Origin of the sequence: Bradyrhizobium sp. cf659, from assembly GCF_900113725.1 — a bacterium.
Classification (GTDB): Bacteria; Pseudomonadota; Alphaproteobacteria; order Rhizobiales; family Xanthobacteraceae; genus Bradyrhizobium.
This window is the reverse complement of the sequence record NZ_FOQJ01000002.1, coordinates 449,298-563,539: the sequence shown is the minus strand read 5'-3', so window position 1 is coordinate 563,539 and position 114,242 is coordinate 449,298. Positions and strand designations below refer to the sequence as shown.

Sequence of the window (114,242 nt, the reverse complement as noted above, 5' to 3'; positions counted from 1 at the left end):
CTGGGGCCAGGGACTTGCGAGCGAGACCGCGGCGGCGCTGACGCATATCGGGCTGTCGCAACTCGCGCTGCCCTCGCTCATCGGCCTGGTGTTCGTCGGGAACGCTGCCTCCCGCCGCGTGCTGGAGAAATCGAACTATCTCCTCGAGCGCAGCACGCTCCATCACGGCGAAGACGTCGTGATTTACCGCACCCGTCGGTGATGGCCGCAAGGGCAATGGCGCCGGCCAAGATGCCGCTGTCGCTTCGCGCAATTGCAGGCGGCGACATCGTGGCGCTTGCGTAACGGCGTCCAGCGTTCTGTTTCCCGACATTCCGAACGTATCGCCGGCCGCAGATTTGTTTCGGTCATTCCCGCGCGCGCCTGACGTCACACCCCCGACCGTTCAAGCAGGCGGCGCTGGGGAGCGAATCCGAGTCTGGAGCCGTCAGAGTGCATCAACGAATTTGCGTGAGCAGCATCAACAGGCAATCGCCGCGAGCTCGGCGCCGGTGGCGCTCGACTGTCCCGGTGCTCGCAGCCCTTCTGGGCTGGAGGGCGGTCGCGGCTTTCGCCGGCGAGGCGCATCGTCTTCAACCGGAAACCGCAGCGCCGCAGTCGAACTATCAATTCCTTTCACTCGGCGTCGGCAAATCGATCGTGGTCGACCTGCCGCGGGATGCCAGGGATATCCTGGTCGCCGATCCCAAGATCGCCAATGCCGTGGTCCGCTCCGCGCAGCGGGCCTATATCATTGGCGCGGCCGTCGGCCAGACCAGCATCGTCTTCTTCGATTCCGCCGGCCAGCAGATGGTTGCCTATGACGTCGCCGTCAAACGGGATCTCAACGGTGCACGCGCCACGTTGCGGCAGATGTTTCCGCGTTCAAATATCCGGATCGAGGGCATCGGCGATGGCGTGATGCTCACGGGTACGGTCGCGACCCCGGTCGAAGCGCAACAGGCCAATGACGTGGCGGCTCGCCTCGTGGGATCCACAGACAAGGTCGTCAACTCCCTCGTCGTGCAGGCCCGTGACCAGGTCATGCTGAAGGTGACGGTTGCGGAAGTATCGCGCTCGATCGTCAAGCAGCTCGGGATCGATCTCAGTACCAGCCTCAGCTCGGGCACCACTGCCGTGAGCCTGACCAACTCGAATCCGTTCACCGCCTATGGCCAAAACCTGGTGTCAGGAAACAATGTGACGCTGTCGGCCGGCGGAACGACGGCGACGCTGCGGGCGATGGAAACCGCGGGCGTCATGCGCACCCTGGCCGAACCAACGCTGACATCGGTTTCAGGAGAGTCGGCCACCTTTGTCTCCGGCGGCGAGTTTCCCGTTCCGGCGGGCTATTCCTGCGACCCAACCACCCATGTCTGCACGACACAGATCAGCTTCAAGAAATTCGGGCTGGCTCTCAATTTCAGCCCCGTCGTTCTCTCCGAAGGACGCATCAGCCTGCACCTGATGACCGAAGTCTCGGAGCTGTCCAACGAACATTCGATTACCCTGTCTCAAGCCGTCAGCGACACGACGACCAACTCGCTGACTGTACCCTCCATCAAGACACGGCGAGCGGAAAGCACGCTCGAGATTCCCTCCGGAGGATCCATGGTGATCGCGGGCCTCATCCAGGACCAGACCAAGCGGGCCGTGAACGGATTACCCGGCCTGATGCAATTGCCGGTTCTCGGCGCTCTGTTCCGGAGCCAGGACTTCGTGAACAATCAGAGCGAGCTGGTCGTCCTTGTGACGCCCTATATCGTTCGCGCGACAAACCCGAAAGACTTGTCCAGGCCGGACGACGGTTTCGCCAATGTGAGTGATCCGGAGGCCAATCTCCTCGGCACCATCAATCGTCTCTATGGCACCACCGCAAGCCGCCCGAAACCGCAACGGCAGACCGACGGTGTCGGATTCATCATCGATTGAGGCTGGCCGCCGCCGTTACCGCGCATTCAGGATTCCCCGGTTCACAGCCGTTGCTCGCAACGGCAGCGACCTCATGGCTCCAGCGTGTAGGAGCGTCCGGGTTCGAGCACGTAGATGGTCAGGAAACGGAGCGGACGTTCCGGATCGCAATTGCGAAACAGGGTGTGTGGAAGATCCGCCCGATCCTGCAACGTCTCGCCCGCCCGGTATTGTCGCGGTTCGTCGCTGCCATAGGCGGACTCGGCGACACCTTCGACGATGTAGACCGCGCCCGCAACGGGATGCCGGTGAAGCGGCGCGGCGCCACCCGGCGGATTAGGTGACCTCGACGACCATGAGTTCCTGGTGATTGCCCGGCAATGGAAGACGTTCGAGAACCTTGCGCGTGACACCGGCAAACCCGGCTTGTTGAGCGCTTGCCTGACCGTCGGTACGTTCACACATTGGGCACCTGTCTCGTCGAGCGTTGAGTCGTAGACTTGGCTACTTCTAACCCTCGCTCGGCCACGCCGCCATGGCTGCGCGTCATCGGCCGACAACCGAGCGTGAACAGGCAGTGCGTCCTTCCCGCCATCACTCCCCGCGATGGCGCAGCGCGTCGACGATGACCTTGAAGGCCGGCGAGTTCTGGCGCCGGCTTGGATAGTAGATGTGGTATCCGTCGAACACCGGCGACCAGTTGTCGAGGACCAGCGCGAGGTCCCCTGACACGATGTGCCGCTGCACGACATTCTCCGGCACATAGGCGATGCCGTATCCTTTCAGCGCGGCATCGACCTGGGCGTAGGAGGTGTTGAACGTCAATTGCCCGTCGACCCGGACCCGAAGCTCCTGGCCGTCCTTCGCGAACTCCCATGCGTAGAGCCCGCCTGCCCTTTCCAGCCGCAGGTTGATGCAATTGTGCCGCACGAGGTCGTGGGGGTGCTCCGGCGTGCCGCGTTCGGCGAAGTAGCCGGGTGAGCCCACGGCCACCAGCCGCCAATCCGGCCCGATCCGCACGGCGACCATGTCCTTTTCGACGCTTTCTCCGAGACGGACGCCGGCGTCGAATCCCTCCTCGACGATGTTGCGAAATCCGTTGTCGAGACTGATCTCGAGCTTGATGTCCGGATAGTCCTTCAGGATCGGCTGCAGCTTGGGCCACACCACGCTCTGGAGCGCATGCTCCGAAACCGTCATCCGGATCCGCCCCGAGGGCTTGTCGCGGAACGCCATCAGATCGGCAATCTCGGCCTCGATCTCGGCAATGCGCGGAGCCATCGACAGCCTCAACCGCTCGCCGGCTTCGGTGAGACCGACGCTGCGGGTCGTACGCATCAGGAGCCGGATACCTATCCGGTCTTCGAGCCGCTTGATGGTGTGGCTCAGGGTCGACTGCGCGATGCCGAGCTTGGCGGCCGCCTTCGTGAAACTGCGCTCTTTGGCGACGATGAGGAACCACAAGAGATCGTTGAAGTCGTACCTGGGCATCGCCGTCCGCCGCTGAAAGCCTCCATTTATGCGCCTGATCGATCAATGCAAGCGGACTATTCCATCTAATCAGGTTGGGAGCGGGCCGCTATCTCCTGCTGGCCGCAGCCTTCGGGCTGTCCGGCCCCGAGCTCTTCTGACATCCAAACCCGGAGCGTCCTGCAATGCTGGCAACACTCATGTACGGTCCCGGCGATGTCCGGTGCGAACAGGTCGACGACCCCAAAATCCTCAAACCCACCGATGCCATCATCAAGCTGTCGGCCACCTGCATCTGCGGCTCGGATCTCTGGCCCTACCGGGGTCTGCAACCTATCGACGGCCGCGCCCATATGGGCCACGAATATTGCGGCGTCGTCATGGAGGTCGGGCGCGAGGTGACGACGGTGCGGCCCGGACAGTTCGTCGTCGGCTCGTTTTGCATCTCGGACAACACCTGCCCGCATTGCCGGTTTGGATTCCATTCCTCATGCGTCCAGCGCGAGTTCATGTCCGGCGCGCAGGCGCCGTACGCGCGCGTGCCGCTCGCCGACGGCACGCTGGTTGCAACCGCGGAGCATCCGTCGCCCGATCTCATCCCCGATCTGCTCGCGACCTCCGACGTGCTGGGCACGGGATGGTATGCCGCCGACGCCGCGAACGTCCGTGAGGGATCGACCGTCGTCGTGGTCGGCGACGGCGCCGTCGGGCTGATGGGCGTGCTGTCGGCCAAAGCGATGGGGGCGGAGCGGATCATCGCCATGAGCCGCCATGAGGCCCGCCAACGGCTCGCCATCGAGTTCGGGGCGACCGACATCGTGGCGGAGCGCGGCGAGGCGGGCATTGCCCGCATCAAGGAGCTGACGCGCGGCGTCGGCGCCGATTCCGTTCTGGAGTGTGTCGGCATGCAGGAGTCGATGACGCAGGCCATCGAGTGCACGCGGCCCGGCGGCTCGATCGGTTATGTCGGCGTGCCCCACGGCGTGACCTTCGACGGCCAGGCGATGTTCTTCGCGCAGCGACGCATGCTCGGCGGACCGGCCCCTGTCCGGCGCTTCCTGCCGGATCTGATCGACCGCGTTCTCGCCGGCAAGATCAAGCCCGGAAAGGTCTTCGATCTCACGCTGCCGCTGTCCGACGTGGCCGAGGGCTACCGCGCCATGGACGAGCGGCGCGCGATCAAGACGATGATCACCGTCTGAGGGCGAATGCATGATCTCGCGACGCCGCGTGATCGCGGGAGCAGGCTCCTTCGCCGTCGTCTCCACGTCCCGATCGGCAACAATGAGCGAGCCCGGCGTGTCGAAGCAAGGGAGTCAGCCGATGCAGATCAAGCGTCGTGCAGATCAGCCGTCGCGTCGCATCAGCGCAAAATTGCTTCGCAATCTTGTCGCGAGCTCCTCGCAATGACGGTGGAAGCCGTCGTGTAGCGCGGATGGAATCTTACCTGAAATATCCCAGCACGAGATCGATATCCGAGCTGCCGGCGACCGTGCCGTTCAGCTCGGCGTCGATGACGCGGCGGCAGGCGTCGATCGCGGCGTGATCGCCGAGATCGTTGGCGGCTTCCAGCACGAGCCAGGCGGCGTCGACCGAGGCCTTGTCCGGAGCTCCGCCGCCGACATCGGGGGCGAAGGCGTTGTTGAGGTTCTTCTTGCGAACGGCGGTGCCGAATTGAGGCAACATTGCAAATACTCCCCTGCCAATTCCCGGATGATGCTCAGTGGACCTGCTTAGTGAACCTGGAGCTCGGGCTGACGGCCCGCATCGGCACCCGCGCCGGTCTTGCGCGACTGGTAGAACTTCAGAATGCTGCGCGAGGTCTCGCTCTTGAGCCGGCTGAACTCGCGCTCATTGTCCTGGAGCTCGCGCGCGGTGATCAGATGATCCTTGGCGCCGAGGAACAGCAGCGACATCGTCGTGTCCCAGGAGAAGTTGAGCGCCTTGCACAGCACCAGGATCATCTCGCGGTTGCGGTCCATCAGCGCGCGCTCGATCACGTCGACCGGCAGCGCCGACAGCAGCGACAGGCCGATCTGCACCTCGTCGAAGCGGTGCTGGCGCGCATAGTTGGAGATCGAATCCTGGTTGAGGTTGCCCTGGCGGTACTGCGTCGTCACCACGCGCTTGGCGACGAAATAGCTGCGCGAGGACGGGCCGAACTTGGATTGCAGATCGCCGGTGACCTCGGTCACCGAGCTCTGGATCTGCGCCATCATCTCGGGGCGCTCGCTCTCGAGCCGGCGGCGGACGTCTTCCGACGCTTTCGAGATCAGCTGCTGGAAGATGTGGCGCGGCACGTCCTTGCGCAGGCCAAGCTGCTCGGCAAGAATCGAGTCGCCCTCGGCGCGGCGGACCATGTGCAGCAGGCCCGAGCCGGAGAAGCGTGCGCCCTCGTTCTTGGCGACCGACGTCACGACCTCCTGGTCGCCGCGCTTGACCAGCACGTCGGTCACGGCCTCGCCGATCGACTTGCGCTGGGCAATCGCGAGCAGATGCGACTGGCTCTTGGTCAGGGCGCTCTCGACCAGCATCTTCTCGTCGATGCGGGTGGAGTCGCGCAGCACGGGACCGGCGACCGCGATCTCGTCGTCGAGAGCGAGCTTTTCGATGACGTTGAGCGGGGCGTGATCGCAGGCCGACATCAATTCGGAGAGCTGCGTCCGCGCGGCAACCTCGATCTCGTCGGCGAGCCGGCCGATGACCTCGCCGAACATGCTGATCTCGTCGTCGCTGTAGCGGCCGGTGATCAGGATGTCGGTCGCATGCCACAACGCGCGTGCCCGGCTTTCGTCGGTGCCGCGCGCGATCGCGTCGTCCAGATCCTGTAGAAGCGATTTCGCCCCGTTCATGTCGATCACCCCAGTTCTTGGTCGAGCCGTCCCGCCTGTGTTGGCGCGACGCCGAATTCCTCTGGCAACCGACACTAGGGAACAAACGCGAGAATCCGGTAAAGTCGGCAGATCAGTTTTGCCGACGAAAATTCATTCAAATGCGGGGGAATGTGTTTACCGGCGGGCAAGGTGCTTCACCTCTCCCGCGGGGGAGAGGTGGACACCGAGCTCTACAGCGAGCGCTGTCGTTCACGGGTTCGACGGCATCAGCACCAGCGGCGGCTTCGGCTTGGGCTTTGCGGGCGCAGGACCCGGCGCCGGCCTCACTTCGATCGGCGGCGGCAAGGGCGCGACCTGCTGGCTTGCGAGCGGCGGGCTTGGCGCTGCGGGAGCGGCCTGCGGCGCCTTCGGCATCGGCGCGGCCTTTGGCTCGAGCTTGGGCTTCGGCGCGCGGCGCGGATCGCGGCCGGGCATCGGCACGTCCTGCAGCGACGGCTCCGGCGCAGGATCGGGCGAGACCAGCGTCGGCAGCGCCGCGGTCGCCGGCGGTGGCTCGCCGCGCTCGATGGCATCGAGCCGGCGCGTCTCGCGATCGATCGTGCGCACCGCGAGCCACGAGGACAGCGGCCCAAGATCGACGGTGCGATTGAGCTTGTCGGGGGGACCCGCCGCGAACAACTGGATTTCCGGCGGGGCACCGGAGAGCCCGGTCATGATCGGCGTCAGGCTGGCGCGGATGTCGGCCTGGTCGGCGGGAATGTCGTAGCCGCCGGAGACGATGGCGCGGGCGTTCTTCGCCTCCAGCGGCGTGGCGCCGACGCGCAGCCGTCCGTCGCGGATCGTGAACGGGATCTGCGCCGAGGCGACCGCAATGGGACCCGCCGCCAGCGCGGGCTCGACCAGCTGCCGCAGCCTGTTGTCGTCGGCGACCTGGCCGCCGTCGCTGGCGCGGATGGCGATCTCGAAGGCACGCGGGTTGAGGCCACTGATTTCCGCAGACTCCAGCGTCACCGTGCCGTTGCCGGCGAGCGCGCCGGTCAACGCCGCGACGCTGCGGCCCTGGCTGGTCAGCGCCATCTGCACGGAGGCGCGTCCCTTGGGCAAAGCAAGATCGCGGTAGCGCAGCGTGGTCGCATCGACATTGCTGAGCTCGATACGGGCGCTCAGCGCGACGCCACCCGCGCCATTGCGCGCGTCAAAGCTCGCCGACATCTCGCCGCCGCCGACGCCGCCCTTCAGCGCATCGAGCGCGAGCGACTGGCCGTCGCTCCGGATCGTCCCGCCGAAGGGACGCAGCTCGACGCCGCCCGGCAACGTGCCGCGCAACGCCTGGAAAGCGATGCGGCCGCGCCAGCCACCGAGGAGCCCCGCGCTCAGCGGCTCGCCGGCGTCGCGGCCCGCAGCGCCAATGGCCACCGCAAGCGTGGGCACAAGATCGAGCGAGTCGAGGCCGACTTCGCCGTCGACGCTCTTCTCCTGATCGAGCGTCACCGCCAGACGGCCGCGCAGATGCGAGCCGGCCGCGCTGCTGTCGAGATCGTCGAAGGTCAGGCGATTGCCCGATAGAGAGACGCGGGAGGACAGGCTGACGGTCCGCGCCGACTTGTCGGCCGCGCCGGTCCCGAACAGCGGCGCGAGGTTGACGTTGCGCACGCGCAGATTCACGGACGCCTTCGGCTCCGGCGCGGACAATTCGACGCTGCCCTGCGCATCTGCGTCCAGCCCGCCGCCGCTGAGCTTTGCGTTCAATTGCAGCGGACGGCGCCAGGCGCCGCTTAACCGGCCTTCGAACTGCGAGGTGCCCTCGCCTGCGGCCACCACGCGATCGAGGCCGAGCAGGGCCAGCAGCGCGCCGGCCTGCGGGGCCGACAGTTTCGAGTCGAGCGTGAAGTCGCTGTTGCGCAGGCGGTCGATGTCGATGCCGTTGACGGCCGCCACCGGCGTCTGTGCGGCCAGCGTCGCGGTGGCCTTGAGCTGCGGCGCGTCGAGATCGAATACGGCGCGGGCGTCGCTGCGATCGGCATGCTCAGCGTTCTTGTCGAGGCTGAGGTCGAGCTTCAGGCGGGTCGCACCGGGCAGCGGCGCGATGGCATCGAAGCGCGCGCGCACCGACGGCGCAAACGGCTCGATCAGCGCGGTGAGCTCGCGCAGCGAATTGGCCGAGGATTTCAGCTCGAGCTTGCCGGTGGCTTTGGTGCGGTCGAAGCTGCCGCTCGCCTCGGTGGTCACGCCGCTGGTCTGGCCGAACCGCAACTGCTCCAGCGACAACGACGCCGGATTGTAGCCGAGCTTCGCCGCGAACGGCCGCAGCTCCTGGCCGGAGGAGATCGCACGGCCGACATCGAGCGAGAGCTTTGCCTCCTCCGGCCATTCGCCTTGCGGCCCGCCGAGCGCGCGGACAAAGCTCGCGGCGGCGTCGAGATCGAGACGGTCGGCCTTGAGCTCGGCATCGATCCGCGAGCCCTTGCTCGCGCCGGTCTGGACGAAAGCAATTCGTCCCTCGACGGCGCCGCCTTCGATGTCGGCCTTCAGCCTGTCGATGGCGAGATGATTGGCGGCAATCGTCACGTCGCCGGCAAGGCGCAGCGGCCGGGTGCTGCGGCGGTTGATTTCGCTGCGGCCCTGGAGCCAGGCCACCAGCGTATCGGGATCGGAGGATTCGACGCTGAGGCGGCCGCTGAAACTGTCGGCGCCGGGCGCCGCGCCGTTGAGCGAGAGCTGCGTCATGCCGGGCGCGCGCAGCTCGAGCCGCTGGAAAGTCCAGGACCGGCCGTCGGTCTTGAGCTCGGCCGCGATGTTCTGGAGCGGGCGGCCGCCGAGCATGATCTGGTCGGAGTTGAACTCGATCTGCGCCGGGATCGGCGCCTGCGGGATTGCGGCAAGGCCGGCGCGCAGCGCCGGCAGGATGCGCAGCGGCTCGGCGTCGTCCTTTCCGGCCAGCTTGTCGGCATCGATCTGGCGCGCCGACAGCACCGCGCGCAGCAGCGGCGAGGCACCGAACTTGAGGTCGCCGACGCCGGCGGCTTTCAACGCGTTGTCCTCGGCGCCAAAGCTCGCGTCGATCTGGTCGAATTTGGCGCCGGCCGGATCGGCCTTGAGTTTTGCGGCGAGCTTCCAGGGCGTCGGCCCGGCCTCGCCTGCCTTCTTCGCCGCCGGCACCGCGATCGTCAGCGCGCCGTCGAATTTCGGCAGGCGATTGTCGAAGGCGAGCACGCCTTCGAGATCGGCGAGGATGGCGCGCTGGCCGGGATCGATGTTGAGGTGGAGACGGGTGGCGCTGCCGTCGGCGCTCGGGCCGGAGGAGATGCGGAACGGGTAGCGCACCCCGGCGGCGGTGAAACTGCCGTCGCCCCGCACCGAGCCGGCCAGCGAGCGGACGTCGCCGGAGAAGGCGATGTCGCTCAGCTCCAGCGTCGAGCGGCTGGCGGCATCGTGCAGGGCGATGCGGCCGGTGAGATTGAGGCGCTCGATCGCCAGCGAAGCCAGATTGAAGGTGCCGCTCGCGGTGGAGGGCAAATCGACCCGCCCCCTGGCATCGAGGCCGAGATCGACCGCCATGCCATTGACGGTCAGCTCGGTGGCGCGCCATTCGCCGCGCATCAGCGAGGAGAGGCTGAACTCGACGTCGAGCTTGTCGGCGCGCAGGCGGCCGAGATCGTTGTTGCCGCCGAAGGTAACCGAACGCAGCCGCAGGGTCGGCGCCGGCAGCAGCCGCGCGTCGAGCTCGCCCGCCACCCGCACCGGCACGCCGATGATCCGGCCTGCCTCCGCCTCGAACTGGGGCCTGAACTGGTTCCAGTCAATGAAGTAGGGCCCGATCAGCGCGGCCAGAAGCGCAATGATGAAGGCAATCGCCAATCCGAGCAGCGTCGTCTGCACGGGTCTCCCCTCGGCCAAATCGGCACCCGGGCCAAACCTTGCCCCATGGAAGGCTTCAGGCGCGCCGGAACAGCCCCTTATATAGAGGGAAGTGTGGCGAAGTCACAGCGACTGTTGCGCGCGGAGGTTAACGCGTGCCGCCGCCTCACCAGCTCGCCGGCAAGCTCTTCAGGCCGCGCAGCACGAAGGTCGGCCGCCATTCCGGGTTCTCGACGTCGTCGATGCGCAGATCCGGCAGCCGGCGCAGGAGCGTGGCTATGGCGATCTCGGCCTCGATCCGCGCCAATTGGGCCCCCAGGCAGAAATGGATGCCGCCGCCGAACGACAGCGGCTTGACGTTGGGACGGGTGACGTCGAGCCGGTCGGCGCGATCGGGGTAGACCGCCGGATCGCGGTTGGCCGAGCCGAGCAGGCACAGCACGGTCTCGCCCTTGGGGATTTTCTTGCCGCCGAGATCGTCGATGTCCTCGAGCGTGACGCGCCCGGTCATCTGCACCGAGGAATCGTAGCGCAGGAACTCCTCGATCGCACCCACGATCAGCTCCGGCCGCGCCTTGAGCAGCGCAAGCTGATCGGGGTTGCGATGAAGCGCGAGCAGGCCGTTGCCGATCAGATTGACGGTGGTCTCGTGGCCGGCGCCGAACAACAGGATGATGTTGGCGGTCAGCTCCTCGTTGGTCAGCTTGTTGCCGTCTTCCTCGGCCTGCACCAGCTGGGTGGTGAGATCGTCGGCGGGATTGCGGCGGCGCAGCTCGAACAGCTGCTGGAAATACATCTGCGCCATCATGTTGCCGGCGTTGCCCTTCGCGATCTCCTCCGGCGTGAGCGGCACGGGGTCGAGCAGCCGCCCGCCGTCGCGCGAGCTCTTGTAGAAGACCTCGCGATGATCCTCGGGGATGCCGAGCATGTCGCAGATGATGGTGACAGGCAGGCGGAAGGCGAAATCCTCAATCAGGTCCATGCGGCCGCGGTCGATCACGGCATCGATGGCCTGGTCGACGATCTGCTGGATCCGCGGCCGCATGTCCTCGACCCGGCGGGCGGTGAAGGCCTTCACGACGAGGCCGCGCAGGCGGGTGTGGTCGGGCGGATCGGCCTGCAGCATCCAGTGGCTCATGCTGCGGAACACCGGCTCGTCCATGATCTTTTCGCTGTAACGGCGCTTGGAGCGCTCGACGAAATCCTTGCCGAAGCGCTTGTCGCGCATCACGAGGCTGACATCGGCGTGGCGACTTGCGACGAACTGGCCGAACGGCGTCACGTGGATCGGATCGATCGCGCGCAGCCGGTCGTAATGCGGATAGGGATTGCGGATGAAGTCCGGCGACAGCGGATTGAACAGCGGATCGCCGCCGGCGGGTTGCGCTTGCTCGTTCATGGTGACCTCAATCGGTTGCCGCATGACACGAATACGCCGACGCTTCCCTGCTCGCGCGGCGTAACCATCCCCTGAAATCATCAACTCGATACATTGTTGTATCGAGTTGCATTCTGCCCTAACCTGGTCCGATGTCAAGGGTGAGAACCAGGCCGACCAGGGACGATACGCGCGACAAGCTGTTCGAGGCGGCCGCGCGGGTGTTCGAGGCAGACGGCATCGGCGGCGCCAGCATCGAGGCGATCGCGGCCGCCGCCGGCTTCACCCGCGGCGCGTTCTATTCGAACTTCAACAGCAAGGACGAATTGATCATCGCCATGCTCGAGGACCATGTCGAGCAGTCGATCCGGCGCAACATGGACATCCTCGCACAGCACGACAATCTCGACGATTTCATCGCGGCGCTGCGGACGATGGACCGCAGCCGGCAGGACCCGCTCGGCCGCTCCCCCCTCCTCCACATGGAGATGATCCTCTACGTCGCGCGCGCCGAGAAGCGGCGTCCCGAACTCGCCAAGCGCCTGCGCGCGCGGCGCAAGCTGATCGCCGACATCGTCGAGGCGACATTGAAGGGCAACGGCAAGAACAACACGCTCAACCCGCCCTGGATGGCCTCCGTCGTGCTGGCGCTGGAAGACGGCTTCCGCCTGCACCGGCTGATCGATCCCGAGACGACGCCGGCAGACAGTTTTCTGCGCGCGATCACGGATCTGCGGCGGAGGACGGGGTTGGCGGCGGAGTGAGGTGGCTGGAGGCGTGTCTTCTTATGTCCGCTTCCGGAGATAAGGCCGACTTAAGCAGGTAACTCCGGCAAGTCGCATTTTGACCCATTTGAGACATGGCATGCGTCGGCAGGACCCTCGACCGTGGCCATCGATAACCGCCCGATTCGATTGAAGCACTATCTGCACCGAAGGGACTGCCGGCGAGTGCCCTTCGGCGGTCCTGCGTCAGCCGAGGTCTCGAGCGTCGTCAGGTTGTCGAAGGCCGGAAGGTCGTGGCCTCCGCTCGCGCCACCATCTTTTCGATTACCTTCCGCTGCGACAGGTGCGCAGCAGGCTCTTTGCCGCCGGCTTGCTCTTGGTGAAGGACCAGATCCCCCAGAAGAACGGAATGAAGGGTGCGAAGCGGCGCTTCGGACCCGCCGGCGACCTGGCGTGATTGCCCCAAAGGAGACTCGTCAATTGGTCGCGAACCCACAAAGAGAGCTATGGGCGATTGTGTAGTCGCCTCAGATAAAGCGTCTTACGTAATAGGTTCGATACTCTTGGTAGCGGGCCAGTTCACGAAGTGAGACCATGGCCGGCGCGTCAAAGCTAGCACTTGATTTCCTGCTGCGAGGGGCGACAATGACGCTGCGCCAGCTCCGGTACCGAACTTCATATAAGACGGGGAAAACCCCGCTTGGCCACGGCAATACCGTCGCTGCGCGGGAGGGACCGCTATGACGGTGGGGTCCATGCGCTGGCTGCAGCGCCGACACGATCCAGGCCGCCGGTCGTATCGCCGTTGGGAACGATGTAATCGCGCCGCTGCGCTGCGAAGAATTCACTCTGTTTCGCGGCGAACTCGCCACCACGGCGCTGCAAGTGGAACACCAACAAATGATCATCGAGCCGACGTATTGCGCAGGCGACAACGTGCGCATGCGTTGAACCACGGAGGCGCGACAGGCTGAAAGGGGCCCCAAGCCGGCGCAAGACCGGCCGAAGGGCATCAGCTCAGACACACCGAGGGAGGGATGCATGACGACATTAACCCGACGTAACGTCCTCAAGGGCGGTGCCGCGCTTGCGGGTGGCATGGCCGGCATCCTGGCGACCGGCAGGGCGCCCGCCAATGCGCAAGCCGCCACGGTGCACTGGCTGCGCTGGACCGACTTCGTTCCGGCGTCAGATCAGCTTCTGCGCAACGAAATCGCCAAGGAGGGCGAGAAAGCGCTCGGCATAAAGCTCAATATCGAGACCATCAACGCCAACGATATCCAGGCCCGCATCACCTCGGCGATCCAGTCGGGGTCAGGCCCCGACGTCGTCTGCGTCCTCAACAATTGGGGGCAACTTTACGGCGAGAGCGTCATGGACGTCAGCGACCTCGCTGAGGCACTCGGCAACAGCCAGGGCGGCTTCTACGAAACATCCCGCGCGGTCGCCAATGACGGCAAGAAATGGATCGCAGTGCCGTGGTGCATCGTCGGCCTGCAGATCGCATACCGAAAGTCCTGGTTTGCCGAGATTGGCTACACGGATGGAAAATTTCCCCAGACGTGGGAAGAGTATCGCGAGGCCGGCAAGAAGCTGAAGGCAAAGGGACGGCCGATCGGCCAAACGCTCGGTCACACCTTCGGCGATGCGCCCGCCTTCACTTACCCCTACCTGTGGTCCTGGGGCGGCAAAGAGGTCGAAGCGGACGGCAAGACGGTTGTGCTGAACAGCCCGGCAACGGTCGAGTCGGTGAAGTTCATGGTGGCCTTCTGGAAGGACGCCCACGATGAAGGCGGGCTCGCCTGGGACGATTCCAACAACAACCGCGCTTTTCTGTCCGGGACGTGCAGCGCCACGCTCAATGGCGCCTCGATCTACATCGAGGCCCTGCGCAAGCCGGATACCTACAAGACGGAGGCAGGCGGGCAACTGAAGGACGACATCCTGCACGCCGCGCTGCCCAAGGGGCCCGGCGGGCAATTTAGCTATCACGTCCCGTTCTCGAACCTCCTGATGGGTTATTCGAGGAACCAGGATGCGGCGAAGAAATTCCTTGGCTGGATTCACTCCAAGGACGTCTACAACAAGTGGTTCGTCTCCCAGAAGGGCTTCTCGGTCGGCCCGACCACGGATTGGGAAAAGCACAAGCTGTGGGGCGACGACCCGATCATGCTGCCCTACAAGCAAGCGGCGCGCACAGGGCGCTTCGCTGGCTACCAGGGGCCCTCTACGCGCAAGGCAGCCGAGGTCGTAACCAAGTACATCATCATTGATATGTACGCAAAGGCCGTCCAAGGCATGCCCGCCGAGGATGCCGTGAAGTGGGCAGAGGCTGAGCTCAAGAAGGTCTACGTCTGAGGTTAAGCCGTCCCCCTCCCCATTTTTCGTGGGGAGCAAGGGAATCTTCCGGCCGACGAGGATCGAACATGGCGATAAGCGCGGTTTCCACCACCACGCTCCGCGAGGCGCCCCCTCCCAGGCGACAACGTTTGCTCGAAGACGAGCGCTGGCTGGCGTTCGTGCTGCTGGTGCCGACCATCGTGCTGCTCGGCATGTTCATTGCCTATCCCTTCATTCGAGGGATACTGCTGTCGGTCACCAACTCGCGCGTCGGTATGCCCGGCGACTTCGTTGGCCTCGCCAACTTCTACAAGATCTTCAATGACGGGATCTTTCGCACCGCCGTTTACAACACCTTCCTCTATACGGGCGTGACCACCGTCTTCAAGCTGGCGCTCGGGCTGTGGCTGGCCATGCTGCTCAACCGTAATTTCCGCGGCAAGGCTTTTACCCGTGCTTTCATCCTGCTGCCTTTCATTATCCCGACCGTGCTCTCGACTTTCGCCTGGAAGTGGATGTTCGACCCGACGTTCAGCGTTCTCAATTGGCTCCTCTACCATTTCGGCTTGATCACCGGTCGGATCAATTGGCTGGGCGATCCGGACCTCGCCATGATCTCGATTATCATCGTCAACATCTGGCGTGGGGTGCCGTTCTTCGCCATCAGCCTGCTCGCCGGCCTGCAGACCATCAGTCCCGAACTCAACGAGGCCGCCGCCATCGACGGCGCCAAGCCGTGGCAGCGGTTCTGGCACATCACCTGGCCGCTGCTGCTGCCCGTGACCATGGTCGTGGTGCTGTTCTCAGTGATTCAGACGTTCGCCGACTTCCAGATCGTCTATGTGATGACGGGCGGCGGACCGGCCAACGCAACGCATTTGTTCGCCACCTACGCCTATCAGATCGGTATCGGCACCGGCCTCTTGAGTGAGGGCGCCGCCATCTCGCTCGCAATGTTTCCGGTCCTGTTTCTGGTCGTCATCATCCAACTTCTCTACATTCGCCGGGTGGAGGTCCGCTGAGCCATGATCGAAGGCGCAAGGTGGCGAAAGTGGGTGTTCTTCTACGTCCCCATGGCGCTGTTCCTGCTTTTCCTGCTGTTCCCGTTCTACTGGATGGTGATCACTTCGGTGCGGCCGGACGGCGAGCTTTACCGGCCCTGGAATTCGGTCAACTACAATCCGTTCTGGACCTGGAAACCGACCTGGGACCATGTCAGGTACCTGTTCGAGGAGACGCTATTCGCATCGTGGCTGTGGAACACGACGTTCATCGCGCTCGCCTCAACCGCTATCTCGCTCGTGTGCGGCGTGTTCGCCGGCTATGCTCTGTCGCGGCTGAACTTTCCATTTGCCGGCAGTCTGGGCACCGGCATCTTCATTACCTATCTGGTACCCCAAACGCTGCTGTTCATTCCGCTGGCCGAGATCATCCGCAACTATCGGCTGGGGGACACGCCCTGGTCGCTGATCCTGACCTATCCAACCTTTCTTATTCCGTTCTGCACCTGGCTGATGATGGGCTACTTCAAGGCCGTGCCCAGGGAGCTCGAGGAATGCGCGCGCATTGACGGCGCCTCGCGCTGGCAGGCTATGCTCTACATCGTCATCCCGGTGGCGATCCCGGGCATCCTCTCGGCCGGCATCTTCGCTTTCACGCTGTCGTGGAACGAGTTCATCTATGCGCTTGTCTTCCTGTCCTCGCCTGAGCAGAAGACCGTGCCGGTCGGCGTCACATCAGAGCTGATCCGTGGCGATGTTTTCTACTGGGGACCGCTGATGGCTGGGGCCCTGCTTGGATCGATACCGGTTGCGATCGCCTATTCGTTTTTCGTCGAGCACTACGTCGCGGGATTGACCGGGTCGGTGAAGGGCTGACAGCACCAGCGATCAAGGGGATTCGAAGGCGCGAATGCAGACTGCGCATAGGCCGTTGCGAGGCAGGTGGAAGCGAATGGGCCAGGTCGTCCTCAAGGGGATCAACAAGTTCTTTGACAACGTGCACGCTGTCAAAGACGTCAATCTGCAAATCCGCGACAAGGAGTTCGTGGTGTTCGTCGGGCCCTCCGGCTGTGGCAAGACGACGACGCTCAGGATGATCGCCGGGCTGGAAGCAATCAGTTCCGGCGACATTTCCATCGACGGCAACGTGGTCAATGGATTGGCGCCCATGGACCGCGACATCGCCATGGTGTTCCAGAACTACGCGCTGTACCCGCATATGAGCGTGTACGACAACATGGCGTTCGGCCTGAAGATGCGCAAATTCGAAAAGCCCGAGATTGACAAGCGCGTGCACGAGGCGGCCGACATCCTCGGCATCGGCGAATTGCTAAAGCGCAGGCCACGCCAGCTCTCAGGCGGCCAGCGCCAGCGCGTGGCGTTAGGCCGTGCCATCGTGCGCCACCCCCGCGTGTTCCTGTTCGACGAGCCGCTGTCGAACCTCGATGCCAAGCTGCGGGTGCAGATGCGCGTTGAGCTGAAGAAGCTGCATCTGCGTCTCGGCACCACCGCCATTTACGTTACTCACGATCAGGTCGAAGCCATGACGCTGGGTGACCGGGTCGTCGTCATGAAAGACGGCGTGGTGCAGCAGGTGGGGGAGCCGCTCGAGCTGTATAATCAGCCTGCCAACAAGTTCGTCGCCGGCTTCATCGGCTCCCCGGCCATGAATTTCGCCGCCGTTACGGTGACCGAAGCGAACGGATCGCTGATCGCCGAGAACTCCGGCCTGCGCATCAAGCTACCGGACGAGATCGCGCAGCGGCTGCGCGGCCATATCGGACGCGAGGTCATGCTCGGCGTGCGGCCTGAGGACCTCACCGTGGCGGGTAGCGCCGATCTCGACCACCCGTGCTTCGATGCTGTGATTGAGGTGGTCGAGCAACTCGGCTCGGAAATCCTGCTCGATATGAAGGTCGGCGAGAGTATCATGGTGGTGAGCGTCGAGCCGACCGCGAGGGTGAGTGTGGGCGACAAGCTGCGTGTTGCCATGCGGCCTTCCAGGCTTCACGTTTTCGACGCGCAGACCGAGGTGGCCATCTAACGCCGGCAGTTGGCCAATTTTCCACTGGTGAGGGGAATTCGCTCAGAACCGGCGACCTCCCTGTCACCAGCTTCGATGACGCCCGGAGAGCGCGAAGGCACTTGGCCTAACTATTCCCGAGTCCTTCTTGCTGCGTGCTGACGAGGTGATTGATGATGCCATTTGCTGCGGTACCGGAGTCCGTTATTGGCCCATAGCTCCCTCGTTAAGGCGAGTTGCCCTTATCCGCTCTCAGGGACAGAGCGGACATGGCACGCCCTTCGGGCAGATCGCTATTTCGAAGTACACGCCCTACCCCGACCGCCTCACCGCGCCCCCACTCGTCGGCGCAAGATCAGGCCCCCCAGCACCGCCCTCGCCTGCTCGGCGCAGTGCCCGATCAGCCAGCGCTCGAATGCGACCGGGGAGCGCGGGCGCATGGAGGAAGCCTTGCACGGTGTCGCAGCCGAGCTCGGCCAGCGTCCTGCGCTGCGCCTCGGCCTCGACGGCTTCGGCGACGACGGTCATGCCGAGGCGCTGCCCCACGCGCACCACGGCGGTGGCGTTCGCGAGCACGCCGGGCTATACGCGGACTGGTGACGTCCTTTGCTTGCTGGCGACGCGGTCGCGCATGTCACGTGGAAACGTCGGAGGGGACCAAATTGGACCGAATGAGTCTTCACGATCCCCTTTTCGCCACCTATGCCGTTGCCGCCACCCTGATGATCCTGAAGGCCGTGGCGATGTCATGGCTGACCGTGATCCGTATGGTGCAAGCCAAGGGGGGCTATCGTTCGCCGGAGGATATCAAGAAGACCCCGATGAATCCTGCGCCAGATCCAGCGCAGCTTCTTCCCAACGAACGTGTCGAGCGGATCCGCCGGATCCAGATGAACGATCTCGAGAACTTGCCGTACTTCCTGGTCGCGGGCCTGCTCTATATCCTCACACAGCCGTCGCTGCGGCTCGCGCAGTGGCTGCTCTACGGCTACGTTGTCTCACGGCTGCTGCATTTTCTGGCCTATCTCACCGGGCAAATCCACGAAATTCGCGCGACGCTGTGGACGGTCGGTTCGCTCATCCTCATCTTCATGACCGGTCGCACGCTTCTCGTTGCACTCGGCGCTTGACGCTCAATCGGCCACGCCGGCAACCTGCTGGGCCGAAAGGTAGCGTTCGAGAGCATCGTCTTGCTTGAAAAAACGCATGGCGCGCAGATCGCGGATCGTTGTTTTCTGTGTTGCATCGCGACGCCGCGTGATCTCGCGGGCTTCTTCCAGTCGGCCGGCGGCGACCAGATTGGCCGCCAACATACGATGGCCGGTGCCATTGCCCGGATTGTGCTGAACCGACTTGCGTGCCCAGGCGATGCCGTCCTCATGGCGCCCGAGCGCAAAGCAGGACGCCGTCAATCCTGTCATCCACAAATGCAGCATGCTGTCGTAGGGACTGAGGACGAGAGAACGCTGAAGGCATGCGACGGCGTTCTCGTAGTCGCCTGCCATGCTGTCGATCATTCCGAGCGTACCCCACGCGAAGGCCGAACTGGGATTGAGCCTCACGGCCTCGATGGCATGAATACGCCCCTGATCGTTGTCGCCGGCCGGCCCAAAGAGCGTGAAGCCATAGACCGCATGGGCAAAAGCGTCCGTGCCGTCCTGCTCGACGGCGCGGCGCGCCAGACCGAGCGCCTCGATCGTGGCGTCCGGCGGCGTGCGTGCGCCAAGCGGCGAAGCCATGACGAGTCCCCAGGCGAGCGCCGCGAGCGTCGGCGTGCGCGTCTCGTCAAGGCTGAGAGACTGTCGAAGCAGGTCGATCGCCTTGGTGATATCCTCACGGGTGCCGCCCCAGAGGTGGTGAAGGGCACGCAGGTAGAGATCGTACGCAGAAAGATTGGTTGCCGGCTTGCGACGTGCCCGCTCGATTTCGGCGCTCCGAACGGCGGGATCGACGACCGCAGCGACGCTGCTGCTGACGTCATCCTGCAGGTCAAAGATATCGGTCAGTGGGCGGTCATAGCGATCGGACCAGACCTGAGCCTCACTGCCGCTATGGGTCAGCTCGGCCGACACGCGAATGCGGTTGCCTGCCTTGCGTATTTGGCCGCTCAAGACGTATTGGACACCGAGTTGTTGCGCAATTTGCTGGCTGGTCATTCCCTTGTCCCGGAGGGCAGAGCTCGATCCGTGTGCAATCACCACAAGGGCGCGAAAGCGCGACAACGCCGTGATGATGTCCGCGGTGACGCCGTCGGCGAAATAGTTCTGCTCGGGGTCACCGCTCATGTTCCGGAACGGCAGAACCACCAGGGACGGCTTCTCGCCGTGCATGACGAGCGCCAGCGGGGGTGAGGCCTCCGGCGCGACCTCACCTGCAGCCGGCGCAACGTTCTGCGCGTGATTGCTGCGCAGTTCCGCGGCCAGCGACCTGGTTGCCAGATCGGGCTCGGCGCTCAACTCGCGCTTCAGCAAAGCAACGACGTCCCGATAGTATTTGAGCGCCTCGGCGTTACGTCCCGTTGCGGACAAAGCGCGCATGATCAAGCGATGCGAATCTTCGCGCAGGTTATTGAGTGCATTGGCGCGCTGGCCGGTTCGCAGGGCTTGCTCCGCACGTCCCTCGGACAGCTCATGCCCACCGAGGGTCACCATCGCGCCCAGAGCCAGCTCCGATAACCGCTCGCGTTCGCCGACGACCCATTCGCTCCAGCTTTCTTCACCGACGCTGATGTCATCAGCCAGGCGCCCGCGATAGAGGTCCGCCGCAGCACTCAATGCATCACGGCTACCGTCTTGGACAAGCTCCTCAAACTGGCTCACATCGCATGCGATCACTGCGGCATTCAGCGATACGAGTTCGCCATCGCTCTTGAGCGCATCCTGACCCAGGATTTGACGTAGCTTGAAGAGCGCTTGTCGCAGATTTTGCTTCGCTTGCGCATCGAGGTGAGATCCCCACAGCAAGGTCGACAGTTTTTCGCGTGACTGCGGATCAGGAGCCATGCAGGCCAGAAAGGCCAGCAACCCCGCGAGCTTCTTGTTCGGCAGGCTGACGGCGCCATCCGGCCCTGTCAGTACGAAACGCCCCAGAAGCGAGAGATTAAAATTTGGGCACGCCGCAGATGTCGCTCTGACCACTCCGCCTCCGATTCAATCACACGCACCCATTCGGTATACACTCTACAGCAATTGCCAGCCTTGCGAACATTATTAACGCGCCGATGACGATTGAATAACGCCGGCGAAGACGACCGCAGGTTCTGATCCCATTGCGACGGGATGCCGATGGGTGAATCGACGCTCGGCGATTTCATCCGGAAAGCAGTCATGTGCGCGCGTCACCTCCTCGCAGCGATCGCAGTTCTTTTCATGGTCCTTGCGGGGATCGACGCCGCGCTGACGGCCTTTGCCGCTCCGAGTGCCGGGGCGGCTTCGGACTCGGCACCTCCGGTCGCACCGCTCCTTTTCGGAGGCGACTGATGGACTCCGGCTTCACAACGGCCATCAAACAGGAGATCGCATTGACCAGTCTGGACGATCAAATTCACGATCGGGATGAAGCTACAAGGCCCAGAGGTCGTCGCGCCTCATTTCCTGAGGCCGCGAATGCGCCCCGGGCAAAGTCCCAAGCGCGCATCTCCGACACTATTCCCCCCGCAAAGGATTTTCATCCGCGCGGTTTGGCGCCCCTCACGCTGTTCGTCACCTGGTACCAGCGCGCCCGCTTCAGGGCGGAGCTGCGTGCCGACCTCAGGCACAAGCCCGAATACCTCAGAGACATCGGGATTTGCCGGCACGAGGCGACGTCCGAAACCACCCGATTCTTCTGGGAGCCGGTCCTGCTCAGCCGCAGCCTGGCCGGATGCGACCGGCAATAGCCGCCATTCGTCTCGCGGCCCTCGCCGGGATCGACGTAAGCGAACCGGGCGAACGCCGCCGTAGTGGCCATGCCAGCAAGCGCGGCGGCAGATTTCGATACAGGTCTCAATCGTTTCAGGCGGGCCCGGCGCGCGGACCCACCTGCGCCATGCCGCGCAGCATCAGGAGAATTAGCCATGAAGACCGACGTCCCCGCGCCACCTCGGACCTCCGTGGCATCAACGATCATCGCTGCACTTCACGAGTCTCGCCGCCTGGAGGCAATCAACGTCGTTCATCGCTACCGGCAACTTGGTTTCGATCGGGTCGAAATCAACCTTTGTGACCCGGCGCCATCGCCGGAGACGAAAACGCTCGCCCGTCAGATGCTGAACAAGCAAAGGGGCAAGAACGTGGGACGATTGAGCGAAACACAGCTGATGGTCCTCATTCTTCTGGGATTCGGCGTCGTTCACGTGATTGGCGGCGTCCTCATCACGCGCGCGGCACCCGCGCTAGGTGATCCTTCCTTGATCGTCGCAGCCTGGGGCGACTGACGGTGCCGGCGACGGAAGCTGCTTCATTGGATGTGAAAGATCGAGAGGCCGACGTGACAGCAATCATAAACGCGATTTCCCGGACGGTCGTCTCGGTCACCCGCGCGGACGTGGCGAAACACGCTCTGCTGCTGGCCGGAGCGTGCGCATTCGTGTTCGTGCTCTCTCTGACCTATGGCCTGGATTTGAGCCCCGGATTGTTTTGATCATCGCGGGTAGCGAGAACCACGAACGCCGCCCGGCGCTGCGCGCTGACGCCGGCGGCGCGTCTTCGGCGGGTGTCACGCGAATTACGCACCGCACATTCCGGCCATCAGCGCCTGCAATCCGAAGATTTCACAGTGCCGACCCGCACGTAAACGAGGAACCGATATGTACGTTGGCAGAATATTGTCCACGCTTGGCGGACAAGGACCGACGCTTTTGGTGATCTCACTTTGCGCCGGGCTGTTGATCAGTCCGCTCGCTCATATCGGCTACGATCTTTTGCCTCTTTCTGCATTCCTCCTGACACTCGGTTCGTTTCTCACGGCCGGGCTCGCGCCGTCCGAGGCCAGGATTCGTTTACCCCTGATGGCCGTGGTGCTCGTTTGGGTTGGCTTGGCACTTCCTTTGGCTGCCGCTGCTCTGCTGTCCTCCCTTCCGCTTGATCCTGCGCTGCGCGCCGGAGTCCTGCTTTCGCTACTGGCGCCGCCGGTCGGAAGCGCTGCCGCGATTGCGGGGATGCTTGGCTTGCGGCCACGTCTTGCGCTCCTCGTCTCCATCGCACTGACCCTCCTCGCGCCAATTTCGATTCCGTGTTTTGCCACAGTGCTCGGACTTGGAGTTGCATTCGACATGGGCGCCCTGGCCATCCGACTGTTCAGCATTATCGGAGCCGCGGGCATGGTTGCCTTTCCGGCAATATGGTTCCACCGACATCTGAGTCCCGTTCTGCCCGATCAACGCGCGGCCACCGGGATCGCCGTTATCGGACTCATCATCGTTGGACTTGCCACTTCACAGGGCATCCGGGCCCAATGGACCAGCAATGCCCTGCGTTTCGACATGATGCTCGTCGCGGCAATCGTCGCCAATTTCGGATTGTGCGCGCTCGCTACTCTCACATTCGCCAGGCTAGGGCTGCAGACCGCCGGAACAATAGGCCTCGTGACCGGAAACCGTAACGTCACTCTCGTGTGGGCGGCAGCGAGCTTCGGTCTACCTCCACTCGCGGAGGGCTATGTCGCGGCGTGCGTCATCCCCGTGCTCGCGCTTCCTCTCATCATCAAGCTTTGTCTCCGACTACCGTCCTTCGGCCGTTTCGTGCCGCAAAGCTGATGACTGAGAGCGGGCACCGCCGGCGGCTTCCAGGGATCACGAAGGAAGATGAGCATGGACGCCGGATGTTCGGCGCCGGCTTCATGATGAGCGTCTCGCGGCGGTTTCCTGACGGGAGCGTCATCGACCACTCTTGTCCGCTTCCAAGCGCAGAGTGGACATGGCACGCCTTCGCGGGCCGACTGGTGAGGAGTCCACGCTCTACGCCGAGCGCTTCACCACGTCGCGATCTGCCGGCGTAACGCCGAGCCGGCCCAGCATCGCCCTCGCCTGCTCGGCGCAGTGCTCGATCAGCCAGCGCTCGAATGCGACCGGGGGAAGCGCGGGTGCATAGAGGAAGCCCTGCACGACGTCGCAACCGAGATCGGCCAGCAATTTGCGCTGCGCCTCGGTCTCGACGCCTTCGGCGACGACGGTCATGCCGAGGCCCTGCCCCACGCGCACCACGGCGGTGGCGATCGCGAGCGCGCCCGCGTCCTTCTCGATGTCGCGCATGAAACTGCGGTCGATCTTGAGCTCGCGGATCGGCAGGTGCGCGAGCCGGCTGAGGCTGGAATAGCCGGTGCCGAAATCGTCCACCGAGAGCCCGACGCCGAGCTCGCGGATCGCGTTCATCGTCTCGATCGCGGCGACGCTGTCCTGCATGAACGCGCCTTCGGTGATCTCCAGCATCAGCGCATCCGGCGGCAGCCCGTATTCGGCGAGAATGTCGGCCAGCCGCGCCGCCAGCGTGACGTTGCGAAAATTGATCGGCGACAGGTTGACCGACACGCAGGGGATGTTGAGCCCGGCGCGGCGCCAGCTCGCCATCTGCCGGCAGGCCTCGCGCACCGACCACAGGCCGATCTGCTCGATCAGGCCGCATTCCTCGGCGAGCGGGATGAACTTTGCCGGCGAGACGTCGCCGAGTTCGGCATCATGCCAGCGCGCCAGCGCCTCGAGGCCATGGATCGCGCCGTCGCAACTGCGGATCTGCGGCTGGTAGCTGAGCGTGAGCGCCCCCTCCGCGATGGCACGGCGCAGCGCCGCGATCAGCGCCAGCCGCTGCTCGGTCAACCCGTTCATCTCGGCACTGAACAGCCGATGGGTCGAACGCCCCGCCTGCTTGGCCATGTACATGGCGGCGTCGGCCTGCTGCATCAGCGTGTCGATGTCGGTGGCATGATCGGGATAGAGGCTGACGCCGATGCTCGCCGACATCTGCATCTGCCTGGATCCGAGCCGCAACGGCGCAGCCAGCGCCTCGGTGATCCCGGTCGCGACACGCCCGGCACTCTCGGCGTCGCGATGGGGCAGCAGCACGACGAATTCATCGCCGCCGAGCCGGCCCAGAATGTCTTCGGGTCCGATCTGCTCACGCAGGCGCTGCGCGAGCTGGATCAGGAGCTCGTCGCCGGCGGCGTGACCGAGCGTATCGTTGACGTCCTTGAAATGGTCGACATCGAGGAAGGCCAGCGCGACGTGGCTGCCGGTCGGACAGGCGTCGATCGCGGCCGAGATCAGGTGCCGCAGCTGCGCGCGGTTGGGCAGGCCGGTGAGGATGTCGTGATAGGCGAGCCGCGCGATCTCCGCGCGTGCCTCCTTGCGCTCGATCGCGAACGCGCCGAGGTTGACGCAGGCATCGACGATGCGCCGGTGCCAGTTGCTCGGCGCGCGCGGTTCCCGGTAGTAGAAGGCGAAGGTGGCGATGACCCTTCCGTCCTTGGCCTTGACCGGGGTCGACCAGCAGGCGCGCAGGCCAATCCCGAGCGGCATCGCCTTGTAGGGCTGCCAGCGCGGATCGGTGTCGAGATCTTCAGCCAGGACCGGCTCGCCATAATAGGCCGCCGTTCCGCAGGAGCCGACGTCGGGGCCGATCGCAACGCCGTCCAATGCGCGGGAATAGTCCTCGGGCAGGCTCGGCCCCCCGAGCGGGTGAATCAGGCCCGCGGCATCGACGTGAAGCAGCGAGCAGACCACGTCGGGCGCAATCTCCTCGACGCGGCGACACAGCCGGTCGGCGATCTCGGCGATCGGAACCTCGTCGGCCAGCGCGCTCATGATGAGCTGCTGGAGCGAGCGCAGCTGCTTGGTCTCGGTGATGTCCTCGAGCAGCGCGAAGATGTGCTTGACCCGGCCCTTCTTGTCACGGAAGGCATCGATCCGGGCGCAGACCCAGCTCTCCTCGCCGTCCTTGTCGTAGGCGAGCACCTCGGCCTCGCCGCCGCGCCCGCCATGCATCAGACGCTTGACGAGTCTGGCGACGGCCTTGCGATCGGTGTGGCGGCCGGCGATGAGCTCGCCCGCGCGGCGCCCTTCGGCCTCCTCGCTGGCATAGCCGAACAACGCCGTGAACGCCGAATTGACGTAGACGATGTTCTGCTCGGTGTCGGTGATGATCACCGCGCGGTTGGTCTGGTCGGAGACGGCGTGGAGAAGCCCGATCCGCGCACGGCGCTCGGCGTCCGCGGTGACGTCGCGGGCGAACACGATGCGATGGACCGCGCCATCGATGGTCGCGGAGGACAGCGTGATGGCCGCCTTGATGCGGCTGCCGTCGCGCCGCACGAGGCTGATCTCGTCGCGGAAATCCGTGACCGCGTCGGCCTGGAGGCATTTGAGGGTGAGAACGCCGGCATCGCGACCGAGCACCTCGGTGCGCGCGAGCTGCCAGATCCGCTCCGCGGCGGTGTTGAAGTGCGTGATGCGCTGCGCGTCATCGACGATGACGACGCCATCGTCGGCGCGTTCGAGCGCAGCCAGCAGCAGTTCCGGAGTTTCTGTCACAAGACGATCGAAGGCAGACATCGTTGGACCCGGAGTCATCGGGAAGAAGCGGAAATCGGTCGAGGTTAGCGCTCCGATGGTGTCCAAGACGTTCTTGCAGTCCCGCCAAGACACGACATGCTTAACGGTCCGCCAAAGAGACGAAGGTAATCCGATGCGTGTGGAACCTACTCCGCGCGTCCGCCCTGGAGCTTGTGCAGCCGGCCGGCCACGGCCCGCACCTTGCCGGGCGATGCCCGCCATACCGACAGCGCCGACAACGCGCTCACGACGATGGCGATGGCGAAGGCGAGCGTGTAATCGCCGGTGCGATCATGGAGAAGACCCGTGAGCCAGGGACCGGCCGCGCCGCCAGCCAGGGCCGCCAGCATGATCGTGCCGAAGATGCTGCCCTGGTGCTTGCCCTGGAAGATCTCGAACACCACCGCGCCCATGATCGAGGTGAGGCCGTAGCCCAGCGCCCCTTGCGCGAACACCATGAGATAGACGAGCCAGAGCGAAGGCTGATACTTCAGCGCCATCAGTGCCGCGAAACAGATCGCAAAACCTGTGCAGCTGATGGCCCAGACCCATTCCCGTCCAATGCGGTCGGAAACATGGCCCAGCACGATCTGGCCGGGAATGCCGAGCAGGCTGACGATGCCGAGCGCCCACACCGCGACACCGGGGCTGAAGCCGATATCGAGCAGAAACTTGGTCTGGTGCACCTGCACCGCGTACCAGATGTACAGGCCGGAGAAATAGCCGACCGCGATCCACCAGAACCGCGCCGTCCCGACGGCGCGCTTGAGCGTCCACTCGGTGCCGACCCAGACGGGATCGACGATGTTGGAGACCGGCTTTGCGGCGCCGGCGACCGGCGCGGCATCGCCATCCGGCTGAAGGCCGATATCCTCGGGGCGCTTGTGCAGGAACAGGTTGATCGGCGCCAGCACGATCAGGATGAGCAGGCCCATCGCGGTGCAGGCCGTGCGCCAGCCGCTCTGTTCGATCATGTGCTGCACCCATGGCAGCAGCGTCACCGAGCCGATGCCTACGCCGGCAAAGGCGATGCCGATGGCGAAGCCGCGCTTGCGGATGAACCAGTTGGGCAGGAACAGCGACTGGCCGGAATAGCCGAGACAGACGCTGCCGGCGCCGACCATGACGCCGATGGTCACGTAGAGATGCCAGGGTTGGCTGGTGAGCGGAGCGAGCAGCAGCCCGCCGCCCATCAGCACGACGCCGAGCTCCATCACCGCACGGGGACCGGCGCGGTCCATCAGGCGGCCGATCAGCGGGCTGACCACGCCCGACACCACGAAGCCGAAGGAGAAGGCGCCTGCGGTGACGCCGCGCTCCCAGCCGAACTCGGAGATGATCGGCGGAAAGAACAGCGAGAACGCGGTGCGCGCGTTGACGCCGATGGCCATGGTGACGAAGGTCACCGCGACCACGACCCAGCCGTAGAAGAACGGAAGCCGCATGTTGTGCTTATTTCACCCCTAGACGATCCTACCGACCATCCGGGGACGCCTGGGTCAAGCGCTTTTCGCGGATGCCCGTCGGGCGTGAGGTCCTCTTGTGAATGTTCAACTGCGATTGCACTGCCGCATCGGGCGGCGAGCTCAGGCGGCGTCGAGCTGCGAAGGCCGGACGGACTCGTCGAATGCGATCTGGTCGACCGGCTGCGGACGCCCGAACAGATAGCCCTGCGCGAAATTGACGCCGAGCGCCTTCAGTCGCTCGAACTCCTCGCACGTCTCGACACCCTCGGCGGTGACCGACATGTCCAGCCCGCGCGCCAGCGTGACGATCGAGGCGATGATGGCGGAGCTGCGCGGCTGATGCGTGAGGTTGCGGATGAACGTCTTGTCGATCTTGATCTTGTCGAACGGGAACGTGGTCAGATAGCTGAGCGACGAATAGCCGGTGCCGAAATCGTCGAGCGCGAGCTCGATGCCGAGGTGCTTCAGCCGCTCCATGAAAGCGAGGTTCTCGACGCCGCGTTCCAGCAGGACCGATTCCGTGATCTCGATCTCCAGCCGCTCGGGGGGCAGGCCGGAATCGGCGAGCGCCGCGCAGATCATCTCGAACAGCTCGGCCTCCTTGAACTGGATCGGCGACAGATTCACCGCGACCGCAAGGCCGGAGGGCCAGCCGGCCGCATCCGCGCAGGCGCGCCGCAGCACGAATTCGCCGAGCGGAACGATCAGCCCGGTCTCCTCGGCCAGCGGAATGAACTGGTCTGGCGGGATCAGGCCGCGGCTCGGATGCCGCCAGCGCACCAGCGCCTCGAAGCCGCGCCGCTGGCCGCTGGCCGCATCGACGAACGGCTGGTAGTGCACCTCGAGCTGGCAGAGCGCGATGGCGTCGCGCAGGTCGCCTTCCAGCGTGCTGCGCGCCTCGAGCTCGGCCGACATCGCCTCGTCGTAGATGGTGAAGCAATTGCGGCCCGCCGATTTCGAGCGGTAGAGCGCAAGGTCGGCCTTCTTCAGCAACTGCTCCTGGTCGCTGCCATCATCCGGCGCGATCGCAATGCCGATGCTGGTGCCGATCTCGACGCGATGTCCGGGCAGGAGGAACGGTTCGGCCACGAGCTTGGCGATCCGCGCCGCCAGTTCGGTGGAGCAGGTGCGCTGGTCCTCGCAGCCCTCCTGGATGATGGCGAACTCGTCGCCGCCGAGTCGCGCCAGCACGTCGGTGGCGCGCAGCGCGGATTTCAGCCGCTGCGCCACCTGGCGCAGCAACGCATCGCCGGCGCCGTGACCGAGCGAATCGTTGACGTTCTTGAAGCGGTCGAGATCGAGCATCAGGATCGAGAAGGTCGAACCGCCGTCGTTGAGCTGGCCGTTGAGATCGTCGAGCCGGGCGAGGAAGAAGGCGCGGTTCGGCAGGCCGGTCAAGATGTCGGTCTGGGCGAGCTCGAGCACCCGACGGTTCGCCAGCGACAGGCGCCGCGAATTGCGGCTTGCCAGCATGAGGTAGGTCGACAGCGACAGCGTGAGCAGCATGCCGACGATGAGGACCGCGGCCGCGCGATCGTAGGACGTCTCCAGCGCGCCGCCGGCCGTCGGCATGGCGCGCACCTGCCAGTCGGTGTCGCCGATCTTGAGACTGCCCGACCAGTGCAGGGCCCGCGCGACGTCCCGCATCGATTGCGGCGCCGTGGCGGCCGACGAATAATCCGGCAGGATTTGTTCGAGGCTGACGATCTGTCCCGTGAAGGGCGGATAGACGTTGACGCTGACCGCGGGGCTTGCGCCGGTGGTCACGCGAATGGACTGGACCAGCATCGGCAGGTCGAACACGCCGACGACGAAGCCGGCCAGATTGCGGCGCCGGTCCGCGACCGTCTCGCGCGACGTCCCTTTGGCGTAGACGGGAATGGCCACCAGGACGTCCGGCAGCCGGCCGCCCTCCTTGGGTTCGAACAGGCGGGTGCGGATGGCCGCGATCCGATCATTGTCGCGCGCCCGCTCCAGGGCCGCACGACGTTCCGGGACGGTCGCATAATCCATGCCGTAGACCTGCGACGTCTTGGGCTGGGTCGAGTAGAACACCGGGAAATACTCGTCGCTCTGCGGCGCGACCGCGAAGGCATCCCCCTGAAGCGACCTGATGCGATAGCCGGACACGCCGTCCGCGATCGCGGCGGCCTCGTATTCGGCGCGCTCCTTGCGGTTGACGCGCGGCAGCCAGGCGATGCGCAGCATGCCGGGATGGCGCTCGAACAGGCGGGTGCTGAAGGTCTCGAATTCGCTGCGGGTGATTTCCTCGTTGGTCGATTCGAACAGCGTGCGCAGCGCGACGAGCCTAGAGATATACTCGCTCATGCCGTTCTGCATGACGATCGCTTCGGTTTCGGCCGCGTTCTCGAACTCGAGCTTGTTGACGCGGTTTTCCCACCGCGCAACGGCGGCCGCGCCCGCGATCGAGAACAGCAGGCCGACGGCAACCGCGACCAGCGCAGGACGATAGAGCCCGAGCAGCGGCGCGGCACGCCACCATCCGGTCATCCGTTTCCGATCCTGATCGTTCTGATCGCGACCGCCCATCTTGATCCGCAAGTCCCCATCGGCGCGGCGGCTCGAACTTCTGGTTGAGCCGCCGGAACCACTATCGGACAAGGATCGGGGTTAAGAACTGCAAAATTTCGGAACCCGGTCGTCCGGGATTGCGCGGTTTAGTTAACGATCGCCCTGCAAGTTGCAGCAGACTGCCAGTAACTTGCCGGTTTTACCCGGATTCTTACGGATCGTCGGCGCGGCGCCGGTTAGCGACCTGTTCAGCCTGCAGAACTATCGTTTCCGCAACGCGTCCTGCATCCGACAAGCACCCACATGACACGATCGCGATCCGCGACATACGTCGCCTTGACCATCGCATTGCTGACCGCGGCAATGCTGCCCGCGAAAGGCGACGAGGTCGGCGTCAGCGACGATGCGATCCTGTTCGGCCAGGCGGCCGCGCTCGAAGGCCCCTCCTCCGCGCTCGGGCAGCGCATGCGCCAAGGCATCGTCGCGGCGTTCAACGAGATCAACGGCAAGGGCGGCGTCCATGGCCGCAAGCTCCAGCTCATCAGCCGCGACGACGGCTACGACCCCGATCGCTCGGTGGCGCAGACGCTGCGGCTGATCGAGGACGACAAGGTGTTCGCGCTGATCGGCGCGGTGGGCACGCCGACCGCGATTGCGACGATCCCGATCACCAGCGCCAGGAACGTCCCCTTCATCGGCCCGTTCACCGGCGCCGAATTCCTGCGCGACCTCGAGCTTCCGAACGTCGTCAACATCCGCGCGAGCTACGGCGCGGAGGCCGAGGCATGGATCAAGCACCTCACCGAGGACCGTCGGTTCACCCGCATCGGCATCTTCTATCAGGATGATTCCTTCGGCCGCGACGGACTCGTCGGCGTGAAGCGCGCGCTTGCCAAGCGCGGCCTCGAGCTCGCCGCCGAAGGCACCTTCGAGCGCAACACCCGCGCCGTCGCCTCGGCCTGGCGGATGATCAAGCGCGCCGACCCCGAGGCCATCGTCATGGTCGGGACCTATGGTCCCTGCGCCGAGTTCATCAAGCTCGCGCACCGCAGCGGCGCCTCACCGACCTTCGTCAACATCTCCTTCGTCGGCGCCAATGCGCTCGCCAAGGAGCTCGGCCCCGAGGGCGAAGGCGTCATCGTCTCGCAGGTGGTGCCGTTTCCCTGGGACCGCTCGCTCAAGCTCGTCGCCGACTACCAGGCGGCGCAAACGGCGTTCGACCCGACGCTGACACCGGACTTCGTGTCGCTCGAAGGCTATCTCTCCGGCCGCCTCGCCGCCGCGGCGCTGGAAAAGGCGGGACCGAAACCGACGCGCGCCAGCCTCCTGCGCGCCATCAACGACGTCGGCCACTTCGACATCAGCGGAAGCGTCGTCACCGTCGGTATGCAGATGATCGATGCCCCGCCGAAGGTATTCCTGACCGTGATCCAGAAGGACGGGACGTTCAAGGCGGTGGATAGGCTTTAGGCGCCCAATCCACCATGATCTCAAGCACGCGCAAGTCCTGTGATCGAATGACCGCGGCCAAACGTTCTGCGCGTCGCCGCCATAAGCGACTTCTGTGTATGGACGATGTGATCCTCGAGCAATTTGACCGCCTGGTTGACGTCTGCAGAGCGACAGGCGTCGAGGATGGCCCAATGCTCCCGGTTCGGTTGCTGCTTGCCAGATGCCAGTGAAACCTGCAGTCGGACAAAGCGTCCAACATGCCCGTAGTTCGATTCGATCATCGCAAGAAGTTTCGGCCGGCCGCAGGGAATGTACAGCGTTTCGTGGAAACGCCAATTCATCTCACCCCACTTCTGAGGCTCCGGCTCATCGTCATAGCCTTGCAGTATCTCGGCCGCGAGATCGAAATCCGCGCTGACCATGTTGGGGATGGCGAGCTTGAGCGCGCGACATTCCAGGCCAATCCGGATTTCCAGCAGTTCGAGCACGTCCTCCAGCGAGATGGATGATACCGATGCGCCTCTGTTGGGATGCAACTCGACGAGACCTTCGCTCTCCAATTGCCTAAGCGCTTCACGTACTGGAATGCGACTTGTCCCGAAACGATCGGCAAGCTCGTCCTGGCGGAGCTGCGTGCCCGCGACGAGATCTCCACTGAAGATCGCCTTCCGCAATCCGTCCCTCACAAGGTCAGGCGCGGATGGCTTCGCGACGCTCGCAGGATTGACCACGCCGGTGGGAGCGGCCTGCTTTGTCGACCGGGCACCCCGTGCCCGTGGCTTCTTTGGCGGTAGCGCAGTCTTCATGGTACGGAGCGCCGGTCGTGCGATAGCGGTCCATCCCGTATAGGGCTGCCCAGCGAACCGTGCAATGGAGCGTTCGCACGCACGAAGCAGTTTTGCTCGAATTCGCTATTGATAGGCGGCAGGGTCCGCCGAATCGGTCGGATGCTGAACTACGCTCTTGAGGGCTGCACTCATCGGGAGACTGAGATTGATGTTCCGCGGAGGGATCGGCGCTTCGAACCATTTCCGATAGGTCCGCTCGAACTCCCCGGAGCGGAAGGCCTCGCCGAGTGCGGCGTCCACAAGTTGCTTGAAGCCCGCATCCTCGCGCCGAACCATGATTGCGTAAGGCTCGATGGAAAGAAACTCTTTGGATATCTCGTACACGGATGGCTCCTGTGAGTTCGCCACCAGCCCCGCAAGCAACACGTCATCCATGACGAACGCAGAAGCCCGATCGGTCGCGACCATCAGGAACGCCTCTGCATGATCCTTTGCCGAGATAATCGACATACCGAGATTCTTGTGGCTGTTGAGCTCATTGAGCAGGCGCAGGCTGGTGGTACCTGCAGTCGAGACGACCGTCCGGCCCTTGAAGTCGTCGAAGCCACGGAGACCGGCTGACTTTTTCGACACGAAATTGCTGGTGGTCAGGTAGGTGGTCGATGAAAACGCGACCTGCGTCTGCCGTTCCCTGGTGTTGGTAGTGGACCCGCATTCGATATCGATAGTCCCGTTGGCGAGCAGCGGAATCCGGGTGGCTGACGTCACCGGCAAGAACTTGACCTGAAGATCGGGACGCTTGGTCGCAATCTTGATTTGCTCGACGACGCGGGCGCAAAGGTCGATCGTGAATCCGACGATGTGCTGGGCATCGTCCAGATAGGAGAACGGGATCGACGCATCGCGATGGCCGATGGTGAGGACACCAGAGCTAGCGATCCGATCCAGCGTGTCCGACCTACCTTGCGCGTGCACCGGCGCCCGCGGGACAAAAGTCGAAAATATCAATAAATCAGAAATTTGGCTACCAGATTCCGCATTCAATCCCCCTGTCGCCAGAATCCACAACGCATACGATACTGATTATATTGAATACTATATTGGTATATTTTATACAATACTGAAATCGGTCACATCCAGAGTCCCGTGCCGCGCAGCAGGAGAAAAATCAGGTGCATTACGATGTCGTCGTGGTCGGTGGAGGAGCTGTGGGAGCGAGCGTTGCCTATTTTCTGAGAACCCACAGAAAAGCCTGCTCGGTGGCTGTCATCGAGAGGGACAAGACTTATCAGCAGGCCTCGACACCGCGCGCGTCCGGTGGTGTTCGCCGCCTGTTCGCGCTGCCCGAAAATATCGCGCTCTCCAATTTCAGCATTCCATTCTTCGAGCGGTTCGAGACCGAAATGGCCGTGGATGGTGAGGCTGCTCGAATCGACTTCAAGAAGAACGGCTATCTCTTCATCGTGTCGGAGACCGACCTGCGCACGCTGGAAAGGAACGTTCGCGTGCAGCAGCAGCACGATGTGAACGTCGTCTGGCTCGACCGGGACGGCCTGCAAGCCAGGTTTCCGTCCATGAATGTGAGCGATCTTGCAGCAGCGGCGTATTCGCCGGACGACGGCTGGCTGGACCCCTGGAGCGTGCTGCGGGGACTACGCCGAAAAGCGATCGCGGTCGGGGCGGCGTTCCTGGACGACGAGGTCGTCGGACTCGAGGCGCAGCTTGGACGCGTGCGAAACGTGACGTTGAGGTCGGGAGCGACCATCTCGACCGATCATTTGGTGAATGCGGCCGGCGCCTGGGCAAAAGAGATCAGCGCGATGGTCGGCATGCGAGTGCCGATCGAGCCAATGCGACGTTACGAGCACTATTTCGAATGCGAACAACCGATAGAGCCACTGCCCTATCTGAAGGACACGCAGCGATTGGCGTTCCGCCCGGAGGGCAAGGGATATTCGGGCGGTGTCCCGGACATCCGGGAGCCGCGCGGATTCAATTTCGAGATCGAGCACGACTATTTCGAGCGGGTGGTTTGGCCGGCGCTTGCGCATCGGTTTCCAGCCTTTGAACGAACAAAGGAAAAGAACGTGATGCCGGGGCTCTACGATCAAAACGAGCTCGATGGCAATGTGATCATCGGACCATGGAGCGACGGTTTGCCGAACTTCTACATGGTCGCTGGATTCTCCGGTCACGGCCTCATGCATGCGCCCGGCTGCGGTCGCGCCATGGCCGAACTGATCCTGGACGGCAGTTATCGAACCATCGACCTGAGCCGCTTCGGGTGGCAAAGGGTCCTGGATGGCACGCCGTATCCCGAACAAGGCATCATCTAGGGTCGATCACAGCGCGTGTTCAAGGCCGCCGCGTCCAGCGCTCCGCGTTGACGGCGCCTTGCGGCACCTCGCCCCTGACGATGGCCTCGACCTGCCGCACCGTCTCCAGCGACTGATACTCGATCGCCTGCGGCGTCAGCCCGCCGACATGCGGGGTGGCGATGACGTTAGGCAGCTTGGCCAGCTCCGGCGTCGGCATCTGGTCGGGCGCGCGGCCGACATCCATTGCCGCGCCGGCGATGCGGTTCTCGCGCAGCGCACGTGCCAGCGCCGCCTCGTCGACGAGATTGCCACGCGACAGATTGATGAAGACGGCATGCCTCTGCATGCGCGCCAGCGCCGCCTCCCCGATCAAATTCTCGGTCTCTGCGTTGGCGATCGCAAGGCAGACGACATAGTCGGATGCGGCGAGGAGCTCGTCGAGACCGACCTGCCTGATGGCGCTGTCGCCGACGGTCGCAAAGGGGTCGGAGACCAGCACCTCCATGCGCAGCACCTTTGCGATCTCGGCGAGATAGCGCCCGATACTGCCATAGCCGATGATGCCGATCCTGCTGCCGGCGAGCTGGCGGCCCATCCGCGCCTCGGGTTTGCGTCCGGCCTGGTAGTCCGCCGTCGTCCGCGACACGCCGCGGGAGAGATCGACCATGAAGCCGAGCGCGAGCTCGGCCACCGCCTGCACGAAGCCGGGGCCGGCGCGGGTCACGAGCACACCCGCCTTCGAGGCCGCATCGACGTCGACGTTGCGGATGTCGACGGCGCAGCGGACGAAGGCGCGCAGATGCGGCAATTGCGGAAAGATCTCGCCGCGTCCCTCGGTCATGCGATCGGCGACGATGATGTCAACGTCCCTGGCTGCGCGGACGAGGCCGGCCGCGTCGAGCGGCTGATCGCCCTCGTGCAGGATCACCTCGGCGGCCGCGCGCAGGCCGTTCAGGCTGCGATCGCCGTAGTAATTCCGCCGCATCTCCGGCGTGTGGGCGAGCAGGACTTTCACGGCAAGACTCCTTCAGTAGCCGAATGCCCGCGGCAGCGCCGTCGAGAGCCATGGCACGAAGGCAATGACGAGCAGGCAGAGGAACAAGAGGCCAAGATAGCCCATGATCGGCTTCACCGTCTGCTCGATCGGCACGTTGCCGATCAGGCAGGCGCCATAGAGTCCGAGCCCGAGCGGCGGCGCGAACAGGCCGATGCCCATCGCGATCACCAGCACGACGCCGAAATGCAGGGGATCGATGCCGAGCTGCACGGCCACCGGCAACAGCAGTGGCCCGAAGATGATCAGCGCGGCGGCGCCTTCCAGCACCGAGCCCATCACGATCAGCACGGCGATCGCGAGCAGGATGAACAGCCAGACGCCTGACGTCTTGGATAATCCGAGCATGAAGTCGCCGACCGCATGCGGCACCTGCTGCAAGGTCAACGTGAACGCAAGCGACTGCGCGGCGGCGACGATGAACAGCACGAGCCCTGCGCGCGTTGCGGCCTGCACGAAACTGTGCGCGGCCGATTTGAAGCCGAGCTCGCGGAACACCAGACTGCCGATGACGAGCGCATAGGCCACGGCAAACGCCGAGATTTCGGTGGCCGTGGCAAAGCCGCTCTTGAAGCCGAAGAAGATCATGAAGATCAGGCCGAACGAGGCGATCGCGCCGCTCCACAGGCCCGACACCGGCATCTGCGGCGCAACGTCCTCGGCATCCGCCGGTCGCTTGCCGAAGATGATGGACACCGCGATCAGGACCAGCGCCATCAGCGCCGCCGGCAAGAGCCCCGCGACGAACAGGCCGCCGATCGACAGGTTCGCGACGAAGCCGAGGATGATCAGGTTGATGCAGGGCGGGATGGTCTCCGCCATCACCGCCGACGCCGCGAGCAGTGCCACCGCGCCGCCCGGATTCTGCTTCGAGCGGCGCGCCGCCGGGATCAGCACCGAGCCGACCGCGGCGACATCGGCCATCTTCGAGCCTGATATGCCGGAGAACAGCACCATCGAGGCCACCATCACGACGTTGAGGCCACCGCGCATGCGCCCCACCGCGCGCTGCAGCAGCTCGATCAGGCGCACCGACATGCCGTTGGCTTCCATGAGGTAGCCGACGAGGATGAAGAAGGGGATCGCCAGCAGCACGAAATTGTCGATGCCGCGCGCCATCTGCTGGGCGAAGATGACGCCCGGCAGCGCGCCCTCGACCCAGATGAAGATCAACGCGGCCAGCGCCAGCGCAAAGCCGATCGGCAACCCGCCGAACAGGGTCGCGAAGAAGCCGATCAGCATCAAGGTGCCCGCCGACGGCACCGAGGACGGCGACAGATAATCCCAGGCGAGATAGAGGCCGGTGACGGCGATGATTGCAACGAGCCCCCTGACGATGTCAGGGAGCGGCCGGGCGCAGAGCTGGTCGATCGCGAACACCGTCATGAACACCGCACCGATGCCCATCGGATAGAAGGTCAGTTCCAGCGGCAGCCCTGACCCGGTGGTCTGGCCCGCCGTCAACGAGCCCAGCTTGATGGCGTGATAGGCGACGTAGCCCGAGATCAGCACGACCAGCAGCGCGCCCGCGGCATCGACCAGCGCCCGCAACCTGGCCGGCAACAGGTCGCGGAAGAAGGACACGCCGACATTCTCGCCACGCGCCAGCGCGCTCGCCGCGCCGAAGAAGGCCGAGCCGACCATCAATCCGCGCGCGACGTCGTCAGACCATTCGACCGGCGCATTGAAGCAGAAACGCAGCAGCACGGACGCGCAGACGACCACGAGATCGGCGGCAAGGAGAATGGCCGCGATCGCGTCGCTGACGCGAAGCAGCAGCGTAATGCTCCCGTGGCGGCCGCCCGAGAGCGGCACGGCGGCTGTCATCGTCATCTCAAGCTTGCGTCGCGCGGATGATGTCGATGACCGGCTTGGACTCCGGCCGCGCCTTCATGAAGTTCTCGGTCTGCGGCGCGACGCGCTTCTTGAGCGCCTCGCGGTCGCATTCGGCCACCGTCACGCCCTTCTCGGTCAAGGCTGCCAGCGCCTCCTTCTCGACCGCAAGCCCATGGGCACGCGTGCCGATTGCGGCCTTCTTCGCAGCATCGAGAAAGCCCTCGCGCAGCTTCGGGTCCATGCGGTTGTAGGTCATGTCGCTGAAGTAGATCGCAAGCGGCGAGAAATTGTGCTGCGTCAGCGCGTAGAATTTTGCCGTTTCGAAGAACTTGCTGGCCAGGATCGTCGGCGGATCGTGCTCCAGCCCGTCGAGCACGCCGGCCTGCAATGCCGTGTAGATTTCGCCGAACGCCAGCGGCGTCGCAGCCGCCCCCATCAGGCGCAGGCATTCGGTGATGACGGGATTTGGCAGGGTGCGGATCTTGAGGCCGGCGAGATCCTCCGGCGTCTTCACCGGCCTCCTCGCCAGCACGCTACGGGAACCGAAATTGTACGCCCAGGCGATGATGCGGATGTTGCTGCCCTTGAGCAGCGCGTTCTCGATCGGCTTGGCCGCGCCGGCGTCGAACGCCTTGGTCTGTTGCGGGAAACTCGAGAAGAGAAAGCCGAGGTCGAAGGTGCCGACCAGCGGCGTCAGATTCGCCGAGATCGACGAGCCCGACACCATGAGGTCGATGACGCCGAGCTTCACCGAATTGATGACGTCGATTTCCTGACCGAGCTGATTGTCCGGGAAGAAGGCGACCTCGACCTGCTCACCGAGACCGTTCGCCTTCAGGTTCTTGACGAGATTGTCGTAATAGACACGGCCGTTGGCGTATTTGGGATCGTTCGGCAGCGAGGAGGAGCATTTCAGCTTCAGCGTCGCAGCTTCGGCGCGGCCGATGATGGCGGGAGAGAGCACGAGGCCGGCGGTGACCGCCGCCGATGACTTGATGAACGCGCGACGGTTCACGGGCACGATGGTCATGGTGCGGTCTCTCCCCGATATTATTGTTTGCGGCCGCGATCGTTGCGTGCGGCCTTTGCTTGGACTGTATGGCCAAAGCGACGACACAGGCAAGGGATGCGGCCGGGGTGCCGCGACGGCGCGAGAGGCAGGCGCGTCGGCAGAGGCCGCAGCGAAACGCCTGTGTTTATCGGTGTTTTCGATCATGCCGCACGGCAGCGACGAGGCCTGCCATGCAGGATTGACGCGGATCGATCCAATTCAGGTATGGATCAATGCCGAACGCAGATTGATTGATGCGAAGCAGAACAAGCCGCGGGATATTGATCCCGCGGCTGTTGCGTTCGAGCGGATGCCGTGACGTCAGCGCGAATGCGCGCCGCTGAGCTGGCCGGTTGCCGCCGCGACATCGCGGGACGGACGCAGCGCGTAGGCGCCGTCGCCGAGCAGGGCCTGCGCCGCGAGCGCGATCGCCCAGAAGGCGGGATATTCCCAGCCGCCCTTCGGATTGGTGAAGAAGAAGCCGGCGGCGCCGTGCACGGTGAAGATCGCACCGAGCAGGATCGGGATGCCGGCCAGCGCCGCATAGCGGGTCCAGACGCCGAGGATCAGCGCGACGCCGCTGAGAACTTCCACCGTCATGATGACGTAGGCGAGTTCGGGCGGGAAGCCGAGGCTGCCGAAGAACTTTGCGGTCCCGGCGGGGGTGAAGACGAACAGCTTCAGGCCGGCGTGGGCGAGGAACAGCGCGCCCAGCGTCACGCGCAGCACGAGCGCGGCATAGGGAGCGGTACGGGAATCGATCATGGCGGTCTCCTTGTTGGAGACAGCTATGATCTATTCTCAATTGAATGATAATCCGTTATATTGGAATTATACCTCACACCAATAGAGTGAGATCAATGCTCGACCGGCTAACCAGCCTGGAAGTCTTTGCCAAGGTGGCGGCGATCGGCAGCCTGTCGGGCGCGGCACGGGCCATGGGCCTGTCGCAGACCATGGTGACCAAGCATGTCGCCGCGCTCGAGGCCCGGCTCGGCACGAAACTGTTCCACCGGACCACACGGCGGCTGTCCATCACCGAGGCCGGACGGAGCTATCTGGAATCCTCCGAGCGCATCCTCGCCGACATGGAGGCCGCCGACGCCGCGGTCGCGCGCGAGCGCGTCGAGCCGCGCGGGTTGCTGCGGGTCAACGTGCCCGTCGTGTTCGGCATCAGGCAGATCGCGCCGCTCGTCGCGGAGTTCAGTGACCGCCATCCCGAGGTCACCGTCGAGCTCGGCCTCAACGACCGCCTCGTCGATCTCGCCGAGGAAGGCTGGGACCTCGCGATCCGCATCGGTAAGCTGCGCGACTCCAGCATGGTGGCGCGAAGGCTCGCGCCGAACCGCCTCGTGGTCTGCGCCGCGCCGTCCTATCTGGCGAAACACGGCACGCCGCGCCGCGTCGCCGACCTCGCCGCGCATAATTGCCTCGGCTACACGCTCTCGCAGCAGGCGAGCGCGGCGGAATGGCTGTTCGGCGCCGACGGCGAGATCCGCGTCCAGGTCAGCGGCACCCTGCGCGCCAACAATGGCGATGCGCTACGCGCGGCAACATTGGCGGGCCTCGGCCTCGCGCGACAGCCAACCTTCATCATCGCCGACGACCTTCGCGCCGGGACGCTTCTGGCGCTTCCGCTCGACCAGCCGGAGATCCAGACCTCGGCCGTGCATGCGGTCTACCTGCCCGACCGCCGTCCGCCGGCCAAGGTGCGCGCCTTCATCGACTTTCTCGCCGCGCATTTTGCGCCTGACCCGCCCTGGGACCGCGGACTGTTCTGACGGCGCACGGCCTGACACGCCAGCCCCGGCAGCTCCGCTGCCCATTTGCCGCAGCTCGCAACGTGATCCAGTGCACAGACAGGGTCATGGCGGACGACTAGAAAAGGTGACATCTTCGCGCCCATTGCCGATGGAGGTGACGCCATGCGCCGTCCAATCCTCAGTCATTTGTTCTTTGCTTCCAGCCTTCTTGCACTCACGCAGCTGATGACGCCCACGCAGGCCGCAGCCGAAACGCGGCTCGCCCTCGTGATCGGCCAATCCGCCTATCGCACGGTGCCGGAGCTGCCCAACGCCGCCAACGACGCCAAGGGCATGACGGAGCTGCTCGGCAATGCCGGCTTCACCGTCACCACGGCGGCCAACCTCGGGCAGAACGAGATGCGCACGGCGATCTCGGATTTCGCCGGCAAGGTCAGCGCCAGCGGCGCCGACACCGTCGCGCTGGTGTTCTATGCCGGCCACGGCCTTCAGATCGACGGCGAGAACTATCTGGTGCCGGTCGATCTCGATCCCAAGCGCGAGGCCGACATTCCGCTCCAGGGCGTGCGGCTGAACGACCTGCTCAACACGCTCGGCGCGCTGCCGACGCGGGCGCGCATCTTCATGCTCGATGCCTGCCGCAACAACCCGTTCCCTGCTCTGAGCGGCGCGGGCCACGGGCTTGCGATCGTCGACACCAAGGCCGGCGCACCCGGCTCGTTCATTTCCTATTCGACCTCGCCCGGCGCCGAGGCCGAGGACGGTTCCGGCATCGACAGCCCCTACACCACCGCGGCGCTCTCGGTCGCCAAGCAACCGAACCTGCCGATCGAGGAAGTGTTCAAGCGCATCCGCATCGCCGTGGCGCAATCGACCGACGGACGGCAGATCCCGTGGGAAAGCTCGTCGCTGACGACCGACTTCAGGTTCTTCGGCGGCGAGAGCAGCAGCCTGCAGCCTGCCCTTCCCGGCGCATCCGCCATGGCGCTCGCCGGCGGCACGCGCAGCGTCGCGGACTGGCGCAAGGATTTGCAGGGCAGGGAGGCGAAGGTCGCCTATGAGCTCGTGATCGCCGACGACACCGCGGAGGCGTATCAGGCCTATATCGAGCTGTACACGCAGGACGCCCGCACGCCGCGCCTGCGCACGGTGCTGGAGCGCCGGCGCCAGATGCTGGCCTGGGAGCGCGCGGTGGCGATCAACACCCGCGCCTCGTTCGAGGCTTATCTCGCCAACTGGGACAACAGTGACCTCGCTGCGACCGCGCGCAGGCTGCTGCTTCGTGTGCAGAACCGCAACTACGTCCTGCCCGCGACGGTCGCAGCCGCGCCCGCCCCGGTCGCCGTCGCGATGGGCCCGACCTGCCCGTGCTCGACGCCATCGACACCGGCAACGCCGGTCAACCCGACAGTGGCGCCTGTGATCAAGAAGCGTGTCGACGACACCCCGCCGAAGCGCAAGGTCGTCGAGACGCCGCCGAAGCCGCGCCGGCCGCCGCCCGACGAAGTGATCTACGAGCGCGCGCCGCCCCCCGGCCCGCCGCCCGGCGCCGTGATGCAAGGCATCGGCATCGGGATTGGCATCGGCATGGGCATGGGTGGTGGCGGCCGCGGCGGCGATTATCACAACGACCGCGGCCGGTACTGACGGGGACTCGCGCGAGACGGAGGACAGTACGTCCTCCGTCATTGCGAGCACAGCGAAGCAATCCAGACTGCCGCCGCGGTGGGAATCTGGATTGCTTCGCGCAGCCTGTCATCGGGCCGCGCTTTGCGCGGACCCGTTGGCTCCCATTGACGACGGATGTAGAGAAATTGCGTCTGCCGCTTGCGATACGGAAATGCTGTAGTCTTATCAGCTAACAAGCATTTCCGGGGACCTCGATGCCGCACGATGCCGACGCCAAGCACACATGGCCGCTATTCCGCTCGCTCGCCTCCTATTCACTGCCGGGCGACCTGATGGCAGGCCTGACACTGGCGGCGATCGCGATTCCCGAGCAGATGGCCACCGCACGGCTCGGCGGCTTCGCGCCGCAGATCGGCTTCTTCGCCTTCATGGCGGGCTCGCTCGGCTTTGCGCTGCTTGGCGGCAACCGCTTCCTGTCCTGCGGCGCGGACTCGACGATCACACCGATCTTCGCCGGCGGGCTTGCGGCGCTGGCGGCCACGGGGTCGCCGGACTATCAGGGGCTTGCGATTGCGCTGGCGCTGATGGTCGGCGCCATGATGCTCGCCGGCGGCGCCTTCCGTCTCGGCGGCATCGCGAACCTGTTGTCGGTGCCGGTCATGGTCGGCTTCCTCGCCGGCATCTCCGTCCACATCATCGTATCGCAATTGCCGGGCGTGCTCGGGCTTGAATCGCCGAGCGGGCCGACACTCGATCGCATCGCCGTGCTCGCTGGCCAGCTCGGCCGCAGCAATCCCTTCACGCTGTGCATCGGTTTGGGCGTGCTGGCCGTGGTCTTCATGTCCGAAAAGGTCAGCGCGAAAATTCCCGGCGCGCTGATCGGGCTGGTCGCCGCGACACTGGCCACCATCGCGCTCGGCCTCGAGCGCAAGGGCGTCAGCGTCGTAGGCAGCGTGCCGGGCACGCTGCCGCGACCGACCCTGCCCGAGCTTGCGCCGGAGCTTTGGGTACGCCTCGTCCCGCTCGCCTTCGTGATCACGGTCGTGGTGATGGTGCAGACGGCCGCGACCACGCGCTCGTTCCCGTCCGATCCCGACAAGCCCGCCGATGTCGACCGCGATTTCCTCGGCGCCGGCGCCGGCAGCGTGCTGTCCGGCCTGTTCGGCGCCTTTCCGGTCAATGCCAGCCCGCCGCGGACGGGCATCGTCGCCGAGACCGGCGGACAATCGCAGCTCGCGGGCCTTGCCGCCGGGACAATCGTGCTGGCGCTGCTCGCGTTCGGCACGGGACTGTTGCAGCACGTTCCGGACGCCGCGCTCGGCGGCATCCTGCTGTTCGTCGCGCTGCGCATCATCCGCGTGAAGCAGATCGTCACGATCTACCGCCAATCCCCAAGCGAGTTCCTGCTGATCGTCGCCACCGCCGCACTGATCATCGTGGTGCCGATCCAGCAGGGCGCGTTCCTCGGCATCGTGCTGTCGCTGCTGCACGGCATCTGGAGCACCACGCGCGCCAGGCTGGTCGAGTTCGAGCGCGTGCCGGGCACCACGATCTGGTGGCCCGCGCATCCGCACATCGCCGGCGAGCGCATCGCGGGCGTCGCCGTGATCGGGCTCCAGGCGCCGCTGTCCTTCCTCAACGCGCCGGGCTTCCGCAGCGACGTGACCAAGGTGCTCGGCACGGCGACGCCGCAACTGCTGGTGCTGGAGGCGAGCGGCATGGTCGAGATCGACTTCACCGCCGCGCAGATTTTGCTCGAGCTGTTCAAGGCGTGCAGCGAACAGGGCGTCACGGTCGCGCTGGCGCGGCTGGAATCGGTGCGCGCCCAGGACGCGTTCGAACGCTTCAGACTGTTCGACGCCCTGCCCCGCGAGCACGTCTTCCACAGCGTGGACGAGGCGGTGCGCAAGCTGGCGAAATAGCGGCGTTCACTGCACCAGCGTGGGGTGATCCCGCTGTATCGTTTCGCGGATCCAGCTGGCGTGGATCGCGCGGAACAGGATCTGCGCCGTCTTGAGATCGTTCGCCTTCATGCAGAGATCGACGATGCGATGGACCGCATCATCGCGCATCAATCCATCCGAGATCTTCATCGCGATTTCCATCGCGACCTTGGCCGCGCGCTCGTAACGTTCGCTCTCGCGCTTGTCGTTGCGCGCAGAACCTGCCGCGCTCGCGGCCGCGGCGTCACAAATGGCGCGGATTCGCGCGGCGGCTTCGATGTCGCCGAGCGGCCCTTCGATCGTCTCGTCCCAGATGTCCGCCACCTTCTGCCTCGCGAACCACTTCATCGCCCCACCACCTGCGGTCTTCCAGCCGCCGTATTACCGGTCTTCAGGCTCGTTCAGCATAGAGAGGCCTGTCGAGATCAGCGAGGCAATTTTCCGCCTCGCTCCCTGGCTCGATACGCATTCAGGACGTCCGGCGTGGTCCGATGGCCTCGAACTGTGCCTTCTGTTCGTCATTCAGCGTAGCGTAGAAATCCTCCAGCGCTGCGCGAACCGACTTGACGCCGTCGAGCATCAGGTCGAGCCGCTTGCGGACCGCGGCCATTCGCGCCGGCGGCGTCATCACGTCGTTGGGCTGGCAGGCCGCCTTGAGCGATGCGCTGACCTTGGCGCTGGTATCCTGAAGCACCTGGAGCGCCGCGCGCTGAGTGTCGTTGAGGTGCAGCCGCGCCTCGATGTCGGCGCCGGGCCAATCGAGCGCAGCGGGCGCACCGCAATTCTGGACCAGCGATCCCCCGGTGTTGTTGGAAGCCGTCGCACGACGCTGGTCCTCGGCCAGCGCATTGAAGCGCGCCTTCTGCTCGTCCGTGAGCGAGCCGTAGAATTTATCCAGGGCGGGCTGAACGAGATCGACGGCTTTCTCCATCGCCTCGATGCGCTGCTGCATCGCCGTCAGCCGACCGGGCGCCGTCGCGGCGACCTGCACCGGGCAGGACGCGCGGATCATGCTCGCCGCCAGGATCGAGGCGTTGCCGAGCTCGTCGAGGCTTGCGCCTTGCGCCTCGCTCGGCTGCACCGCGGCGGCGATCTGGTCGATCGGCAGACCGACGATCTCGCGGCGGTCGCTGCCGCAAAGCTGATCCAGCGCAACGCCGCGCGCTTGCCGCCGCCCCTGCGGCCGCTGCGGCAGATAGGCCGAAAGACCGTCGTAGCCATAGGGCCCGAAGATGCCGGCATAGATGTCCGGATAGCCGTAGCCCCAGAAGCCGAGACCGTCGCCCCAGATCGTGTAGTCGTAGAGATCGTTATAGGCGAACGGCCAGAACAGCGGCCCGACCCAGCCATAACCGCCGCCCGCATGTTGCCACCATCCGCTGCTGGCGCCATGCCAGCCGGCGAGCGCGGCCGCCGCCGCGATCTGGGCTCGCGCCGCCGGATTGCCGATCAGACGGCCGTTGCGGAAGGCGCTGGAATGCACGTTGAGGGCGTTGCGGAAATTCGCGGGGCGGATGGCCGCATTGCGGATCTGACCGAAGTTCGGACCACCATGGCGGGCGCCGGTTGCAAACCGCATCCCTCGATAATGCCCGCCGCCGTGCGCGTGCCCACCGCCGTGACCGTGGAAATGGCCGCCGCCGTGGTGACCACCACCGCCATGCCCGCCTCCGTGCCCGCCGCCATGGCCGCCTTTCGCCAGAGCCGCGCCCGCCAGCATGCAGGCAAACGCCACCGCGGCAATTCCAACGACCGGTCGCATCATCGCACCCTCCCGCGCAGAGCCCTGCCATAAAGGCATCGGAACTTGGCGGGAATTGGAACCGGCAACTTTGCCAAAAGTTCCCGACCCTTGGCTGCGCAGACCCTACGCCTCAGGCACGATCTTGCCGGGGTTGAAGATATTGAGCGGATCTAGCGCCTGCTTCAGCGCCCGCATCGCGTCGAGCGCTTCGGGGCCAAGTTCGGCCTTGAGGTATTTCTGCTTGCCCTGGCCGATGCCGTGCTCGCCGGTGCAGGTGCCGTCCATCGCCTGCGCGCGCTCGACGAGGCGATGCATGAACTCCTCGCCGCGCGCCATCTCGTCGGCGTCGTTGGTGTCGCAGACCAGCGAGCAGTGGAAATTGCCGTCGCCGACATGGCCGACGATCGGCGACAGCAGATTGAGGCGCTTGAGATCCTCCTCGGTCTCGCTGACGCAATCGGCAAGCCGCGAGATCGGCACGCAGACGTCGGTGGCGACCACGCCGACACTGTCGCCGGGCCGCAGCGCCTTGACGGACCAATAGGCGTCGTGCCGCGCCTGCCACAGTTTGGTGCGATCCTCCGGCTTCGTCGTCCAGGAGAAGTCGCCGCCGCCGCATTCCTTTGCGATCTCGCCGAAGGCCTTGGACTGCTCGGCGACCTCGATCTCACTGCCGTGGAATTCCATCAAGAGCAGCGGCGTCTCCGGCAGCGTCAGCTTGGAATAGGCGTTGCAGGCCCTCACCTGCGCGGCATTGAGCAGCTCGATGCGCGCCACGGGAATGCCGGTCTGGATCGCCAGGATCACGGCCTGACACGCCCCGTGAACCGTCTCGAACGACACCGCGCCGGCCGCGATGGTCTCGGGGATGCCGCGCAGGCGGATGGTCAGTTCCGAGATGATGCCGAGCGTGCCCTCGGCGCCGACGAACAGATGCGTCAGGTCGTAGCCGGCGGATGATTTCTTGGCGCGCGTGCCGGTCGTGATGATTTCGCCGTCGCCGCGCACCACCTTCAGCGCCAGCACGCTGTCGCGCATGGTGCCGTAGCGCACCGCATTGGTGCCGGAGGCGCGCGTCGAGGCCATGCCGCCGAGCGAGGCGTCCGCGCCGGGATCGATCGGGAAGAACAGGCCCTGGTCGCGCAGATGCTCGTTGAGCGCCTTGCGGGTGACGCCGGGCTGGATCACGCAGTCGAGATCCTCGGCATGCACCGCCAGCACCTTGTTCATGTCGCGCAGGTCGATCGAGATGCCGCCGGCGGGCGCATTGACCTGCCCCTCCAGCGAGGTGCCGGTGCCGAAGGCGATCACGGGCACGCGGTTCCTGGCGCAGATGCGCACCACGTCCTGGATATCGGCGGTCTCCTGCGCCATCACCACGCCGTCCGGCGGCTGGTTGGGAATCCACGTGGTGGTATGGCCGTGCTGCTCGCGGACGGCCTGCGAGGTGATGAGGCGGTTGCCGAAGCGTGCGGCAAGCTGCTCCAGTGCGCTCGCGAGGGCTTTCGGCTCCGGCCGCGGCGGATTATTGGTGATGGTCGTACCCACGGAAATTCCTCCGACAGAAGAACCGTGGCAAAGGACATCTAACCGGTCAAGTCAAGCGACCGGACGCATAGCTAGGGAAGGACACATGCCGGAGACCGCCACTGCGCCCAAGGCCGAGCCTTTCCGCGCCTCGATCATGCAGATCGAGCCGCAATGGATCGATTACAACGGCCATCTCAACATGGCCTATTACAACGTGATGTTCGACCGGGCGATCGACGAGTTCTGGCTCGAGCTCGGCATCGGTCCAGTCTACAAGAAAGAGCGTCACGGCTCGACCTTCACCGCCGAATGCCATGTGCGCTATCTGCGCGAGATCCATCTCGGCGATCCCGTGCAGATCCTGGTGTGGCTGCTGGAGGCCGACGACAAACGGCTGCATACGTTCGAGGAGATGAGGCACGCCACTGAAGGCTGGCTATCGGCCACCTCGGAGAACATGTCGCTGCACATGGACATGAACGCACGGCGCGTTGCGGCGTTTCCGCCAGATATCCAGCAGCGCATCGCAGGCATCGCCAGGGCCCACAGCGACTTAGCCCGGCCCGAGGGCATCGGCCGGAGCGTGGCGATGCCCTCGAAGCGCTAGGCGTCTATATCCTCGTGCGGCCGCGGGCGAGGCCGACCACGGCCGAAACCAGGAACAGCACGACCGCGATGAAGAAGATGATCTTGGCGATTTCGATCGAAGCGCCGGCGATGCCGCCAAAGCCCAGGATACCGGCGATCAGTGCGATAACCAGAAACGTCACAACCCAGCCAAGCATGGTCAAATCCTCGTCTTGATATTGTCTGCGTCGGCACGGCTGGCCGCGCCACCTGTCCAGACAATCTCGACGCGGGAACGATGGTTCCTGCCCACGCAAGGTGGAATTAGCAGCTCCCGCAGGAACAAATCGGCCTGCCACGTACGTGGAAAACCTCGCACCGCCGCCCCATATAGGCACCAATCCCTGTTATGAAGGCTCCCTCCCGTCACCCCGCGGTGCCATCGTGGGGCCAAATGATTCGCATGACCGAGCCGAGCAAGATCACCTCCCAGAGCGTCCCCGACCACCAGCCTGCGGCCGGCGGCATCGCCGCGCGTGCGCGCGCCTCGGTGGGCCCGAAATATCTGTCCGGGCTCAATCCCGAGCAGCGCGAGGCGGTGGAGACGCTGGACGGCCCGGTCCTGGTGCTGGCCGGCGCCGGCACCGGCAAGACCCGCGTGCTGACCACGCGCATCGCCCATATCCTGAGCCAGGGCCGCGCCCGCCCCGCCGAGATCCTGTCGGTGACCTTCACCAACAAGGCCGCGCGCGAGATGAAGCACCGGCTCGGCCAGATGCTCGGCCACGCGGTGGAAGGCATGCCGTGGCTCGGCACCTTCCACTCCATCGGCGGCCGCATCCTGCGCACCCATGCCGAACTGGCGCAGCTCAAGTCGAACTTCACCGTGCTCGACGTCGACGACCAGGTCCGGCTGCTGAAGCAGCTGCTTCAGGCCGAGAACATCGACGACAAGCGCTGGCCGGCGCGCATGCTGGCCGGCCTGATCGACGGCTGGAAGAACCGCGGCCTGACGCCGTCGCAGGTGCCCTCAGGCGAAGCCGCCGTCTTCGCCAACGGCAAGGGCGGCAAGCTCTATGCGAGCTATCAGGAGCGGCTGAAGATCCTGAACGCGGCCGATTTCGGCGACTTGCTGCTGGAGAACATCCGCATCTTCCGCGAGCACCCGGATATCCTGCGGCAGTACCAGCATCGCTTCAAATACATCCTGGTGGACGAATATCAGGACACCAACGTCGCGCAATATCTGTGGCTGCGGCTGCTGTCGCAGGCGCCGGCGGCTACCTCCTTCGCCTCTCCCCGCTTGCGGGGAGAGGCCGACGCGCAAAGCGCGGCGGGTGAGGGGGACTCTCCAAGCACCGCGCTCGTGGAGACTCCCCCTCACCCCGACCCTCTCCCCGCAAGCGGGGCGAGGGAGCAGACGCCCCACGTCAAGAACATCTGCTGCGTCGGCGACGACGACCAGTCGATCTATGGCTGGCGCGGCGCCGAGGTCGACAACATCCTGCGCTTCGACCACGATTTCCCCGGCGCCAAGGTCATTCGCCTCGAACGCAATTACCGTTCGACCGGCCACATCCTCGCCGCCGCCTCGCACCTGATCGCGCACAATGAAGGCCGGCTCGGCAAGACGCTGCGCACCGAGGACCAGGACGGCGAGAAGGTCACGGTGACGGGCTCGTGGGATTCGGAAGAGGAAGCCCGCGGCATCGGCGAGGAGATCGAGCAGATCCAGCGCCAGGGCGAGAAGCTGAACGAGATCGCGATCCTGGTGCGCGCGTCCTACCAGATGCGCGAGTTCGAAGACCGTTTCGTCACGCTCGGCCTGCCCTATCGCGTCATCGGCGGCCCGCGCTTCTACGAGCGCGCCGAAATCCGCGACGCGCTGGCCTATCTGCGTGTCATCAACTCGCCGGCCGACGATCTCGCCTTCGAGCGTATCGTCAACACGCCCAAGCGCGGCCTCGGCGATGCCACCGTGCAGATGCTGCACGACCACGCCCGCAAGCGCCGCATTCCGCTGTTCGAGGCGGCGCGTGCGGTGGTCGAGACCGACGAGCTGAAGCCGAAGGCGCGCGGCTCCTTGCGCGACCTCGTCGCCCAGTTCGACCGCTGGCGCGCCCAGCGCGAAGTCACCGCACATACCGACCTCGCCCAGATCGTGCTCGACGAGAGCGGCTACACCGAGATGTGGCAGAAGGACCGTTCGGCGGACGCCGCGGGCCGGCTCGAAAACCTCAAGGAGCTGGTGCGCTCCATGGAGGAGTTCGAGAACCTGCAAGGGTTTTTGGAGCACATCTCGCTGGTGATGGACCGCGACGGCGGCGCCGAGGAAGACGCGGTGTCGCTGATGACGCTGCATTCGGCCAAGGGCCTCGAATTCGACAACGTGTTCCTGCCGGGCTGGGAGGAAGGCCTGTTCCCGAGCCAGCGCACGCTGGACGAACAGGGCCGCGCCGGGCTGGAGGAAGAGCGCCGGCTCGGCCATGTCGGCCTGACCCGCGCCCGCCGCCGCGCCATGATCTATTTCGCCACCAACCGCCGGATCCATGGCACCTGGTCGACCACGATCCCGTCGCGCTTCCTCGACGAATTGCCGGCGGCCAATGTCGAGATCACGGAATCCAAGGGCGGCTCGGCCTGGGGCGGCACCGGCGGCTATGGCGCCTCGCGCTTCGACGACATGGAGGCGTTCGGGTCGACCTATTCGACGCCGGGCTGGCAGCGCGCCCAGGCCAACCGCAACCGGGGCGGCGGCCGCACTGGCGCCGGCGGCCGCGGCAGCTTCGAGGAAGAGGCCGCGACGTTCTCGTCCTCCTCGTCATCAGGACCCGATTTCGGCAGCTTCTCCTCGCGCCGCCGCGGGCCGATGACGATCGAGGGCGAGCTGGTCGCCAAATCCACCGGCACGACCTCGGAATTCTCGCTCTCCGACCGCGTCTTCCACCAGAAATTCGGCTACGGCCGCGTCACCAAGATCGACGGCAACAAGCTCACCATCGCCTTCGACAAGGCCGGCGAGAAGAAGGTCGTGGACAGCTTCGTGCAGCGGGCGTGAGGCCCTCCCCTGTTGCGGCGGCGTTACGCCGCCGTCTTTCTTCGCTCTACGCCCCTTGACCACCGCGAACTTCCCCGTATCAGATGCGGCCATGGTCCGGGGCTCCATCACATTGATCGTGCTTGCATTGGGGATGCCGTCGCTTGCGGCGGCGGAGACGATGAGCTTTGGCGATGCGATCGGAAAGCTGGCGGCGAGCTGCGGTGCGGAAATCGTTGCCAATTGCCGCGGCGTCAATCCGGACTCGACCCGGCTGAAGGAGTGCCTGTCCCGCAACCGGGACGTGCTCTCGCCGCAGTGCCAGAGCGATTATCTCGGCGTCTTTGACGCCATCCAGAAGCGCATCGCCGCACGGGTCGCGGTGGCGAACGCCTGCCAGCGCGAGATCGTCAAGGTCTGCGGCGGCTCGACCAAGGAGACCAGCAAGTCGATCCCCTGCCTGGTCTCGACGCCCAAGGGCATCAGCAACAACTGCCTGAAGGCCGTGGACGACGCGGGGTATCGATGATGCGCGCGAAGGGGCTCTCCACCGCCGGACGAGGCATCGCTCTTGGTATCAGTCTTGGTCTCGCCTTGCTCGCGGGCGCAGCCAGCGCGCAGACGGCGCCGCCGACCCGCGACGACATCGTCGGCAAGCTGAACCATTTCGAAGAGGCTGCCGAAATCGACCTTCCCGCGCTGAAGCAGCAGGTGATGGAGCGCGCCAAGGCCAGGATCAAGAACGATCCGGGGCCGGTAAACCGGCCGCCGATCGCGCCTGATCTCACCAAGCTGCCCGCCTTCAACGCGCAGATCCAGTTCGACGCCGACACGCCGATCATCCAGCCGGCGTCCTACCAGGCCGTCGGCCGCATCGCGGACGCGCTGGTTCATGCCTCGCTGCTGCCCTACACCTTCCTGATCGTCGGCCACGTCGAATCCAATTCGAAGACGCGCGAGGCCAACGCGATCCTGAGCCAGCGCCGGGCGGACGCGATCCGCGACGTGCTGGTGAACACGTTCAAGATCTCGACCAAGCGGCTGCACCCGATCGGCCTCGGCGAGGAGCAGTTTCTCGACCGGGCGAAGCCGACCTCGGCCGTCAACGGCCAACTGCAAATCCTGACCTTTGCCAAGGTACCGGAGGAAGCACCCGCGCATCCGGCTGCGACACCTGCGCCTGCGACGAAAAAGCCCGCCAAAAAGCGCTGAGCAAGCGCGCCTCGGCACCTGACGGAACCCCTTGAAGTCCTGATTGTTTTGTGACCTGTTTCACAGCGCGACAGCACGGTCTTGCGCGACAATAGTGCCGGTTTGTGCACTGCCCTATCAGGTGCTATAGGCTCTGGTTCGTCCTTCCCCAACCCTGTGCTGCATGAGACCAAGATGGGTGGCTTGTTTCAACGCCAACTTGCCGTTTATGTCGAGTACCATCGCGATCCCCGGAATACGGCGATGCATGTGGTCGGCATCCTCTTGCTGTTCACGGGCGCCGTGCTGCCGCTGACGTTGGTGAAGGTGCCGCTGTTCGGAACTGAATTCAGCCTGGCGGTCATACTGGCCTTGCCGGTTCTGATCTATTGGCTGCTGCTCGACGTTGCGCTCGGGGTCGGCATTCTGGCCGTCTCCATCGTGCTGTTTTCGATCGCCACGACCATTTCGGCGCAAGCTAGCACCATGACGATGTGGGCGATTTTCGCCACGCTGGTCGTGCTCGGCCTTGCCGCGCAGACCATCGGCCACAAGGTTTTTGAGGGGCGCGAAGCCTCGTTATTCACGTTTCCGTCGCATCTTTTGCTGGGACCGATGTTTGTCATGGCAAAATTATTCATTGCACTGGGCTTCCGTCGCGACCTTGCCGCGATTCTGGCGCCTCTTCCGACCAATTCCCTTTCAACCCGATAGCTCTAGAAGCGAAACAGCAAACCTTCTTCATGGCTCTCGTACTGGTTACCGGTGGCAGCGGCTTCATCGGACATCATCTCGTAGAATCGCTCCGCGCCCGTGGGCAGCGGGTGCGTGTTCTCGATGTCCGGCCGCCGGCCGCGGCGAACGCCGACGTCGACTATGTTCACGGCTCGGTGCTGGACGGCGCCGCGGTCGATGCCGCGCTGGCCGGCGTCGATCAGGTCTATCACCTCGCCGGCCTGCCCGGCATGTGGGTTGCCAACAAGCAGGACTTTCACGACGTCAATTTCCGCGGCACCGAGGTCGTGCTGGCAGCTGCGATGAAGCGCGGCGTGTCGCGCTTCCTGCACTGCTCGACGGAATCGATCCTGTTCCCCTATGCCGACCTCAACGGCGTTCCCGCCGAGGAGGCACTCCAGCCGGCCGACGCGATGCCCGGCGCCTATACGCGGTCGAAGTCGCTCGCCGAGCACCACGCCGCGAAGGCCGCGGCCAATGGCTTTCCGCTCGTGATCGGCACGCCGACCATGCCGATCGGAGCCGCCGACCACAATCTGACGCCGCCGACCGCGATGCTCTGGTACTTCCTCCAGAAGAAGGTGCAGCCGCATCTCAACTTCCTGGTCAATCTCGTCGATGTCCGCGACGTCGCCATGGGCCTCGTGCTGACGATGGAGCGCGGCCGCATCGGCCAGCGCTACATCCTCGGCGGCGACTGCGTCCCGCTCGGCCGCATCCTGCGGATGATGTCGGCGATGAGCGGCCGCCGGCAGTTCCCGATCGTCGTGCCCGGCAAGATCGCCGAACTCTCCGGCATCATGCTCGAATATCTATCCGACAACTTCACGCGCCGGCCGCCCAACGGCACCGCAGAGGGCGTGCGCATTGCGCTCGCCGCGAGCGATCTCTCGATCGGCAAGGCGCGGACCGAGCTCGGCTACTCGCCGCGCCCGATCGAGCCGGTCCTGCGTGAAACCATCACCCATCTGCTCGCCCGCGGCGGCGTGCTGCCCTCCGGCGCCATCGAGCAACACGCGCTCTCCTCGCGCGCGGGCTAACGCCGCCGCCCAACGCAAAGAACCTTCATGTCCTTCGATTTCAGCAAGATTCTCTCTGTCGCCTGGGGTGGCTGGACCACGACCTGGCCGACGCAACTGCTCGCCCTGATCTGGCTCGCCTGGCTCGCAAGCTGGGTCGGCGCCTCGTTCTGGCAGGGCCGCACGCAAAAGCAGGTGATGACGCTGGAGTCCGGCCGCTATCGCATCCCGATCCTGGTCGGCGGCATCCTGTTCACGCCGTGGACCGCCGAAGTGCTGGGTGAGAAGCCGCTCTGGGTGTTCAGCAACATTGGCGTCTACATCGTCGCGCTGATCGTGCTCGCCGGCATCTCCTTCACCTGGTGGGGACGGCTGCATCTCGGAAAATTCTGGTCCAACACCATCACCCACAAGGAAGACCACCGCGTCATCGACACCGGCCCGTACGGCATCGTCCGTCATCCGATCTACACCGGCCTGATCGCCGGCATGCTGGCGACTGGCATCGCGGTCGGCACGGTGACCGCGATCCTCGGCGCGATCCTGATCTCGCTCGGCATGTGGCAGAAGGGACGGATGGAAGAGGTGTTCCTGTCGAAGGAGCTCGGCGAAGACGCCTACGGCGCCTATTGCCGCCGCGTGCCGATGATCATCCCGTTCCTGTCGCCGCGGTGATGTAACAAGCCGCCATATCCTCCGATGTCGTCCTGGCGAAAGCCAGGACCCATTACCCAAGGAGGAGTTTGGCGAAGATTCGTCGTTCGGTACTCCCACCATCCCCAATCGATAGATTCCGCGGTATGGGGTCCTGGCTTTCGCCAGGACGACGTGGTGGAGGCAGCGCGCCTTTGCCAGGAACCGCCCTTCCGCTCGCCCGTTACCCCTCGACACCGCACTGACCGCAGAGCATCGCGCCATGTCGGACGCCTACGATTATTTTCGCGAGCACGCCATTGCCGCCGCGCGAAAGGCGCGGGCGCTGCCCCCGGGGCGGCCGAAGCAGAAGCAGCGCACGGTGGCGCGGGTCTATCATCTCCTGTCCAAGGAGGCCGCGCTGACGCCGAACATCCATCACCTCAACGATTTTCGCGCGGCACGGCGGCTGGAGCGGCAGATCGGCCGCTGATCCGCGGCCATTTCACCCTGCCATGCAAATTCGATCGGCTGCCATTCCACGGGAATAGGCCCGGCCGGCGCGCCGCACAGGTTGACGTCTGCCCCTTCAGCCAGTTGGATGCGCGCGCACACAGGGGCCTCTCATGACTTTTTCCAGCATCTTTGCGCAGTTCGTTGCGTTGCTCGGCGGCATCGCGCTGCAATGGCGGAAGCTCTCGGGCACGGAGCCCGCGCCGGCCTGGGGTCAGACGCCCGCCATTCCCGAGGCGAAACCGCAAGGCGCCATCCCGACCCTGAAGATGCCGACCGCGCGCGGCTGGAGCGAGGGCCAGAAACCGACCGTCGCGCCAGGGCTCAAGGTCAACGCGTTCGCGACCGGCCTCGACCATCCGCGCTGGATCGAGGTGCTGCCTAATGGCGACGTTCTGATCGCGGAAGCGACGCAGATCGCGGGTGCCCCGCGCAGCGTGTTTCACTACGCGATGCAGGCGACGATGCGGCGCGCCGCCGCGCTCGGCGTTTCCGCCAACCGCATCACGCTGCTGCGCGACAAGGACGGCGACGGCGTCGCCGAAGTTCGCGGCGCCTTCATGGAGAACCTCAGCCAGCCGTTCGGCATGGCGCTGGTCGGCGACACCTTCTATGTCGGCAACACCGACGGCGTGATGGCCTTCCCCTATGTCGCCAATGCCGACCGCATCACCGCACCGGGCAAGCGGCTCACCACGTTCAAGCCGAGCGGCCACTGGACGCGCAGCCTGCTCGCCAGCCCCGACGGCAAGAAGCTCTATGCCGGCGTCGGCTCGCTCAGCAACATCGCCGAGATGGGCATGGAGGTCGAGGAAGGCCGCGCCGCGGTGTATGAGCTCGACCTCGTCGCCGGCACGCATCGCATCTTCGGCGCCGGCCTGCGCAACCCGGTCGGATTGGCGTGGGAGCCGAATACGAACGTGCTCTGGACCGTCGTCAACGAGCGCGACGGCCTCGGCGACGAGACGCCGCCGGACTATCTCACCTCGGTGCGCGACGGCGGCTTCTATGGCTGGCCCTATTGCTACTGGGGCAAGACGGTGGACGACCGCGTGCCGCAGGATCCGGCGATGGTCGCCAAGGCGCTTCAACCGGACTATGCGCTCGGCGGCCACACCGCCTCGCTCGGCCTGTGCTGGGTGCCCGCCGGCACGCTGCCAGGCTTCCCCGACGGCATGGCGATCGGCCAGCACGGCTCGTGGAATCGCAGCACGCTGTCCGGCTACAAGCTGGTGTTCATCCCGTTCGACAACGGGAAACCCTCCGGCCCGGCGCGCGACATCCTGTCGGGCTTCCTGGCGCCGGACGAGAAGGAATCCTACGGCCGCCCGGTTGGCGTCGTGATCGGCCCCGACAAGAAGTCGCTGCTGATGGCCGACGACGTCGGCAACGTGATCTGGCGCGTGACGGGGGCGTAAGGGTTACGTTCCCACACACAACGTGGCGCGCTGCTTGCGCAGCAGCGCGATCACGGACAGCGCCGTGATCAGCCCCGTCTTTGGATTTTCCGACGGGATGTTCTCGATCGACATCGAGAAGCGCGCCGAATCCGCCTCGACCTCGATGCGGTGAACGTTGCGCGTGACGGTCGGATCGGCCCAGATCTGCACCGAAGTGCGATCAGGCCCGACGCCCGCGAGCGACAGCGCCACCGCGACGTTGAGATTGGCCGGAAAGCCTTTTGCGGCTTCGCGCGCGGTGCCCTCGAACAGCTTCAGCGGCTCGCGCAGCTTGTCGATGTCGATGTTGTTCTGGACGATAAAGGGCGCGCCCTTCAGCCCGTCGATCGGCTTGCGCGTCACCATCTTCACCGAATGAATGGTGCCGATGGCCGCGGCGTTGACGGCGTCGAGCCCGATCAGCGCGCCGGTCGGCACGATGATGCGGCCGCCATTGGCACGGGCAAGATCGACCAGATCAAAATTGTCGAGCAGCCCGCCGACGCTGACGACGACCGCGGCCTTGCCGCGCTTCACTGCCGGCTCGACGATGGCGCGCAACTGGCTGCTCGGTGCACACTCGACCACGATGTCGGCGGCCTCACCGAGCTGGTCGATCGGCAAAACCTGCGGCGGGCGACGCAGGCCGTCGAGGAATGCCTGATGCTTGGCGGGATCGCGCACGGCGACGGCGGACAGTGTCAGCCCCTCGATGCCCTGATCGAGCGCGGTCGCGATCTTGGTGCCGATCGAGCCCAGGCCCGCGATGGCCACCCGCAATTCGCGCGAAGCGTTCTGATCCGTCATCACCTTCCACCTTCTGTCCAGGCCAATGTCATAGCCCCTCAGGCCTCGCGCGCATAGCTGCGCAGGCGCGCCTCGAGCACCGCCAGCATGGCATCGCGGGCCGGATCGCGCGAGCCGCGCAGCCAGGCGGCGGCGAGCGGCAGCCGGCCGACCGGACCGCTCTGCTTCGGCCTGAGCGGCACGAAGCAGACGCCTGACACCGCCATTCGCGTGGTCCAGCGCGGCACGATCGCGACCCCGAGCTTCGTTGCCACCAGCTGGATGATGGTCTGCTTCTCGTCGGCGACCTGCACGATGCGCGGCGTCAATCCGGCCTGCTCGAACAGCTTGATCGTGAGGTCATGGCTGTGCGGCCGCGAGCGGCGATCCGGCACCAGCATGGCCTCGTCGGCGATCTGCGCCAGCGTGACCGACTTGCGATCCGCGAGCGCATGGCGCTGGGGGAACGCCACGATGGCGGTCTCCTGGAGCAGATCACGGAATTCGAGCCGCTTGTCGGCGCGGTCGGGCGGACGGACGAAGGCGAGATCGAGCGCGCCCGTCAGGATCTTCGGCAGCAGCCGGACGGTCTTGTCCTCGAGGAGCTGCACCGCGATGTCAGGATGCTTGTCGCGGAAATCGCGCAGCAACGGCGGCAGCAATCCCGCCGCCGCGCTGTCGATGGCGCCGACCCGCAGCCGCCGCGCGGCTCCCGCACGCGAGCGGTTGCGCAGATTATTCTCGACCGCCTCGACCTTGGCGAGGATGGCGCGGGCGTCGCGCAACAGCGTGGCGCCGTCCTCGGTGAGCGACACCGCGCGCGTGGTCCGCGCGAACAGCCGCGTGCCCAGATCCTCTTCCAGCAGCCTGATCTGGCGCCCGAGCGCAGACGGCAGCATCTGGAGCTGCTGCGCCGCATGGCCGAAATGCAACTGCTCGGCCGCCGCCACGAAGCATCGCAACTGATGCAATTCCATTCGCCGGTCCTCGCGTCTATGCCTAGGGCAATCGCATGTGAAGATTCACACAAGGTCGTCATGCCCGGGCTCGTCCCGGCCATGACGCCGTGGAGGCTTTGGGGCGCCCAACACTGTCATGCGATAGCCCCGTGCGCTTCACCTAGCGAGGATTATATCATTTTTTTGTATAAACCAGTGCCGATTGAGTATGCCTCCTGCCCCCGCCTACGCTCATGGCCGGCGTAGACCTCCGGGTCCGCCGACATAACGAGAAAACCGGGACAGGAGGCCAAGGTGGCGAGCGAGATTCAGACGCGCGTGCTGCGCAAGATCACCTGGCGCATCGTTCCCTTCATCATGCTGCTCTACTTCGTGGCCTTCATCGACCGCGTCAATATCGGCTTCGCCTCGCTGACGATGAACAAGGACATCGGCCTGTCGCCCGCGGTCTACGGCTTCGGCGCCGGCATCTTCTTCTGGGGCTATTTCCTGTTCGAGGTGCCCTCCAACATCATCCTGCACAAGATCGGCGCGCGGATCTGGATCGCGCGGGTGATGATCACCTGGGGCATCGTGTCGGCGGCGATGGCGTTCGTTCAGGGGCCGACCGGCTTCTACATCCTGCGCTTCCTGCTCGGCGTCGCCGAAGCCGGCTTCTTTCCCGGCATCATCCTCTACCTCTCCAACTGGTTCCCGGCGCGCCAGCGCGCAGCGGTGACGGCGCTGTTCATGGCGGCCGCGCCGCTCTCCACCGTGCTGGGATCGCCGATATCAGGCGCGCTGCTGGAGATGGACGGCCTGCTCGGCTTCAAGGGCTGGCAATGGCTGTTCGTGCTGGAGGCGCTGCCGGCCGTGCTGCTCGGCTTCGTCGTGCTGGGCTTCCTGACCGACCGCCCCGAGAAGGCGAAATGGCTCACTGATGACGAGCGACGCTGGCTGGTCGAGGCCATGAACGCGGAAACCACCAGCAAGGCCGCAACCGCGAGCCACAGCATCTGGCGCGGGCTTGCCGATCCGCGTGTGCTGGCGCTGGCGCTGATCTATTTCGGCACCTCGGCCGGCCTCTACACGCTCGGCGTCTGGGCGCCGCAGATCATCAAGCAGTTCGGCCTGTCCTCGCTCCAGGTCGGCTTCCTCAACGCATTGCCGGCAACCGCCGCGGTGGTCGCCATGATCCTGTGGGCGCGGCATTCGGACCGCACCGGCGAGCGGACCTGGCATGTGGTGTGGGCCTGCCTGATCGCCGCGGCCGGGCTCGCCTATGCTGGCCTTGCGACCGGCGTCGTCGCCGTGCTGGTTGCGCTTGCGCTCGTCAACATCGGCATCTCCTCGGCAAAACCGCCACTCTGGAGCATGCCGACGCTGTTCCTGTCCGGTCCCGCGGCCGCAGCCGGCATCGCCACCATCAACTCGATCGGCAATCTCGGCGGCTTCGTCGGGCCTGCCATGATCGGCTGGATCAAGGACCGGACCGGCAGCTTCAATGGCGGGCTCTACTTCGTCGCCGGCCTGCTGGTTCTCTCCGCGGTCCTCACCCTGCTATTGTCGCGTGCGCAGACCGCGCCCGTCGAACCCGTCCCGCAATCCCACTGATCTCTCAAACGGAGCATTTTCATGCGCACCCATTCGATCGCAGCAATTCCCGCCGACGGCATCGGCCCCGAGGTCATCTCGGCCGGTGTCCGCGTGCTGGAGGCGCTGGCCAAGCGCAGCGGCGACCTCGCCTTCAACGTCAAGACGTTCGACTGGGGCTCGGACTATTACAAGAAGCACGGCGTGATGATGCCGGCCGACGGCCTCAGCGAATTGAAGAAGTTCGATGCGATCTATTTCGGCGCGGTCGGTGCGCCCGACGTGCCCGACCACATCACGCTGTGGGGCCTGCGCCTGCCGATCTGCCAGGGCTTTGACCAATACGCCAATGTGCGGCCGACCAAGATCCTGCCGGGTGTCGCCTCGCCGCTGCGCAATGTCGGCGTCGGCGATCTCGACTGGGTGATCGTGCGCGAGAACTCCGAAGGCGAATATGCCGGCATGGGCGGCCGCGCCCACAAGGGCCTGCCCGAGGAAGTCGGCACTGAAGTTGCGGTCTTCACCCGCGTCGGCGTCACCCGGATCATGCGCTACGCATTCCAGCTCGCGCAATCGCGTCCGCGCAAATTCCTGACCGTCGTGACCAAGTCGAACGCGCAGCGCCACGGCATGGTGATGTGGGACGAGATCGCGGCCGAGGTCGCCGGCGAATTCCCGGACGTGACCTGGGACAAGATGCTGGTCGACGCCATGACGGTGCGCATGACGCTGCACCCGAAGAGCCTCGACACCATCGTGGCGACCAATTTGCACGCCGACATCCTCTCCGACCTTGCCGGCGCGCTCGCGGGCAGCCTCGGCGTCGCGCCGACCGGCAACATCGATCCGCAGCGCCGCTTCCCCTCGATGTTCGAGCCGATCCACGGCTCGGCTTTCGACATCACCGGCAAGGGCATCGCCAACCCGGTCGCGACCTTCTGGACCGGCGCGCAGATGCTGGAGCATCTCGGCGAGAAGGACGCCGCATTGCGGCTGATGACGGCGGTCGAGCGCGTCTGCGCAGCCGGCGTGCTGACGCCAGATGTCGGCGGCAAGGCGACGACGAAGGAAGTGACCGACGCCGTGATCGACGCGATCCACGGGTCGAATGTGTGAGGCCAAAGCCCGCGCGGCAACGCCGCTGTGCTCCCTCGCCCCGCTTGCGGGGAGAGGGTTGGGGTGAGGGGGAGTCTCCGCGGGGTCGGTGAACGTTGAGTTCGCGGAGAGTCCCCCTCACCCGGAATCCGCGCTGCGCGCGTATTCCGGCCTCTCCCCGCAAGCGGGGAGAGGCGAAAAACGTCCCTACCGCCGCGCCGGTGCTGGCGTCGCCAGCGCTGCCGTCGGCTCCGGCGGCGTCAGATGGCGCGGGACGATGATGGTTTGGCCGGGGGTGAGCTGCGCGTTCTCTGCCAGCGAGTTGCTCTGCGCGATCGACCACAGCGGCACGCGATTGGCTGCGGCGATGCTCTCCATGGTGTCGCCGCGGCGTACCGGCACCCGCACGCCGGAGTCCCACAATTCCACCAGGGTATTCGCCGGCACGAGATAGCGCAGCGGCACGGCATCGGCCTGGGCCTGCACAGGAATGCGTGGCAGCTGCGTCACCATCTCGACGATCTGGCGATGGATGTCGTCGGACTTCTCGATGTTGATATGCGAGACGCGGTTGTTTTCCTTGAGATCGTAGCTCGCGTAATGACCGCGATAGCCGGGCACGGCCACGACATCGCCGCCGCCGAGCACGCTGTCGGACAGGAAGATGTTGATGAAGCGCTCGACATTGAGCGGCACGTCGCCGGTCGCATGCGCGGGATCGATGGCGATGACGAGGCTGATCGGGATGTTCTCCTTGGCCGCCATCTCGGAGATCACGACCGAGCACAGCCCGCCCATGGAGTGGCCGATCAGCACGATCGGCGCCGGGCTCTCCTTGTAGCTGGTAATGGCACGATCGCCGATCCATCGGCAGATGGTGAATTCGTAGACATCGGCGGAGAAGCCGGCTTTGGTCAGTTTCTCGCTCAGCCTGTCCATGCCGGTCGAGAAGATCGGCCCCATGGCGCCGCGGAACAGGTAGATCTTCGGCGGCGGTAGCGGCTCGACAGGAGCAGCCGGCGGCGGCGCGATAGCCGTGACCGCGGCGCGCTTGGACTTGGCGGGTGAGGCCACGACCGTGCCGGTGTTCAAGGCGAGCAGCGCAACCGCTGCCAGCACGACTAGCCGCCTCAAATCAATCATCCGTCCAGCAGTCCCACCACGGGAGGCCGCCGCCTCCCCCGGGGCTTAGTGACCACCGATTGGGTGGATTTTGGGGCACGGAACCGGGCCCGTAGCACCCGTCGGGCCTGGCGCTCATTCTGGGCAGCCAGGCATTATCAATTGAACGGAACCCATGGCTGGGCCTCGCAGGCATCGGAGATCACCGAACTCTGGATTCCCTTGTAGGCGTCATCGTCGAAAAAGACCGAATAAGCGGGCTGTCTGTCGGACGGACCACCGCGCTGCCTCAGGCAGACGAAATACGATCCAGGCCCGTGGTCTGTATGACGGACACCAGATGTCTCGAGCCCCCCGGTCAACTTGGCTTCGGCGGCGCCTTTCCGAACGCCCTCCTGCACCGCCTTGGCGCCTGGAGCGCGCGGAGGATGATAGACGGGAGGCGGATTTGCGCTCGACGCGCATCCCGCCAGCAACAGGGTCAAGACGGCGGACAAGGCCGCCAGAGATCTGCGATGGCCGACGACGGGCCTTCGGTGGTCGCACCGCGCCAACTCATATCGTGAATGCATCGCTTGTCCCCGGCGCCGCGCTCGATGCGCACCTCATCCCTGGGTCAGGAAGAGATAGAGGCAGCCCGCGACCGTCGGCAGGAACGCAACCAGGGCCGTCATCCAGAAGCCGGGCTCGAGCAACGAGTCCCGATCATCTGTCTCGCCGGCCGCACGCCAATCCGCAATCGCCCGGCTCCACGCTTCATCAGCCGTGAACAGGGGAACGCTCCCCGCGCTCACGTCGCCGCGCGCTGCGCCTTGGCGCACAGTACGCAGGGAGGGGCGTGTCGTTCCGGATGTCAGCATGTTCTCTACTCTGATCGGTTACAAATATGTCGAGCTTGGATATCGCAGGGAGTGCAGCCGCATCACTGCGTCAGCACCTGCTCTGAACTCGGACCTGGCGGCGGCGGCGCCGGAGCCGGGTTGTTGCTCGGACTCTCCTTGGCGCCGGAATCCGTCCATCCCGGCGGCAGGCCGAGCCCCTGCCCCGCGAAACCCGTGATCCCGGGAAAGCGGCCGAACGCTTCGCAGGCGACATATTTGGGCGTGCGGCCGAGCCGCACGGGAATGCTCTCCATCGGCGGCAGCGCAGGGACACCGCCGAACGGCGACTCTCCTGTCGTGACCAGCTTGGCGAAGTCCGCGCCGAAATCGGCGGCGAGATCGTAAGCATCGCCTTCGTTGGCGACCCGTGCAGAGTTCGAGATGGAATTGGCGTTGCGCGCCCAGACCATCGCCGCCTTCTGAAATCCGGCGAAGTCGCGCGCCTCCGCCTCGACCGACAGACCGCCGAGCCCGACCGGGAGCCGCGGCACCGGCACGGGCACGCCGGGAAGCGCGACGGTCTTGGCAATCGCCAAGGCTTTCGATGCACCGGAGGCGGTCGGGCTGGTCGGCGTGGCATGCGTCACCGTCGCCTGCACCGTGAGGTCGGCGTCGTCATCGGAGGAGACGATGCGGAAGCGCTCGCTCAAGCGGAGACACAACTCGCGGCTGATCGCGTTCGCAACCAGCCGCCGCTCCTTTTCGTTCAAAGGAACATCGGCGCGCGCGGGAAAGACGGTCGATGCGATCCGGATCGTTTTCGCCGCCAGCACGTCCTTCTTGTTCACGCGAATCTGCGATCGCGTCACCAGTCCGTTCGCATCCGACATCCGGTCGTAGCTCCTGAGCGAGCCGGCCCGTTCGAGCGGCGCGGCCGCGCACCCACCGAGAGCCAGCGCCAGCGCGACACTCATCAGGGCCGTCCGTGGAAAGCGCATGGTCCCATTCCCGCATCGACGGATTATTAGAGAGATCGCTCTAATTGTCATTCTCACGCGCCGCGACACCCGTCAACATAAATAGATGGAACTCTCTAATTTTGATTTTCTCGTGGCGAATCGTCGTGCTAAACGGGGCGAGTGTGAATGGAGATGTCCGATTTGAGGAAAGTCGACCCCGTCAAGCATGAGCAGAAGCGCGGAGAGATCCTCGGCGCGGCGATCCGCTGTTTCATCAGGGACGGCTTCCGCGGCGCCAGCACGACGGACATCTGCACCGAGGCCGGCATCAGTCCCGGCCACCTCTATCACTACTTTCCGAGCAAGGAGGCGATCATCGAGGCGATGATCGATCTGGGTCTGGCGCGTTCGGCCGAGCGGTTCGAAAAGATTCTCGCGGCCCCCGACGTGATCGAGGCGCTGCTCGTCGATATCGAGGAAACCAGCCTGCGGTTTCGTCCCGCCCAGATCCTCAATCTGGACGGCCTCGCGGAAGCCGCGCGCAATCCGGAATTCGCCAAAATCATTGAACGGCACACCGCCGCAGTCCGCGCTATGTGGGCCGACTTCCTGCGCCGGGCGCAGGACCAGGGACGGGTGGATTCAGGACTCGATCCGGACGCGACGGCGAACATCCTGATCGCCCTGATCGACGGATCCCGCGCAATGCCGATCCGCAATCCGAAGCTGGATATCGGGCGGAACGTGGAGCATTTGAGGACAATGCTCGTCCGCTTCCTGAGGCCACCCGAAACCGAGAGCGCCGCGCGCAAGCCGCGCCCTCAAGGGACCAGTCGTCCCCTAAAACTGGTCAGGAAGCGATAGGGGCCCAACCCTAAAGCGGCAGAAGCCGATTCAGCAGTTCGAGCAGCGTGCGCTGCTCGGCCTCGCTGAGCGGGGCCAGCATCTTCCGGTTATAGGGCTCCGTGAGCCTCGCCCCCTCCTGAATGAGCTTTGCGCCCTTTGGCGTGAGCATGAGCTCGACGGCGCGGCGATCGGACTTCGAGCGGTTGCGCTTGATGAAGCCGGACGATTCGAGCTCGTTCAGGATCTTGATCAGGTTGGGCAGGCGCAGCCGGAGCAGGCTGGCGAGGCTGCTCGGGGGCACGCCGGGATTGTCGCGAATGACGGCGAAGATCGCATAGGTCGCGGGCGTCAGCCCCAATGCGGCAAACTCTTCGTAAAAGCCTTCGAAGAATTTCAGCTGCGCGAGGCGCAGCATGAAGCCGGGCGTGCGCTGGAGCGCGCGCAGATCCAGCGATGTCTCCGGCTGCTGAGCGGACTTGGCTCCGGGTCGGGCGGTTTTCGGGCTCATGATCTCATTCCAAAGGCCAGCCGAATTGACACTCTCGAAAATAGCTATAAAATATAACTATTATTCAGCGGCACCAAGACCGCGCATGGGAGGGACACAATGAACAGCAAATTCCTGCACAAATTGTGCATGTCGGCCGTGATGCTGGCCGCCGCGGCGCCGGCCTTCGCTCAGGACGTCGTGAAGATCGGCATCCTGAACGACCAGTCGGGTCCGTTCGCGAGCTATCAAGGCATCGGCTCGGTCGTCGCCGCCAAGATGGCCGTCGAGGATTATGGCGGAAAGGCCGCCGGCAAGCCCGTCGAGGTCGTCGCGGCCGATCACCAGAACAAGACCGACATCGGGATCGGCATCGCCCGGCGCTGGTACGAGAACGAGAACGTCGATGCGATCTTCGACATTCCGAACTCGTCGATCGCGCTTGCCGTCGCCGGCATGAGCGCGGAGAAAAACAAGGTCTTCGTCGGCTCGGGCGCCGGAACGGTGCTGCTGACCGGCGAAAAATGCACGCCGAACACCGTGCACTGGACCTACGACACCTATGCTTACGGGCGCGGCCTCGGCAAGGCGATCGTGCAGCAGGGCGGCAAGAAGTGGTTCTTCATCACTGCCGATTACGCCTTCGGACATGATCTGGAGAAACAGGCGGCAGAGGCCGTGAAAGCCTCCGGCGGCGAAGTGCTCGGCAGCGTGCGGCATCCGCTGGGAACGGCCGATTATGCCTCTTTCCTGCTCCAGGCCCAGGCTTCGGGCGCAAACGTCATCGGCTTCGCCAATGCCGGGGACGATACCATCACGTCGATGAAGCAGGCCGCCGAGTTCGGGTTGACCAGGGACCACAAGCTCGTCGGACTGATCCTGGGCATGAACGGCCTCCCCGCGCTCGGGCTGAAATTTGCGCAAGGCGCGCAGATCATGAATCCGTTCTACTGGGATCTGAACGAGGGCACGCGCGCTTTCGCGAAACGCTTCGCCGAACGCATTCCGTCGAAGGCCTACCCGAACGACATGCAGGCCGGCGTCTATGCGTCGGTCATTCACTATCTCAAGGCGGTCGACAAGGTCGGCGGCGCCAAGGACGGCAAGACCGTCGTCGTCGCCATGAAGGACACGCCGACCGACGATCCACTGTTCGGCAGAGGCTACATCCGCAAGGACGGACGCAAGATCCACCCGCTCTACCTGCTCCAGGTCAAGGCTCCCGAGGAATCGACGTCGGCCTGGGATCTGCTGAAGGTCGCTGCCACGATCAAGGGGGAGGACGCGTTCCGCTCCGAGAGCGAAGGGCAGTGCCCGCTGACGAAGCAATAGCGGCCGGAGGAGCTGAGCATGAGCGGCATTGCATCGAGCCCGGTCGACCCGTTTGCGCCTGACTTCCTGACGGACCCCTATCCTGCCTACGACGCGCTGCGCGCGCTCGGGCCCGTGTTCGAAGTGGAGCGTTACGGCGTGTGGGCCATGGCAGGCTATGCCGAGGTCGAGCCGGCCCTGAAGGACTGGAAGACGTTCATCAGTGGCGAGGGCGTCGGGCTCCACGGGATGAACCCGGCCTTGCCAAAGCCGCTGACACTCCAGATCGATCCTCCCGACCATGACAAGGGCCGCCGGGTCCTCGGCCGCACCCTGTCTCCGGGCGTCGCGCGACGGCTGCGCGAGACGTTTCAGCAGGAGGCGGAGAAGAAGGTCTCGGAACTGATCGACAAAGGCACGTTCGATGCCGTGAGCGATCTTGCCGAAGCCTATCCCATGAAAGTGTTTCCGGATGCGATCGGCATCCGGCCGGATGGCCGCGAGAAGCTGCTGGCCTGGAGCACCTTCGTGTTCGACAGTTTTGGTCCCGAGAACGATCAGCTGGCGGCGTCGAGAAAAGCCGGGCTCGCGGCGCAGAGCTGGATCATGGAATGTTGCGCGCGAGATGCGCTGCGGCCCGACGGGCTCGGCATGATGATCTACCAGGCGGCCGACGAGGGCGAGATCACCGAGCACGAAGCCACCCATCTGGTGCGGCCATTCCTCACCGCCGGGATCGACACCACCGTGAACGGCATCGGCAACACCCTGCTCGCGCTCGCCACGCACCCGGATGAGTACCGCAAGCTCCACCACAAGCCGGAGCTGGCGCGCAACGCCTTCGAGGAAGGCCTGCGCTACGATTCACCTGTGCAGACGTTCTTTCGCACCACCTCGCGCGACGTCGAGATCGGCGGCGGCGTGATCCCGGCTCACCGGAAGGTGCTGCTGTTCATGGCCTCAGCCAACCGCGATCCGGCGCGATGGGACGAGCCGGACCGCTTCGAGGTGGAACGGGTCGCGACCGGGCATGTCGGCTTCGGCGCCGGCATTCACGCCTGCGTCGGCCAGATGATCGCGCGTCTGGAGGGCGAATTGATCCTGAGCGAGCTCGCCAGGCGTGTGAAGACGATCGAGCTTGTGGGGGAGCCGCGACGCAGGCTCAACAATTCCCTGCGCGGGCTGGAGACCATGCCGGTCCGCGTGACGGCGGCCTAGGCTGCATCACGCGGGTCCGAGATCCCGACGGGACGACGCGCTCAGTTCCGCGGCGGCGCCGTCGCGGCTGCCGCGCGGGCTGACCGCGGTGCGCCGGGTTCGGCGGCAACCGGTGCCGCGGGCGCCCGCGAGCGCATGATCGCGGCGTCGATCTCGGCGATGACGCGGCGCTGGATCGCCTCGTTCTTGTCGATCGAGATGTGGCCGACGCCGGTGCCGCGCACGTCGACATTGTCGAGCTTGCCGCGCAGGCCGGCCGCGGCCCGCACCGGCTCACCGGGACCATCGCCGATATAGATGTTGATGTAGCGTTCGGCGCCGGTCGAGAGCCTGGTCTTGAACACGGAGTCGAGGCCGATCGCGAGCTTCACGGGCACGCCGAGCTGGTTGAGCTTGGCGATCATGTCCGGCAGCGCAGTCGCGCCCGAGGAATGGCCGACCAGGACGATGGTCTTGATGCGGCCGGCCTTGTAGGCGGTCGCGGCCTCATCGGCGAGCGAGGACCAGGAGACGAAATTGGCAACCGTTACCGGAATGCCCTGCGCCTGGAGCCGGGAGCCGATCGTGTCGAGCCCGAGCGAGAAGATGTTGAGCACGCCACGGAGCAGGTAGACATGCGTGGTCGCGGCCGCTGCCTGGCTCGGCGCCGCCTTCGCGGTGGTCGGGCTCATGGCAACAGCTGACAGCAGGAGCAGGCACATCGCCCACACACGGATGGCGGGCAACTGGCTGGCGCCGGCAGTGTGACGGCCGTTCGGTCTCATCGATGGTTTCCCTGGGGACAATACGCTTTGCGATCGGCCGGAATCGTAGCCATGGCCCGCTCGCAGACGCAACAAAGAGCCGCGTGAGCGACAATCTTAGCCGCAAGCCGTGACCATCGCGCAACACTTGCCCGGAACCTACCACCGAAGGGCCTGTTTTGAGACCATTTTTCTCCGGCCAATTGCGACACGGCAAGGGCATCCCTATGTCAGGGCACCGCTGACCTGCCCGCCCGGGCGGGTTCCAGCCTCCCCTCCCCATCCCGCCGGCCATCATGTCCTCCATCATTTCCGTCGCCAATCTGTCGAAGACCTATGGGTCCGGCTTCAAGGCGCTCAAGAACGTCAATCTCGACATCAAGCGCGGCGAGATCTTCGCGCTGCTCGGGCCGAACGGCGCGGGCAAGACCACGCTGATCTCGATCATCTGCGGCATCGCCAACCCGAGCGAGGGCCGCGTCCTCGTCGGCGGCGAGGACATCCGGACCTCCTACCGCAAGGCGCGCTCGCTGATCGGCCTGGTGCCGCAGGAACTCCACACCGACGCCTTCGAGAGCGTCTGGGCGACCGTGAGCTTCTCCCGCGGCCTGTTCGGCAAGCCGAAGAACCCTGATCATATCGAGAAGGTGCTCAAGGACCTCTCGCTGTGGGACAAGAAGGACAACAAGATCATCACGCTCTCCGGCGGCATGAAGCGCCGCGTGATGATCGCCAAGGCGCTCTCGCACGAGCCGCAGATCCTGTTCCTGGACGAGCCCACCGCCGGCGTCGACGTCGAGCTGCGCAAGGGCATGTGGGAGGTGGTGCGCACCCTCCAGCAGTCCGGCGTCACCATCATCCTCACCACGCACTACATCGAGGAAGCCGAGGAGATGGCCGACCGCATCGGCGTCATCAACAAGGGCGAGATCGTGCTGGTCGAGGACAAGGCGAGCTTGATGCAGAAGCTCGGCAAGAAGCGGCTGACGCTGCATTTGCAGAACAAGATCACCTCGCTGCCGGAGAGCCTCGGCCATTACGAGCTCGACCTCTGCGATTCCGGCGCGACGCTGGTCTACGACTACGACACCAAGGGCGAGCGCACCGGCATCACCAGCCTGCTCAGCGACCTGCGCACCGCCGGCATCCGCTTCAACGATCTCGACACGACGCAATCGTCGCTCGAGGACATCTTCGTCGATCTCGTGAGGACGTCATGAATCATCGCGCCATCCGCGCCATCTATCTGTTCGAAATGGCGCGCACCTGGCGCACGCTGCTGCAAAGCATCGTCTCGCCGGTGGTCTCCACCTCGCTCTATTTCGTGGTGTTCGGCGCCGCGATCGGCTCGCGCATCAGCCAGGTCGAGGGCGTCAGCTACGGCACCTTCATCGTGCCGGGCCTGATCATGCTCTCGGTGCTGACGCAGAGCATCGCCAACGCCTCGTTCGGCATCTACTTCCCGAAATTCACCGGCACGATCTACGAGATCCTGTCGGCGCCGATCTCCTATTTCGAGATCGTGCTCGGCTATGTCGGCGCCGCCGCGACCAAGTCGATCATCCTCGGCCTGATCATCCTCGCCACCGCCGGGCTTTTCGTTCCGTTGCATATTCACCATCCGATCTGGATGCTTGCCTTCCTGGTGCTGACGGCGGTGACGTTCAGCCTGTTCGGCTTCATCATCGGCATCTGGGCCGACGGGTTCGAGAAGCTGCAGATGATCCCGATGCTGGTGGTGACGCCGCTGACCTTCCTCGGCGGCAGCTTCTATTCCATCGACATGCTGCCGCCCACCTGGCGCACGGTGGCGCTGCTCAACCCGGTCGTCTATCTGATCTCCGGCTTCCGCTGGAGCTTCTACGAGATTGCCGACGTGAGCGTATCCGTCAGCATCGGCATGACGACGGCGTTCCTGCTGATCTGCCTGGTCGCGATCTGGTGGATTTTCCGCACCGGGTACCGGCTGAAGAATTGACCGTTGCCGTCATTCCGGGGCGTGCGAAGCACGAGCCCGGAATCCATCGTGCGACAGGGTTGGTGGATGAATGGATTCCGGGTTCGCCCTTCGGGCGCCCCGGAATGACCGGCGACTATCGATAGCAATGGAAGCGGTGATAGCCGTCATAATACCCACGGCAGTGACGGTAGTGACGGTGGGGAATGCCGAGCACGCCCTCGACCGCGCCCACGGCGCCGCCGACACCGGCGCCGACCGCGCCTCCGACCACACCGCCCACCGGGCCGGCAATGCGGTTGCCTTCATGGGCGCCTTCCTGGGCACCGCGCACGATGCCCTGGGCATGGCCAGCTTGCGGCAGCGATAACAGTGCGAGCAGGATGGCGGCGGCTGCGAAAAGCAGGCGGACAGGTAAGCCGGCCGGCAATGGCGCAGCGGCGATACGGACTTTGTTCATCTTCGATCCCAAGGGAAATACACGAGGTAAACGGCGGCGAAAACCGCCTGTCGGGCAGGCCATCATCAACGCCCTGAGCGGCCAAATGGTTGCGCCTTTGTGACGAATTGTCGGCGTCGTGAACGCATCTCCGCTCGCGAAAATGTCAGCATCGCCGCGGGCGGCGCGGCACAAAGCGGCCTTGCTTACGCCCGGCATCACGTTAACGATGGCTGGGTCGGCTGCTGGAACGAAAGCCGGGTTGCAGGCATAGTGCACGCCGGGGGACGGAGAGCCGCGGCGCTTGCGTGAACAGGCCGGAGGCCAGAACTCAAATGCGTTTTCAGATGCGTTCGTTTTTTATTGCTTTCACATCCCTGCTGCTTTTGAGCGCGGGCACCGCGCAGGCCAAGGTCGAGATCACCGTCGACAAGGACAATCAGCAGATGACCGTCGCCGTCGACGGCGTCGCGCGCTATCGCTGGCCGGTGTCGACGGGCATTCCCTCGCGCGAGACGCCGAACGGAGCGTTCCGCGCCTTCCGCATGGAAGAGGATCACTACTCCAAGGAATTCGACGACGCGCCGATGCCGCACGCAATCTTCTTCACCAAGATCGGGCACGCCATCCACGGCACGGACTCGGTCGGCCGGCTCGGCGCGCCGGCCTCCCATGGCTGCGTGCGGCTGTCGCGCCAGAACGCATCGACGCTCTATGCGCTGGTGCAACAGCAGGGCGTGCTCAACACCACGGTGACGCTGACCGGCTCGGCGCAGGTGGCGCTGGCGCGCAATCCGCGCGGCCGCACCAACAATGCGGTGGCCCGCGCCCCGCAGCCGGCCGAAGAGCAATACGCCACATCAGGCGATCCCGTGAATCTGACGCCACCGGCGCAGCCCGCCCGCCGCTACATGCCGCAGGACGACAACTACATCTACCCGGCCGACGGCAGCGACACCGGCGCGCGCTATCCGGCGCCGCGCTCGGCCAGCCGCCCGCTCTATGACGCGCAGGTTTATCATCAGCCGGCGCAGCAATACTACAATCAGGGCTACGGCCAGCAGGGCTATTATCAGCCGCAGCTCCGGCAGTACTACCAGCCGCGCGGCTACTACTATCAGAACTAATGTGGTGGCCGTCGGTCGTCGCCATCAACGGCCCCTCGCCGGTCAGCACGAACACCCGATCGCCATTCGAGGCACCATGTCATCACGTGCCACGACCTTTCTGACTTTGCTCTGGGTTTTGACAGCGGGACCGGCCATGGCCTTCGATCTCGAGGCGCATCGCGGCGGCCGGGCGCTGTTGCCGGAAAACACCCTGCCGGCCTTCGCCAACGCGCTGTCGATGGGCGTGGATACGCTGGAGCTCGACGTCGGCGTGACCGCCGATGGCGAGGTCATCATCTCGCATGAACGCGGGCTCAATCCCGATCTCGCACGGGACGCGAACGGCGCCTATGTCGCTCCGCCCGGTACGCCCCTCGTAAAACTGCGGTTCAAAGAGATCGGGAGCTATGACGTCGGCCAGATCCGGCCAGACAGTTCTTACGCGAAGCAATTCCCCGAGCAGCGCGCCGTGCCGGGGACACGCATTCCCACCTTGAGGCAGCTGTTCGCACTGGTGCGCAAGTCCGGCAACGACCGCGTGCGCTTCAACATCGAGACCAAGATCGATCCGAACCACCCGGACGAATCCCTCGACCCGCAAGGCTTTGTCGCCAAACTGCTCGGGCTGATCGAGGCCGAGAAGTTTTCCGATCGCGTCATGATCCAGTCGTTCGACTGGAGGACCTTGCAGCTCGTCCAGCAGCAAGCCCCGAACATTCCGACCGTGTACCTGACGCTCCAGCGCGGCTCGGGCCAGACCATCGCGCTGGACAAGGCCACCAACTGGACGGCGGGTTTCAGTCCCGCCGATCACGGCGGCTCGCTGCCGCGCACCATCAAGGCTGCGGGCGGCGCGATCTGGTCGCCCTATTTCGGCGATGTGACAGCGGCACTCGTCTCGGAGGCTCATGGGCTCGGGCTGCGCGTCGTGGTCTGGACTGTCAACAAGTCTGAGGACATGGCGCGCATGATCGAGATCGGCGTCGACGGGATCATCTCGGATAGGCCCGACCTGTTGCGACAGGTGGCGGGCGAGAGGGGAATTGCGCTGCCCGCAGGGACGCCGGTGGCGCCGTAAGGTCTATCCGTCGTCATGGCCGGGACCCGGGCATGACGACCTCTTGTAAATCTGCGCGCAGCACGTAGCCCGGATGAAGCGGCCCTACTCCCCGTCCCTCAAACGCCGATACAGCGCGCCGAGGATGTTGGAATAATCGTCGGTCCAGACCCGCACCCTGTCGTCGGCTTCGGTCTGCTCCCAGACCTTGGACGAGGCGATCTTGCCGACGTCGGCCTCCTCGCGCGCGGAGATCACGACGTCGGTCGAGAAGATGTAATCGCCATCCCGCCCGGAATCCTCGTTGAAGACCCAGCTCTTGAGATCGTTGGCATCGGCGATGCCGACCACGACGGTTTCGAGATCGAGATGCCGGTTGGAGACGTGCATCACCACGGCGCCCTGGGGCGCGAGCTTGTCCTTGTAGATCTTCATCGCCTCCTCGGTCGCAAGATGGATCGGGATCGCATCCGACGAATAGGCATCGACGATGATCAAGTCATAGGCGCCGTCCGGCTCCTTCGCGAAGGTCAGGCGCGCGTCCCCGATCACCGGCTGCAGGTCCGGCAGGCAGCTCGAGATGTAGCGGAAATTCTTCGGGTCGCGCGCCGCGTCGACCATCGACTGGTCGATCTCGAAGAATTTCCAGCTCTCCCCCGGTTCGGCGGCGCAGGCCAGCGTGCCCGATCCGACGCCGATCGCGGCGACCTTCAGCGGCGCGCCCTTGCGCTCGCGGAGCGCGGTGATGGCCTGACCGATGCCGCCGTCCTTGTGATAGTAGGTGATCGGCTCGGGCCGGCCGGTGACCGGCGTGCCGTCATTGTTACGGAAGCGCTCGGCGCCGTGGATCGTGGTGCCGTGCATCAGCACGTGGAAATAGCCACCGGGCGTCTCCACGATCTTGTGGACGCCGAAGAAGCTGCGCACGGTGGTGACGCGGCCCTCGTCCGCCGGATAGACACGGATCAACGCCAGCGCGAGCGCAATCGTGGCAAAGATCTTCCAGCGGCCGGCATTGAGCGCCAATGTCAGCAGCGCGGCGAGCACGCCGACGGAGCCGGCGACCCAGACGCGGTGATCCTCGAACCAGGTCGAGAGGCTGCCCGTGGTGTAAGACGGCGCAACGAGCGCGACCGCGAGCGCGGCGAGCGCCAGCCAGTACCATTTGACGATGCCGGCAAGACGTTCGTTGGCGGACGGGCGGCACAGGGCCGCGAGCGCGATCAGGATCGGATATTCGGCGATCCACGAGAAGGTGAATGGAGCAACGAGGCCAGCAAAGAGGCCGCCGACCATGCCGCCGAACGACAGCGCGACATAGAAGCCGGTGAGATATTTGGCGGCCGGCCGGGTCCGCGCCAACTCGCCGTGACAGGCCATGGCGATGACGAAGAAGCACAATTGATGACCGCCGAGCGTCAGAAGCAGATTCTGTTCGCCGCCGAAGGCCAGCAGGAAGACCACGCCCGCGATCGCGACCGGCTGGAGCATCAGCATCCATTTGTGCGGCAGCAGCGGCCGCGACTGGAACACCACCACCCAGGTGAGCAAGTACAGCGACAGCGGCAGAACCCACAGAAGCGGCGCCGCCGCGACGTCGGTGGAGATGTGCGCGGTGACGGCTATGAGCAGGCCCGACGGCACCGCAGCGAGGAAGATCCAGCGCAGCCGCGTCACGAGGCCGGGTGCCGGCGCATTGATCTCCTCGGTTCGCGCATCGACCACCGCCAGTTTTGGCGAGCGTAGCAACAGCACGCCGCAGGCGGCGATCAGGACGATCAGGAGGCCATAGCCGCCGGTCCAGAAGCGGTTCTGCGTGTGCAGCGTGAACACCGGTTCCAGCAGGAACGGATAGGACAACAGCGCGAGAAAGCTGCCGATGTTGGAGGACGCATAGAGGAAATAGGGATCGTGCCCGGCGGGATGGCCGGTGCGGACGAACCAGGCTTGCAGCAGCGGATTGTTGGCGGCGAGCGCGAAGAACGGCAGCCCGATCGAGACCACGAACAGGCCGAGCAGCCAGACCGCATAGCCCGACGCGGGCGGCTCGCCATAGGCGGTGGCAATGCCGAGCGGCAGCGTGGCGAAGGCCAGCACCAGCAACACCAGATGCACCGCCACCGGAACGATCCGGTTCCTCACCTGCATCAAGAGATGCGCATAAGCGTAGCCGGCCAGCAGCAACGACTGGAAGAACACCATCGCAACCGACCACACCGCCGGCGAGCCGCCGAGCCGCGGCAGCACCATCTTCGTGAACAGCGGCTGCACCGAGAACAGGAGCAGTGCGCTGACGAAGATCGCAGCGGTGTAGACCGCCAGCAACAGCCGGTTGCGCGACGACGACGGCTGCTCCGTGGCGGCGGGTTGCACGATCGAATCCATGGAATCTCCGGCTAAACTCCGGCGGGCGCCGGGCGCGCGCAATGGAGCACACCACGCCTGAACGGGCAATAAATGGTCTCGTGATGTTGCAGCGAGGAATGCTTGATATAGAGATGTCATTCCGGGGCGATGCGAAGCATCGAACCCGGAACCTCGAGATTCCGGGCTCGCGCTTCGCGCGCCCCGGAATGACGCCAGGGAAATCATGACCGAAACCGACGTCGTCATCATCGGCGCTGGCCATAACGGCCTCACCTGCGCGGCCTATCTCGCGATGGCGGGCTTGCGCGTGCGCGTGGTCGAGCGTCGCAAGGTGGTCGGCGGCGCGGCGGTCACGGAGGAGTTTCACCCGGGTTTCCGCAATTCTGTCGCAGCCTACACCGTGAGCCTGCTCAATCCGCAGGTGATCCGCGACCTCAAGCTTGCCGAGCAGGGCCTGCGCATCGTCGAACGGCGGGCGCAGAATTTCCTGCCCGCGCCGGACGGCAGCTATCTGCTCACCGGCGAGGGACGGACGAAAGCGTCAGTCGCGCGGCTGAGCGCGCGTGATGCGGATGCACTCGACGGCTTCTCGCGCGAACTGGAAGACATCGCCGACGTGCTGCGCCAATTCGTGCTGCGCGCACCGCCGAACCTGCTCGACGGTTTTGGCACGAACGCGATCCGCGAAGCCGTGAACGCATTGCAGAGCGCCAACATCCTGCGAGGCCTGACGCTGGAGCAAAGCCGCAGCCTGCTCGATCTCTTCACCCGCTCGGCCGGCGAGATGCTGGACGAGCGGTTCGAGCATGATCTCGTCAAGGCGCTGTTCGGCTTCGATGCCATCGTCGGCAATTACGCCAGCCCCTACGCCGCCGGCTCGGCCTATGTGATGCTGCATCACGCCTTCGGCGAGGTGAACGGCAAGAAGGGCGTCTGGGGTCACGCCATCGGCGGCATGGGCGCGATCACCCAGGCGATGGCGCGGGCCGCGCAGGGCCGCGGCGTCGCGATCGACACGGACGCCGGCGTGCGCGAGGTGATCGTCGAACGCGACCGTGCCGTCGGCGTCGTGCTGGAGAACGGCGCGACGATCCGCGCGAAATATGTCGCGGCCAACGTCAATCCAAAGCTGCTCTATACGCGGCTGATCGCGGCCGACGCCCTGCCCCAGGACTTCCTCGCCCGCATCCGGCACTGGAAGAACGGCTCCGGCACCTTCCGCATGAACGTGGCGCTGGACCGCCTGCCCTCCTTCACGGCGCTGCCGGATGACGGCGATCACCTCACCTCGGGCATCATCCTGGCGCCGAGCCTCGGCTACATGGACCGCGCCTATCTCGATGCGCGCGCGCACGGCTGGAGCCGAGAGCCCGTGGTCGAGATGCTGATCCCCTCCACGCTCGACGACACGCTGGCGCCCGCAGGCAAGCATGTCGCGAGCCTGTTCTGCCAGCACGTCGCGCCGGAGCTGCCTGAAGGAAAATCCTGGGACGACCATCGCGACGAGGCCGCCGATCTCATGATCGCGACGGTGGACAAATATGCCCCGGGTTTTGCGTCAAGCGTGCTCGGCCGCCAGATCCTCTCCCCGCTCGATCTCGAACGGCAGTTCGGCCTCCTCGGCGGCGACATCTTCCACGGCGCGCTGACGCTGAACCAGCTGTTCTCGGCCCGGCCGATGCTGGGCCATGCCGATTATCGCGGCCCGCTGAAGGGCCTCTATCACTGCGGCTCCGGCGCCCATCCCGGCGGCGGCGTCACCGGAGCTCCCGGCCACAATGCGGCGCAGGTGATCTTGAGGGATCACCGCTCGCTGTTCGGAAGCCGTGGATAGGTCTGTGGACGGGCTGTGGCCAGGCTGTTGGCAGGTGTGTGCCCAGGAAGAGGATGGCGGCACCAGACCATCGGGACAAGTCTGGGGACAGGCGGTGGAAAACCGCCGCGCAATGACGGGAGGAGCCGGTGGATAACGTTCTGGCAAATGGCGGACAACCGGTGGATACCGGCCGGGAATCGCACCCGGGAAAATGACTTCGCCCGCCGGGAGCAATTCCCGTGCGGGCGTTAGTCAGACATGGCCTACGAAGAAAGGTAGCCCCCGCTGGAAATGGGAGGCGGAAATTACTTCAAGGAGGTGCTAATCGAAGTGAACTTTTCGTTCATCGTGGTGCCCAGGCCGTTCACCACGGTGATGATCGCCAGCGCGATACCGGCCGCGATAAGGCCGTACTCGATTGCGGTCGCACCGGACTCATCGGACCAGAACTTCAAAATCATGCGCGTCAAGACTCGCCTCCATTTCTATCTCAAGCTGCGTTGGTTGGCCCCAACATCCGGAAATCTACGGGATGCGACCTTCGGGCGGGTTAATCGCGGAACTGCAAGTTGTGCCAAAAATTGGGAACAAAAGTTCCAAAAATTGAACCCGACGGAACCCTAAGATGCAGCTTTCCCCCACCCATCGCGCCAGCTTTTCGATCGGCAGCGAGGCCGCTGCCCGGCGTGTCGTCGACGTGCTCACCGAGGTGTTCTTCGAGGGCGATGCGGCGGTCGCCGCGTTCGAGCGGCCGGACGGACAATGGGACGTCACGCTGCATTTTGCGGATGCGCCCGACCAGGCCTGGCTGCGCGAACTCGTTGTAAATTCGGCAGGAAATGACATCGCCGACACGCTTGCCTTCGATACCATCGAGGCCAAGGACTGGGTCAAGGCCAGCCTGGAAGATCTCGTCCCGGTGCCGGCCGGACGCTTCGTCGTGCACGGCAGCCATGACCGCGACCGCGTCGCGCCGAACAAGCTCAAGATCGAGATCGAGGCGGCGCTCGCCTTCGGCACCGGCCATCACGGCACCACGCGCGGCTGTTTACTCCTGCTTGACCATGTCCTGAAGAGTTCCCGTCCGAGCAACGTGCTCGACCTCGGCACCGGGACCGGCGTGCTGGCGATCGCGGCCGCGAAGGCGCTGCATCGCGCCGTGCTTGCCTCCGACATCGACCCACCCTCTGTGCGGGTCGCGGCCGAGAACGGCCGGCTGAACGAAGTCGGTCACCATGTGCGGGTGATCCGCGCCACCGGCTTCGCCGCGCCGGATTTTTCCCGGGCCGGCCCGTTCGACCTGGTGCTGGCCAACATCCTTGCCAATCCGCTGCGGCACCTGGCGAGCCCGATGGCGCGGCACCTTGCGCCGGGGGCGCGCGTCATCCTCTCCGGGCTACTGACGCACCAGGCCCCCGCCGTGGTCGCCGCCTATCGCGCACGCGGCCTCGTGCCGCTGCGGCATTTGCGGATCGAGGGGTGGAGCAGCCTGTTGCTGCGGAAGGTGGGGTGAACTGATCGGTCTTTTCCCTTCTCCCCTTGTGGGAGAAGGTGGCGCGAAGCGCCGGATGAGGGGTTGTCGCCACAAACCCGAAAGCATCGAATGCCGCGAGAGACCCCTCACCCGTCTCGCCGCTTCGCGGCGATCCACCCTCTCCCACAAGGGGAGAGGGGAAACGCCCGTATGCGGGCTGGCTACTCCGCCGGCTTCTCGTCCCGGCGCATTGCGCGCTCGGCCTGCAAGGTGCGCCTGGCGCGCCGCTCGGCGATACGGTCGATCATCTGGCTGATGAGACCGCGCGGCTTCTTCGGTGTCGTTGCGGCCGGGGCCCGGCGGGCCGGCGGCGAAATCTTCTCAAACGTGAACGCTGGCATCGTGTGTCCCCTCGCCGTTGAGTAGAAACACTTGCTCGAATTTCCCTGTTATCCGGACGGAGCTCAAAGGCTGCATCCCTTTACTCCAGTCGACTCAAGCGGAACTTTTTCAAGCACAGTCCATGCCAGATGCGCCGCGAATGCGTCCACATTGCGGACTGACCCCCATGATCCTAAAGTGATCCACCATGTTCGAAGCACACTTCCAGACATTCGAGGAGCCCGAGGCCGGCGTCGCATTGACGGCGCGCCTTGCCGCGCTCCGCGAAGAACTCGCCCGCCGCAAGCTGACCGGATTCGTCATTCCGCGCGCCGACCAGCAGCAGAATGAATATGTGGCGCCCTCGGAAGAGCGGCTCGCCTGGCTGACCGGCTTTACCGGATCGGCGGGCCTGGCGGTGGTGCTGGCCCACGAGGCCGCATTGTTCGTCGACGGCCGCTACACGATCCAGGCGGCCAAGCAGGTCGATGCAAAGGCCTGGGCGGTGGAATCGCTGATCGACCCTCCGCCGGAGAGCTGGGTGTCGGCGCATCTGAAAGCCGGCGACCGCCTCGGATTTGATCCCTGGTTGCACACTTCTACGGCAGCCGAGCGCCTCGCCGCCGCCTGCACCAAGGCCGGCGCCGAGCTGGTGGCGGTGGACAGCAATCCGGTGGACGCGGTCTGGCACGACCGGCCGCAGCCGCCGCTTGCTCCCGTCGCCGTGCACGGAACGCAACACGCCGGCCTCGGCGAGGCCGAGAAGCTGGCGCAGATCAAAAGCGAGATCGCCAAGCTCGGCACTGATGCGCTGGTGCTGTCGGACAGCCATGCGGTGGCCTGGACTTTCAACATCCGCGGCGCCGACGTTGCGCATACCCCGCTGCCGCTGTCCTACGCGCTGGTGCCGAAGGACGGCCGGCCGACCATCTTTATCGACCACCGCAAGCTTTCCAACCTGACGCGCGACCATCTCGAGCAATCGGCCGACGTGCGCGAGCCCGATGCGATGGCGCCGACGCTGATGGCGCTGGCCAAGAGCGGCGCCGCGATCGCGCTCGACAGTGCCACCGCGGCCGATGCGCTGAGCCGGCTGATCGCCGGCGCCGGCGGCAAGCCGGTGCGCGGCAGCGATCCGATTGCGCTGCTCAAGGCGGTCAAGAACGCGACCGAGATCAAGGGCACGCAGACGGCGCATCGCCGCGATGCCGTGGCGCTGGCGCGCTTCCTCGCCTGGGTCGATCGCGAAGCGCCCAGCGGCAAGCTCACCGAGATCGACGCAGTGGAAGCGCTGGAGACGTTCCGCCGCGACACCGGCGCGCTGAAGGACGTGTCGTTCCCGACCATATCGGGCACCGGCCCGAACGGCGCCATCGTGCACTACCGCGTCACCCGCAAGAGCAACCGGCGCATCGCGCCCGGCGACCTGCTGCTGATCGATTCCGGTGCGCAATATGAAGACGGCACCACCGACGTGACGCGCACCATGGCGGTCGGCGAGCCCACCGGCGAGATGCGCGACCGCTTCACCCGCGTGCTGCGCGGCCATATCGCGATCGCGCGCGCGATCTTCCCCGACGGCACCAATGGCGCTCAGCTCGACACGCTGGCGCGGCAATATCTCTGGGCCGCCGGCGTCGATTTCGAGCACGGCACCGGCCATGGCGTCGGCAGCTATCTCAGCGTCCACGAAGGGCCGGCGCGGATCTCGAAGCTCGGCACCACGCCGCTGAAGCGCGGCATGATCCTCTCCAACGAGCCCGGTTACTACAAGACCGACGGCTTCGGCATCCGCATCGAGAACCTCGAGCTCGTGGTCGCCGCCGACATCAAGGGCGCCGAGAAGCCGATGAACGCGTTCGAGACGCTGACCCTGGCGCCGATCGACAGACGGCTGATCGATGTCGCCATGCTGAACCGCGACGAGCTCGACTGGCTCAATGCCTACCACGCGCGTGTGAGGGCCGAGGTAGGGCCGGCGCTGGACGAGACAACGAAAGCGTGGCTCGATCAGGCGACGGCGGAGCTGAAGGCGTAAGCTCGCCATTCCGAGGCGCATGGCACTACGCGATTTGTGCAACGCTGCTTGCCCCATCGCTGTCATGCCCCGCCACCGGGTCTCGCCTTTGGCGAGCCCGATGACAGGCTCCGGCGGGGCATCCAGTATTCCAGAGACAGCAAACGTACACGGAGAAGCCGCGGCGTACTGGATTCCCCGCCTTCGCGGGGAATGACAGTGGAGACGTAGCACGAGCAACGCGCCCAATCGATCGCCATCGCGCTGTTATTATAACCGTCCCGGAATCGGTATGGCCGCATTCCGAAACGCCGATATCCGTCTTGCGCGAGCACGCTACAGTCCGATTCGAACTTGTCAGAGACGGACACGCATGCACGGCATGATCAGCAGGCCGCCGGAAGCGGCAATGAAGACCATCGCGACCTCGCGCGTGGTGTTGCTGCTGCTCGTCGTCATGACCGGGATTGCGCCGATCTCGCTCTACATGCTGGTTCCGGCGCTCCCGGTGCTGGCGACGAACTTCGGCAGCGACATCTCGGTCGCGCAGATGACGGTGTCGCTCTTCATGGTCGGCATCGCCTGCTCGCAGCTGATCATGGGCCCGCTGTCGGACAAGTTCGGGCGGCGCCCGGTGCTGCTCGCAGGGCTCGCGCTGATGGTGGCGGCGAGCATTGCCTGCATCTTCGCGCAGAACCTGCCGCAACTGATCGCCGCACGCTTCTTCCAGGCGCTCGGCGGCGCCACCGGCATGGTGGTGAGCCGCGCCATCATCCGCGACATCTACGAGCGCCAGCGCGTCGCCTCCATGATCAGCCTCGTCGTCGCGGCCCTGATGATCGGACAGATGCTGTCGCCGCTCACCGGCGGCCTGATCGAGACCGCGTTCGGCTGGCGCGCAATCTTCTACGCCATCACCATCGGCGCAGTTGCGGTCGCCGTCGGCATCGCCGTGGCGCTGCCGGAAACGCGTCGCACTCGCGCCGCCGGCAGCGGCTTTCGCGCCGACATCGGCACCCTGATCAGGAACCGTGCCTTCGTCGGCTACGTGATGTGTCAGGTGCTGGCCTCGCAAATCATCTTCACCTTCGCCGGCGGCGGTCCTTACATCGTGGTGACACAGATGGGCCGCAGCAGCGCCGAATACGGCGCGTGGTTTGCGACATCAGGCTTTGCGTATCTCGTCGGCAATCTGCTCTGCGTGCGCTTTGCGCCGCGCCACTCACTGGCAAAGCTGATCTGGTTCGGGCTCGGCCTTCAGCTCGGCGGCAGCCTTTTGAACCTGTTCTGGAGTTTTGCCGGCTGGAATGAAGCGCCCGCGTGGCTGTTCGGCACGCAGATGATCGTGATGGCGGGCAATGCCTTCGTGATGGCGAATTCCGCCGCCGGCGCGATCAGCATCCGCCCTGAAGCGGCCGGCACCGCGTCGGGCGCGATGGGCTTCCTCCAGCAGGGCATCGGCGCGCTGATGTCGCAATTCGGCGCCTATCTCGGCGGCCACTCCTCGACGACGCTGCCGCTGACCTCCGCCGTGCTAGCGATCTCGCTGCTCTGCACCTGCATGATGATCTTCGTCGTCCCCCGCCGCGAGATCGTGGTGAGCGAGACGCTGATCGAGCAGGCGGAGGAGGAAGAGAGCGGGATGATGTAGAGGGCGCTGAGCGCGACTGCCGTTGCAACACCCTCGGTGTCATCCCCCGCGAAGGCGGGGGATCCAGTATTCCAGAGACGGTGCAGGGACACGGAGAGGCTGCGGCGTACTGGATCGCCCGCCTGCGCGGGCGATGACAGCGGAGCAGGAGGACAGGAAGGCGCCCACCTCACTCCCCGATCAGCTTCAGCCACTCGTCTTCGGTCAGCACCTTGACGCCGTGCTTGTTGGCCTCGGCGAGCTTCGAGCCAGCGCCCGGGCCGGCGATGACGAGATCGGTCTTCTTCGACACCGAGCCCGACACCTTCGCCCCTAGACGCTCGGCGGTGGCCTTGGCTTCATCCCGTGTCATCTTCTCCAGCGAGCCCGTGAACACAACGGTCTTGCCGGCGACGGCCGAATTGCTCTTCGGCCTCTCGGCGTCGACGATCTCGACTTCCCTGGTCAGGCGCTCGACGATGCCGCGGTTGTGGCTCTCGCCGAAATAATCGGCGATGCTCTTGATCACGGTGTCGCCGATCTGGTCGAGCGCGTCCATGTCCGCCATCGCCTCCTCGTCGCCCTTGGCGACCTTGAGGCAGGCGTCGTGGAACGCGTCCCAGGAGCCGTAGCCGCGTGCCAGCGCCAGCGCGGTGGTCTCGCCGACATGGCGCATGCCGAGCGCATAGACGAAGCGCTCCAGCGCGATCTTGCGCCGGCTCTCGATGGCGGCGAAGAGGTTGCGCACGGAGGTGGCGCCGTAACCCTCGATCTCCTCGAGCTTGAGTTTCGAGTTGCGCTTCTCCAGCGTGAAGATGTCGGCGGGCTCTTTCACAAAACCTTCGTCGAAGAAGTACTGGAGCTGCTTCTCGCCGAGGCCGTCGATGTCGAAGGCGCGCCGCGACACGAACAGTTTGAGGTGCTCGATCTTCTGATAGGGGCAGGCGAACTCGCCGGTGCAGCGGGCGCGCGAGCCCTCTTCGCCGGCCGCCGTCTCCTCGCGCGTGACGTCGGTGTGCAGCGGGCACGGGCACTTCGTCGGGAAGTGGAATTCCTTGGCATTCTTCGGCCGCTTGTCGAGGACGACGTCGACCACCTGCGGGATGACGTCGCCGGCGCGCTGGATCACGACGGTATCGCCGATCCTGATGTCGCGGCCCTCGCGCAGCACCTCGCCCTTGTTGCCGATGCCCTTGATGTAGTCCTCGTTGTGCAGCGTGACGTTCTGCACGATCACGCCGCCGACGCCGACCGGCTCGAGCTTGCCGACCGGCGTGAACGAGCCGGTGCGGCCGACCTGGATCTCGATGTCGCGCAGCACCGTCATGGCGCGCTCGGCCGGGAATTTGTGCGCGATGCCCCAGCGCGGCGTGCGCGAGACGAAGCCGAGCCGCTCCTGCCAGTCGATGCGGTCGACCTTGTAGACGACGCCGTCGATGTCGTAGTCGAGCTCGGCGCGCTCCTCCTCGATTCTTTGATGGAACGCGATCAGCTCCTCGACCGAGTGACACAGCCTGGTCAGCGGATTGGTCTTGAAGCCGCAGCGCTCGAACCAGTGGATCATGCCGCTCTGCGTCTCCTCCGGCATCGCGCTCATCTCGCCCCAGGCGTAGGCGAAGAAGCCGAGGGGGCGCGAGGCGGTGATGGTCGGATCCTTCTGGCGGAGCGAGCCGGCGGCCGAGTTGCGCGGATTGGCGAAGATGGTGCTGCCTTCGGCCTTCTGCCGCTCGTTGAGCGCGAGGAAGGCCTTCTTGGTCATGTAGACCTCGCCGCGCACCTCGCAGATGTCGGGAATATTGCGCCCCTTGAGCTTTTGCGGGACGTCTTCGAGCGTGCGGATGTTGGCGGTAACGTCCTCGCCCTCCGCACCGTCACCGCGCGTCGCGGCGGTGACGAGCTCGCCGCCCTCATAGCGCAGCGACATCGAGAGACCGTCGATCTTCGGCTCGGCGGAGAAGTCGATCTTGTCGTCGTCGAGCTTCAGGAAGCGGACAATGCGGCCGACGAAGTCGCGCACGTCCTCTTCGGCAAAGGCGTTGTCGAGCGACAGCATGGGAAGGGAATGCCGCACCTTCCTGAAGCGGCCTGACGGCGCCGCGCCGACCTTCTGCGAGGGCGATTCCACGCTGACGAATTCCGGAAAGCGTTTTTCGATCGCATTGAAGCGCTGGCGCAGCGCGTCGTATTCGGCGTCGGTGACGGTGGGCGCGTCATCCTGATAATAGCGCTTGTCATGCTCTTCGAGCTCGAGCGCGAGCCGCATGAGCTCGACCTTGGCCTGCGCCTTGGTGAGCTCGGCGACGTCACGGAGCGGTTTGGATTTTGCTGCTCTTGCCATGATGCTTGGATACGACGGAGCGGGCGGGAGGGTAAAGATGGGCGGAGGTCTTGTTCCCCGGACGCAGTGCAGCGCTTCTTCAGCGGTGCACTGCAGAGCCGGGGCCCATGCGGCGGCATTCTGGGTCCCGGCTCGCGCTGCGCGCGTCCGGGACACGAGGCTTAAGCCGTCGCCGCCTTGAGCAGCCGGTCTGCGGCCGCCCTCGCCTCGGCGGTGATCTCGGCGCCGGCGAGCATGCGCGCGATCTCCTCGCGGCGGTGGTCGGCGGCCAGCGCATTGACCCGGGTGGCGACGCGCTTGCCCTTGTCGAGGGCGTCCTTGGAGATGAGCAAATGCTGGCCGGCCCGCGCGGCGACCTGCGGGGCGTGGGTCACGGCCATCACCTGCACCTTGCCGGCAAGCCGCGCCAGGCGCCCGCCGATGGCGTCGGCCACTGCGCCGCCGACGCCGGTGTCGATCTCGTCGAACACGAGAGTCGGCGCCGAGCCGCGGTCGGACAGCACGACCTTGAGCGCCAGGAGAAAGCGCGACAGCTCGCCGCCGGAGGCGACCTTCATCAGCGGGCCCGGCTTGGTGCCCGGATTGGTCTGCACCCAGAACTCGACGCGGTCGATGCCTTGCGGCCCCGGCGCGGCCTCGTCGGTTTCGACCTGGGTCATGAATTTCGCGCGCTCGAGCTTGAGCGGGGCAAGCTCCGCATTGACGGACTTGTTGAGCTTCTCGGCCGATTTCTGCCGCGCCATCGACAGTTTCTTCGCGGCAGCGGCATAACGCGCATCGGCCTCGATCGCAGCCTGCTCCAGCTTCTTCAGCCGCGAGGCGCCGGCATCGATCAGCACGACGTCGGCGGCGTATCTGGCGGCGAGCGCGGCGAGCCCGTCGACCGGCGTCGAATATTTGCGCGAGGCGGCGCGCAGGGCGAACAGGCGCTCTTCGATGCGTTCGAGCTCGGCCGGATCGAAGTCGGTTGCGGCCAGCGCCGCCTGAAGATGCTGGTCGGCTTCCTCCAGCGCGTTGATCGCGGCGTCGATCGCCTTGACCGCGGGCTCGACCAGCGCCGGCGAATTGACGCCGCGGCGCTCCAGCCGGCGTACCGCGGCCGACAGCGCCGCGACCGGCGAGTGGTTGCCGCCGACCGCCTCCTGCGCTTCGCGCAGGTCGGAGGCGATCTTCTCGCCCTGCATCATCGTGGTCCGGCGGGACGCCAGCGAGGTCTCCTCACCGTCCTTGGGGGCGAGCTGCTTCAGCTCGCCGGAGGCGTGGCGCAGATAGTCGGCCTCGCGCGCGGCCCGCTCCATGCCGGCGCGATGCTCCTCCAGCTCGGTGTTGGCGGTGCGGCGCGCCTCCCAAAGCGACTCAACGACTGCAACGTCCTTCTCGAGGCCGGCAAAGGCATCGAGCAGGCGGCGGTGAGTGGCGGCATCGACCAGCGCACGCTCGTCATGCTGGCCGTGGATCTCGACCAGGGCGGCGCCGACCGCCTTCAGCGTCTGCACGCTGATCGACTGGTCGTTGATGAAGGCGCGGGTGCGGCCGTCGGCGAGCTGGACGCGGCGGAGAATCATCTCGCCGGTGTCGTCGAGGCCGTTCTCGGCGAGGATCTTCGTCGCGGGGTGATTCTTGGGGATATCGAAGACGGCCGTGACCTGCCCCTGCTCCGCGCCGTGGCGCACGAGGCCCGCGTCGCCGCGGCCGCCGAGCGCCAGCGCAAAGGCATCGAGCAGGATGGATTTGCCCGCACCGGTCTCGCCGGTCAAAACCGCGAGGCCCGTTGCGAATTCGATATCGAGCCGTTCGATCAGGACGATGTCACGGATCGACAGACGCGCGAGCATGGAACCAAATTTCCTAGCCGAGACCCATCTTCTTGAAGGTCTTGCTGATCCAGGACCCCTGATTCTCGCTCGGTTCGAGACCGCCGGATTTTACAAGATTATAGGCGTCCTTGTACCAGCGGCTGTCAGGAAAATTGTGGCCAAGTACGGCCGCCGCCGTTTGCGCCTCGCCGACGATGCCGATCGCCATATAGGCCTCGGTGAGCCGGTAGAGCGCCTCCTCAACATGGCGAGTGGTCTGGTACTGCGTGACCACGGCCTTGTAGCGGTTGATCGCGGCCGTGTAGTCGCGCTTTTGCGCGTAATAGCGGCCGACGTTCATTTCCTTGCCGGCGAGCTGGTCGCGCGCGCCCTCGATCTTGGCCTTGGCGGAGGTCGCGTATTCGGACGTCGGATATTTGCGGACCACCTCTTCCAGCGAGGCGATCGCCTTCTCGGTACGGGTCTGATCGCGGCTGATGTCCGGAATCTGGTCGTAATGCGAGGCGGCAATCAGGTATTGCGCATAGGCCGCGTCCGGGCTGCCGGGATGCAGCGTGACGTAGCGGGTGGCGGCGCCGATGCAGCTGTCATAGTCGCCGCCCTGGTAGGACGCATAGGCCGACATCAGCAGCGACTTGCGGGCCCAGTCGGAATAAGGATGCTGGCGGTCGACCTCTTCGAACTTCTTGTTCGCCGCCTTCATGTCCTTCTTCTCGTTCATGAGGTACAGGCCCTCATTGTAGATCTTGTCGGCGGGCTCCTCGACGAAGGTGTCGTCCTTGGCGGTGAACTTGTCCCAGAGCGCGCCGGTGCCGCAGCCGGCCAGCGGCAGCGCGAGCATGATGAAGGCAGCGGCCTGAAGCAGCCCGCGGGCGAGAGGCGAGATCAAGGGATATCCGCGCGTCATACGCTGTGCCGACATGAGTTTAAGCCCTGACGCCCTGTGATGCGGTGCCCGCCAGCCCACGAACCTCGTCATGGGCGCGAATGTAGCCGTGGTGCCTGCCGTGCGACCACGCCGATGTATCCGAAAAACGATCGCTAACCAACCGTATGGGCAGGCATTTCGCCCGGATTAAGGCGAACGTGCCGCAATGCTAGTCGATCATGGTTACCAGGAGTTTCCCGGGGACAACCGGCGCCAGACGCCCACGGCCACAGGTCTCTTCAGGACACGTCCGGCCCGTAGGCCGCGGCGATCCGGCCGCCGACGATACCGCGACCGGTTTCGACCACGGGACGCGTGGTGCGGCGCACCGCCTCGCCCTCGACCACCCGCCAGGCGGAACGGTCGGCAAGCAGCGCGGTCAGGACGGCGTGGTTGAGCTTGTGGCCGCCGCGCACCGAGCGGTAGGCGCCAAGCAGCGGCAGGCCGGCCAGCGCGAGGTCGCCGATCACGTCCAGCACCTTGTGGCGGGCACATTCGTCGGCGTAGCGCAGGCCCTCGGTGTTGAGCAGCCGCTCGTCGTCGAACACGACGGTGTTGTCGAAGGAGGCGCCGAGCGCATAGCCCGCGCCCCAGAGCCGGGCGACGTCGCACATCAGACCGAAAGTCCGGGCGCGGCCGACTTCGCGGCGGAAACGTTCCGGGCTGAGGTCGAAGGCGTAGCTCTGCCGGCCGATGACGGGATTGGTGAAGTCGATCTCGACCTCGACGCGGAACCCGTTGGCGTGGGGCCGCATCTCGCCGAAGGAGTCGCCGATCTTGACCGAGATCGGCTTCAAAACCTGGATGAAGCGGCGCTGCGCCGGCTGGGTGACGATGCCGGCCTGGTCGATCGCCGCAATGAAGGCCGCAGCGCTGCCGTCCATGATCGGCACTTCCGGCCCGTCGATCTCGATCGTGGCGTTGTCAACGCCCATGCCCCGCAGCGCAGCAAGCACGTGCTCGGCGGTGGAGACCAGCGGACCATTACGATCGCCAAGGACGGTGGCGAGATCGGTCGCGATCACCTGCTCGGCGGTCGCCTGAACTTCGCGGTCACTTCCCTCAAGGCCGGTGCGGACAAAAACAAAACCTGCATCGACGGGCGCAGGTCCAAGCGTGAGGTTGACGGGAAGACCGGAATGAACGCCGACGCCGACCACGGTGGCTTGCGCACTAAGCGTTGTTTGCCGGCTAAATTTCATCAGGAACCCGCCCCACTACGACCCACTGCGACTTATACTCGACCCGAACGACCGGCCAAGCCCGCCGTCCGAATCCGTATCCCCAAGTCACGTCAAACCATAGTCACTGCCCCAAACAGCGCCAACTCACGCTTTTTTACCGATTGTTACCCCAAACCTGCCGTATTCGCGCCAAGGCTTAACCAAATTGCGCCGAGGTTTTGGGCCGCTGCCGGCGGTTTTACTGAACCACCGAATACGTAATTAATGATTTAAAATCAGTTGCTTGGCCATGCAGCCCAGGCATGCCCGGTCAAAAAGGAAAGGTCCCGGCAAGCTTCCCGCCGGGACCTTTTTTCGTCTGCCTTATTGTAACAATCCTCAGGTCGCCTGCCGCCGCAGGAAGGCCGGGATATCAAGATGGTCGTCTCCCTGTGGCGCCGGCGCAACAGGCGCGGAACGGCCATGCATGTCGAGGCCCTGCGGCGCGGGACGGCGGGCATACTCCGATACCGGCTCGCTGGCCGCGATCTGTTGCGCCACGCTCTTCTGCGCACGGCGGTCCGGCAGCGGCGGCATCGCGGGACCAGTGGTGCGGGCGGCAACCGGCGGCTCACTCTCCTCGTCGCGGCGGCCAAGGCCGACATTGGCGAGGCGCTGGAGCAGCGACAGGCGGGTCTTCTGCGGGGTCTCTTCTTCAACCTCGCCGCGGGCCTGACGAATCTCGGCCTGGGCCGGCATCGGCAGTTCGTCGAGGCGCGGCATCCGCGGCGCGCGCACCGGCGCACGCTCGGCCTGCGGCGGGATGAAGTTTTCGGGCGTCATCGGCTCCTGCATCGCGACCGGGGCCATGTCGGGCTCCGGGAACAAGGTCGGCTTCTGCGCGATCGGGCGCACGGTGACGTCGCCGTAGGTCTGCATCGGCGCGGGCGCCTGCGGGACGTCGGCAACGGCAGCCGCGATGGCGGCGAGCGCAGCGCGCTCGACGTTCGGACGCGGCGCCATCGGGGCGCCAGCGACCGGCGCGGAGGCAGACGCCGGGACCTGCGTTTCCAGCTTCTGGGCACGTTCGGCCAGGCGCTGGTTGTCGGCACGCAGACGCGCGGTCAGATCGGCGAGACGGCTCTCGGCCACGGCGGCCGGAGCTGCGGGAGCCTGCTGCACCTGCGGCGCTGCGTTCGCAACCGGGGCGCTGGTGGCCTGGCTGTTGCGGGCGATCGTGGCCTGCTCGATGCCGGTGGCGACGACGGAAACGCGAATCAGGCCATCGAGCGCTTCGTCGAAGGTGGCGCCGACGATGATGTTGGCGTCCTGGTCGACTTCCTCGCGGATGCGGGTCGCGGCTTCGTCGACCTCGAACAGCGTGAGGTCCTTGCCGCCGGTGATGGAGATGAGAAGGCCCTTGGCGCCCTTCATCGAGCTGTCGTCGATCAGCGGGTTGGCGATCGCAGCTTCAGCGGCGGTCAGCGCGCGCTTGTCGCCGGAGGCCTCGCCGGTGCCCATCATCGCCTTGCCCATTTCGCGCATGACGGCGCGGACGTCGGCGAAGTCGAGGTTGATCAGGCCTTCCTTGACCATCAGGTCGGTGATGCAGGCGACGCCCGAATAGAGCACCTGGTCGGCCATCGCGAAGGCGTCGGCGAAGGTGGTCTTCTCGTTGGCGACCCGGAACAGGTTCTGGTTCGGGATGATCAGCAGCGTATCGACCACCTTGTGCAGCTCGGCGATGCCGGCTTCGGCAGTGCGCATGCGGCGGGCGCCCTCGAAGTGGAACGGCTTGGTCACGACGCCGACGGTGAGGATGCCCATGTCGCGCGCGGTCTTGGCGATGACGGGAGCAGCACCGGTGCCGGTGCCGCCGCCCATGCCGGCGGTGACGAACACCATGTTGGCGCCCGAGAGATGGTCGCGCAGCTCGTCGATCACCTCTTCCGCCGCCGCGGCGCCGACGTTCGGCTGCGAACCGGCGCCGAGACCTTGCGTGACCGCCGTGCCCATCTGCACGATGCGCTGCGCCTTCGACATCGTCAGCGCCTGCGCGTCGGTGTTGGCGACCACGAAGTCGACGCCCTGGAGGCCCGCCGTGATCATGTTGTTGACGGCGTTGCCACCGGCGCCGCCGACGCCGAACACGGTGATCCGGGGCTTCAGTTCGTGAATATCAGGAACATTGATGCTGATGGTCATGGTTGCTGCCTCTCGATCACGCGCGCGTGGGTTCGCCCCGGCCGGCGGCCGCGGGAGTTGGTGAAAATCGGGAATTACGGAAAGGAATCATCAGAAGCCCTCGCGTAGCCATCGTCCAACCTTTCCGAAATAACCGCCGGTCCCTGTCCTGGCCTGCTGCCGCGTATGCCGCGGTTCGACATGTTCCTGGTGAACATATTGCGGGTAGACGAGGAGTCCGGCCGGCACCGCGAACGCGGCGTTCTTCGCCTCGTTGGGCAGCCGGCCGAAGCCGAGCGGACGTCCGACCCGCACGGGCCGGCCGAGAATCTGAGTTCCGAGTTCGACGAGACCGGTCAGCTGCGAGGCGCCGCCGGAGAGCACGACGCGGCCGTTGGGCTCTGACGCGAAGGGCGAATCCTTGAGCCGGTCCCGGACCATTTCGAAGATTTCCTCGGCACGGTGCTTGACGATGTTGGCGATGGTGGCGCGGGAGACGATCTGCGGCAGATCCTGCTCGTCACCGGCTGTCGGCACAGACATCAGCTCACGCGAGTCCGATCCGCCGGTGATGACGGTCCCGTATAACGTCTTGATTCGCTCGGCATCGGCAATGGTCGCGGAGAGTCCGCGCGCGAGATCCATCGTGATGTGTTGCCCGCCGACCGCAAAACCGGCCGCGTGCACGAAACGGCCGCCGGCATAGACCGCCATCGTGGTGGTGCCCGCGCCCATCTCGACGACGGCCGCGCCGAGATCGGCCTCGTCGTCGGTCAGCACCGACAGGCCGGCGACATAGGGGCTCGCCGCCATGGCTTCGACATTGATGTGGCAGCGCTCCACCGCGAGCATCAGGTTCCGTGCCACGGTGGCGTCACAGGTGACGACGTTCATGTCGACACCGAACTGATGCGCGACCATGCCGCGGGGATCGCGGATGCCCTTGACGCCGTCGAGCGTGTAGCCGACCGGCAGCGCGTGCAGCACGGTGCGGCCCTCGCCGGTGGCGTGGCGCATGCCGGTCGAGGTGACGCGGCTGACGTCGGCCGGGGTCACGGCGCCGCCGCGGATGTCGGCGGCGGCTTCGACCAGCTGGCCGGAGAGCCGGCCGCCGGAGACCGACAGCAGCACGGACTCGACCCGCACCTTGGCCATTTTCTCGGCAAGCCCGACGGCCTGGCGCACCGCCTGCTCGCATTCGCCGAGATCGACCACCGCACCGGCCTTCATGCCGCGCGACTGGATCTGGCTGTAACCGATCAGTTCCACCGCGTGGGTGCGGCCGCGCAACGCATCGCTCGGCGCCGACGGCTTCAGCCGCGCGATCATGCAGGCGATCTTGCTGGTGCCGATGTCGAGGCAGGCGACGATGCCGCCGCGCTTGTGCGGCATCTGGCGCGTCTTCGGCGTCTGGGTGCGATCGAGACCGGTCATGCAGCGTCCCCGGCCTTCTTTTTCTTCTTGTCCTTGAACTGGTCTTCGCGCGCCTTGGCGGCGTCCTCGGACAGCTGCACCACCAGGCGATCGGGCAGGCGCATGTCGACGGCGACGATGTCGCGGGAGAACAGCTTGTCTTCCTTGTCGAGCCTGGACAGCATCGCAAGCGCGTTGCCGACGTCCTGCTCGGGCAGGCGGATGTCGAGGCCGTCCTTGAGCCTCAGGTTCCAGCGCCGCTCGCCGACGTAGATCGCGGCCTTGGTGATCGAGTTGACCTGCGGATAGCGCGCCAGCAGCGCGAGGAAATCACGGGCCTGCGTGTCGGCGCCCTTGCCGACCACGAGCGGCAGCGACAGGAACCGGCGCGAGACATAGGGCTCGAGCACGGCGCCGTCATCGGCGATGACGGAGAGGCGGCCGGCCTCCTGCCACAGCGCGAACGCCTTGCGCTCGGTGAGCTCGATCATGAGCTGGCCCGGATAGAGCTTCAGCACGGTCGCATCCGCGATCCAGGGATTGGCCTTGAGCTTGTCGCGCACGGCGTCGGCGTCGAGGAACAGGAGCGAGGAACGGCCGCTGACGCCGCCGATCGCGAGGATCTCGTCCTGGGTGAGCTGCTTGCGGCCGTTGATCACGACGGAGGTGATGCGGAAGCCGGCGGAATTGGCCATCGCGTTGCGGGCGTCGTTGACCGCCGTGACGAAATCCTGGAGATGGCCGCCCTTGACGATGCCGAAGCCGCAGCTTCCGATCAGCAGCAGCACGGTCATGCTGATCCCGACCCGGCGCGGCAGATAGCGCTCGACCAGCGCAACCACGCGCGGCGGCGGCTCGCGCTCGACCACGGCCTTGGCCTTCGCTTTGGTCTTGATCTTGTCCTTGGCGGCAGCGCGGACCTCGACGCGCTTGTCCTGCACCCACTCGCGCAGAAGCACGACCGCTCCGATAGCGGCCGCCTTCAGATCAGCTTGGGGCCTCAGCGATCTCAGAAGCGACCGGGTGAGGCTTCCTGCACCATCCATTGCACGAGCTCGTCAACAGTTTGCCCGCGACATCGCGCGGGTCCTGGCGAACATGACGTCTCGGACTTGCCGGGCCGGATCAGCAGACGAAGCCTCTCCCATCAAAGCGTTCGCTGGAGGTGACATCACCCGCAACAGCTCACGCGCCGGCAGCCAAAGCGCCATATGCGCCGCCAGCGTTAACCTTCGGATGTCCTGGTAAACAAAAGGTAAACTTCGTTAACGCCGGACGCTTTTTGCCCAGCCCTGTGAGGCATTTATGCCGCGATGTCCGGCATTTTACCGGATTTGGGACCCAAAACGGGCCGTTTCGCCCATTTGGCCGTTAACCAGTCCTAACTATTTCCGCACACCCCGGCCGGCGAGCTCGACCAGGCCGTGCAGGAAGTCGGGGAACGCGATGCCCTCGGCCTTCAGCGCCTTGGGGTAGAGCGAGGACTTGGTCAGCCCGGGAAGCGTGTTGGTTTCGAGATAGACGAGGCCCTTGGCCGAGACGATGAAGTCCGAGCGGGAATAGCCGGTGCAGGACATCGCCCGGTGCGCCAGCATCGCCTGCTCCTTGAGCGCGGCGGTGATCTCGGGTGCGAAACGGCCGGGGCAGATCTCCTGGGTCGTCGACAGGAGATATTTTGCGGCGTAGTCGAAATTGCCCTCGCCCGGAATGATCTCGATCGGCGGCAGCGAGACGATCGAGCCATCGGTGCGCTCCAGCACGCCGCAGGTTGCCTCGATGCCGGCGATATAAGGCTCGATCACATATTCCTCGTGCTTCGCGGCATTGCGGACGGCGACGAGGTCCTGCCTGGCGTTGACGAAGATCAGGCCGTAGCTCGACCCGTCCCGCGCCGGCTTTGCGATCAGCCGGCCGTATTCGGCGAAGGCCTCGTCGATATCGTCCAGTGCAATGTTTGCGGGCGGCGTCACGCCGCCGAGCGCGGCGAAGCGCTTCGCCGCGATCTTGTCGAAGGCGAGATGCGAGGAGGCCGAGCCCGAGCCGGTGAACGGCACGCCGCGCGCCTCGCACATCACCTGCAATTCGCCGTTCTCGGCACATCCGCCATGCAGGCCGAGCACCAGCACGCGGTTCTCCGCCTTGGCCTGGTCGAGCGCCTGCGCCAGCGGAATGCCTGATGTGCCGGGCTTGAACTCGTCTTCGAAGGGGCGAGCATGTTCGAGCAGCTGCTTCGACCGCACCACATGCACCTTGTCCTCGACGTCCCACCACCAGAGATCGGCCTCGGGCAGCGCCTGATGCAGCGCCTGGGCCGAGGCGACCGAAACCAGACGTTCCCGGTTGGAGCCGCCGAAGAGGATGGTGATGCGCATTCGTGTCCTCACATTTCGTCATTCCGGGGCGATGCGCAGCATCGAACCCGGAATCTCGAGATTCCGGGTTGCGCTTCGCGCCCCCGGAATGACTGTTAGGCGGAAACCCCGATCCGCTTGATTTCCCAGTGTAGCTCAATTCCGGAATTGGCCTTCACGCGCTCGCGCACGGTCTCGCCCAGCGTCTCGATGTCGTGCGCGGTGGCATCGCCCGTGTTGATCAGGAAATTGCAGTGCATCTCGGAGACCTGCGCGCCGCCGACGCGCAAGCCCCGGCAGCCGGCGGCGTCCACCAGCTTCCAGGCGGAATGGCCGGGCGGATTCTTGAAAGTCGATCCGCCGGTCTTTTCGCGGATCGGCTGTGCGGTCTCGCGATGGCTCTGCACCTCCGCCATGCGCGCGCGGATCGCGTCCGCATCCTTGACCTCACCGCGAAAGCGCGCAGACGTGAAGATGACGGAGGGGTCGACGCCGCTGTTGCGATAGACGAACTTCATGTCGGCATTGGAGAAGACGTGCTTGGTGCCGTCGCGGCCGACGCCTCGCGCCTCGATCAGCACGTCCTTGGTCTCGCCGCCATTGGCGCCCGCATTCATGCGCAGCGCACCGCCGATCGTGCCGGGAATGCCGAAGTAGAATTCGAGCCCGCCGATATTGGCGCCAGCCGCCACCTCCGCCACGCGCTTGTCGAGCGCAGCCGCGCCTGCGGTGACGATATCACCGCTCGCACTCGCCTCGCCAAAGGCGCGCGGCGCCAGACGTATCACCACGCCCGCAATGCCGCCGTCGCGCACGATCAGGTTGGAGCCGACGCCGACGACGTAGACCGGGATGTCGGAAGCGAGATGCGCGAGGAAATAAGCGAGATCGTCCTCGTCCGCAGGCGTGAACAGCACCTGCGCCGGACCGCCGACGCGAAACCAGGTCAGCTCGGCCAGCGACTGGTTGGCCAGCAGCCGGCCGCGCAGGTCCGGCATCGCGGCTTTGAGCGAGGGTGTGATGTCGGGGAAGCTCATGCAACTTCCTCAAGTGAGGGAAGCACACTGCTTCCGTTCCCTCCCCCCTTGCGGGGGAGGGTCAGGGAGGGGGGTAGCCCCAAGCGAGATTGGAGTTTGTGGCCACCCCTCTCCCCCACCCTCCCCCGCAAGGGGGGAGGGAGCGCGGTGTGCCGTGTGGCACCAGAGGAGTTACACAAGCGCATGCTCACCCCAGCGCCTTCAATTCGCCGGGCAGTGCATACGCCCATTGCGTGATGTTGCCGGCGCCAAGGCACACGACGAGATCGCCCGATGTCGCGAGCCCCTTGACGATGCCCGCGAGCTCCGGCGCCGCCGGCAGCGGGACCACCTCGCGGTGGCCATGGGCGCGCAGGCCGGCGACGAAATGATCGCGGTCGATGCCTTCGATCGGCGCTTCGCCGGCGGCATAGACATCGGCCACGATCACCGCGTCCGCATCGTTGAAGCAGGTGCAGAATTCCTCGAACAGCGATTGCAGGCGGGTATAGCGATGCGGCTGCACCACCGCGACGATCTTGCCGTTGGTGGATTCCCGCGCCGCCTTCAGCACTGCCGCGATCTCCACGGGATGATGGCCATAATCATCGATGACGGTGACGCCGTTCCACTCGCCGGTCTTGGTGAAGCGGCGCTTGACGCCGCCGAAGCCGGCGATCGCCCTGCGGATCGCATCGTCCATAACGCCGAGCTCGCGTGCGACGGCAATTGCGGCCGTCGCATTCGAGGCGTTGTGCCGGCCCGGCATCGGCAGCATGAGATCGGCGATCTCGTGCACGGCGCCGGTCTTGCGATCGCGGAACGCGACCTTGAATTTCGATCCGCCGCCCATCGGGGTGAGATCGACCAGTCGCGCATCGGCCTGCGGATTCTCGCCATAGGTGATGATGCGGCGATCCTCGATCTTGCCGACGAGACTTTGCACCACGGGATGATCGATGCACATCACGGCAAAGCCGTAGAACGGCAGGTTCTCCACGAAATGGCGGAAGGCGTCCTGCACCGCCTCGAAGGTCTTGAAGTGATCGAGATGCTCGGGGTCGACATTGGTGACGATCGCGACATCGGTCGGCAGTTTCAGGAATGTGCCGTCGCTCTCGTCGGCTTCCACCACCATCCAGTCGCCGGCGCCGAGACGTGCGTTGGAGCCGTAGGCGTTGATGATGCCGCCGTTGATCACGGTGGGATCGAGCCCGCCGGCATCGAGCAGCGTTGCAACCATCGTCGTCGTGGTGGTCTTGCCATGGGTGCCGGCGATCGCGACGCAGCTCTTCAGCCGCATCAGCTCGGCCAGCATCTCGGCGCGGCGCACCACGGGAATGCGCCGTTCGCGCGCCGCCATCAATTCCGGATTGTCGCGCTTGATCGCGGTGGACACGACGACGACCTCGGCGCCGTCGACATTCTCCGCCTTGTGGCCGACCGAGACCTTGGCGCCCTTCTTGCGCAGACGGTCGAGATTGTAATTGTCGGAGGCGTCCGAGCCCTGCACGGCGTAGCCGAGATTGACCAGCACCTCGGCGATCCCGCTCATGCCGATCCCGCCGATCCCGACGAAGTGGATGGGTCCGATCTCGCGCGGCAGTCTCATGCTCTATCCCGTCGTTCCGTCGTCCTGCCCGGGCTTGTCCCGGGCATCCACGAATCCCAGTGTCTTTCTTGCAAGACGTGGATGCGTAGGCACTCGGTATACCGAGTGCCGTCTCTTTTGAAAGTACCAAGTCGGATAAATCCGACTTGGTGTGACAAGCCCGGCATGACGAGTAACATTCAAAAGTCGGCCCTTTTTCGTCATTCCGGGGCGCTCGCAGCGCGAGCGAACCCGGAATCTCGAGATTCCGGATCGGTCCGCTTTGCGGCCCGTCCGGAATGACCAGTGCTAAAGGCCCGCGACCTTGACCACCAGATCGGCCAGCCGCTCGGCGGCATCGAGCCGCCCTGCCCCCTTCGCAGCCGCAGCCATGGCGGCAAGGCGCGCCGGCTCGGCGGCGAAGGCGGAGATTTCGGAAGCCAACCGATCCGAGGTGAACTCGGTCTGCGGAATGCGGATCGCGCCATCGACCTTGGCCAGCACGCCGGCATTGGCGAACTGGTCCTGGTCGATCGAGCCCGGCAGCGGCACCAGGATCGACGGCCGGCCGATGGCGGCGAGCTCGGCGACGGTGCCGGCACCGGAGCGCGACACCACCAGATGGTTGGAGGCGAGCCGCGCCGGCAGATCGGTAAAGAACGGCGCGAGCTCGGCGTTGATCTTGAGCCTGTCGTAGACGGCGCGCACGCGATTCATGTCCTCGTCGCGGACCTGCTGGGTGAGGATGAGCCGGCCCCACAGCGCAGGCTCGAGCCGCTCGATCGCGCCAGGCACGATGTCGGCCATGATACGCGCCCCCTGGCTGCCGCCGACGACGAGCAGGCGCAGCGGGCCGTTCGCCTCGGGCGCAACATATTGCACGGCGGCCGCGGCGAGGATCGCCGGTCGCATTGGCGTGCCGACGGTCGTGGTCTTGCCTGATAGTGCCGGGTCGCGATCGAGCACGCCCGGCAACGACGTCGCGATGGCGCGGACGCGGCTCGACAGAAACCGGTTGGCGCGGCCGAGCACCGCGTTGGCGTCATGGATAATGCCGGGCACGCCGGCGAACTTTGCCGCGACCAGCGGCGGCAACGTCGGATAGCCGCCGAAGCCGACGACGGCGACGGGCTTCAATCGCTTGATCAGGCGATAGGCCGACAGCGTGCCGGCGGCGAGCGTGAGACCGGCATTGGCGAGCTGGAACGGATTGCGGCCGCGCGCAGTCTCGCTCGAGACGACGTCGATCATGTCCTTGCTGAACAGCCCGCTGTAGCGCAGCGCCCGCTCGTCCGTGACGAGACGCACGCGAAAGCCGCGCCGGATCAATTCGACGCCGAGCGCCTCGGCCGGAAACAGATGGCCGCCGGTGCCGCCCGCGGCGAGAAGAATCAGGGGGGAGGTGTCCATGGTGAGGGAGTTTTACAGGGAGTTTTCGGTCATTGCGAGCGCGGCAACAGAGGTGTTCGTGCCCCGGGCGCAGCGCGCTGCTCCTCGCAGCGTGGTGCGCTGCTGAACCGGGGCCTATGCTCGCGGCATTCTGGGTCCCGGCTCTGCGCTCCGCTTCGCTTGTCCGGGACACGATGCCTGTCACGCGTAGCTGCGCATCGCCTCGGCGTGGCCGCTGGCCTCGACCTCGGTGCGCGGGCGCAGCCGCGTCAGCGCCAGCATCATGCCGACGCCATAGGCGAGCGACACGATCGAGGAACCGCCATAGGAGATGAAAGGCAGCGTCATGCCCTTGGCCGGGATGAGCTGGAGGTTGACCGACATGTTGATCGCCGCCTGCACGCCGAACAGGATCGCAAGGCCGGAGGCCGCAAAGCGCGAGAACATGTCCTCATTGGCATAGGCCCGCGACAGCGTGCGGATGACGACGAAGGCGAACAGCGCCAGCATGGCAAGGCACAGGATGATGCCGAACTCTTCCGCCGCGACCGCGAACACGAAGTCGGTATGACTGTCCGGCAGGCTGCGCTTGGCGATGCCCTCGCCCGGTCCGAGCCCGAACCAGCCGCCGTTGTAGAAGGCCTCCATGGCGGTATCGACCTGGAAGGTGTCGCCGGAGGCCGGATTCATGAAGCGCTTGATGCGGCCTGCGACGTGCGGGACGAACAGATAGGCGCTGAACAGCCCGGCGGCGCCGAGGCCGGCGAGCCCGAACACCCAGATCATGCGCATGCCCGCGATGAAGAACAGCGAACCCCACACCATCAGGATCAGCATGGTCTGGCCGAAATCCGGCTCCATCACCAGCAGCGAGACCAGCATCAGGAGCAGCACCAGCGCCATCGAGGTCGCCGGCATCTCCGGCCGTCTGGTCGATTCTGCGAACAGCCAGGCAGCGATGACGACGAAAGATGGCTTTGCGATTTCGGAAGCCTGGATGTTGACGCCGAGCAGCGTGATCCAGCGCCGCGAGCCCTTCACTTCGGGGCCGATCGCGAGCGTCACCGCGATCAGGATGATGCTGACTGCGAAGATGAGCAGCGCGCTTCGCCGGATCGCGCGCGGCGACAGGAAGGAGACGCCGAGCAGCACCAGGCAGGACGGCGCCAGGAACATCACGTGCCGGCTGAAGAAATGGAAGGGATCGAGCCCGATGCGGGTCGCAACCGGGGGGCTCGCCGCCAGCGACAGGATCACGCCGGTCAGCATCAGCGCCAGGATGGCACCCATCAGCGGCTTGTCGACGGTCCACCACCACTCGGAAAAGGGGGTGCGTTCTTCACGGGAGAGCATGGGCGGCCGCTTTCGGACAGAGGTCAGTCCATTGGTCGCCGAGGTTGGTTACCGGGGGGTTAATAGGCCGTTCAAGTTTTGAAGAGTCTCGTGCCCCGGACGCAGCGCAGCGCCCTTGCGGTGCGCTGCAGAGCCGGGGCCCATTGTGGTCCCTGGGTCCCGGCTCGCGCTGCGCGCGTCCGGGACACGAGCGTCACACCACCGGCTTCACACCCGGCAGCGCCTGCACCAGCTCGCGGAACTTGGTGCCGCGGATCTCGAAGTTGCGGTACTGGTCAAAGGAGGCGCAGGCCGGCGAGAGCAGCACGACCGCGTCCGTGAGACCCGAGGCTTCCGCGTCGCGCGCGGCGTGCTCGACGGCGACGTCGAGCGTCTGGCTGATCTCGTGCGCCACCTGCGTGCCCAGCGTGCCGGAAAATTCCTGCGCCGCTTCGCCGATCAGATAGGCCTTGCGGATGCGCGGGAAGTAGCCGGTCAGGCTGGTGATACCGCCCGCCTTGGGCTTGCCGCCGGCGATCCAGAAGATGTCGGCGAAGGACGACAGCGCATGCGCGGTGGCATCCGCGTTGGTGCCCTTGGAGTCGTTGACGAACAGCACGTTGCCACGGCGACCGACCTGCTCCATGCGATGTGCAAGGCCCGGAAAGCTGCGCAGGCCGTTCTGCAAAACATCCTGGCTGATGCCCATCGCGAGCGCGGCGGCGGCCGCGCAGGCCGCGTTCTGCGCGTTGTGCAGGCCGCGGAGCGAGCCGATGCCGCCGAGCTTGGCGACCTCGCTGCGCGCGCCGCCCGCGGTGCGCACGATGGTGCCGTGCTCGACATGGATACCGCTCGCCAGTGGATTCTTGACGGAGATGCGCACCACGTTCTTGCCGGCGCGATCGAGCCGGTCGGCGATGTCGCGGCAAAAACCGTCGTCGACGCCGACGATCGAGGTGCCGCCTGCCTGCACGCTCGCAACGAGACGCTCCTTCACCGCGGCATAGTGCGCGATGGTGCCGTGACGATCGATGTGGTCTTCGCTGACATTGAGCAAAATGCCGACGGAGGGATCGAGCGAGGGCGTGAGGTCGATCTGGTAGGACGACATCTCGATGACGTGGACGCGACCCGTGCGCGGCGGCTCCAGCGACAGGATCGCGGTGCCGATATTGCCGCCCATCTGGGTGTCGTAACCGGCGACTTTGGTGAGATGCGCGATCAGCGCCGTCGTGGTCGACTTGCCGTTGGTGCCGGTGATGGCGACGAACGGCGCATCCGGTGCGTGGCGCCGCCGCTCGCGGCAGAACAGCTCGATGTCGCCGATCACCTCAACGCCCGCCTCGCGCGCCTTCAGCACGCTCCAATGCGGCACGGGATGGGTCAGCGGCACGCCGGGCGCAAGCACCAGCGCTGCGAAATTCGTCCAGGAGACGTTGCGCAAATCCGCGGTGATGAAGCCGGCCTGCGCGGCCTTGGCGACGTTCTCGGCGTTGTCGTCGGCGGCGATCACTTCGGCGCCACCGGCTTTCAGCGCGTGGCAGGACGCGAGCCCCGAGCCGCCGAGGCCGAATACCGCGACTGTCTTGCCGGCGAAGGACGTAACCGGGATCATGATTGGGTCCCTGTCATTCCGGGGCTCGCGAAGCGAGAACTATGGTGCGCAATTGCGCACCTGAGAATCTCGAGATTCCGGGTTCTCGCTTCGCGAGCCCCGGAATGACAGCAAGATTGAATCACCGCGACCATAATCACCGCAGCTTCAGCGTCGACAGGCCGGCGAGCGCCAGCATCACCGAGATGATCCAGAATCGGATCACGATCTGCGGCTCGGTCCAGCCGAGCTGTTCGAAATGGTGGTGGATCGGCGCCATGCGGAAGATGCGTTTTCCGGTGAGCTTGAACGACACCACCTGCACGATGACGGAGACCGCTTCCAGCACGAACAGGCCGCCGATCACCGCGAGCACGATCTCGTGCTTCACCGCGACCGCGATGGCGCCCAGCATGCCGCCGAGCGCGAGCGAGCCGGTGTCGCCCATGAAGATCGAGGCCGGCGGGGCGTTGAACCAGAGGAAGCCGAGACCGGCGCCCAGCAGCGCGCCGCAGAGCACCGCGAGCTCGCCGGTGCCGGCGACATATTTGATCTGGAGATAGTCGGCGAACACGGCGTTGCCGGCGAGATAGGCGATCATCGCAAAGCTCGCGGTCGCGATCATCACGGGCACGATGGCGAGGCCGTCGAGACCATCGGTGAGGTTCACCGCATTGCCGGCGCCGACGATGACGAAGGCGCCGAACACGACGAAGAACCAGCCGAAATGCAGCACGGTGTCCTTGAGGAAGGGAATGGTCAGCGCGGTCGACGCGGGATCGCGGTTCAGCCGCACCAGCGCGTAGCAGGCCACCAGCGCGATGGCCGCCTCGATCAGCAGGCGAAGCTTGCTGCCGAACCCGGTCGTGGTCTGCTTGGTCACCTTGAGGTAGTCGTCATAGAAGCCGACGAAGCCGAAACCGAGCGTCACCGCCAGCACGATCCAGACATAGGGATTGAGCGGGTTGGCCCACAGCACCGTGCCGACCGTGAGGCCGGACAGGATCATCAGCCCGCCCATGGTGGGCGTGCCCTTCTTGGCGAGATGCGATTGCGGGCCATCGGTCCGGATCGGCTGGCCCTTGCCCTGGCGGATGCGCAAATGATCGATGATCCAGGGGCCGAACAGGAACACGAACAGCGCGCCCGTGACGACGGCGCCACCGGTGCGGAAGGTGATGTAGCGGAAGACGTTCAGGAAGGTGCGAAAGGCACCGAAGCCCGGAAATGTGTTGGAGAGCTCGATCAGCCAGTAAAACATTCAGTCGGTCCTATGGCGCCTTCGCACGGGCCTTGGTTTTGATCCTGGCCTCAGCGTGCCTCACGCGCATTCGCTGGTCTTCATCATGGGGTCGGGCGACCTCTGGGAAAGCGCTTCGCGCCGCAAAGGGTGGGATTCGGGAACAGCGCCTTCCAAGCAGTTTACGCCTTTGCCTGCAAGGCGGCCACTAGGCCCGGCACAAACTTGTTGACCCAGAACATCTTCTTGCTGCCCTTGACAACCACGACATCGCCTGCCCTCAGCAGGCTTGCGACCTCGTCCGGCTTCAGCGTGGCGGGATCGTCGTGCCAGCCCAGGCCCTTGCCGGCCGGCAGCACGTCGTAGAGGTGGCGCATCAGCGGCCCGACGCAATAGACGCCATCGATGCCTTCGAGATGCTTGGTGAGGCCGGTGTGGTAGCTTGGCGCGTCATCGCCCAGTTCCAGCATATCGCCGAGCACCGCAATGCGGCGGCCGCCGGTCACATTGCGCGCCTGGAGGCTTTGCAGCGCAGCAGCCACGCTGGCGGGATTGCCGTTGAAGCTGTCGTCGATCACGGTGACGCCGCCGACCGCCTGCTCGACGCCGCGGCCGGTCATGATGCCGACCCGATCGAGCTTGATCGCGAGCGTCGCGGCATCGAGGTTCGCCGCGCGGATCGAAGCGAGCGCGGCGAGCGCATTCTGCACGCGGTGCGGCGCGCCCGGCGTCAGGCTGAAGGCGATCTGCTTCTTGCCGATCATCGCCACGACCTGCCAGCTCTCGCCATGCGGCGCGTGCGTGACCTCGTGCACCTCGGCATGCTCGCCGAAGCGCACCACCTTGCCCTTCCATTCGGACGCCTTGAGCCCGGCGGGCAGCACCAGCACGCCATGCTCCGGCAGGCCGAGCGCGATCGAGACCTTCTCGCGCCTGATGGCCTCGAGCGAGCCGAGCTTTTCCAGATGCACCGGCTGGACGTTGACGACGAGCGCGACGGTCGGCCGCGTCAACTCGCTGAGCCGCGCGATCTCGCCTGTCTGGTTCATGCCCATCTCGACGACCCAGAGGCTGGCATCAGGCCGCGCATTGCACAGCGTCAGCGGCACACCCCAGAAATTGTTGAAGCTCGACGGGCTGGCATAGGCGTTCGGATAGGCTGCCAGAAATTCCTTGGTGCTGGTCTTGCCGGCGCTGCCGGTGAGCCCGATCACGGGTCCGTTGAAGCGCGCGCGTGCGGCGCGCGCGAGACCCCAGAGGCCGTCGATCAGCGTGTCCTTCACGACGATCTGCGGGATGCGGATGCCCGCGATCTCGTGCGGCACGATCATCGCGACCGCGCCCGAGGCTTCCGCCTTGTCGGCGAATTCCCAGCCGTCGCGCGCGCTGGCGAAGGCCGAGATGAAGCCGCCGCTCGGCGTGCCGCTGAGCGCGACGAACAGGCTGCCCAGTTTCACCAGGCGGCTGTCCTGCGTCACGAAGTCGATCGGGGTGTCCGGGAATGATCCGGCAACGCCCAGCGCGCGCGCCACCTCCGCAACCGTCCATATTGGCGCGCTCATGCAACCCTCGACGCTAGTGCGGCGGCAACCGCCTCGTGATCACTGAAGGGCAGCACCTCGCCGCCGACGATCTGCCCGGTCTCGTGGCCCTTGCCGGCGATGAGTAGCGCATCGCCCTCTTCCAGCTCCTCGATCGCGGCGCGGATCGCCGCGGCACGGTCGCCGATCTCGCGGGCGCCCTTCGCGGTGGCGAGGATCGCGGCGCGGATCGCTTCGGGTTGCTCGCTGCGCGGATTGTCGTCGGTGATGATGACGCCGTCGGCATTGTCCGCGGCGATCTCGCCCATGATCGGACGCTTGCCGGCATCGCGGTCGCCGCCGGCGCCGAACACGACGACCAGCCTGCGCTTCGCGTAAGGCCGCAGCGCCTGCAGCGCCTTCGCCAGCGCGTCGGGCTTGTGCGCATAGTCGACGAAGATCGGCGCGCCATTGCGCTCGCCGACGCGCTCGAGCCGGCCCTTGGCGCCTTCGAGATGTTCGAGGCTCGCGAACACGTTTGCCGCATCGCTGCCGGTGCCGATGGCGAGGCCGGCCGACACCAGCGCATTCTCGATCTGGAATTCACCGACCAGCGGCAGCCGGATTGCGTATCGCTTGCCGCGATGCTCGACCGTGAGCTTTTGCGCAAAGCCCGCGACCGCGGCCTCGGTGAGACGAATGCCCTCGCCTGCCCCGTCGCCATGACGGCCGACCGCCATCACGCGCAGGCCGCGCGCCTTCGCCGCATCGATTGCTTCGGCCGAGCAATCATGATCGGCCGAAATCACGGCCGCTCCACCAGGCGGGACCAGCTCGCGGAACAGCCGGAGCTTCGCCGCAAGATAATGCGCGACGGTCGGATGGTAATCCATGTGATCGCGCGAGAGATTGGTGAAGCCGCCGGCGGAGACGCGCACGCCGTCGAGGCGATATTGGTCGAGCCCGTGCGAGGACGCCTCGAAGGCAAGATGCGTGACGCCCTCGCGCGCGATCTCGTCCAATTGCCGGTGCAGCGCGATCGGGTCGGGCGTGGTCAGCGAGCCGTAGACGGTGCGCTTGGGCGAGACCAGGCCGATGGTGCCGATGCTGGCGGAGGCATGGCCCAGCCGCTCCCAGATCTGGCGCGTGAACGCGGCGACCGAGGTCTTGCCGCTGGTGCCGGTTACCGCGGCGATGGTCGCGGGCTGCGCGGGGAAAAATCTGGCCGCGGCCAGCGCCAGCGAGCGGCGCGGATTGGCCACCGTGATGAACGGCACCTTGCAGACCGCAGGCGCATGATCGCCGACGATCGCCACCGCGCCTGCGGTGACCGCGGCATCGACGAAGCGTGCGCCGTCGGTCTTGCTGCCCGCGAGCGCGAAGAAGAGATCACCCGGCCTGACCACGCGGCTGTCGAGCGCAAGCCCCGTCACTTCGAGCGCCGCGACAACAGGCTCGATTGCGGCGTCATTGCCTAAGAGATCGCGCAGCTTCATGGTCGTCCAGTCGACATGCCGGAAAGCCGAATCGCCGGAAACTCCCGACTCAGCACCGGCGATGGCCTACCCGGTTGATTACTGGGTTGTCCTGGATGCTGCAAGAATAAGGCGCTCGGACGGCGGCAGGTCGAACCGCGGCTCGACGCCCAGAAGCGGCGCGATCCGCTCGATCACCCTGCCGCCGGTCGGCACCGCGTTCCAGCCCGAGGTGATGAAACCCTTCGTTTCAGGGATCGCCTGCGGCTCGTCCAGCATGATCAGGATCTGATATTTCGGATCGTCGCAGGGCATGATCGCGGTGAAGGAGTTGAGCACGCGCTTCTTGGCATAGCGGCCGTTGATGACCTTCTCGGACGTGCCGGTCTTGCCGCCGACATAGTAGCCCTTGACGTCGGCGGTCTTGGCGGTGCCGATTTCGGCGTTGAGCCGCATCAGGAACCGCATCTTGTCGCTGGTGTCCTGCTTGATCACGCGCTTGGCCATCGCCGCCGCTTCCGCTTCGCTGCGCTTCATGAAGGTCGGCGGAATCAAATAGCCGCCGTTCACCAGGGCGTTGATGCCCATCACCGCCTGCAGCGGCGCGACCGACAGGCCCTGGCCGAACGCGGCGGTGACCGTGTTCAGCTCGCTCCAGCGGCGCGGGATCAGCGGAGCTGCGCTCTCCGGCAGCTCGGTGCGCAGCCGCGTCAGCTGGCCCATCTTGGCGAGGAACGCCTTGTGCGCCTCGACGCCCTGGCTGAGCGCGATCCGTGCGGCGCCGATGTTGGACGAGAAGGTGAACACTTCCTTGGTGTTGATGAAGCGTCCGAGCGGATGGCTGTCGTGGATCGTGAACTTGCCGTAGTGCAGGTTTCCGCGCGCATCCCACGACGAGTTCAGATTGATCTTTCCGGAATCGAGCGCCATCGCCAGCGTGAACGCCTTGAAGGTCGAGCCCATCTCGTAGACGCCGGTGGTGAGGCGGTTGATGCGGTCGGGGTCGTGCGCTTCCTTCGGATTGTTCGGGTCGAAATCCGGAAGGGAGACCATCGCCACGATCTCGCCGGTCTTGACGTTGGAGACGATACCGGACGCCGCCTTGGCGTGGAACTTCTCCTTGGCCTTCAGCAGTTCGTCGCGCAGCGCGTGCTCGACGCGCAGATCGACCGAGAGCTCGATCGGCTTTTGCAAGCGGTCGGTGGCAAAGCCCGCACGGTGGAGATCGGCGAGCCCTTGGTTGTCGAGCCACTTCTCCATGCCGGCGATGCCCTGGTTGTCGATATTGACGAGACCGATGAGGTGGGCGACCTCGTTGCCGGTCGGATAGACGCGCTTGTTCTCGCGCAGGAAGCCGATGCCGGGAATGCCGAGCTTGTGGATGTCCTGCTGCTGCTTCGGCGTGATCTCGCGCTTGAGCCAGACGAAGCCTTTGCGTGTCTTCAGGCGCTCGCGCACCTCGGCCTCGTCGAGGTCGGGCACGGTGGCGGTCAGAAGCTCGATCGCCTCGTCCTTGTCGATGATGCGGCGCGGCTCGCCGAACAGGCTCGCCGCCTTGACGTCGGTCGCCAGGATGGCGCCGTTGCGGTCGACGATGTCGGGCCGCGCGGTGGCAACCACCTCCTGCGACGCCGCACGGCGCGCACTGTGGGCGTCGGCACCGATCGCGAACATCACGAGCCGGCCACCGATCAGGACGTAGACCGAGGTGAAGGCGAGCATCGCAAGTCCGACGCGCGCGCGCGCCTTCGCGGCGCGGTCGACATTGCGCCCGTAGAGCAGGCTGCGGATCAGCCGCTGCCGCCAGGGTTCAGTGGGTTTTGCAGGCGTCGCCGGGCTCATTGCTTGTCCTCGATCTGAGGCACGGAGCCCGTCACGGTATCGGGATCGCTCGCGGCTTCGATGGTATTGAGCATGGCCCCGATCGGGTCGGGCTCGCCGGGCCTGAACATCCGCGGCGGACGCTCGGGCAGGTTCTTCAGCGAGTCATATTGCGTGCCGTTGACCGGCTTGAGCGGCAGGTGCCGCTCGGACAGGCCCTGCAGGCGCAAGGGCGCATCGAGCTTGGCCCATTCGGAGCGGAGCGAGGCGATCGCATCGCGCTGCTCGCGGATCTCCGCATGCAGCCGCAGCACTTTCTCCGTGCGCGCGGTGGAGTCCATCTTGATCCGGTAGACATGGGCCGCAGCGAAGATCAGCGCGCCGATGACGAGGAGGTGAATGAAGCGCATGCGCTAGCCTCCCCTCAGCACGTCGGAGAGTCTTGGCCAGGACGAGGACTCGTCGTCCTTGTGCGCCGGCGCCGAGGTGCGCTCCGCGGCGCGCAGCTTTGCCGAACGCGCGCGGGGGTTATGCGCAACTTCGTCCGCACCGGCGACGACAGGCCGCCGCGTCAGGAGCTGAAAGCTCGGCGCGGTTTGCGCGACTTCCGGCAGGTGCCGCGAGCCGCCGCCGGTCTTGGACCGCTCGGCGAGGAAATTCTTGACGATACGGTCTTCCAGCGAATGGAACGAGACCACCACGAGGCGACCGCCGGGCTTGAGCACGCGCTCGGCCGCGGCGAGCGCGGTCTGGAGTTCCTCGAGCTCCTCGTTGACGAAGATGCGCAGGGCCTGGAACGTCCGCGTCGCGGGATGAATGTCGCCGGGCTTGGAGCGAACCACCCTGCCGACGAGGTCTGCGAGCGCACGCGTGGTCGTGAACGGCGTCTCCTGCCGGTCCGCGACGATGGCGCGGGCGATGCGGCGCGAATGCCGCTCCTCGCCGAAGAGATAGATGATGTCGGCGAGATCGCCTTCCGAGGCGCGCGCGACGACGTCGGCTGCCGTCGGTCCCGTCTGCCCCATCCGCATGTCGAGCGGACCGTCGAGGCGGAAGGAGAAGCCGCGGCCGGCCTGGTCGAGCTGCATCGAGGACACCCCGACGTCCATCACGACGCCGTCCACGGCTTCGACGCCTTGCGCCGCGCAGACGTCGGCGAGATTGGAGAACCGGTCCTCGACCAGTGTCAGCCTACCGGCAGAGCGCTCGACCAGCTCGGCGCCGCCTGCGATGGCGGTGCGGTCGCGGTCGATCGCGATCAGTCGGGTTCCCGGCACGTCGAGGATGGCGCGGCTGTAGCCGCCGGCGCCGAAGGTGGCGTCGACATAGATCCCGCCCTCGCGCGGCGCGAGATGATCGATGGCCTCGCGGCCGAGCACGGGAATGTGAGGAGCGGAGCTCATGCGCCACGCCTGCCGAACAACCAAGCCAGATCCGGGGCGAGCCAGCCCATAACGCCTCGAATGATTCCGCGTCGCGGCGGTTCCACGACCCAACCCTTGTCCAGCATGGTTACCGAGCCCGGTCGTCCCGGGCCGCCAACCCAGTGTTCCCAGTGGAATTTGTCGGGCAGCCATGGGATTTCGAGCCAAAATACGCTTTGGCCGCCTCCGGACGCGGGTCGGCTCTTCATCCCTCAGTAACGGCCCTTAGCGTTAAGAAAGCGTTGATCGGCCCGTTACAAGTCGAAAAGGTAAGGCGGCGGTGATGCCTCATCCACACACCCGGCCAAAATGCATCCGTTAACCGCGACGCGCGATTGCGCACGGCGGAGGGTAAAGGAATAGTAAAGAGAAGAGCTTGGCCCACTCTCCTGTTCCGACTTGAGCTGTTTATGTCGTCCGGTTCGTCCATGCCGTCTGGATCTGATTCGAAGCGTCAACGCGTTCTCCCGGTTCCCAAGGCCGCGGCGAACATGCGGACGTTCGAGCCGGATTCCTCGATCGTCTCCGACATCATCCCCTCGCCGAACCATGGCGAACGCGCCAAGGGACGGCAGCCGGACATGATCGTGCTGCACTACACCGGCATGCCCGATGTCGAGGGCGCGCTGGCGCGGCTGTGCACGGCGGGGACGGAAGTGTCGGCGCATTACGTCGTGCTCGAGGACGGCCGCATCGTGCAATGCGTGCCCGAGACGAGGCGCGCCTGGCACGCCGGCGTCTCGTCCTGGGCCGGCGAGGACGACGTCAACTCCTGCTCGATCGGCATCGAGATCGTCAATCGCGGCCACGACTGGGGCTATCCGGAGTTTCCGCTGCGCCAGATCGCCGCCGTGATCGCGCTGTGCCGCGGCATCATGCTCCGCCGCAAGGTGGCGGCGCACCGCGTGCTCGGCCATTCCGACGTTGCGCCCGCGCGCAAGAAGGATCCGGGCGAGAAATTTCCGTGGCATTCGCTGGCCAATTCCGGCGTCGGCCACTGGGTCACGCCCACGCCCGTCGTGCGCGGCGAGAGCCTGATGCTCGGCACCATCAGCGACGAGGTGCTGAGCCTGCAGCAGGCGCTCGCGCGATACGGTTACGGCGTGCCGCTGACCGGCAAATACGACGCCGCGACCATGGAAGTCGTCACCGCCTTCCAGCGCCATTTCCGCCCGGCGCGGCTCGATGGGGTTGCGGATCATTCCACGCTGTCGACGTTGCAGGCGCTGCTGGCGAGCCTGCCGGACGGAACGGCGGTCGCGTCGAAATAGCAGCCGTCTTCGCGAACGCAGCCTCTTGCTCCGTCATGCCCGGGCTTGTCCTGGGCATCCACGTCTTTCTCTGATCGCGGTAACGCGTGGATGGCCGGGACAAGCCCGGCCATGACGAAACTCAGTCCATCTCCCTCACTCGCCGCGCATAGAGCCGCCGCAGTGGCTCGAGCTGCGTCGCCGCCGTCGCCGCAACATATGCCTCGCGCGCCTCGTCCTTGCGCCCCAGCCGCCGCAACAGATCCGCGCGCACGGCGGGCAACAGCTCATAGCCGTCGAGCCCGCCGCGTGCGGTGATCGCATCGACGAGATCGAGCGCGCGCGCCGGGCCGTCGACCATCGAGATGGCGGCGGCGTGGTTGAGCTCGATCACCGGCGAAGGATTGATCCGCAGCAACACCTCGTAGAGCCCGGCGATCTGCGGCCAGTCGGTCTCTTCAAAGCTCGGCGCGCGCGCATGCAGCGCGGCGATCGCGGCCTGCACCGCATAGGGTTGCGGCCGGCCGGGCGTGCGCAGTGCGTCGTCGACGAGATGCAGACCTTCCTCGATCTGCGCGCGATCCCAGAGCGTGCGGTCCTGCTCTTCCAGCAGCACGATGTCGCCGGCCGACGTCTCGCGTCCGGCGCGGCGCGCGTCGTGCAGCAGCATCAAGGCCAGCAGCCCCTTGATCCCGGCCCGGTCAGGCATCAGCCGGTCGAGCAAGCGGCCGAGCCTGATGGCCTCGACCGCGAGATCCGGCCGCATCAGGTCTGCGCCCGAGGTTGCGACATAGCCTTCGGTGAAGACGAGGTAGATGACGGCGAGCACGCCATCGAGCCGCGGCGCCAGCGCGTCGCGTTCGGGCACCTCATAGGGAATGCCGGCGAGCCTGATCTTCTGCTTGGCGCGGACCAGCCGCTGCGCCATCGCCTCCTCACCGACGAGGAAGGCGCGCGCGACCTGCGCAGTGGAGAGCCCGCAGACGGTGCGCAGCGTCAGCGCGACCTGGACCTCGGGCGCAAATGCGGGATGGCAGCAGGTGAAGATCAATCGCAGCATGTCGTCGTCGAGCACCGCCGGCGGCTCGTCCGGCGCCTGCGCGTTCAGCTCGAGCTCGTGCACCAGCGCCTGCTGCTTGCCGCGGAAGACGGCCTGGCGGCGGATGCGGTCGATCGCCCTGTTGCGACCGACATTGACCAGCCAGGCGCGCGGATTGTCCGGCGCCTCGCACGCCGGCCAGCGCTTGAGCGCAACGGCAAAGGCGTCCTGGAGCGCGTCCTCGGCGAGATCGAAATCGCCGACGAGGCGGATCAGCGTGGCCAGCGCCCGCCCCGCCTCGTCGCGAAAGATTTTTTCGATTTCGCTGGGGGTCATCGAATGATGCTTTACACGTCATTCCGGGGCGTGCGCAGCACGAACCCGGAATCCCGAGGTTCCCAGGTGCGCAATTGCGCACCATGGTTCGGCCCTTCGGGCCGCCCCGGAACGACGGTGCTCACTTGTCGTAGACCCAGATCGGCCGCACCTCGATCGAGCCGATGCGCGCGCTGGGAATCCGCGCCGCGATCTCGATCGCCGCATTGAGATCCTTGGCCTCGACCAGATAGTAGCCGCCGAGCTGCTCGCGCGTCTCCGCAAACGGGCCGTCGGTCGTCAGGGTCTTGCCCTCGCGCACCCGCACGGTGGTCGCGGTCGTGGTCGGCCGCAAACGATCGCCGGCCTTGAAATTGCCGCTCTGGATGATGCCTTGCGTGAAGGCCTGGTATTCGGCCAGCATCTTCTGGCTGGTTGCCGCGTCGTTCTTCGCGTACTCGACCTCGTTCTGGTGGATCATCAGCAGATATTGCATCGCTCAACTCCTGTTGTTCGGGGGATCACCGACATCCAGTCGAACGGGGCCCACATCAAACGACATCTTCAGGATAAATTATTTGCAGATCGCGTGCGCGACGATCTCGACTTGACGAAACCGTCACAAATGCCCCATGCCTGCCCCCGTCAGTCGGCCGGACGGCCGCTCCGGCAACGGTCGAAAGGCCGCCGGGGAGGAAAGTCCGGGCTCCCTTGACATACGGTGCCGGATAACGTCCGGCGGGGGCAACCCCAGGGAAAGTGCCACAGAGAACGAACCGCCCGCCGTCGCCCCTTCGGGGCTATGGCGAGGTAAGGGTGAAAAGGTGCGGTAAGAGCGCACCGCGGTTCCGGCAACGGAGCCGGCATGGTAAACCCCACCGGGAGCAAAACCGAATAGGGACGGCGAATGCGGGCCGATCGCGCAAGCGATAACGCCGCGGGGCGATGTCAGGCCCGCCGTCCGGGTAGGTTGCTCGAGGCCATGTGCAAACATGGCCCCAGAGGAATGGCCGTCACGTATCGTTCGCGCAAGCGGACGGTGCCCTACAGAACCCGGCTTACAGGCCGGCTGATATCTTGCAACGAGGGGTTCGGTGCCAACGCATCGGACCCCTCACCATTTTTGCTGCTGTCATTCCGGGGCGTGCGCAGCACGAACCCGGAATCCATCGAGCCGCAGAGTTGGTGGAGGAATGGATTCCGGGCTCTCGCTGCGCGAGCCCCGGAATGACGGTTTGTGGGTCAGGCGACGATCTTCTCCAACACACCCATCAGCGCCTCCGGGGCGGTGACATTCGGCGCGTGACTGGCGTCGAGCTCGACATAGCGCCAGCCTTCCTCGCTCTTCGCGCGCCTGGCGAACTGCCCGAACACGTCACCGGGCGGGATGCGCTTGCAATAGATGTAGCTGCGCGGCATCGCCGGCTCGCCATGGTCGAGCCTCAAGCTCGTCTCGAAACATTTGATCGGCATGGCGACGCGGCGCGCGTTGAGCCAGTCGAGATCGGCCTGCGGCGTATCCGGCGGCGGCGGGTTCGGCGGGATGCGATAGCCGTCGGCGGAGGCGGCGGCCTTGCGCATCGGCTCGCGCCCGCTCTCGTTGAGATCGAACAGCGACTGGCCGTCGCACGGCACGAAGGCGTCGAGATAGATCAGCTGCGTCACGCGCTCGCGCGCGCGGTCGGCAACGCCGGTCGCGACCATGCCGCCATAGCTGTGTCCGAGCAGCACGATGTCGCGGAGATCCTCGAAGGCGATGACGTTGAGGATGTCCTGGATGTGCGTGTCGAGATCGATCGCGGGACTTGCCAGATGCGAACGCTCGCCGAGCCCGGCGTAGGTCGGCGCGACCAGACGGTGGCCCGCCTGCGCCATCAGCGGATGCATCTTCTTCCAGGCCCATCCGCCGGACCAGGCGCCATGACAGAGCAGGAAGGTCTTCGCGCGTGCGGCCATCGGCGTTTCCATCGTTCTTGTTTGTACGATGGAGTGTAGCGGCCGCGCGCGCGATGTAAACGCCGGCGCCGCTCAGGCCGCGCGCGTATCCGCCTTCACAAGAACCGGCGCAAGCTCAACCGCCTCGCGCCGAAGCTTGCTCGCCTCAAAACCGTGCATGCCGATCTGCCATTGCAGGCCAACGATGGCGCCCTTGGTCGGTTGCAGCAGCGCGAGCGAGGCGAACAGCGTCACCGGCAGCCACACCGCGAGTTGCAGCCAGACGGCCGGCGCATAGGCGGTCTCGACCGCGAGGATCGCCGGCACCACGAGATGGCCGACCACGACCATCACGAGATAGGCCGGAAAGTCATCGGCGCGCTGGTGAAAAAGCTCCTCGCCGCAATGGTCGCAGCTGTCTGCCACCTTCAGGAAGCGGCCGAACAGATGGCCTTCGCCGCAGTTCGGGCACTTGCCCAGAAAGCCGCGCCACATCGCCTTCGTGAGGGAGACTGAACCGGTTGGCATGACCACACCTCTTCCTTTTCGACGATCCATACAATAATATCTTGCATCCATACATTCAAAGGATATGGGCCTAAATTGCATGGACTGGACCCCTACAATCTCGGAGCTGAGCGGGCCGCGTTACCAGCGCATC

98 protein-coding genes, 1 other RNA gene and 1 pseudogene (2 of these 100 cut by a window edge) are annotated in these 114,242 nt (G+C 65.5%); 44 read left to right on the top strand and 56 right to left on the bottom strand.

All coding sequences use genetic code 11. The annotated features are described in order from the left end of the window. Both BM118_RS11780 and BM118_RS11775 read left to right on the top strand, forming a co-directional pair. Window positions 1-202, top strand: the final stretch of a protein-coding gene (locus tag BM118_RS11780) for a GNAT family N-acetyltransferase (protein ID WP_177234220.1). Its footprint begins 296 nt before the window's first position; 202 of the gene's 498 nt are visible here — the last part of the coding sequence; its start codon lies off the left edge, out of view; the stop codon is at window positions 200-202. 257 nt (window positions 203-459) lie between these two features. Continuing rightward, on the top strand, window positions 460-1,911 hold the full coding sequence (locus tag BM118_RS11775) for a type II and III secretion system protein family protein (RefSeq protein ID WP_441299754.1): 1,452 nt from the start codon (window positions 460-462) through the stop codon (window positions 1,909-1,911). A 71-nt stretch (window positions 1,912-1,982) separates the two neighbouring features. On the opposite strand, the gene BM118_RS11770 is transcribed toward BM118_RS11775, so the two are convergent. Further along, window positions 1,983-2,351, bottom strand: coding sequence for a cupin domain-containing protein (locus tag BM118_RS11770; protein WP_244550127.1), 369 nt, complete (start codon window positions 2,349-2,351; stop codon window positions 1,983-1,985). 133 nt (window positions 2,352-2,484) lie between these two features. Next, window positions 2,485-3,381: a LysR family transcriptional regulator gene (locus BM118_RS11765; RefSeq protein WP_092185366.1), complete on the bottom strand. Its 897-nt coding sequence runs from the start codon at window positions 3,379-3,381 to the stop codon at window positions 2,485-2,487. A 164-nt stretch (window positions 3,382-3,545) separates the two neighbouring features. Between BM118_RS11765 and BM118_RS11760 the strand changes: the two genes are divergently transcribed. Next, window positions 3,546-4,562, top strand: a complete 1,017-nt coding sequence (locus tag BM118_RS11760; RefSeq protein WP_092185364.1) for a zinc-dependent alcohol dehydrogenase family protein — start codon at window positions 3,546-3,548, stop codon at window positions 4,560-4,562. 241 nt (window positions 4,563-4,803) lie between these two features. On the opposite strand, the gene BM118_RS11750 is transcribed toward BM118_RS11760, so the two are convergent. The 4 genes from BM118_RS11750 to BM118_RS11735 form a co-directional block, all read right to left on the bottom strand. Beyond that, window positions 4,804-5,046 carry a hypothetical protein gene (locus BM118_RS11750; protein ID WP_092185362.1) on the bottom strand — a complete coding sequence of 81 codons (243 nt, stop codon included), beginning with the start codon at window positions 5,044-5,046 and terminating at the stop codon, window positions 4,804-4,806. Between the two features lie 47 nt (window positions 5,047-5,093). After that, window positions 5,094-6,212: a DUF2336 domain-containing protein gene (locus BM118_RS11745; RefSeq protein WP_177234218.1), complete on the bottom strand. Its 1,119-nt coding sequence runs from the start codon at window positions 6,210-6,212 to the stop codon at window positions 5,094-5,096. Window positions 6,213-6,443: 231 nt separating this feature from the next. After that, window positions 6,444-10,073 carry an AsmA family protein gene (locus tag BM118_RS11740; RefSeq protein WP_092185358.1) on the bottom strand — a complete coding sequence of 1,210 codons (3,630 nt, stop codon included), beginning with the start codon at window positions 10,071-10,073 and terminating at the stop codon, window positions 6,444-6,446. A gap of 145 nt (window positions 10,074-10,218) precedes the next feature. Next, window positions 10,219-11,451 carry a cytochrome P450 gene (locus tag BM118_RS11735; protein ID WP_092186144.1) on the bottom strand — a complete coding sequence of 411 codons (1,233 nt, stop codon included), beginning with the start codon at window positions 11,449-11,451 and terminating at the stop codon, window positions 10,219-10,221. Between the two features lie 131 nt (window positions 11,452-11,582). Between BM118_RS11735 and BM118_RS11730 the strand changes: the two genes are divergently transcribed. Beyond that, a complete protein-coding gene (locus tag BM118_RS11730; protein ID WP_092185356.1) occupies window positions 11,583-12,194 on the top strand; it encodes a TetR/AcrR family transcriptional regulator in 612 nt (203 codons plus the stop codon). Window positions 12,195-12,379: 185 nt separating this feature from the next. Here the strand turns inward: BM118_RS11730 and BM118_RS42265 are convergent. Further along, window positions 12,380-12,599: pseudogene (locus BM118_RS42265) on the bottom strand (ABC transporter substrate-binding protein); the annotation flags it as partial. Between the two features lie 597 nt (window positions 12,600-13,196). Between BM118_RS42265 and BM118_RS11720 the strand changes: the two are divergent. The 4 genes from BM118_RS11720 to BM118_RS11705 all read left to right on the top strand — a co-directional run bounded on the left by BM118_RS11720 (window position 13,197) and on the right by BM118_RS11705 (window position 17,540). Further along, on the top strand, window positions 13,197-14,513 hold the full coding sequence (locus BM118_RS11720) for an ABC transporter substrate-binding protein (RefSeq protein ID WP_092185354.1): 1,317 nt from the start codon (window positions 13,197-13,199) through the stop codon (window positions 14,511-14,513). A 68-nt stretch (window positions 14,514-14,581) separates the two neighbouring features. After that, window positions 14,582-15,517, top strand: coding sequence for a carbohydrate ABC transporter permease (locus BM118_RS11715; protein WP_092185352.1), 936 nt, complete (start codon window positions 14,582-14,584; stop codon window positions 15,515-15,517). A gap of 3 nt (window positions 15,518-15,520) precedes the next feature. Beyond that, window positions 15,521-16,372, top strand: coding sequence for a carbohydrate ABC transporter permease (locus tag BM118_RS11710; RefSeq protein WP_092185350.1), 852 nt, complete (start codon window positions 15,521-15,523; stop codon window positions 16,370-16,372). A 76-nt stretch (window positions 16,373-16,448) separates the two neighbouring features. Continuing rightward, window positions 16,449-17,540, top strand: a complete 1,092-nt coding sequence (locus BM118_RS11705) for an ABC transporter ATP-binding protein (RefSeq protein ID WP_092185348.1) — start codon at window positions 16,449-16,451, stop codon at window positions 17,538-17,540. A gap of 291 nt (window positions 17,541-17,831) precedes the next feature. Here BM118_RS11705 and BM118_RS11700 read toward each other — a convergent pair whose 3' ends face one another. Beyond that, entirely contained in the window at window positions 17,832-18,047 is a 216-nt protein-coding gene (locus BM118_RS11700; RefSeq protein ID WP_092186143.1) for an EAL domain-containing protein, read from the bottom strand. 110 nt (window positions 18,048-18,157) lie between these two features. Between BM118_RS11700 and BM118_RS11695 the strand changes: the two genes are divergently transcribed. Further along, window positions 18,158-18,649 carry an MAPEG family protein gene (locus tag BM118_RS11695; protein ID WP_244550126.1) on the top strand — a complete coding sequence of 164 codons (492 nt, stop codon included), beginning with the start codon at window positions 18,158-18,160 and terminating at the stop codon, window positions 18,647-18,649. A 3-nt stretch (window positions 18,650-18,652) separates the two neighbouring features. Here the strand turns inward: BM118_RS11695 and BM118_RS11690 are convergent, their stop codons facing one another. Beyond that, window positions 18,653-20,656 carry a BTAD domain-containing putative transcriptional regulator gene (locus BM118_RS11690; RefSeq protein ID WP_092185344.1) on the bottom strand — a complete coding sequence of 668 codons (2,004 nt, stop codon included), beginning with the start codon at window positions 20,654-20,656 and terminating at the stop codon, window positions 18,653-18,655. Between the two features lie 341 nt (window positions 20,657-20,997). Here BM118_RS11690 and BM118_RS11680 point away from each other — a divergent pair, with 341 nt between their 5' ends. From BM118_RS11680 to BM118_RS11665, 4 genes are all read left to right on the top strand, one after another. Further along, on the top strand, window positions 20,998-21,396 hold the full coding sequence (locus BM118_RS11680) for a hypothetical protein (protein WP_092185340.1): 399 nt from the start codon (window positions 20,998-21,000) through the stop codon (window positions 21,394-21,396). Between the two features lie 177 nt (window positions 21,397-21,573). Beyond that, the gene (locus tag BM118_RS11675; RefSeq protein ID WP_092185338.1) at window positions 21,574-21,933 is read left to right on the top strand and encodes a hypothetical protein; all 360 of its coding nucleotides are present in this window, start codon (window positions 21,574-21,576) and stop codon (window positions 21,931-21,933) included. A 2-nt stretch (window positions 21,934-21,935) separates the two neighbouring features. Beyond that, window positions 21,936-22,139 (top strand): hypothetical protein, encoded by a 204-nt coding sequence (locus BM118_RS11670; RefSeq protein WP_143099461.1) that lies wholly within the window; start codon window positions 21,936-21,938, stop codon window positions 22,137-22,139. Between the two features lie 166 nt (window positions 22,140-22,305). After that, the gene (locus BM118_RS11665) at window positions 22,306-23,253 is read left to right on the top strand and encodes a hypothetical protein (protein ID WP_092185334.1); all 948 of its coding nucleotides are present in this window, start codon (window positions 22,306-22,308) and stop codon (window positions 23,251-23,253) included. Between the two features lie 201 nt (window positions 23,254-23,454). On the opposite strand, the gene BM118_RS11660 is transcribed toward BM118_RS11665, so the two are convergent. From BM118_RS11660 to BM118_RS11650, 3 genes are all read right to left on the bottom strand, one after another. Next, window positions 23,455-26,040, bottom strand: coding sequence for an EAL domain-containing protein (locus tag BM118_RS11660; protein ID WP_092186142.1), 2,586 nt, complete (start codon window positions 26,038-26,040; stop codon window positions 23,455-23,457). Window positions 26,041-26,186: 146 nt separating this feature from the next. Further along, a complete protein-coding gene (locus BM118_RS11655) occupies window positions 26,187-27,485 on the bottom strand; it encodes an MFS transporter (RefSeq protein ID WP_092185332.1) in 1,299 nt (432 codons plus the stop codon). A gap of 141 nt (window positions 27,486-27,626) precedes the next feature. Next, window positions 27,627-30,017 (bottom strand): bifunctional diguanylate cyclase/phosphodiesterase, encoded by a 2,391-nt coding sequence (locus BM118_RS11650; protein WP_244550125.1) that lies wholly within the window; start codon window positions 30,015-30,017, stop codon window positions 27,627-27,629. A 324-nt stretch (window positions 30,018-30,341) separates the two neighbouring features. Here BM118_RS11650 and BM118_RS11645 point away from each other — a divergent pair, with 324 nt between their 5' ends. Next, window positions 30,342-31,508 carry an ABC transporter substrate-binding protein gene (locus BM118_RS11645; RefSeq protein WP_092185328.1) on the top strand — a complete coding sequence of 389 codons (1,167 nt, stop codon included), beginning with the start codon at window positions 30,342-30,344 and terminating at the stop codon, window positions 31,506-31,508. Between the two features lie 20 nt (window positions 31,509-31,528). On the opposite strand, the gene BM118_RS11640 is transcribed toward BM118_RS11645, so the two are convergent. After that, window positions 31,529-32,164 carry a GntR family transcriptional regulator gene (locus BM118_RS11640; protein ID WP_244550124.1) on the bottom strand — a complete coding sequence of 212 codons (636 nt, stop codon included), beginning with the start codon at window positions 32,162-32,164 and terminating at the stop codon, window positions 31,529-31,531. A 237-nt stretch (window positions 32,165-32,401) separates the two neighbouring features. After that, a complete protein-coding gene (locus BM118_RS11635) occupies window positions 32,402-33,298 on the bottom strand; it encodes an amino acid ABC transporter substrate-binding protein (RefSeq protein WP_092186141.1) in 897 nt (298 codons plus the stop codon). Window positions 33,299-33,450: 152 nt separating this feature from the next. On the opposite strand from BM118_RS11635, the gene BM118_RS11630 reads away from it, so the two are divergent. Next, window positions 33,451-34,614, top strand: a complete 1,164-nt coding sequence (locus BM118_RS11630; protein WP_092185324.1) for an NAD(P)/FAD-dependent oxidoreductase — start codon at window positions 33,451-33,453, stop codon at window positions 34,612-34,614. Between the two features lie 19 nt (window positions 34,615-34,633). Here the strand turns inward: BM118_RS11630 and BM118_RS11625 are convergent, their stop codons facing one another. The 3 genes from BM118_RS11625 to BM118_RS11615 are packed head-to-tail and all read right to left on the bottom strand — an operon-like array spanning window position 34,634 to window position 38,516. Continuing rightward, window positions 34,634-35,611, bottom strand: a complete 978-nt coding sequence (locus tag BM118_RS11625; protein WP_092185322.1) for a hydroxyacid dehydrogenase — start codon at window positions 35,609-35,611, stop codon at window positions 34,634-34,636. A gap of 12 nt (window positions 35,612-35,623) precedes the next feature. After that, window positions 35,624-37,477 (bottom strand): TRAP transporter large permease, encoded by a 1,854-nt coding sequence (locus BM118_RS11620; protein ID WP_177234291.1) that lies wholly within the window; start codon window positions 37,475-37,477, stop codon window positions 35,624-35,626. 7 nt (window positions 37,478-37,484) lie between these two features. Beyond that, window positions 37,485-38,516, bottom strand: coding sequence for a TRAP transporter substrate-binding protein (locus BM118_RS11615; protein ID WP_092185313.1), 1,032 nt, complete (start codon window positions 38,514-38,516; stop codon window positions 37,485-37,487). Between BM118_RS11615 and BM118_RS40115 the strand changes: the two genes are divergently transcribed. Then, window positions 38,515-38,856: a hypothetical protein gene (locus tag BM118_RS40115; RefSeq protein WP_143099460.1), complete on the top strand. Its 342-nt coding sequence runs from the start codon at window positions 38,515-38,517 to the stop codon at window positions 38,854-38,856. The two genes, BM118_RS11615 and BM118_RS40115, sit on opposite strands and share 2 nt — an antisense overlap. A gap of 2 nt (window positions 38,857-38,858) precedes the next feature. On the opposite strand, the gene BM118_RS11610 is transcribed toward BM118_RS40115, so the two are convergent. Further along, window positions 38,859-39,302 carry a DoxX family protein gene (locus BM118_RS11610; protein ID WP_092185312.1) on the bottom strand — a complete coding sequence of 148 codons (444 nt, stop codon included), beginning with the start codon at window positions 39,300-39,302 and terminating at the stop codon, window positions 38,859-38,861. A 95-nt stretch (window positions 39,303-39,397) separates the two neighbouring features. Here BM118_RS11610 and BM118_RS11605 point away from each other — a divergent pair, with 95 nt between their 5' ends. The 3 genes from BM118_RS11605 to BM118_RS11595 all read left to right on the top strand — a co-directional run bounded on the left by BM118_RS11605 (window position 39,398) and on the right by BM118_RS11595 (window position 43,851). Next, window positions 39,398-40,318 carry a LysR family transcriptional regulator gene (locus tag BM118_RS11605; protein ID WP_177234217.1) on the top strand — a complete coding sequence of 307 codons (921 nt, stop codon included), beginning with the start codon at window positions 39,398-39,400 and terminating at the stop codon, window positions 40,316-40,318. A 144-nt stretch (window positions 40,319-40,462) separates the two neighbouring features. Continuing rightward, window positions 40,463-41,947, top strand: coding sequence for a caspase family protein (locus tag BM118_RS11600; protein WP_092185310.1), 1,485 nt, complete (start codon window positions 40,463-40,465; stop codon window positions 41,945-41,947). 236 nt (window positions 41,948-42,183) lie between these two features. Continuing rightward, window positions 42,184-43,851 carry a SulP family inorganic anion transporter gene (locus BM118_RS11595; RefSeq protein WP_092185302.1) on the top strand — a complete coding sequence of 556 codons (1,668 nt, stop codon included), beginning with the start codon at window positions 42,184-42,186 and terminating at the stop codon, window positions 43,849-43,851. 6 nt (window positions 43,852-43,857) lie between these two features. On the opposite strand, the gene BM118_RS11590 is transcribed toward BM118_RS11595, so the two are convergent. From BM118_RS11590 to BM118_RS11580, 3 genes are all read right to left on the bottom strand, one after another. Then, the gene (locus BM118_RS11590; RefSeq protein ID WP_092185301.1) at window positions 43,858-44,220 is read right to left on the bottom strand and encodes a hypothetical protein; all 363 of its coding nucleotides are present in this window, start codon (window positions 44,218-44,220) and stop codon (window positions 43,858-43,860) included. 121 nt (window positions 44,221-44,341) lie between these two features. Next, window positions 44,342-45,637 carry a Spy/CpxP family protein refolding chaperone gene (locus BM118_RS11585; protein WP_177234216.1) on the bottom strand — a complete coding sequence of 432 codons (1,296 nt, stop codon included), beginning with the start codon at window positions 45,635-45,637 and terminating at the stop codon, window positions 44,342-44,344. A 102-nt stretch (window positions 45,638-45,739) separates the two neighbouring features. Beyond that, complete coding sequence (locus BM118_RS11580) at window positions 45,740-47,164, bottom strand: FAD-binding oxidoreductase (protein ID WP_092185299.1); 1,425 nt, start codon at window positions 47,162-47,164, stop codon at window positions 45,740-45,742. A gap of 85 nt (window positions 47,165-47,249) precedes the next feature. Between BM118_RS11580 and BM118_RS11575 the strand changes: the two genes are divergently transcribed. Continuing rightward, window positions 47,250-47,753: a thioesterase family protein gene (locus tag BM118_RS11575; protein WP_177234215.1), complete on the top strand. Its 504-nt coding sequence runs from the start codon at window positions 47,250-47,252 to the stop codon at window positions 47,751-47,753. Window positions 47,754-47,757: 4 nt separating this feature from the next. On the opposite strand, the gene BM118_RS11570 is transcribed toward BM118_RS11575, so the two are convergent. Further along, on the bottom strand, window positions 47,758-47,931 hold the full coding sequence (locus BM118_RS11570; RefSeq protein ID WP_011089300.1) for a DUF1328 domain-containing protein: 174 nt from the start codon (window positions 47,929-47,931) through the stop codon (window positions 47,758-47,760). 236 nt (window positions 47,932-48,167) lie between these two features. On the opposite strand from BM118_RS11570, the gene BM118_RS11565 reads away from it, so the two are divergent. From BM118_RS11565 to BM118_RS11530, 8 genes are all read left to right on the top strand, one after another. Further along, entirely contained in the window at window positions 48,168-50,771 is a 2,604-nt protein-coding gene (locus BM118_RS11565) for an ATP-dependent helicase (RefSeq protein ID WP_177234214.1), read from the top strand. A 91-nt stretch (window positions 50,772-50,862) separates the two neighbouring features. Further along, on the top strand, window positions 50,863-51,279 hold the full coding sequence (locus BM118_RS11560) for a hypothetical protein (RefSeq protein WP_092185289.1): 417 nt from the start codon (window positions 50,863-50,865) through the stop codon (window positions 51,277-51,279). Beyond that, window positions 51,279-51,962, top strand: a complete 684-nt coding sequence (locus BM118_RS11555) for an OmpA family protein (RefSeq protein ID WP_092186140.1) — start codon at window positions 51,279-51,281, stop codon at window positions 51,960-51,962. The genes BM118_RS11560 and BM118_RS11555 overlap by 1 nt, the downstream gene beginning before the upstream one ends. A gap of 174 nt (window positions 51,963-52,136) precedes the next feature. After that, window positions 52,137-52,655: an Mpo1 family 2-hydroxy fatty acid dioxygenase gene (locus BM118_RS11550; RefSeq protein ID WP_177234213.1), complete on the top strand. Its 519-nt coding sequence runs from the start codon at window positions 52,137-52,139 to the stop codon at window positions 52,653-52,655. A gap of 29 nt (window positions 52,656-52,684) precedes the next feature. Next, window positions 52,685-53,716: an NAD-dependent epimerase/dehydratase family protein gene (locus BM118_RS11545; RefSeq protein WP_092185287.1), complete on the top strand. Its 1,032-nt coding sequence runs from the start codon at window positions 52,685-52,687 to the stop codon at window positions 53,714-53,716. Window positions 53,717-53,743: 27 nt separating this feature from the next. Further along, window positions 53,744-54,370, top strand: coding sequence for a methyltransferase family protein (locus BM118_RS11540; protein WP_092185286.1), 627 nt, complete (start codon window positions 53,744-53,746; stop codon window positions 54,368-54,370). A gap of 241 nt (window positions 54,371-54,611) precedes the next feature. Beyond that, window positions 54,612-54,821, top strand: a complete 210-nt coding sequence (locus BM118_RS11535) for a hypothetical protein (RefSeq protein WP_092185285.1) — start codon at window positions 54,612-54,614, stop codon at window positions 54,819-54,821. Window positions 54,822-54,954: 133 nt separating this feature from the next. Continuing rightward, window positions 54,955-56,259 (top strand): PQQ-dependent sugar dehydrogenase, encoded by a 1,305-nt coding sequence (locus BM118_RS11530; RefSeq protein WP_092185284.1) that lies wholly within the window; start codon window positions 54,955-54,957, stop codon window positions 56,257-56,259. Window positions 56,260-56,262: 3 nt separating this feature from the next. On the opposite strand, the gene BM118_RS11525 is transcribed toward BM118_RS11530, so the two are convergent. Next, window positions 56,263-57,087 carry an aspartate dehydrogenase gene (locus BM118_RS11525; RefSeq protein WP_177234212.1) on the bottom strand — a complete coding sequence of 275 codons (825 nt, stop codon included), beginning with the start codon at window positions 57,085-57,087 and terminating at the stop codon, window positions 56,263-56,265. A 38-nt stretch (window positions 57,088-57,125) separates the two neighbouring features. Continuing rightward, the gene (locus BM118_RS11520; protein WP_092185282.1) at window positions 57,126-58,043 is read right to left on the bottom strand and encodes a LysR family transcriptional regulator; all 918 of its coding nucleotides are present in this window, start codon (window positions 58,041-58,043) and stop codon (window positions 57,126-57,128) included. A 276-nt stretch (window positions 58,044-58,319) separates the two neighbouring features. Between BM118_RS11520 and BM118_RS11515 the strand changes: the two genes are divergently transcribed. After that, a complete protein-coding gene (locus BM118_RS11515) occupies window positions 58,320-59,618 on the top strand; it encodes a D-galactonate transporter (RefSeq protein ID WP_092185281.1) in 1,299 nt (432 codons plus the stop codon). Between the two features lie 21 nt (window positions 59,619-59,639). Then, window positions 59,640-60,713 (top strand): tartrate dehydrogenase, encoded by a 1,074-nt coding sequence (locus BM118_RS11510; protein WP_092185280.1) that lies wholly within the window; start codon window positions 59,640-59,642, stop codon window positions 60,711-60,713. Window positions 60,714-60,899: 186 nt separating this feature from the next. Here the strand turns inward: BM118_RS11510 and BM118_RS11505 are convergent, their stop codons facing one another. The 3 genes from BM118_RS11505 to BM118_RS11490 all read right to left on the bottom strand — a co-directional run bounded on the left by BM118_RS11505 (window position 60,900) and on the right by BM118_RS11490 (window position 63,633). Beyond that, window positions 60,900-61,835 (bottom strand): LysM peptidoglycan-binding domain-containing protein, encoded by a 936-nt coding sequence (locus tag BM118_RS11505; protein WP_092185278.1) that lies wholly within the window; start codon window positions 61,833-61,835, stop codon window positions 60,900-60,902. 584 nt (window positions 61,836-62,419) lie between these two features. Then, complete coding sequence (locus BM118_RS11495; protein ID WP_092185277.1) at window positions 62,420-62,674, bottom strand: hypothetical protein; 255 nt, start codon at window positions 62,672-62,674, stop codon at window positions 62,420-62,422. 62 nt (window positions 62,675-62,736) lie between these two features. Beyond that, window positions 62,737-63,633 carry a DUF3313 domain-containing protein gene (locus BM118_RS11490; protein ID WP_092185276.1) on the bottom strand — a complete coding sequence of 299 codons (897 nt, stop codon included), beginning with the start codon at window positions 63,631-63,633 and terminating at the stop codon, window positions 62,737-62,739. 147 nt (window positions 63,634-63,780) lie between these two features. Between BM118_RS11490 and BM118_RS11485 the strand changes: the two genes are divergently transcribed. Next, on the top strand, window positions 63,781-64,458 hold the full coding sequence (locus BM118_RS11485) for a TetR/AcrR family transcriptional regulator (RefSeq protein ID WP_092185274.1): 678 nt from the start codon (window positions 63,781-63,783) through the stop codon (window positions 64,456-64,458). A gap of 10 nt (window positions 64,459-64,468) precedes the next feature. Here the strand turns inward: BM118_RS11485 and BM118_RS11480 are convergent, their stop codons facing one another. Next, window positions 64,469-64,948, bottom strand: a complete 480-nt coding sequence (locus tag BM118_RS11480; RefSeq protein ID WP_092185273.1) for a MarR family winged helix-turn-helix transcriptional regulator — start codon at window positions 64,946-64,948, stop codon at window positions 64,469-64,471. Window positions 64,949-65,047: 99 nt separating this feature from the next. Between BM118_RS11480 and BM118_RS11475 the strand changes: the two genes are divergently transcribed. Both BM118_RS11475 and BM118_RS11470 read left to right on the top strand, forming a co-directional pair. Then, entirely contained in the window at window positions 65,048-66,259 is a 1,212-nt protein-coding gene (locus BM118_RS11475) for an ABC transporter substrate-binding protein (protein ID WP_092185272.1), read from the top strand. An 18-nt stretch (window positions 66,260-66,277) separates the two neighbouring features. Further along, window positions 66,278-67,456 (top strand): cytochrome P450, encoded by a 1,179-nt coding sequence (locus tag BM118_RS11470; RefSeq protein WP_092185271.1) that lies wholly within the window; start codon window positions 66,278-66,280, stop codon window positions 67,454-67,456. Between the two features lie 41 nt (window positions 67,457-67,497). Here the strand turns inward: BM118_RS11470 and BM118_RS11465 are convergent, their stop codons facing one another. Next, window positions 67,498-68,220, bottom strand: coding sequence for a hypothetical protein (locus BM118_RS11465; protein ID WP_092185270.1), 723 nt, complete (start codon window positions 68,218-68,220; stop codon window positions 67,498-67,500). Window positions 68,221-68,495: 275 nt separating this feature from the next. Between BM118_RS11465 and BM118_RS11460 the strand changes: the two genes are divergently transcribed. Further along, a complete protein-coding gene (locus BM118_RS11460) occupies window positions 68,496-69,419 on the top strand; it encodes an ABC transporter ATP-binding protein (RefSeq protein WP_092185269.1) in 924 nt (307 codons plus the stop codon). Beyond that, window positions 69,416-70,177, top strand: coding sequence for an ABC transporter permease (locus tag BM118_RS11455; RefSeq protein ID WP_092185268.1), 762 nt, complete (start codon window positions 69,416-69,418; stop codon window positions 70,175-70,177). The genes BM118_RS11460 and BM118_RS11455 overlap by 4 nt, the downstream gene beginning before the upstream one ends. Window positions 70,178-70,292: 115 nt before the next feature. Here the strand turns inward: BM118_RS11455 and BM118_RS11450 are convergent, their stop codons facing one another. Further along, the gene (locus BM118_RS11450) at window positions 70,293-70,616 is read right to left on the bottom strand and encodes a hypothetical protein (protein WP_092186138.1); all 324 of its coding nucleotides are present in this window, start codon (window positions 70,614-70,616) and stop codon (window positions 70,293-70,295) included. Window positions 70,617-70,942: 326 nt separating this feature from the next. On the opposite strand from BM118_RS11450, the gene BM118_RS11440 reads away from it, so the two are divergent. Next, window positions 70,943-71,722, top strand: coding sequence for a L,D-transpeptidase (locus BM118_RS11440; RefSeq protein ID WP_244550122.1), 780 nt, complete (start codon window positions 70,943-70,945; stop codon window positions 71,720-71,722). Window positions 71,723-71,798: 76 nt separating this feature from the next. After that, window positions 71,799-72,782 (top strand): glycerophosphodiester phosphodiesterase, encoded by a 984-nt coding sequence (locus BM118_RS11435; RefSeq protein WP_092185266.1) that lies wholly within the window; start codon window positions 71,799-71,801, stop codon window positions 72,780-72,782. 84 nt (window positions 72,783-72,866) lie between these two features. Here BM118_RS11435 and BM118_RS11430 read toward each other — a convergent pair whose 3' ends face one another. Next, window positions 72,867-75,146 carry a spermidine synthase gene (locus BM118_RS11430; protein WP_092185265.1) on the bottom strand — a complete coding sequence of 760 codons (2,280 nt, stop codon included), beginning with the start codon at window positions 75,144-75,146 and terminating at the stop codon, window positions 72,867-72,869. A gap of 205 nt (window positions 75,147-75,351) precedes the next feature. Between BM118_RS11430 and BM118_RS11425 the strand changes: the two genes are divergently transcribed. Further along, the gene (locus BM118_RS11425) at window positions 75,352-76,962 is read left to right on the top strand and encodes a phytoene desaturase family protein (protein WP_092185260.1); all 1,611 of its coding nucleotides are present in this window, start codon (window positions 75,352-75,354) and stop codon (window positions 76,960-76,962) included. A gap of 287 nt (window positions 76,963-77,249) precedes the next feature. Here the strand turns inward: BM118_RS11425 and BM118_RS11420 are convergent, their stop codons facing one another. Continuing rightward, window positions 77,250-77,405, bottom strand: a complete 156-nt coding sequence (locus BM118_RS11420) for a Flp family type IVb pilin (protein WP_092185258.1) — start codon at window positions 77,403-77,405, stop codon at window positions 77,250-77,252. 164 nt (window positions 77,406-77,569) lie between these two features. On the opposite strand from BM118_RS11420, the gene BM118_RS11415 reads away from it, so the two are divergent. Then, window positions 77,570-78,457 (top strand): 50S ribosomal protein L11 methyltransferase, encoded by an 888-nt coding sequence (locus BM118_RS11415; RefSeq protein WP_092185257.1) that lies wholly within the window; start codon window positions 77,570-77,572, stop codon window positions 78,455-78,457. A gap of 182 nt (window positions 78,458-78,639) precedes the next feature. Here the strand turns inward: BM118_RS11415 and BM118_RS11410 are convergent, their stop codons facing one another. Next, complete coding sequence (locus BM118_RS11410; protein ID WP_092185256.1) at window positions 78,640-78,819, bottom strand: hypothetical protein; 180 nt, start codon at window positions 78,817-78,819, stop codon at window positions 78,640-78,642. A gap of 188 nt (window positions 78,820-79,007) precedes the next feature. Here BM118_RS11410 and BM118_RS11405 point away from each other — a divergent pair, with 188 nt between their 5' ends. Then, the gene (locus BM118_RS11405) at window positions 79,008-80,837 is read left to right on the top strand and encodes an aminopeptidase P family protein (RefSeq protein WP_092185255.1); all 1,830 of its coding nucleotides are present in this window, start codon (window positions 79,008-79,010) and stop codon (window positions 80,835-80,837) included. A 352-nt stretch (window positions 80,838-81,189) separates the two neighbouring features. Beyond that, on the top strand, window positions 81,190-82,467 hold the full coding sequence (locus BM118_RS11400; RefSeq protein WP_092185252.1) for a multidrug effflux MFS transporter: 1,278 nt from the start codon (window positions 81,190-81,192) through the stop codon (window positions 82,465-82,467). Window positions 82,468-82,636: 169 nt separating this feature from the next. Here the strand turns inward: BM118_RS11400 and ligA are convergent, their stop codons facing one another. The 19 genes from ligA to rsmH form a co-directional block, all read right to left on the bottom strand. Beyond that, on the bottom strand, window positions 82,637-84,784 hold the full coding sequence (ligA, locus tag BM118_RS11395; RefSeq protein WP_177234209.1) for an NAD-dependent DNA ligase LigA: 2,148 nt from the start codon (window positions 84,782-84,784) through the stop codon (window positions 82,637-82,639). A gap of 161 nt (window positions 84,785-84,945) precedes the next feature. Next, window positions 84,946-86,619 carry a DNA repair protein RecN gene (recN, locus tag BM118_RS11390; protein ID WP_092185244.1) on the bottom strand — a complete coding sequence of 558 codons (1,674 nt, stop codon included), beginning with the start codon at window positions 86,617-86,619 and terminating at the stop codon, window positions 84,946-84,948. A gap of 13 nt (window positions 86,620-86,632) precedes the next feature. Continuing rightward, the gene (locus BM118_RS11385) at window positions 86,633-87,523 is read right to left on the bottom strand and encodes an outer membrane protein assembly factor BamD (RefSeq protein WP_092185236.1); all 891 of its coding nucleotides are present in this window, start codon (window positions 87,521-87,523) and stop codon (window positions 86,633-86,635) included. Between the two features lie 245 nt (window positions 87,524-87,768). Continuing rightward, a complete protein-coding gene (gene lpxC / locus BM118_RS11380; protein WP_092185226.1) occupies window positions 87,769-88,731 on the bottom strand; it encodes a UDP-3-O-acyl-N-acetylglucosamine deacetylase in 963 nt (320 codons plus the stop codon). Between the two features lie 360 nt (window positions 88,732-89,091). After that, the gene (ftsZ, locus tag BM118_RS11375) at window positions 89,092-90,897 is read right to left on the bottom strand and encodes a cell division protein FtsZ (protein WP_092185212.1); all 1,806 of its coding nucleotides are present in this window, start codon (window positions 90,895-90,897) and stop codon (window positions 89,092-89,094) included. 90 nt (window positions 90,898-90,987) lie between these two features. Continuing rightward, the gene (gene ftsA, locus BM118_RS11370) at window positions 90,988-92,310 is read right to left on the bottom strand and encodes a cell division protein FtsA (protein WP_092185211.1); all 1,323 of its coding nucleotides are present in this window, start codon (window positions 92,308-92,310) and stop codon (window positions 90,988-90,990) included. Further along, entirely contained in the window at window positions 92,307-93,335 is a 1,029-nt protein-coding gene (locus BM118_RS11365; RefSeq protein ID WP_092185210.1) for a cell division protein FtsQ/DivIB, read from the bottom strand. Before BM118_RS11365 ends, ftsA begins: the two co-directional genes overlap by 4 nt. Before the next feature lie 339 nt (window positions 93,336-93,674). Then, window positions 93,675-94,661 (bottom strand): D-alanine--D-alanine ligase family protein, encoded by a 987-nt coding sequence (locus BM118_RS11360; RefSeq protein ID WP_092185209.1) that lies wholly within the window; start codon window positions 94,659-94,661, stop codon window positions 93,675-93,677. Window positions 94,662-94,756: 95 nt separating this feature from the next. Then, a complete protein-coding gene (gene murB, locus BM118_RS11355; protein WP_092185208.1) occupies window positions 94,757-95,677 on the bottom strand; it encodes a UDP-N-acetylmuramate dehydrogenase in 921 nt (306 codons plus the stop codon). A 187-nt stretch (window positions 95,678-95,864) separates the two neighbouring features. Continuing rightward, window positions 95,865-97,268, bottom strand: a complete 1,404-nt coding sequence (murC, locus tag BM118_RS11350) for a UDP-N-acetylmuramate--L-alanine ligase (RefSeq protein ID WP_092185207.1) — start codon at window positions 97,266-97,268, stop codon at window positions 95,865-95,867. A gap of 288 nt (window positions 97,269-97,556) precedes the next feature. Next, complete coding sequence (murG, locus tag BM118_RS11345; RefSeq protein WP_092185206.1) at window positions 97,557-98,657, bottom strand: undecaprenyldiphospho-muramoylpentapeptide beta-N-acetylglucosaminyltransferase; 1,101 nt, start codon at window positions 98,655-98,657, stop codon at window positions 97,557-97,559. A 180-nt stretch (window positions 98,658-98,837) separates the two neighbouring features. Beyond that, entirely contained in the window at window positions 98,838-99,989 is a 1,152-nt protein-coding gene (gene ftsW, locus BM118_RS11340) for a putative lipid II flippase FtsW (RefSeq protein ID WP_028176246.1), read from the bottom strand. A 193-nt stretch (window positions 99,990-100,182) separates the two neighbouring features. Continuing rightward, window positions 100,183-101,583: a UDP-N-acetylmuramoyl-L-alanine--D-glutamate ligase gene (gene murD / locus BM118_RS11335; RefSeq protein ID WP_092185205.1), complete on the bottom strand. Its 1,401-nt coding sequence runs from the start codon at window positions 101,581-101,583 to the stop codon at window positions 100,183-100,185. Window positions 101,584-101,719: 136 nt separating this feature from the next. After that, a complete protein-coding gene (gene mraY / locus BM118_RS11330) occupies window positions 101,720-102,823 on the bottom strand; it encodes a phospho-N-acetylmuramoyl-pentapeptide-transferase (protein WP_011089345.1) in 1,104 nt (367 codons plus the stop codon). 161 nt (window positions 102,824-102,984) lie between these two features. After that, window positions 102,985-104,364 carry a UDP-N-acetylmuramoyl-tripeptide--D-alanyl-D-alanine ligase gene (locus BM118_RS11325; RefSeq protein ID WP_092185204.1) on the bottom strand — a complete coding sequence of 460 codons (1,380 nt, stop codon included), beginning with the start codon at window positions 104,362-104,364 and terminating at the stop codon, window positions 102,985-102,987. Further along, window positions 104,361-105,818 carry a UDP-N-acetylmuramoyl-L-alanyl-D-glutamate--2,6-diaminopimelate ligase gene (locus BM118_RS11320; protein WP_092185203.1) on the bottom strand — a complete coding sequence of 486 codons (1,458 nt, stop codon included), beginning with the start codon at window positions 105,816-105,818 and terminating at the stop codon, window positions 104,361-104,363. Before BM118_RS11320 ends, BM118_RS11325 begins: the two co-directional genes overlap by 4 nt. Before the next feature lie 78 nt (window positions 105,819-105,896). Next, complete coding sequence (locus BM118_RS11315) at window positions 105,897-107,639, bottom strand: peptidoglycan D,D-transpeptidase FtsI family protein (protein WP_092185202.1); 1,743 nt, start codon at window positions 107,637-107,639, stop codon at window positions 105,897-105,899. Further along, a complete protein-coding gene (ftsL, locus tag BM118_RS11310; protein ID WP_092185201.1) occupies window positions 107,636-108,028 on the bottom strand; it encodes a cell division protein FtsL in 393 nt (130 codons plus the stop codon). The genes BM118_RS11315 and ftsL overlap by 4 nt, the downstream gene beginning before the upstream one ends. 3 nt (window positions 108,029-108,031) lie before the next feature. After that, on the bottom strand, window positions 108,032-109,021 hold the full coding sequence (gene rsmH / locus BM118_RS11305; RefSeq protein ID WP_177234208.1) for a 16S rRNA (cytosine(1402)-N(4))-methyltransferase RsmH: 990 nt from the start codon (window positions 109,019-109,021) through the stop codon (window positions 108,032-108,034). 512 nt (window positions 109,022-109,533) lie between these two features. Here rsmH and BM118_RS11300 point away from each other — a divergent pair. Then, window positions 109,534-110,313, top strand: coding sequence for an N-acetylmuramoyl-L-alanine amidase (locus BM118_RS11300; RefSeq protein WP_092185196.1), 780 nt, complete (start codon window positions 109,534-109,536; stop codon window positions 110,311-110,313). 121 nt (window positions 110,314-110,434) lie between these two features. Here the strand turns inward: BM118_RS11300 and BM118_RS11295 are convergent, their stop codons facing one another. Continuing rightward, window positions 110,435-111,667, bottom strand: coding sequence for an RNA polymerase sigma factor (locus BM118_RS11295; protein WP_092185195.1), 1,233 nt, complete (start codon window positions 111,665-111,667; stop codon window positions 110,435-110,437). 121 nt (window positions 111,668-111,788) lie between these two features. Then, window positions 111,789-112,142 carry a YciI family protein gene (locus BM118_RS11290; protein WP_092185194.1) on the bottom strand — a complete coding sequence of 118 codons (354 nt, stop codon included), beginning with the start codon at window positions 112,140-112,142 and terminating at the stop codon, window positions 111,789-111,791. Window positions 112,143-112,291: 149 nt separating this feature from the next. On the opposite strand from BM118_RS11290, the gene rnpB reads away from it, so the two are divergent. Further along, window positions 112,292-112,723: RNase P RNA component class A (gene rnpB / locus BM118_RS11285), an RNA gene on the top strand. 165 nt (window positions 112,724-112,888) lie between these two features. Here the strand turns inward: rnpB and BM118_RS11280 are convergent. Further along, window positions 112,889-113,602 (bottom strand): alpha/beta fold hydrolase, encoded by a 714-nt coding sequence (locus tag BM118_RS11280; RefSeq protein WP_177234207.1) that lies wholly within the window; start codon window positions 113,600-113,602, stop codon window positions 112,889-112,891. 72 nt (window positions 113,603-113,674) lie between these two features. Then, window positions 113,675-114,139, bottom strand: a complete 465-nt coding sequence (locus tag BM118_RS11275) for a DUF983 domain-containing protein (protein WP_177234206.1) — start codon at window positions 114,137-114,139, stop codon at window positions 113,675-113,677. Between the two features lie 49 nt (window positions 114,140-114,188). Between BM118_RS11275 and BM118_RS11270 the strand changes: the two genes are divergently transcribed. Beyond that, window positions 114,189-114,242: the start of an aminotransferase-like domain-containing protein gene (locus BM118_RS11270; RefSeq protein WP_177234205.1), read on the top strand. 1,317 nt of this gene lie beyond the right edge of the window; 54 of the gene's 1,371 nt are visible here — the first part of the coding sequence; the start codon lies at window positions 114,189-114,191; the stop codon falls past the right edge of the window.

What these genes read in the sequence shown, in the direction of transcription:
- BM118_RS11320 (WP_092185203.1), bottom strand. Translation starts at nt 105,818, where the DNA reads ATGAAGCTGCGCGATCTCTTAGGCAATGACGCCGCAATCGAGCCTGTT.
- BM118_RS11550 (WP_177234213.1), top strand. Translation starts at nt 52,137, where the DNA reads ATGGGTGGCTTGTTTCAACGCCAACTTGCCGTTTATGTCGAGTACCAT.
- ftsW (WP_028176246.1), bottom strand. Translation starts at nt 99,989, where the DNA reads ATGCTCTCCCGTGAAGAACGCACCCCCTTTTCCGAGTGGTGGTGGACC.
- BM118_RS11675 (WP_092185338.1), top strand. Translation starts at nt 21,574, where the DNA reads ATGAAGACCGACGTCCCCGCGCCACCTCGGACCTCCGTGGCATCAACG.
- BM118_RS11490 (WP_092185276.1), bottom strand. Translation starts at nt 63,633, where the DNA reads ATGCGCTTTCCACGGACGGCCCTGATGAGTGTCGCGCTGGCGCTGGCT.
- BM118_RS11760 (WP_092185364.1), top strand. Translation starts at nt 3,546, where the DNA reads ATGCTGGCAACACTCATGTACGGTCCCGGCGATGTCCGGTGCGAACAG.
- BM118_RS11650 (WP_244550125.1), bottom strand. Translation starts at nt 30,017, where the DNA reads ATGACCGGATGGTGGCGTGCCGCGCCGCTGCTCGGGCTCTATCGTCCT.
- BM118_RS11600 (WP_092185310.1), top strand. Translation starts at nt 40,463, where the DNA reads ATGCGCCGTCCAATCCTCAGTCATTTGTTCTTTGCTTCCAGCCTTCTT.
- BM118_RS11485 (WP_092185274.1), top strand. Translation starts at nt 63,781, where the DNA reads ATGGAGATGTCCGATTTGAGGAAAGTCGACCCCGTCAAGCATGAGCAG.
- BM118_RS11530 (WP_092185284.1), top strand. Translation starts at nt 54,955, where the DNA reads ATGACTTTTTCCAGCATCTTTGCGCAGTTCGTTGCGTTGCTCGGCGGC.
- murG (WP_092185206.1), bottom strand. Translation starts at nt 98,657, where the DNA reads ATGGACACCTCCCCCCTGATTCTTCTCGCCGCGGGCGGCACCGGCGGC.
- BM118_RS11470 (WP_092185271.1), top strand. Translation starts at nt 66,278, where the DNA reads ATGAGCGGCATTGCATCGAGCCCGGTCGACCCGTTTGCGCCTGACTTC.
- BM118_RS11280 (WP_177234207.1), bottom strand. Translation starts at nt 113,602, where the DNA reads ATGGCCGCACGCGCGAAGACCTTCCTGCTCTGTCATGGCGCCTGGTCC.
- BM118_RS11540 (WP_092185286.1), top strand. Translation starts at nt 53,744, where the DNA reads ATGTCCTTCGATTTCAGCAAGATTCTCTCTGTCGCCTGGGGTGGCTGG.
- BM118_RS11385 (WP_092185236.1), bottom strand. Translation starts at nt 87,523, where the DNA reads ATGTCGGCACAGCGTATGACGCGCGGATATCCCTTGATCTCGCCTCTC.
- BM118_RS11410 (WP_092185256.1), bottom strand. Translation starts at nt 78,819, where the DNA reads ATGCCAGCGTTCACGTTTGAGAAGATTTCGCCGCCGGCCCGCCGGGCC.
- ftsA (WP_092185211.1), bottom strand. Translation starts at nt 92,310, where the DNA reads ATGACCGGTCTCGATCGCACCCAGACGCCGAAGACGCGCCAGATGCCG.
- BM118_RS11705 (WP_092185348.1), top strand. Translation starts at nt 16,449, where the DNA reads ATGGGCCAGGTCGTCCTCAAGGGGATCAACAAGTTCTTTGACAACGTG.
- BM118_RS11655 (WP_092185332.1), bottom strand. Translation starts at nt 27,485, where the DNA reads ATGCGGCTTCCGTTCTTCTACGGCTGGGTCGTGGTCGCGGTGACCTTC.
- BM118_RS11575 (WP_177234215.1), top strand. Translation starts at nt 47,250, where the DNA reads ATGCCGGAGACCGCCACTGCGCCCAAGGCCGAGCCTTTCCGCGCCTCG.
- BM118_RS11455 (WP_092185268.1), top strand. Translation starts at nt 69,416, where the DNA reads ATGAATCATCGCGCCATCCGCGCCATCTATCTGTTCGAAATGGCGCGC.
- ligA (WP_177234209.1), bottom strand. Translation starts at nt 84,784, where the DNA reads ATGGCAAGAGCAGCAAAATCCAAACCGCTCCGTGACGTCGCCGAGCTC.
- BM118_RS11720 (WP_092185354.1), top strand. Translation starts at nt 13,197, where the DNA reads ATGACGACATTAACCCGACGTAACGTCCTCAAGGGCGGTGCCGCGCTT.
- BM118_RS11495 (WP_092185277.1), bottom strand. Translation starts at nt 62,674, where the DNA reads ATGCTGACATCCGGAACGACACGCCCCTCCCTGCGTACTGTGCGCCAA.
- rsmH (WP_177234208.1), bottom strand. Translation starts at nt 109,021, where the DNA reads ATGAGCTCCGCTCCTCACATTCCCGTGCTCGGCCGCGAGGCCATCGAT.
- BM118_RS11565 (WP_177234214.1), top strand. Translation starts at nt 48,168, where the DNA reads ATGATTCGCATGACCGAGCCGAGCAAGATCACCTCCCAGAGCGTCCCC.
- murD (WP_092185205.1), bottom strand. Translation starts at nt 101,583, where the DNA reads ATGATCCCGGTTACGTCCTTCGCCGGCAAGACAGTCGCGGTATTCGGC.
- murC (WP_092185207.1), bottom strand. Translation starts at nt 97,268, where the DNA reads ATGAGACTGCCGCGCGAGATCGGACCCATCCACTTCGTCGGGATCGGC.
- BM118_RS11710 (WP_092185350.1), top strand. Translation starts at nt 15,521, where the DNA reads ATGATCGAAGGCGCAAGGTGGCGAAAGTGGGTGTTCTTCTACGTCCCC.
- BM118_RS11590 (WP_092185301.1), bottom strand. Translation starts at nt 44,220, where the DNA reads ATGAAGTGGTTCGCGAGGCAGAAGGTGGCGGACATCTGGGACGAGACG.
- BM118_RS11660 (WP_092186142.1), bottom strand. Translation starts at nt 26,040, where the DNA reads ATGTCTGCCTTCGATCGTCTTGTGACAGAAACTCCGGAACTGCTGCTG.
- BM118_RS40115 (WP_143099460.1), top strand. Translation starts at nt 38,515, where the DNA reads ATGGTGCGGTCTCTCCCCGATATTATTGTTTGCGGCCGCGATCGTTGC.
- BM118_RS11610 (WP_092185312.1), bottom strand. Translation starts at nt 39,302, where the DNA reads ATGATCGATTCCCGTACCGCTCCCTATGCCGCGCTCGTGCTGCGCGTG.
- BM118_RS11680 (WP_092185340.1), top strand. Translation starts at nt 20,998, where the DNA reads ATGGACTCCGGCTTCACAACGGCCATCAAACAGGAGATCGCATTGACC.
- BM118_RS11480 (WP_092185273.1), bottom strand. Translation starts at nt 64,948, where the DNA reads ATGAGCCCGAAAACCGCCCGACCCGGAGCCAAGTCCGCTCAGCAGCCG.
- BM118_RS11295 (WP_092185195.1), bottom strand. Translation starts at nt 111,667, where the DNA reads ATGACCCCCAGCGAAATCGAAAAAATCTTTCGCGACGAGGCGGGGCGG.
- BM118_RS11545 (WP_092185287.1), top strand. Translation starts at nt 52,685, where the DNA reads ATGGCTCTCGTACTGGTTACCGGTGGCAGCGGCTTCATCGGACATCAT.
- BM118_RS11365 (WP_092185210.1), bottom strand. Translation starts at nt 93,335, where the DNA reads ATGGATGGTGCAGGAAGCCTCACCCGGTCGCTTCTGAGATCGCTGAGG.
- murB (WP_092185208.1), bottom strand. Translation starts at nt 95,677, where the DNA reads ATGAGCTTCCCCGACATCACACCCTCGCTCAAAGCCGCGATGCCGGAC.
- ftsL (WP_092185201.1), bottom strand. Translation starts at nt 108,028, where the DNA reads ATGCGCTTCATTCACCTCCTCGTCATCGGCGCGCTGATCTTCGCTGCG.
- BM118_RS11595 (WP_092185302.1), top strand. Translation starts at nt 42,184, where the DNA reads ATGCCGCACGATGCCGACGCCAAGCACACATGGCCGCTATTCCGCTCG.
- lpxC (WP_092185226.1), bottom strand. Translation starts at nt 88,731, where the DNA reads ATGAAATTTAGCCGGCAAACAACGCTTAGTGCGCAAGCCACCGTGGTC.
- BM118_RS11315 (WP_092185202.1), bottom strand. Translation starts at nt 107,639, where the DNA reads ATGAGCCCGGCGACGCCTGCAAAACCCACTGAACCCTGGCGGCAGCGG.
- BM118_RS11465 (WP_092185270.1), bottom strand. Translation starts at nt 68,220, where the DNA reads ATGAGACCGAACGGCCGTCACACTGCCGGCGCCAGCCAGTTGCCCGCC.
- BM118_RS11570 (WP_011089300.1), bottom strand. Translation starts at nt 47,931, where the DNA reads ATGCTTGGCTGGGTTGTGACGTTTCTGGTTATCGCACTGATCGCCGGT.
- BM118_RS11425 (WP_092185260.1), top strand. Translation starts at nt 75,352, where the DNA reads ATGACCGAAACCGACGTCGTCATCATCGGCGCTGGCCATAACGGCCTC.
- BM118_RS11535 (WP_092185285.1), top strand. Translation starts at nt 54,612, where the DNA reads ATGTCGGACGCCTACGATTATTTTCGCGAGCACGCCATTGCCGCCGCG.
- BM118_RS11745 (WP_177234218.1), bottom strand. Translation starts at nt 6,212, where the DNA reads ATGAACGGGGCGAAATCGCTTCTACAGGATCTGGACGACGCGATCGCG.
- BM118_RS11420 (WP_092185258.1), bottom strand. Translation starts at nt 77,405, where the DNA reads ATGATTTTGAAGTTCTGGTCCGATGAGTCCGGTGCGACCGCAATCGAG.
- mraY (WP_011089345.1), bottom strand. Translation starts at nt 102,823, where the DNA reads ATGTTTTACTGGCTGATCGAGCTCTCCAACACATTTCCGGGCTTCGGT.
- BM118_RS11300 (WP_092185196.1), top strand. Translation starts at nt 109,534, where the DNA reads ATGCGGACGTTCGAGCCGGATTCCTCGATCGTCTCCGACATCATCCCC.
- BM118_RS11510 (WP_092185280.1), top strand. Translation starts at nt 59,640, where the DNA reads ATGCGCACCCATTCGATCGCAGCAATTCCCGCCGACGGCATCGGCCCC.
- BM118_RS11520 (WP_092185282.1), bottom strand. Translation starts at nt 58,043, where the DNA reads ATGGAATTGCATCAGTTGCGATGCTTCGTGGCGGCGGCCGAGCAGTTG.
- ftsZ (WP_092185212.1), bottom strand. Translation starts at nt 90,897, where the DNA reads ATGACCATCAGCATCAATGTTCCTGATATTCACGAACTGAAGCCCCGG.
- BM118_RS11505 (WP_092185278.1), bottom strand. Translation starts at nt 61,835, where the DNA reads ATGATTGATTTGAGGCGGCTAGTCGTGCTGGCAGCGGTTGCGCTGCTC.
- BM118_RS11460 (WP_092185269.1), top strand. Translation starts at nt 68,496, where the DNA reads ATGTCCTCCATCATTTCCGTCGCCAATCTGTCGAAGACCTATGGGTCC.
- BM118_RS11555 (WP_092186140.1), top strand. Translation starts at nt 51,279, where the DNA reads ATGCGCGCGAAGGGGCTCTCCACCGCCGGACGAGGCATCGCTCTTGGT.
- BM118_RS11275 (WP_177234206.1), bottom strand. Translation starts at nt 114,139, where the DNA reads ATGGATCGTCGAAAAGGAAGAGGTGTGGTCATGCCAACCGGTTCAGTC.
- BM118_RS11435 (WP_092185266.1), top strand. Translation starts at nt 71,799, where the DNA reads ATGTCATCACGTGCCACGACCTTTCTGACTTTGCTCTGGGTTTTGACA.
- BM118_RS11665 (WP_092185334.1), top strand. Translation starts at nt 22,306, where the DNA reads ATGTACGTTGGCAGAATATTGTCCACGCTTGGCGGACAAGGACCGACG.
- BM118_RS11525 (WP_177234212.1), bottom strand. Translation starts at nt 57,087, where the DNA reads ATGACGGATCAGAACGCTTCGCGCGAATTGCGGGTGGCCATCGCGGGC.
- BM118_RS11620 (WP_177234291.1), bottom strand. Translation starts at nt 37,477, where the DNA reads ATGACAGCCGCCGTGCCGCTCTCGGGCGGCCGCCACGGGAGCATTACG.
- BM118_RS11415 (WP_092185257.1), top strand. Translation starts at nt 77,570, where the DNA reads ATGCAGCTTTCCCCCACCCATCGCGCCAGCTTTTCGATCGGCAGCGAG.
- BM118_RS11605 (WP_177234217.1), top strand. Translation starts at nt 39,398, where the DNA reads ATGCTCGACCGGCTAACCAGCCTGGAAGTCTTTGCCAAGGTGGCGGCG.
- BM118_RS11560 (WP_092185289.1), top strand. Translation starts at nt 50,863, where the DNA reads ATGGTCCGGGGCTCCATCACATTGATCGTGCTTGCATTGGGGATGCCG.
- BM118_RS11645 (WP_092185328.1), top strand. Translation starts at nt 30,342, where the DNA reads ATGACACGATCGCGATCCGCGACATACGTCGCCTTGACCATCGCATTG.
- BM118_RS11475 (WP_092185272.1), top strand. Translation starts at nt 65,048, where the DNA reads ATGAACAGCAAATTCCTGCACAAATTGTGCATGTCGGCCGTGATGCTG.
- BM118_RS11430 (WP_092185265.1), bottom strand. Translation starts at nt 75,146, where the DNA reads ATGGATTCGATCGTGCAACCCGCCGCCACGGAGCAGCCGTCGTCGTCG.
- BM118_RS11765 (WP_092185366.1), bottom strand. Translation starts at nt 3,381, where the DNA reads ATGCCCAGGTACGACTTCAACGATCTCTTGTGGTTCCTCATCGTCGCC.
- BM118_RS11360 (WP_092185209.1), bottom strand. Translation starts at nt 94,661, where the DNA reads ATGCGCATCACCATCCTCTTCGGCGGCTCCAACCGGGAACGTCTGGTT.
- BM118_RS11615 (WP_092185313.1), bottom strand. Translation starts at nt 38,516, where the DNA reads ATGACCATCGTGCCCGTGAACCGTCGCGCGTTCATCAAGTCATCGGCG.
- BM118_RS11290 (WP_092185194.1), bottom strand. Translation starts at nt 112,142, where the DNA reads ATGCAATATCTGCTGATGATCCACCAGAACGAGGTCGAGTACGCGAAG.
- BM118_RS11700 (WP_092186143.1), bottom strand. Translation starts at nt 18,047, where the DNA reads ATGACCGTCGTCGCCGAAGCCGTCGAGGCCGAGGCGCAGCGCAGGACG.
- BM118_RS11450 (WP_092186138.1), bottom strand. Translation starts at nt 70,616, where the DNA reads ATGAACAAAGTCCGTATCGCCGCTGCGCCATTGCCGGCCGGCTTACCT.
- BM118_RS11405 (WP_092185255.1), top strand. Translation starts at nt 79,008, where the DNA reads ATGTTCGAAGCACACTTCCAGACATTCGAGGAGCCCGAGGCCGGCGTC.
- BM118_RS11735 (WP_092186144.1), bottom strand. Translation starts at nt 11,451, where the DNA reads ATGAACGAGCAAGCGCAACCCGCCGGCGGCGATCCGCTGTTCAATCCG.
- BM118_RS11440 (WP_244550122.1), top strand. Translation starts at nt 70,943, where the DNA reads ATGCGTTCGTTTTTTATTGCTTTCACATCCCTGCTGCTTTTGAGCGCG.
- BM118_RS11750 (WP_092185362.1), bottom strand. Translation starts at nt 5,046, where the DNA reads ATGTTGCCTCAATTCGGCACCGCCGTTCGCAAGAAGAACCTCAACAAC.
- BM118_RS11400 (WP_092185252.1), top strand. Translation starts at nt 81,190, where the DNA reads ATGCACGGCATGATCAGCAGGCCGCCGGAAGCGGCAATGAAGACCATC.
- BM118_RS11715 (WP_092185352.1), top strand. Translation starts at nt 14,582, where the DNA reads ATGGCGATAAGCGCGGTTTCCACCACCACGCTCCGCGAGGCGCCCCCT.
- BM118_RS11325 (WP_092185204.1), bottom strand. Translation starts at nt 104,364, where the DNA reads ATGAGCGCGCCAATATGGACGGTTGCGGAGGTGGCGCGCGCGCTGGGC.
- recN (WP_092185244.1), bottom strand. Translation starts at nt 86,619, where the DNA reads ATGCTCGCGCGTCTGTCGATCCGTGACATCGTCCTGATCGAACGGCTC.
- BM118_RS11585 (WP_177234216.1), bottom strand. Translation starts at nt 45,637, where the DNA reads ATGATGCGACCGGTCGTTGGAATTGCCGCGGTGGCGTTTGCCTGCATG.
- BM118_RS11730 (WP_092185356.1), top strand. Translation starts at nt 11,583, where the DNA reads ATGTCAAGGGTGAGAACCAGGCCGACCAGGGACGATACGCGCGACAAG.